The sequence below is a fragment of the Roseovarius sp. THAF9 genome (assembly GCF_009363715.1).
GTDB lineage: Bacteria > Pseudomonadota > Alphaproteobacteria > Rhodobacterales > Rhodobacteraceae > Roseovarius.
The window spans coordinates 1,568,273-1,682,769 of sequence record NZ_CP045404.1; the positions used below are offsets into that span (position 1 = coordinate 1,568,273).

Consider the following 114,497-nt stretch of genomic DNA (forward strand, 5'->3'; position numbering starts at 1 on the left):
TCGGGTTGCGGGTGCCGCAACTGGACTGGGCCCTGTCGCAGCGCGGCACCGGACGGCTGGAGGCATCGGGGCGGCTGGGGGAGCCGCCCTCGATCGACCGGCTGGAGATTTCGGCCGCGGGGCTGAACGCCCGAGGCGCTGTCACCTTGCGCGACAGCGGACAGCTTGACCGGGCCTCGTTTTCGCAGGTGCAGGTCGGCAATTGGTTGAGCGCGCCGGTGGACCTGGTAGGGCGCGGGGCGGGCGTGACCCCGGCCGTGCGCGTGCTGGGCGGATCGGTGGATTTGCGCCAGACCTCGCTGGGCGGCGATGGCGGCGGCGCGGAGCAGCGGGCGCGGCGCGGCGGGCCGGTGTCGTTGCGCCTTGACAGCCTGCAAATCTCGGACGGGATCGCGCTGACGGATTTCCGTGCTGAACTGGACATGTCGCGCGGGGCGGATGGCAGTTTCACGGGCCGGGTCAACGGCGCGACGCCGATCACCGGGCGGGTCATCCCGCAAGGAGGGCGCAGCGCCTTCCGCATCCAGTCCGAGGATGCAGCAGGGGTGCTGGTGTCGGCCGGCCTGATCAAGGGGGCGCGCAACGGCAAGCTGGACGTGACGCTGGTGCCGGGCAAGGGGCCGGGTATCTACGAAGGCAAGTTGACGGCCAAGGGCGCGATGCGCCTCAAGGACGCGCCCTCGATGGCGGCACTGCTGAACGCGCTGACGGTGGTCGGCCTGCTGGAGCAGTTGGGCGGCGAGGGCATTCATTTCGAGTCGCTGGAGGCGCGGTTCCAGCTTTCGCCCGAGCGCGTAACGCTCTATTCCAGCAGCGCGGTGGGTGCCGCAATGGGCATCACGATGGACGGGTATTATTACTTGGAAAGCGGGCAGATGGACATGCAGGGCGTGATTTCGCCGGTCTACGTGGTGAATGCCGTGGGCGGGCTCTTTACCCGGCGGGGCGAAGGGCTGTTCGGCTTCAACTATACGCTGAAAGGGCCGGCGCGCAGCCCGCGAGTCAGCGTCAACCCGCTGTCGGCCTTTACGCCGGGAATGTTCCGAGAATTGTTCCGCCGGCAAGCGCCGGAATTGCCGCAGTCGACGCGGCCTGCGCAGACTGGTCAGCAGGGAACGGACCGGCCGCAATCGCAGGCGCCGCAGAGCAATTCGCGCGTGCGCGATTTCAACAACCGTGAAGCTGGCAGATGAAGCTGTCGGATTTCGATTTCGACCTGCCCGAGGCGCTGATCGCGACCCGGCCCGCAAGGCCGAGGCCGTCGGCGCGGCTGCTGGTGGCGCAAGGGGACACGATCACCGATGCGCGGGTTTACGATCTTGGGCAGTTCCTGCGCCCCGGCGACCGGCTGATCCTGAACAACACCAAGGTGATTCCGGCCCGGCTGTCGGGGGTGCGGCGGCGCGACAGTGCCCAGGGTGAGACTGAGGCACGGATCGAGGTGACGCTGCTGGACGCCACGCCCGAGGGCGACTGGCGGGCAATGATCAAGCCGCTGAAGAAGCTGCGGACCGGCGAAGTTGTGCGGTTTGGCGCGGGGCTGGAGGCGACGCTGCTGGACAGGGAGGATGGTCAGGGCGTGCTGCGCTTCAACCTGTCCGGCGACGATTTCGATGCGGCGCTGAACGCGGCGGGTGCGATGCCGTTGCCGCCCTACATTGCCAGCAAACGCGCCGCCGATGCACGGGACCGGGACGATTATCAGACCGTTTTCGCCAAGGAGACCGGAGCGGTGGCGGCGCCCACTGCCAGCTTACATTTCGACGACGCTCTGCTAGCGGAGCTTGCGGCGCAGGGCGTGGATTTTACCGAGGTCACCTTGCATGTCGGTGCGGGCACCTTCCTTCCCGTGAAGGTCGAGGACGTGACGACCCACCGGATGCACGCCGAGTGGGGCGAGGTCAGCGAGGCCGCCGCCGCCGAGATCGCCGCGACCAAAGCGGCAGGCGGGCGGGTCATTCCCGTCGGCACCACCGCACTGCGCCTGATCGAGAGCGCCGCGCGCGATGGCACGATCACGCCGTGGCGGGGCGAGACGGATATCTTCATCTATCCCGGTTTCGAGTTTCAGGTCACCGATGCGCTGATGACGAATTTTCACCTGCCCAAAAGCACGCTCATGATGCTTGTCAGTGCCCTGATGGGGCCGGACCGGATTAAGGATATCTACACGTACGCGATCCAGAATGAGTATCGATTCTTCTCCTACGGGGATTCGTCTCTGCTGGTGCCGCAGGACGAAAGGAGAATGGAATGAAACTCAACAAGGTGCCGGGATTCGTCAGCCGCGTCATGTGGGTGGGGCTGATTACCAGCGCGGCGCTGTTGATCCTGAACTACGTGATCGCGGGGCTTGTCTGTGCATCCATCGTCTTTGCCGCCAACCTTGCCCTCAAGCGCGAGCCGGTCAAGCTGTGGGTGTTTCGCGTGCTTACAGGCATGTCGAACGAAGAGCTGGAACGCGCGACACTGGCCGACGTTCAGGCCGGAAAATCCACCTCAGACCGGGACGCGCGCGACCCCGACGACCCGCCCGCCCACTGAAAACCCGGCCGGGACGCGCCACGGCGCGGCGTTTCGCGCGGTGGCGACGTCGGCCGGCGCGGGCGCTGTTGAAACCTCCGAAAAACACTGGCAAGGCCTGCATCTGCGACGGATCGAGTCGCGATTGAGGCAGACCTGTTGTGTAACGCCCCGCTAGACGGGCACAAAGTTATTGGAGCATCCGCATGTTTTCCGTTCTTTCCAGCGCCTGGGCCCTGCTTCTGGGCATGATGCTCTTGCAGGTCGGCAACGGCATGCAAGGCACGCTTCTGGGTGTGCGCGGCCAGATGGAAGGCTTTTCCACGCTGGAAATGTCGCTGGTGATGTCGGGCTATTTCCTAGGGTTCCTGTTCGGGTCGCGCAAGGCGCCGGACATGATCCGGCGGGTGGGGCATGTGCGGGTCTTCGCGGCGCTGGCCTCGATGATTTCGGCGGTGATGATCCTTTACCCGGCCTTCGCCAACCCCTGGGCCTGGGGCGCGGGGCGAATTGTGATCGGCTTCTGCTTTTCCGGGGTGTACGTGACGGCGGAAAGCTGGCTGAACAACGCTGCCACGAACGACAATCGCGGCAAGGCGCTGTCGCTTTACATGATTGTGCAGATGGTGGGTATCGTCAGTGCGCAGGCGCTGATGCTGACGGCAGACCCGGGCGGCTTCGTGCTGTTCATCATCCCGTCGGTCCTGATTTCGCTGTCATTCGCACCCATTCTGCTGTCGATCAGCCCGACGCCGGCCTTCGACACGACCAAGCCCATGACGTTGCGCGAGATCATGCAGATCTCGCCCCTGGGCTGTGTCGGCATGTTCCTTCTGGGCGGGGTCTTTGCGGCGCAGTTCGGCATGGCGGCGGTCTACGGCGCCGAAGCCGGGCTGAGCGTGGGCCAGATCTCGACCTTCGTCGCGACGTTCTATGTGGGCGCGGTGCTGGTGCAATACCCGCTGGGCTGGTTGTCGGACCGGATGGACCGGCGGTTGCTGATCCTGATCGCGGCGGCCATTGCGGCGCTTGGGGCGGTGATCGGCATGGCGCTGGGCAGCGTGTTCTGGCTCTTGCTGGTGGCGGCCTTCCTGGTGGGCGGCATGTCGAACCCGCTCTATTCGCTGCTCATTGCCTATACCAACGACTTTCTCGGCTCCGACGACATGGCGGCTGCGGCAGGGGGCATGGTGTTCATCAACGGGCTGGGCGCCGTCTTTGGGCCGATCATCACCGGGTGGATCATGGGGGTCATCGGGCCGAGCGGGTATTTCCTGCACATCGCGACCCTGTGCACGATGATGGCGGCCTATGCCGCATACCGCATGACGCAGCGGGCGGCACCTTCGGCGGACGACACCGAAAGCTACACCGCCGTCATGCCGAGCGCATCCCCTATGGCGGTGACCTATGCGCAGGAAGTTGCCATGGAGGCGGCGGAGGAAAACGCAGAGGATGGACAGGCCGCGTGAGACTGCTCATATGCGCGGCAGAAGCAGGCGAATGTCACGAAAGATTGCCGTTGTTGCAATTCTTTACTGTCCCTGGGGCCGGGGATGTCGTTAACCTGTTACATATGCGTGCTGCCCACCACGGGAGGATAGGATGACAGCGGCCGAAGATATATTGAGTTTTTGGCTCGACGAGGTCGGGCCAAAGGGCTGGTACGAGGCATCCGACAAACTGGACAAGAGCGTGCGGGACAGGTTTCTGGATGCCTATCACCGCGCCTGCGACGGCACCAACGGGCTGTGGCTGACCTATCCCAACGGGACGCTGGCCTATATCATTCTTATGGACCAGTTTCCGCGCAACATGTTCCGCGATGACGCGCAAGCCTTTGCGACCGACAAGTTCGGTCTGGCCGCGGCCAAGGCGGCGATCAACAAGGGCTGGGACACGCGTATCGACGAACCCGCGCGGCAGTTCTTCTACCTGCCGCTTATGCATTCGGAAAACCTGTGCGATCAGGATCGCTGCGTGCGGTTGATTTGCGAGCGGATGCCCGAGGGCGGCGAAGACAACCTGTTGCACGCCCGTGCGCATCGCGAAGTGATCCGCAGCTTCGGCCGTTTCCCGCACCGCAACGAGGCACTAGGCCGCGCGAGTTCGGACGCCGAAAAGGCGTTCATGAAGAAGGGCGGTTACGGCAGCGTGGTGCGTGAGTTGCAGGACGCCGACGCCGCCGCCTGACGCATCTCGTTCAGACACCTTGGAAAACATGGACAAACCGCGCTTGCCCGTGGCATCTTGTTGCGGGCAGGCTCTGCCGCGTTGTGGTGGGCTGCAAGATAGTTTAATATCAAACTATATTTTGAAACCGACCGGAAAACGGAGCATCGCATGGCCGCGCAATCCTATGACATGATCGTAATCGGGGCAGGGCCGGGCGGCTACGTAGCCGCAATCCGCGGCGCGCAGCTGGGCCTGAAGGTGGCCGTGGTCGAACGCGAGCATCTGGGCGGGATCTGCCTGAACTGGGGCTGCATTCCGACCAAGGCGATGCTGCGCTCGTCCGAGGTGTTTCACCTGATGCACCGGGCCAAGGAATTTGGCCTGAAAGCCGAAAAGATCGATTACGACCTCGATGCGGTGGTCAAGCGGTCGCGCGACGTGGCCAAGCAGCTGACATCCGGTGTCGGCCACCTGATGAAGAAGAACAAGATCACCACGATCATGGGCGAGGCCAAGCTAACGGCCAAGGACAAGGTGTCGGTCAAGACCGAGAAAGGCAGCGAGGAGCTGACGGCCAAGACGATCGTTCTGGCCACCGGCGCGCGGGCGCGGGAGCTGCCCGGGCTGGAGGCCGATGGCGACCTAGTGTGGACCTACAAGCACGCGCTGAAGCCGCCCCGGATGCCCAAGAAACTGCTGGTCATCGGCTCGGGCGCGATCGGGATCGAGTTCGCCAGTTTCTACAATACGCTGGGCGCCGAGACGACCGTGGTCGAGGTGATGGACCGCATCCTGCCGGTCGAGGATGCCGAGATCGCGAAATTTGCGAAGAAAGCTTTCGAAAAGCAGGGCATGAAGATCGTGGAGAAATCCACGGTCAAGCAGCTGGACCGCGCCAAGGGCGAGGTGACCGCCCATGTCGAGACAGGCGGCAAGACCGAGAAGCTGGAGTTCGACACAGTGATTTCCGCCGTGGGGATCGTCGGCAACACCGAGAATCTTGGGCTTGAAGATCTGGGCATCAAGGTGGACCGGAGCCATGTGGTGGTGGACGAATACTGCCGCACCGGCGTTGAGGGGGTCTATGCCATCGGCGATCTGGCCGGCGCGCCCTGGCTGGCGCACAAGGCGAGCCACGAGGGCGTGATGGTGGCCGAGCTGGCCGCGGGCGGGCACCCGCACCCCGTGCGCCCCGACAGCATTGCCGGCTGCACCTATTGTCATCCGCAGGTGGCCAGCGTCGGCCTGACCGAGGCCAAGGCCAAGGAGGCGGGATACGACGTCAAGATCGGCAACTTCCCCTTCATCGGCAATGGCAAGGCCATCGCATTGGGCGAGGCCGAGGGTATGATCAAGACGGTGTTCGACGCCAAGACCGGCGAGCTTCTGGGCGCGCACATGGTCGGCGCGGAAGTGACCGAGCTGATCCAGGGCTATGTCGTGGGCCGGCAGTTGGAGACCACGGAAGAAGACCTGATGCACACGGTCTTCCCGCACCCGACGCTCAGCGAGATGATGCATGAAAGCGTGCTGGACGCGTACGGTCGGGCGGTGCACTACTGAAATGCTTCGCCTGTGACCCGAGGCGTCGGCCAAGGGCGACACGCGCGCAGCGAGTGAATGTTGCACGGCGTTTCACGAAAGGCTGTTGTCCAGGTTGGACGCGAAACGCTTCATGGTGCAGGTCCGCGCGGCCTCTGCGCGCGGGATTTGAGTATTTATGCCAAGAAAAAGCCGGGACTGGTCAGACCGGCAGGGGCGCGATCATGTCCGTCTGCGGGGCGACGTGACCCGCCGGGTTGGCCGGGGCATCGGGGTCGCCCGACAGCGCCGGGAAGCCGTCCTGTGACAGGACCTGACCGCCGAAGATCGCGCGGACATAGATGCTGTCCGGGTCCACCTCGGACGGGGTGACGCCGGTCAGCAGGATGTAGCGCGCGTCGGGGTCGAGGTCGTCGGAGCCAGCGAGTGTGACGTCGGACGTATCCGGCAGCGTGATGCGCAGTTCGGTCGCGGCGCCGTCTGCATCCGAGCGGTCGATCAGGTCTACATTCAGGGCAACAACATCGGCGGGCAGCGTGCCTTGGGTCACAGGTTCGACGCCCACATCGACGATCAGCCTGTCCTCGACGCTGTCGAAATCGGAAATCTCGAACCGGCTGGAGGAACTGTAACTGCCATCCTCGGAAATGGAGTTTCTGGCATCTGCAAAGATCGTATCGGCGCCTTCGCCCGGGTCGACTTCGGTTCTGGCGGCAAAGCCGCGCGCATCGATGAAATCGTCGCCATCGCCGCCGATATAGGTTTCCCGGATCGGGCCGCCGGGGTCGAATGCGGCGTCGGGGTCGCTGGCCGTGAAGACGTCATCGCCGGCACCGCCGTCATAAATCAGGACGTCGTCGCTATCGAGCGGGCTTGCGCTGGTATGTATCGTGTCGTCGCCTTCGCCGCCGTAAAAATTGCTGAAGACGCCGTTCAGCACGTCATTGCCGGCGTCGCCGTGGACATTGCTGGCATAGCCGTGCAGCGCGTCGTCGCCATCCCCGCCCGAGATCGTGAAATTGGCCGAAGTGAACGGCTCGTCGCGCGCATCCTCGACCGCATCGGCGCCATAGCCAAAGATCGTGTCGTTGCCCGCCTCGCCAAAGGCATTGCCCTGGGCCGAGGTGATGACATCGTCGCCGTCGCCGCCATATAAGTTGTTGTTCTTTGGTGCCAGCGATGGGTCGATCAGGCCGGGGCCGGGGACCGGCCGCTCTTCGACCGGGTCATAGCCGCCATCGGCGATCTCGCCCAACAGGCGCGCATCCCAGTTGGACAGACTGTCGTCGCCGTCGCCGCCATATCCGTCCCCATCGGTGACGAGGATGGTGTCATTGCCGTCCTCGCCGTAGAGGTCGCCGCCATCCTCGTAGGTGACGTTCAGCACACTGGCCCCGGCGCCGACCGTGCGTTCGGTGCCGTCTGAATTGATCGTGCCGTCGATCAGAAGGTCGTTGCCGTTGCCGCCGTAAATGACGTCGCCATCGCCGGCTCCGCCTCGCAGGGTGTCGTTGCCGTCCAGGCCCGAAATCGTGTCGTCCCCCGCCAGCCCGTTGAAATCGTCATCGCCGTCGGTGCCGGTCAGGATATCGTTCAGCAGGGTGCCATTGTTGTCCGGAGTTGGCTCTTCGTCATCGGGCGCGGTGTCGTCATCGCTGGACCCGACGGCATCGAACATGAAGGCGGCGGTGCCTGCGGCGGCGAGCAGAAGAAGAACGGAAAGCAAAACTCGTAAACCTCGTATTGAATTGTAGGGCTGCCTCACTCTACTCAAAATTGTGGCGCCGAACAGGTCGGAACTCGGGTCACTTTGTGTCGCAGTCGTAGACATTCGGTTTCTAGCTGGAAAACCAAACGCGGTCGATGTCTTTTCAATTCGCAGATGTTCTGAAACTATCGGCCTGCCGAGCAGGGAAAACGAATTCGATGGCCAGCCTCAACCGCATCGTGATGTACCGCAGTTCCCGCGCCTGGTTCGGGGAACTGGACCTTCGGTCGATGGAGGCCGCCGAGGTGTCGGGCAAGCACGGCCGGCGTTATGAGTTCAAGAGTTACGAACGCTTCCGCTTTCCGGCCCATGACATTTGCGCCGGCCCCTATACCGACGAGGTCGGGAACGTGCGGCAGTTCGATATCGTGCTGGCCAACCAGGTCTGGGAGCATCTGGACCGGCCCTATGCCGCGACGCGCAACGTGTTGGAGATGCTGCGGCCCGGCGGGTATTTCTGGGTCGCGGTGCCGTTCTTCATCCCCTATCACGGCGACCCGGTGGATTGTTCACGCTGGACAGCGCGGGGGCTGAAGAACCTGTTGATCGAGGCCGGGTTCGAGGACAACAAGATCCGGTCCGAGCAATGGGGCAACCGGCTGGCCGGACTGCGGAACCTGGGCGAGAACTGGCCGCCGGAATATGACCCGGAGCGCGACAATCTGGACAATGATCCGGCCTTTCCGATCTGTTCGTGGGCGCTGGCGCAAAAATAAACTGTGGATAAAGCAGGCGCTGCTCACAGCGGCTGACCCGTGTTCGCGCTATGTTCCGTTTTTCCCCTTGGAAGAATTGGCGGCGTAAACTATCTGTCAACGGGTGAGACACCGGGGGCAGTATGGCCGAGCTGAAGAACATCGAAGTACGGGGCGCGCGGGAGCATAACCTCAAGAACATCGACGTGGATATTCCGCGCAACGAGCTTGTGGTGATCACCGGCCTGTCGGGGTCGGGCAAGTCGAGCCTGGCGTTCGACACGATCTATGCAGAAGGGCAGCGGCGCTATGTCGAAAGCCTGTCGGCCTATGCGCGGCAGTTCCTCGACATGATGGAAAAGCCGGACGTGGACCATATCAGCGGTCTGTCCCCGGCGATTTCGATTGAACAGAAGACGACGTCCAAGAATCCGCGCTCGACCGTCGGCACTGTGACCGAGATTTACGACTACCTGCGGCTGCTCTTTGCGCGGGTCGGCACGCCCTATTCGCCGGCAACCGGCAAGCCCATCGAGGCGCAGCAGGTGCAGGACATGGTCGACCGCGTGCTGGCGATGGAGGAGGGCACGCGCGCCTTTCTGCTGGCGCCGATCGTGCGGGACCGCAAGGGCGAGTATCGCAAGGAGTTTTTGGAGCTGCGCAAGCAGGGATTTCAGCGGGTGAAGGTGGATGGTACCTTTTACGACCTCGACGAGCCGCCGACGCTGGACAAGAAGTTTCGCCATGACATCGACGTGGTGGTCGATCGGATCGTGGTAAAGGACGGCATCGGAACGCGGTTGGCGGACAGTTTCCGCACCGCTCTGGACTTGGCCGACGGGATCGCGATTTTCGAGACGGCACCCAAGGAGGGCGAGCCGGAGCGGACGACGTTCAGCGAGAATTTTGCCTGTCCGGAAAGCGGCTTCACCATCCCCGAGATCGAGCCGCGGCTGTTTTCGTTCAATGCGCCCTTCGGGGCCTGCCCGGATTGCGACGGGCTGGGCATGGAGCTGTTCTTTGACGAGCAACTGGTAGTGCCCGACGCCGCGCTGAAGCTTTATGACGGGGCGCTGGCGCCGTGGCGCAAGGGCAAGTCGCCCTATTTCCTGCAGACCATCGAGGCCATCGCGCGGCATTATGAGTTTGACGCGAACACGCCGTGGCGCGACCTGCCAGCACATGTGAAGCAGGTGTTCCTGCACGGCTCGGGCGATGAGGAAATCCAGTTCCGCTATGACGAGGGCGGGAGGGTGTACCAGGTCAGCCGTGTCTTCGAGGGTGTGATCCCCAACATGGAGCGGCGCTATCGCGAGACCGACAGTAGCTGGATTCGCGAAGAGTTCGAACGCTACCAGAACAACCGGCCCTGTGGCACCTGCGGCGGCTATCGCCTGCGCGAAGAGGCTTTGGCGGTCAAGATCGGTAAGCCCGACGACCTGCGCCATATCGGGCAGGTGGTACAGATGTCGATCCGCGAGGCGTTCGACTGGTGCGAGACGGTGCCGGAGGCGTTGACCGCGCAGAAGAACGAGATCGCGCGGGCGATCCTGAAGGAGATTCGCGAGCGGCTGGGGTTCCTGAACAATGTCGGCCTCGAATATCTGACGCTGAGCCGCAATGCCGGGACCCTCTCGGGCGGGGAAAGCCAGCGTATCAGGCTTGCGAGCCAGATTGGCAGCGGCCTGACCGGCGTGCTTTACGTGCTGGATGAGCCCTCGATTGGCCTGCACCAGCGGGACAACGGGCGGCTGTTGCAGACACTTCAGAACCTGCGCGACCAGGGCAACACCGTGATCGTCGTGGAGCATGACGAAGAGGCCATTCGCACGGCCGACTACGTCTTCGATATCGGCCCCGGCGCGGGCGTGCATGGCGGCGACGTGGTCAGCCACGGCAAGCCCGAGGCGGTTGCCGCCGACAAGAATTCCATCACCGGGCAGTATCTTTCCGGCGTGCGAGAGATCGCCGTTCCGGCCGAGCGGCGTCCGGGCAATGGCAAGCAGGTCAAGATCGTCAAGGCGACGGGCAACAACCTGAAGGGCGTGGATGCCGACTTTCCGCTGGGAAAGTTCGTTTGCGTCACTGGAGTGTCCGGTGGGGGCAAGTCCACCCTGACAATCGAGACGTTGTTCAAAACTGCCTCCATGCGTTTGAACGGGGCGCGGCAGACGCCCGCGCCGTGCGAAACGATCAAGGGGCTGGAGCATCTGGACAAGGTCATCGACATCGATCAGCGGCCCATCGGACGCACGCCGCGCTCGAACCCCGCGACCTATACCGGGGCCTTTACGCCGATCCGCGACTGGTTTGCCGGTCTGCCCGAGGCCAAGGCGCGCGGCTACAAGCCGGGGCGGTTTTCCTTCAACGTGAAGGGCGGGCGCTGCGAGGCGTGCCAGGGCGACGGGGTGATCAAGATCGAGATGCACTTCCTGCCCGACGTCTACGTGACCTGCGAAACCTGCAATGGTGCGCGCTATAACCGCGAGACGCTGGAAATTCAGTGGAAAGGCAAGAGCATAGCGGACGTTCTTGATATGACGGTCGAGGACGCGCAGGAGTTCTTCAAGGCGGTCCCGTCGATCCGCGAGAAGATGGATGCGCTGATGCGCGTGGGCCTTGGCTATATCAAGGTGGGCCAGCAGGCGACGACGCTGTCAGGCGGCGAGGCGCAGCGCGTGAAGCTGTCGAAGGAGCTGGCAAAACGGTCCACGGGCCGGACGCTTTATATCCTCGACGAGCCGACCACGGGCTTGCATTTCGAGGACGTGAAGAAACTCTTGGAAGTGCTTCATGAACTTGTGGAAAGTGGCAACACGGTCGTGGTGATCGAGCACAATCTGGACGTGGTAAAAACCGCCGACTGGATCGTGGATATCGGCCCCGAGGGCGGCGATGGCGGCGGCGAGATCGTCGCAGCAGGCACGCCCGAGGATGTGGCCGAGGTCGAGCGCAGCCATACCGGGCGTTATCTCAAGGACATGCTGGCCGCCCGCAAGGTCGCCGCAGAATGAGGCGCTTGGCCGCTGTCCTGTTGGGGCTGATCCTGCCCTGCGGGGCATGGGCGCAGGCCGGGCCGGATTGCGGGTTTGCAGAAGAACCGTGTTTCTGCGGTGGGCTTTTTGCCGTGCTGGAGGTTGGCGACGGCGATGCCGCGTTCGAGGCTGATTTGCGCCAACACGCCACACGGATGAAAGCGCAGGTGCAGGCGTTTCACGGAGAAACCGCCGGCGATGCGCTGTTTCAGGGTTGGGTGGAAGCGTGGCGCAACCTGCCGGATGGAACTGATGGGCAGGTTCTGCTGGCCGAAGGGCTGGCGCGGTGCGAAGGCCATGTCACCGGCGTGACGGGCCGACCGAGCGTGTCGGTCAGCCCATAAAACAAAGTTTTATGAGCGGCTTGAGGGGCAGTTTTAATTCAGAACGCGTGCTGCCGCGCCGATGAGATCAAGCACTTCCCGGGTATCTCTGTCCACGCGCAACACCTGGTTGCCGACGCGGTAATACGTGCCATAGGGGTCCAGCCCGTAGCGGCCCGGATCGCGGATGACGATATAGCCACCGCGGATCACGTCCCCCCGGCGATAAGCGTCATAGTCATCGCGGTCCTGATCATAACCGGAGTGCTTCTTGGCCTTGCCCGGCGGCACGCAAGGCACGGCTTTTTTCGCAAGGCCCGACGGGCAGTTGGACTTGGCTGCGACGGGACCGGCCAAAGACACGGCGACGACGGATGCGGTCAGGATGGGTTTCCACATGGGCGTACTCCTTTTGCTTTGGCCAATAACATCTGTGCAGGAGGAGCGTTCCTCACGATCAGCTGCGCCGGCGGTTTCGTGCCGGTTGGGCCGGAGCGTGCGGGCCGGGCCGGGGAAAAGGGGCGCTGCCCCCGCGCCGAAACAGGGTTTCGACGCTCCCCCGGGATATTTTAGGCCAGAGGAAGAGGTGGGTCAGCCCTCGTGTCCGCGTTTTTCGAACCGGGGCAACATCGCGCTGAAATCCCGGCCATTGCCATCTTCATCCTCGACGAAGCGGCGATAGAGGTCGCGGGCGGCCTCGCCGATAGGCGTATCCGCGTCGGCCGTTTCGGCGGCCTGCATGGCCAGCGTCAGGTCCTTGAGCATCAGTTCGGCGGCGAAGCCGGGCTTGTAGTCGTTGTCGGATGGCGATTGCGGACCGATGCCGGGGGCCGGGCAATAGGTGTTCATCGACCACGACGAGCCGGAGGAGGTCGAGACCACGTCGAACATCGCCTGCCGATCGAGGCCCAGCTTGTCGGCCAGCGCGAAGGCCTCGCAGGTGACGATCATCGTGGCGCCCAAGATCATGTTGTTGCAGATCTTGGCGGCCTGTCCGTTGCCCGAGGGGCCGCAATGCACGGCTTTCTGGCCCATGATGTCGAATAGCGGCTTGGCGGTGGCAAAGGCGCTTTCGTCGCCGCCCACCATGAAGGTCAGCGTGCCGCCCTGCGCTCCGCCAATGCCGCCCGAGACCGGCGCATCGAGCGCGCCTAGGCCCGCTGCGTTGGCCTGGTCGGCCACGGCGCGGGCGCTGTCCACGTCGACGGTGGAGCAATCGAGCAGGACAGCTCCTTTCTTCATGGCAGGAATGACCTGATCGGCGACGGCGCGCAGGATCTGGCCATTGGGCAGCATGGTGATGACCACGTCCGCGTCGGTTGCAGCGTCGGTGGCGGAGGTGGCGACAGACGCGCCTTCGGCAGTTGTGTCCGCGGTGTCAAAGCCCGCCACGTCATGCCCGGCGGCGGCGAGGTTCGCGGCCATCGGCGCGCCCATGTTGCCCAGCCCGATAAATCCGATCTTCATGTCTGTCCCCCCTGTTTCAGGCGTTGAATGTCATCTTGTGCTCGCCCAAAGGCAAGAGCATCTGCGTGGCCGCCATCGAGGGCGGTTTTTCCAGGTCATGCTGCCAGTTGGGTCTGCGGTCCTTGTCGATTACGGCGGCGCGGATGCCTTCCAGAAAGTCGCCTTGTTCCATGGCGCGGAAAGTGAAGCGGTACTCCAATTCCAGCGCGCGGCGGATATCGGCTTCGGGCCCGCGCAAGCGGTGCAGGATTTCCACGGCGCAGGCCATGGAGAGGGGCGAGTTGCGGGACATGGCCTTGAGCGCGTCGGCGGCGAACGCGCTGTCGGACGCCTTGAGCGCATTGACGATCGATTGCAGGTCTTCTCCGGCGAAATGCGCGTCGATATCCGCCTGAAGCTCGCGCATCACGCCTTGCGGGGGCGTCTCGCCTTTGATGTGGCTGTCGTCGCCGGTCTCCTCGAGCTTGGCGATGAGGGCGGGCCACGCGTCCTGTGGGATGAAGGTGTCGGCAAACCCCGCATAAATCGCGTCGGCCGGTCCCATGCGGGAGGTGGTCAGGCCAAGATATTCACCAAGCCGGCCGGGCGCGTTTGCCAGGATCAGCGAGCCGCCCACGTCTGGCACGAGGCCGATGCCGCATTCCGGCATGGCGATCTGACTGCTGTCGCAGACGATGCGGTGCGACCCGTGGCAGGAAATGCCGACGCCGCCGCCCATGGTGAAGCCCTGCATGAAGGCGATATAGGGTTTGGGGTATTCGGCAATCTTGGCGTTCAGGCGGTATTCGTCGCGCCAGAAGGTCCGGCCATAGCCGAAATCGCCCGCGCGTCCGGTGTCGTAAAGCTGCTGGATGTCGCCGCCGGCGCAGAAGGCCTTGTCGCCCTCGGCGTCGATGATGACCAGCGCGACGTCGTCATCGGTGGCCCAATCGTCCAGCGCCGCCTCGATGGCGAGGCACATGTGATAGGACATGGCATTGAGCGCCTTGGGGCGGGTGAGGGTGATGCGGCCCGCGCGGCCTGTTTTACGGATCGAGATGTCAGGCATGCGTTGCACTCCACTCCGCTAGGTCACATTCAGCTTCTTTCCGAAACGCATTCGATGGATTGGCATTGCCCAAGACATTTGCGAAGCCTGCGAGATACCCCACGCGAAGGTCGCTGATGATACGCAGCGAAATGGGGGCAGTCGCCACGAGGAAGATACCATAGGTGGCCATGAGAAACGCAAGGCTCTGACCTAAGGTAAAGACCGTGGTGAGCGCAGGCAGGCAAAGCCCCAAGATAAGAACCGGCAGACAAAACCAGACCAGGCCCAAGGTCCCAAGGGGGAAACAGAACAGCAGATGTGTCGATTGGATCGCGCTTGCGGTCCACGCCCGGTGGCGCAGGAAAACACCATAGAGACGTGAGGCCCTTAAAGAGGAGTACCAATTACCGATCATGCGTCTGCCAGCATCTGCCGCGCCACGATCAGGCGCATGATCTCGTTGGTGCCTTCAAGAATCTCGTGCACGCGCAGGTCTCGGACCAGCTTCTCGATGCCGTAGTCCGCGAGATAGCCGTAGCCACCATGCAGTTGCAGGCATTGGTTGACGATGTTCGACCCTGCCTCCGTCACGAATTTCTTGGCCATGGCGCAGTATTTGGTGGCATCTGGCGCCTTGGTGTCCAGCTTCCACGCTGCCTGGCGCAGGAAGACGCGGGCGGCCTGCAACTCGATCTCCATGTCGGCGAGGCGGAATTGCAGGGCCTGGAACTGGTCTATGCTTTGCCCGAAGGCTTTGCGCTCGCGCATGTAGGTCTTGGTCATGTCGAGCGCCTGTTGCGCAGCCCCCAGTGAGCAGGCGGAAATGTTGAGGCGCCCGCCGTCGAGGCCCGCCATGGCATAGCTGAAGCCTCTGCCTTCTTCGCCGACAAGGTTCTCGGCGGGAATGCTGCAGTCGTCGAACTGGACCTGCGCCGTGGGTTGGCTGCGCCAGCCCATCTTGTCTTCCAGCCCACCAAAAGAGAGGCCCGGCGTGCCGTTCTCGACCAGCACGGTTGAGATGCCCTTTGGGCCGTCCTCGCCGGTGCGGACCATGCAGACGTAAGCATCAGAGTAGCCGCCGCCCGAGATAAAGGCCTTGGTGCCGTTGAGCGTGTAGCCGTCGTTGGTGCGCGCGGCGCGGGTTTTCAGCGCGGCGGCATCCGAGCCGGAGCCGGGTTCGGTCAGGCAGTAGGAGAGCACCGTCTTCATCGGGATCACGTCGGGCAGGACGCGGGCCTTGAAGGCGTCGCTGGCGAAATTTTCGATCATCCGGGCGCACATGTTGTGGATCGACAGGAAGGCCGCAACGGAAGGGCAGGCCATGCTGAGCGCCTCGAAGACCAGCGTCGCGTCGAGGCGGGAAAGGCCAGCGCCGCCGGCCTCTTCGCTGACGTAGAGGCCGCCAAAGCCCAACTCGCCCACCTGGGGCCAAAGCTCTTTCGGGATGGTGCCCTGCGCTTCCCAGTCGCGGGCATGGGGTGCGATGGCGTCCTGTCCAAAGGCGTGGGCCATGTCGAAAATGGCGGTCTGTTCCTCGCTGAGCGCGAAATCCATCGCGGGGTCCTCCTCGTCTTACCCGGGTGAGTAATTGAACGTGTGTTTAATTAACCTGTTCGGGGCGGCGTCGCAAGCCGGGATGATGGCCCGCACTCAGCTTGAAGAACCAGCGCCAGCGATACAAGAGCGGAGGGCCCAAGGACGTGCCGCGCAGTCCGTACCGTGAAAAAGAAAAAGGCGCCGCACCGAGTGTGCCGCGCCTTCGTGTCATAGCAAGCGTTTTTTGCCCGATCAGAGCACCAGCACCTTCGTGCCGACCGCTGTCTTGGCGAACAGCTCGGCAATATGCTCGTTGTAAAGACCGATGCAGCCCGAGGACGACCGGCGCCCGATCTTGCGCGTATCATGCGTGCCGTGGATCAGGTAAGCGGGCCAGGCAAGGTACATTGCGTGCGTGCCCAAAGGGTTTCCAGGTCCGGCATCCATAAAATCGGGCAGGCTGGGGTCGCGTTTCTTCATGCTCTCGGTCGGCGTCCAGGTGGGCCCGACCTTCTTGCGCACGATCTCGGTATAGCCGCGGCGGGTCAGTTCGTCGGTCATCGGCACCGAGGACGGGTAGAGCGAGTAAACGCCATCCGAGCTCCAGTGGTGCACGGCGCGGCTGTTGATGTCGCAGACGATGCGGCCCGCGCCGAGGCTGTCGAAATAGTCGTTCCAGTCGCGAGTGGTAAAAGACGACGCGTTGCGCTTGACCGACGACGACAACGGAGAATTGTCCTGTGCCAGCAGCAGCGACGGGGTGGCGAGTGTGGCGGCGGCGCCCAGAAGCGTGGCGCGGCGTGTGAAGCGTGTCTTTGACATTGGATTGCTCCGTGTACGTGTATTTTCGCTCTATTTAACCGGATCGACAGAAAGTTTAAGGGAAAACCCGCGCGATTTTGCCGCCTCACGCAGGTTTGAAGGGTCGGGCCGGCGATTACGCGCCGATCCGCGCAGTCGGGTCACAGGTCGGCGTGAAATTCTTCGACAAGGTGGCTGACAACGGCGCGAAGGGCGGCATCCTGTTCGGCGCCACGGTCCTTTGCCGTGTCGAAGGCGCGGCGCTGGCGAGTCGAGGAGGTGCCGCTGCGCATCACCTCGCGCATGGTCTCGACCTCCGTGATACAGGCGAAATAGCGGGCGTCTTCCTCGATCAGTTCCAGCAGTTCCTCGGCCAGTTCCGCCACGGGCACGATCGCGCCGCGGCCGAAATCTATCAGCCCTTCGCGCGTGCCGTAGCGTTGTGCCCGCCAGCGGTTTTCATCGACAAGGAAGCGATCGTAGATGCGCCAGCGCTGGTTGCGCGTGGCTAGTCGCCACAGCATCCGCGTGATGCATTGCGTCAGCGCGGCCAGCATCAGCGTGTGTTCCAGCCGGGGTTGCACGTCGCAGATCCGCGACTCGATGGTGGGAAACTTGGAGGACGGGCGCAGGTCCCACCAGATCTTGCTGGCATCCTCGATCACCCCCAGATCGGTCAGCGACCCGACCGAGCGTTCGAATTCGGCGAAACTTTCCATGCGCGGGGGCAGGCCGGTGCGCGGCAGGTTGTCAAAAACCGTCAGGCGGTAGCTGTCCAGCCCGGTGTCATGTCCCTGCCAGAAGGGCGACGAGGTGCTGAGCGCCAGCATGTGCGGCAGGAAATAGGTCAGCTGGTTCATCAGGTCGACGCGGCGGTCTGGGTCCTCGATGCCGACATGGACGTGCATCCCGCAGATCAGCATCCGTTGCACGACGCCCGCGAGGTCGTTGCTCAGCGTGTTGTAGCGGTCCTTGTCGGTGTGCGGCTGGTTGCGCCAGTCGGAAAACGGGTGGCAGGAGGCGGCGATAGGCACCAGATTGTGCGTGGCGGCGTGTTTCGACACGGTACTGCGCAGGCGCTTGAGATCCTCGCGCGCCTCGGAGACGTCGCGGCAGACCTTGGTGCCGATCTCGATCTGGCATTTCAGGAATTCAGGCGCGACCTGATCCTGCAATTCCTCGGCGCAGGCATCCATCATCTCGGACGGCGCCTCTGCCAGGTCGAGGCTGTCACGGTCCACCAGCAGGTATTCTTCCTCGATGCCGATGGTGAAATCGGGGCCGTCTGGGGTCATGGCTGCCCTCCCTGTGGGAGAATACCAGCAGGAATCGGGCCGGTTTGGCAAGCTTTTGCTGCCCGCCGGTGCGTTGTCGCGCCCTGTCAGGCGTTCATCGCCGCCTTGGCCGCGGCAACCAATGCTCTCAGCCTGGCCCCGGCGTCGCCCGCAGGGGCCAGTGCCGCGCTTTGACCGTAGAGGGAAAACTGGTGCGCCGGGCCGTCAGACTCCAACAGCGGGCGGCTGTAATGGTACATCAGCGGGAAGGGCGCGGCGTCCACCTGCGCCATCGCGTCGATCCATTTCGTGCGGTGCGCCCGCGCCGGGCGGCCCGAGCCCGCCCGCGTGACCCGCGTGCTTTCATCGGTGCCCCTGTCCACCGCCTCTGGGTGATAGGGCTTTCTGGTGGCCTCGTCGGCGGTGATGAAGGCGGTGCCGATCTGCACGCCCGACGCGCCGAGGGCAAAGGCGGCGGCAATGCCGCGCCCGTCGGCGATGCCGCCCGCGGCGATCACGGGCAGGTCCACCGCGTCCACGACCTGTGGCAAGAGCGAGAACAGCCCCACCTGCGCGTCGTTTTCAAGTTCCAGGAACAGGCCCCGGTGGCCGCCGGATTCCCAGCCTTGCGCGATGATCGCATCCACGCCGCGGTCGGCCAGCCACTTGGCCTCGGCCACGGTGGTGGCCGAACACAGGATCTTGCAGCCCTTGTTCTTCAGCGCCGACACGGCCTCGTCCTCTGGCAGACCGAAGTGAAAGCTGACCACCGCCGGGGTCCGCGCCAGCAGGCATTCCAGTTGCGCGGCACCGAAGGGCTGGAACGATGGGGCCGGCATGCCTTCCGGCAGGGTCGCCCCGGTCGCCTCGTAATGCGGGCGCATCGCTTCGATCAGTGCAGCGTGATGTTCCTCGGTGATCTCTTCAGGTTCGTGGCAAAAGAAATTGAGGTTCACCGACCGGTTCGTGGCTCCCGCCAGCGCCTCCATATCCTCGGTCAGCTTTTCCGGTGACAGCGTCGCACAGCCGTGCGAGCCCAGACCGCCCGCGTTCGACACCGCCGCCACCATGGCCGGGGTCGTGGTACCCGCCATCGGGGCCTGGATGATGGGATGGTCGATCCCCAGAAGCTCGCAAAGCCGCGTGTCGGGCCACATCGGTATATCCTCCCAAGACGAAACCGGGCCGCAACGGTGTCCCGCGCGGCCCGGTCAGTATTCTTATGGCACGGCGCTCAGTCCATGGCCTTGAAGTTGAACTCGCCGCCTTCCTTGATGCCTGACGGCCAGCGGGCCGTCACGGTCTTGGTGCGGGTGTAGAACTTGAAGGCATCGGGGCCGTGCTGATTGAGGTCGCCGAAGGCCGATTTCTTCCAGCCGCCGAAGGTGTGATAGGCTAGCGGCACCGGGATCGGGACGTTCACGCCCACCATGCCGATGTTGATCCGGTTGGCGAAGTCGCGCGCGGCGTCACCGTCACGGGTGAAGATCGCCGTGCCGTTGCCCATCTCGTGATCCATGGCAAGGCCCAGCGCCTCGTCGTAGGAGCCGGCGCGCACGGTCGACAGGACCGGGCCGAAAATTTCCTGCCGATAGATGTCCATGTCCGGCGTCACCTTGTCGAACAGGTGCGGCCCGACAAAGAACCCGTCCTCGTAGCCTTGCAGCTTGAAGTCACGCCCGTCGACGACCAGCTCCGCGCCTTGCTCAATGCCGCTCTCTACAAGGCCGAGGATCTTTTCCTTGGCAGCGGCGGTCACGACAGGGCCGTAGTCCACGTCATCGCCCGCCGTGTAGGGGCCGACCTTCAGCTTCTCGATGCGCGGCACAAGCTTTTCGATCAGGCGGTCGGCGGTCTCATCGCCCACCGGCACGGCCACGGAAATCGCCATGCAGCGTTCACCGGCGGCGCCATAGCCCGCGCCGATAAGCGCATCGGCGGCCTGGTCCATGTCGGCGTCGGGCATGACAATCATGTGGTTCTTGGCGCCGCCGAAGCATTGCACGCGCTTGCCGTTGGAGCAGCCGCGGCCATAGATATACTCGGCGATCGGCGTCGAGCCGACGAAGCCGATGGATTGCACGGTGTCGTTGTCGATCATCGCGTCGACGGCTTCCTTGTCGCCGTTGACCACTTGCAAGAGGCCCTTGGGCAGGCCGGCCTCTTCCAGCAATTCAGCCAGCATGATTGGCACCGACGGGCCCCGCTCGGACGGCTTGAGGATGAAGGCGTTGCCGCAGGCCAACGCCGGTGCGAACATCCACATCGGGATCATGGCCGGGAAGTTGAACGGCGTGATGCCGCCCGTCACGCCCAGAGGCTGGCGCATCGAATACATGTCGATGCCGGGGCCCGCTGAATCAGTGAACTCGCCTTTCAGCAGTTGCGGCGCGCCGATGCAGTACTCCACCACTTCGAGGCCGCGCTGCACGTCGCCCTTGGCGTCGGGAAAGGTCTTGCCGTGTTCCGCGCTCAGCGCCTCGGCCAGCTTGTCCATGTCGCGGTTGAGCAGGCGGACGAATTCCATCATCACCCGCGCGCGTTTCTGTGGGTTGGTGGCGCCCCATGCGGGCTGCGCCTTGGCTGCGATCTCGACGGCCTGGTCGAACTCCTCCTTGCTGGCCAGCGGGCAGCGCGCCTGCACTTCGCCGGTGGCCGGGTTGTAGACGTCGGAAAAACGGCCCGACTGGCCGGGCACGCGCGCGCCGTCGATATAATGCGTCAGGTCTTTCATAACGGTCCTCCTCGGGTTTGGGCGCAGGTTAGCGTTGCGTTTTTGGCGGGAAAAGAGGCAATGTTTCAAAAAGGCTTTGCAGGAATGCAAAGCGGCGTGCCGGATCAGAGGGCAGGGACATGGTATCGAACTGGGACGATCTGCGGGTTTTTCTGGCTGTGGCGCGCACCGAAAGCCTGTCCGCCGCGGGGCGGGCGCTGAAACTCGACCCCGCCACTGTCGGCCGCCGCATCGCGCGGCTGGAGGCCGACACCGGCGCGCCGCTTTTCGCCAAGTCGCCCACGGGCTATGCGCTGACGGATGCGGGCCAACGCCTGATGGGGCATGTGGGGCGCGCCGAGATGGCGATGCAGGATGCCGACGAGGAAATGGCCGGGCAGGCGGGGGGGCTCTCGGGGCAGATCCGCATCGGTGCGCCGGATGGTTGCGCCAACTTCATCCTGCCGCAGGTCTGCGCCCAGATGGCCAAGGACAATCCCGATCTCGACCTTCAGATCGTGGCGTTGCCGCGGGTCTTCAACCTCAGCCGGCGCGAGGCGGATATGGTCATCGCGGTCAGTCCGCCCTCGGCGGGACGTCTGAGCGTGCAGAGGATCACCGATTACAAGCTGCACCTTGCCGCGGTGCGCTGGTACCTGCGCAAATCGCCGGACATCACGTCGATTGCCGACCTCGCGGCGCATCGCATGGTGGGCTACATCCCTGACATGATCTTTGACAAGGAACTTGATTATCTCGGCGAAACCGGGGCGGAGCGGGTTGCGCTGGCCTCGAACTCGGTCTCGGTGCAGGCCCATTGCATCCAGCAAGGCGGCGGCATCGGCATCGTGCATGACTTCGCGCTGCCGTTCTTTCGCCGCCTCGACAAGGTCCTGCCGGACGAAATCAGTCTGACCCGCAGCTTCTACCTGGTGCGGCATCAGGACGACCGGCGGCTGGACCGCATGAACCGGTTCGCGACCGCGCTTTGCGATGGCATCCGCGCCGAGGTGGCCCGGCTGGAGGCCGGCGCTTGACAGAAATACGGTTCTGGAGGACGCTGAACGTTCGATTGAATGCCAAAGAACGAGGGCCCGGATGATCGTCCAACAGATTTTGAAAGCAAAAGACAGTGACAAGTTGATCACCGTGACACCCGATACGCAGGTATCCGAAGCGGCGGCGATGCTGGCCAAGCACCGGATCGGCGGTTTGATCGTGTCGGCCGATGGCGCCTCGCCCGATGGCATCCTGTCGGAGCGGGACATCGTGCGCGGTCTCGCCACGTCGGGCTCGGGCTGCCTGAATGACAAGGTGGCCGACCTGATGACGCCGAAACCCGTCTGCTGCACCAAGCAGGACAGCGCGGACACCGTGCTGGTCCGCATGACCGACGGACGCTTCCGCCATATGCCCGTGGTCGATGAGGAACAAAAACTGGTGGGCATGGTCACCATCGGCGACGTGGTCAAAGCCCGCCTGCAGGAGTTGTCGATGGAAAAGGCGGCGCTCGAAAACATGGTGATGGGCCACTGACCCTGACCGGCATGGATTGAGTGTTTGCGAAACGCTGAAAGCACGGGCGCGCCCCTTGGGTTTCATCGTTCTAGAAGTACTCAAAATGGCGCAGTCGCTTGCATTCCTCCAACGTTTGTAGTTGCTTGCAGGACGGCACGACACGAAGGAAGCCCCCATGCGCATCGGACTTTACCCCGGCACTTTCGATCCGATCACATTGGGTCATACCGACATCATCGCGCGCGCGGCGACGCTGGTGGACCGGCTGGTCATCGGCGTGGCAATCAACCGCGACAAGGGCCCGCTTTTTACGCTCGAAGAACGCGTGGCGATGGTCGAGGCCGAATGCGTCGGCATCAGCGCGGCAACCGGCACCGAGATCGTGGCGCATCCGTTCGAGAACCTGCTGATCGACTGCGCCCGCGACGTGGGCGCCAGCGTAATCATTCGCGGTCTGCGCGCCGTGGCGGATTTCGAATACGAATTTCAGATGGTGGGCATGAACCGCGCCATGGACGACCGGATCGAGACGGTCTTTCTGATGGCCGATGCCCGTCGGCAGGCCATTGCAAGCAAGCTGGTCAAGGAAATCGCCCGGCTTGGGGGGGACGTCACCCGTTTCGTCACGCCCGCCGTCAAGGAAGCGCTGGAAGACCGGTTCAAGGGCTGACCAGCGCGGCCTAGCGCCAGAAGGCCAGCCACTCGATCAGGTCGACCGTCTTGCGCGCAAGGAAGAACGACGCGGCCATTTCGTTGTAGAGATAATCCCAGCCAAGCCCCGCGATGATTAGCAGGGCAAGGAAAACCGCGATCTTGTTTGTCATGTGATTACTATGGCCTGCCCGTTGTCGCACGTCTGCTTGCCTGCCGGGTATGCCGTAAGACACACGAAAGGCGCAAGGAAATCACGAGGCCGCGCGCGTCTCCGGCGGCACCAGTGGCATATCGATCAGGTCGCCCACCAAGAGGCCCGGCAAGGCGCTGCGCCCGGGCACATCGGCCTTGCGGTAGACAGCGTTCAGCTGGGATTTCACGGTGCCTTCGGCGGCACCGCGCAGCTTTGCTGTTTCGGTCACCGAAAAGCCCTTGATCGCGAACATTGCCACGTCCCGTTCCGCCGGGGTGAGGGCCCATTCGTCGAAATGCGCCTCGATGATTTCCGCCATGGCGCCTGCTGCGATCGAAACTTGAGATTCCAGATGTGCCTGACGGCGCAAGAGCCGCAGCAGGTAGCGCGTCTCGAACACGATGGCCGACACCAGCGCCAGCGCGGCCAGCGCCTCGATAACGATATGCAGGTTGGTCAGCGCCCGCAGGCCCCAGGGGGCAAGATCGACCACCACGTCCCACAGGAAGAACGCGGCGCAGAGGCTCTGCACCGCGATCAGCGCGATGAGCGCCCCGGGTTTGTCCTGTCTGCGCGGGCTAATCGCTCCAGTTTAACGTTATCGGGCACGGTCTTGCACCCTGTAATCATCGCGCGGGGCAGGTTGACGCCGGTGCGCAGGCTTTCCAGGACCACGGCCGCGACATGGGCCAGCACCGAAAGCTCGGCCCAGAGCACGAACGCCTCGTGCGCCTCTTCGACCCATTCGGCGCCCCAGAAGGCGTTGGTGGTCATCAGGTATCCCGTAACGCCAATGGCCAGCATCGACATCAGAAGGTTGCCGATCATTAACGCGCCGAGGGGCGAATGGCCCAGATGCGTGTGGCGGCGGCGCAGGGCCATGTCGGTGATCTGCCGTGTCACCGCGCCGGGGCCGGGAATGAAACTGGCGAACCGGGCGTGGCGCGGGCCGATGAGGCCCCACAGGATGCGCAGGCCCACCAGCGCCATGACGCCATAGCCGACCCATTCATGCAGCTTCGCGTCGTCGTCGATCAGAAAGGCGTTGGCGATGAACCCGGCGGCCAACGTCCAGTGAAAGACCCGGATCGCCGGGTCCCATACCTTGTATCGTGTCATGGTATCTCTCCCGTCTGGGGAGGGATCGGCGCGGGGACCGGCCCCTGTCATCGGTCAGTCGTCACGCTCGGACTTGACGATGTTGAGGTCGGAATCGAGGTAGATCTCGTAGCGCTCGCCGTCTTTCATCGCGTAGGCCTCGTACATGCCGTCTTCCATCTCGACCTTGCGGACCTCGTAGCCTTCCGCGGTCAGCTGCGTCTTGATCTGGTCGGCCTTTGCCATGTCCAGCTTGCCGTCGTCGTCCGAGGCAGAGGCGATGCCGCCGGCAAAGATGACGAGGGCGAGTGCTATGATACGTGTCATGTCTGTAGCTCCTTGTTCGTTGGCTCAGGGCAGGGGCGTGATGCCGCCTGCCGACCACAGATGCACATCGCGGCGAGCCGGCGCTATCAACCGAAAGGGGCATTCATCGGGGTCTATAACCAATGTTTATGGCGAAAAGCCGCCGGTAAACGCGAAAGCCCCCGCCGCGATGTGCGACGGGGGCCCTCAAAACGCTTTGGTATCGGATTAGCTCAGCCGTGCCATCGCCACGGCCACATCGGCCATGCGGCACGAAAAGCCCCACTCGTTGTCGTACCACGCCAGCACACGCACCAGCCGCCCGCCGGTCACGCGGGTCTGGTCGGGTGCGAAGATTGAGCTTTCCTCGGTGTGGTTGAAATCGACCGATACTTTGGGCTCGGGATCGTAGCCCAGCACGCCCTTCATCGGGCCTGCCGCCGCCTCGGCCATGATGGCGTTCACGTCGTCCGCGGTCACGTCCTTGTTGGCGAGGAACGTCAGGTCCACCGCCGACACGTTCGGCGTTGGGACGCGGATGGCCGAGCCGTCGAGCTTGCCCTTGAGGTCGGGCAGCACCTCGCCCAATGCCTTGGCGGCGCCGGTGGAGGTGGGGATCATCGACATGGCCGCGGCGCGGGCGCGGTAAAGGTCCTTGTGGCGGCGGTCGAGCGTCGGCTGGTCGCCGGTATAGGCATGGATCGTGGTCATGATGCCGCTCTCGATGCCGATTGCCTCGTGCAGGACCTTGGCCACCGGGGCAAGGCAGTTGGTGGTGCAGGAGCCGTTCGAGATCATGCGTTCGCCGGCCTGCAATTCGCCGTCGTTGACGCCATAGACCACCGTGCGGTCCACGTTCTTTCCGGGCGCTGACAGCAGAACTTTGCTCGCGCCGCGCTCCAGGTGTTTCTTGGCCTTCTCGCCGTCGTTGAAATTGCCCGTGCATTCCAGCACCACGTCGACACCGGACCAGTCCAACTCGTCCATCTCGTAGGTCGAGAACATTTCCATCGGCCCACGGCCCAGATCCATCGTGCCGTCGCCCAGCGTGATGTCGCCCGGGAACCGGCCATGCACGCTGTCGTATTTCATCAGGTGGGCCGCGGTTTCCAGCGGGCCGGTGGCGTTGACCTTGGCGACCTTGATGTCGTTGCGTGTGCTGGCCGCGATATGGGCCAGGGTGCAGCGGCCAATCCGGCCGAATCCGTTGATGCCGACGGTGACGGTCATTTCACTCTCCTATCCGGGTGTTGGAGGGCATATAAACCCAAGGGCCAGCCGCTGAAACCCTTAAATCGCAGGGGTTTGGCGTGTTAGCGATAACCGTTTGCGCAAACCACGCGCATCGGGGCATGATTGCGCCAACCAAAGCACACCAATGGTAACGAGGGGCAGAGGATGAGTGGATTACTGGCGTTGCTGGACGACGTGGCGAGCCTAGTCAAGGTGGCGGCAGCCTCGATCGACGACGTGGCGGGGCAGGCGGCCAAGGCGGGGGCGAAGGCGGCGGGCGCCGCGATCGACGATGCCGCGGTCACGCCGAAATACCTGACCGGGTTCGCGCCCGCCCGTGAGTTGCCGATTGTGTGGAAAATCGCGCGGGGGTCGCTGTTCAACAAGCTAGTCTTCCTGTTGCCGGCGGGGCTGGCGATGTCGAACTTTGCGCCGTGGCTGATCCCGCCCTTGCTTATGCTGGGGGGCGCGTATTTATGCTTCGAGGGGGCAGAGAAGGTGGCCCATGCGCTCGGAGTAGGCAAACATCACGGCGGGCCGGACGGCAGCCACCAGACCAAGGACCCCGCGCACCTGGAAGAACAAAGAGTTGAGGGGGCGATCAAGACGGATTTCATCCTGTCGGCCGAGATCATGACCATCGCGCTGTCGAACATCCCGGCCAGCAATTTCTGGATGGAAGCCGCGACGCTTGCCATGGTCGCGGTGGGGATCACCGTGGCGGTCTATGGCGCGGTGGCGCTGATCGTGAAGGCGGACGATGCGGGGCTGTTCATGGCGCAAAACGGCAACCTTGGCGTGACGCGCGGCCTGGGCCGGGGGATCGTCAAGGGGATGCCCCATTTTCTGAAACTTCTGATGATCGTCGGCACCGCGGCGATGCTGTGGGTGGGTGGCGCGATCATCCTGCACAGCCTGTCCGAAATGGGCTGGTCCATGCCCTATGAAACGATCCACCATTGGGCCGAGGATGCCGCTCATGCGGTCGACCGGTTCCAAGGCTTCGTCGCCTGGGCGGTGCAGGCTGCGGCGGACGGGGTTTTCGGACTGGTTTTGGGGACGCTGCTTATACCATTGGGAACCAAGGTCGTGGCGCCGGTGTGGGCGTCGGTATTCGGAAAAGGCGCGGCTCATTGAGCCGCGCCTGAAGCCTTGGGGTCGTGGCAAAGCGGAGGTCCCGGATCAAGTCCGGGACGGGTGGGATCAGCCTTAGCTGTCGTTGCCGTTTGTCGTGATCCGCACCAGGCGTCCGTCGGCATAATCGGTGATTGCCAGGATCGATCCGTCGCTATCCACGTCCACGTCACGCACGCGGCCCAGATCCATAGCCATGCGCTCTTCCGCGGCGACTTTGCCATCGCCGTCCATTTCCAGCCGGACAATGCCGCCGGGTTTCAGCGACCCGATCAGGAAATCGCCGTCCCAGTCGCTGAACATGCCACCGTCATAGGTGGTCATGTCGCCCGGCGCGATCACCGGGTCCCAGAAATAGACCGGCTGTTCCATGCCGTCGCGCTGTGCCTCGCCCGACCCGATGGGCGACCCGCCATAGGTCTCACCGTACGAAATGACCGGCCAGCCGTAGTTCTTGCCCGGTTCGGGGCGGTTCAGCTCGTCACCGCCCTTGGGGCCGTGCTCGACCTCCCAAAGCACACCGTCGCGCATGGTAGCGCCCTGGATATTGCGGTGACCGTAGGACCAGATGCTGTCGATGGCGTTGTCGTCGCCGACGAAGGGATTGTCGTCTGGCACCTCGCCATCGAGCGTCATCCGGATGATGACGCCGTAGGTGTTGGACGTATCCTGAGCATACTCGCGGTACTTCATCGACGAATGTTCGCCGGTGGTGATGAACACGTGCCCCGCGTTATCGAACACGATCCGCGAGCCGAAATGCTTTGCCACCGTCGCACCCGGCTCCTGTACGAAGATCTCCGTCAGGTCGGTGACCTCGGTCATATCCTCGCTCAGCGTGCCATAGGCGGCGGCAGTTGCCATCAGGTCGTCCCCGACCGGTTTGGCATAGCTGATATAGATGCGGCGGGTCTCGGCGAAGTCGGGGGACAGCACGACATCGAGCAAGCCGCCCTGACCGCGCGCGGCCACCTCGGGCATGCCGGCAATCGGTCCGGACAGGGTTCCATCCTCCGCCACGTGGCGCAGGCGGCCCGGGCGTTCGGTCACAAGGTAGCCGCCATCCTCGGGCAACAGAGCGACCCCCCAGGGATGTTCCAGCCCGGTCGCGATATCGGTGACTTCAAGGGCCACGTCGCTGGTTTCCAGCGGGGCGCGCAGCTGGCCCTCGAAGGCCGGCTCAAGATCGGTATTGCGCGGCGCACGCTCGAAATTCTGCCCATAAGCGGGCAGGGCGATGAGCAGGGCGGTTCCGGTCAGGATCGGGCGGAAGGTCATATGGGGTTTCTCCTTTGATGCGTCGAAGCAGAAACCCGGTATCGCGCGCGCGGTTCCCGCGCGCGCGATCACAGATGCGTCAGAGCAGCGACTTGGCTTTCGCGGCCACGGCCTCGGCGGTGATGCCGAACTGCTCGTAAAGGACCTCGGCCGGGGCCGAGGCGCCGAAGCCGTGCATCCCGACAAAGCCCGATTTCTCGCGCTTGCCGCGCTCGCCGTAAAGCCAGCGGTCCCAGCCGAAGCGGATGGCGGCCTCGACCGCCACGCGGACGGGGCCGGCAGGCAGGACCTTGCGACGGTAGGACTCGTCCTGTTCCTCGAAAAGCTCCCAGCAGGGCATCGAGACGACGCGCGTGCCGATGCCTTCGGCCTGCAACAGGTCGCGCGCGGTCATGGCAATCGCCACTTCCGAGCCGGTCGCCATCAACAGCGCCTGCCGCTTGCCCTCGGCATCGGCCAGCACGTAGGCGCCCTGGGCGGTCAGGTTCTTCTGCTTGTGCTCATTGCGCAGCGTCGGCACGCCCTGGCGGGTCAGCGACAGGACCGAAGGCGTGGATTTCGAGGTCAGCGCCAGCTCCCACGCCTCGGCCGTCTCCACCGTGTCGCAGGGGCGGAAGACGTTGGTGTTCGGCGTCGCGCGGCTGATCGCCAGGTGCTCGATCGGCTGATGGGTGGGACCGTCCTCGCCCAGGCCGATGCTGTCATGGGTCATCACGAAAACGCTGGGCACCTTCATCAGCGCGGCCAGCCGCATCGCCGGACGGGCGTAGTCGGTAAAGCACATGAAGGTGCCGCCGTAGGGCCTGATGCCGCCATGCAAGGCCATGCCGTTCATCGCGGCGGCCATGCCGTGCTCGCGAATGCCGTAATGGATGTAGCGGCCCTTGCGGTTGCCCTCGTCGAATACACTCATGTCGCCCGACTTGGTGTTGTTCGAGCCACTGAGGTCGGCCGATCCGCCGATGGTTTCCTGCATGACCGGGTTCACGACCTCCAGCACCATCTCGCTCGACTTGCGGGTGGCGACCTTGGGGCATTCCTCGGAAATCTGCTTTTTCAGCGCCCGGATGCGCGAGGCCAGAGATTTCGGCACCTCCCCGTCCATGACGCGGGTGAACTCGGCCTGGCGGCGGTCGCTCAGCTCGCCCATGCGGGTTTTCCATTCGGCATGCGCCTCGGCGCCGCGTTTGCCGATAGCTTCCCAAGCTTTCTTGATGTCGGTGGGAACCTCGAACGGGCCGGTGGTCCAGCCATAGGCCTCTTTCGCCGCTGCCATCTGGTCGGCGTCGGTCAGCGCGCCGTGACCTTTCGAGGTATCCTGCGCGGCGTGGCCCAACGCGATATGCGTCTTGCAGGCGATCATCGTGGGGCGGCGGCCGGTCTTGGCCTTGGTCAGCGCCGCGTCGATCTCTTCGGGGTCGTGGCCGTCGATCTCGATCACCTGCCAGCCTTCGGCGCGGAAGCGCTTCACCTGGTCGGTGCGGCTGGCCAGATCGACCTTGCCGTCGATGGTGATGTTGTTGTTGTCCCACAGCACGATCAGCTTGCCCAAGCCCAGCCGCCCGGCAAGGCCGATCGCCTCGTGGCTGACGCCCTCCATCAGGCAGCCGTCGCCGGCGATGACATAGGTGTGGTGATCCACGACCTTCTTGCCGAAGCGCGCACGCAGCGCCTCTTCGGCAATGGCGAAACCGACAGCGTTCGAGATGCCCTGACCCAGCGGGCCGGTGGTGGTCTCGATCCCGTCATGCAGGAAGTTTTCCGGGTGGCCCGCCGTGATCGCGCCCCACTGGCGGAAGTTCTTGATCTGGTCGAGCGTCATGCCCTCGTAGCCCGTCAGGTAGAGCAGGGAGTAAAGCAGCATCGAGCCGTGGCCGGCCGACAGGATGAACCTGTCGCGGTCGGGCCAGTTGGGGGCGCTCGCGTCGAATTTCAGGTGCTTTTCATAAAGCACCGTGGCCACGTCGGCCATGCCCATCGGCATGCCGGAATGGCCCGAATTGGCAGCATGCACCGCGTCGAGCGTCAGCGCGCGAATGGCGGCGGCCTTGTTCCAGTGATCGGGATGAGCAGAGCGCAGGGCAGCGATATCCACGGGGCAGCGTCCTTTTGGAAATGGCGTTCGGGGCCGTGCATACCAGCCCCGAAGCAAAGATCAAGCGCCCCCGCGCCGCCTAAGTTGCAGTATCACGTTAAGGGGCGCAATTTGTGCAGCCATTGAGTAGAGTTGCGGCACATGCTTCACGCAGGCGATTCGCGCCCGGCCCTCTACAGGAGTGCAGTAGGACGGATCGGATCGCACCACGACGACGACAGGCAACGCGAGACGGGGACCGAGGACATGAGCGAAATAGAGGAACTGCAGCGGCGCATCAACGCCGCGCTGGACCGCATCGGCAGCGGGCTGGAGGCGGGAACTGACGCGGTCGCGGACCCTGCCGAACTGGCCGAGGTCAGGCAGGCACTGGAAGACGAGAAACTGGCCAATGAACAGCTCGAAGAGCGGGTAAAGACCCTGCGCGACAAGCGTAACGCACTGGAAGAGGAACTGGAGGCGCTGCGCGAGCAGAACGCGCAATCCCTGTCGCGGCTGGATGGTGAGTTGCAGTCCCTGCGCCGTGCTAACCAGCAGCTGCGCGACAACAACGTCGCCCTGCGCGAGGCCAATGCCGCGGGCGTGGGCGAGGCGCACCTGATCAACAAGTCGATGATGGCCGAACTGGAAAGTCTGCGCGCCAACCATGCAGCCGACCGCGCCGAAACCAGCGCGATCCTGTCGGAGCTGACCGCCGTGCTGGAAGGCGCGGAGACACCTGATACCCCCAAATCGGAGGACGCCTGATGCCCGAAGTCGAGATCGAGATCGGCGGACGCACCTTCGAGGTGGCCTGCCAGGAAGGCGAGGAACACTACCTGCACGCCGCCGCGAAGATGCTGGATGAAGAGGCCAGCGTGCTGTCGGCCCAGATCGGCCGCATCCCCGAGTCCCGCATGTTACTCATGGCTGGGCTGATGCTGGCCGATAAGACCGCGGGCGTGCAGGACAAGCTGCGCGAGGCCGAGGACAAGATGGCCGAGAAGGAGGCCGAGCTGGGCCAGTTGCGCAATGCGCCTCAGCCCGAGCCCGAGCGCGTCGAAGTGGCGGTGATTCCGGATCAGGTCACAGAGTCGCTGGCCGAGATCGCCGCGCGCGCCGAAAGCCTTGCCGACCAGATCGAACGCTGACGCGAACGAGCTTTGCCTTGCAAGCTGTTGAAATGAATAAAGCGTTCCGCCTTTAGCCTGAGGCATCAGCTAAAGGCGGAACGCGTGCAACGATTGAGCGGAGCACTGCGTTTCGTGAAAATTTGTGTTTCAGGTTTTTCGCGAAACGCTTCAAGCCCCGGCAAATGACATGCCGGGGCTTCTCGATGGCCCAGGTTCGGCGCAACGCTTGGGAGAGTGCGCGCCGCCCTGACGTGGGTCAGGCCACCATTTTTTCGACCACCTCCCCAAAGGACGAGGGCGTGGGCACGATGGTCACGCCCGCCTGCTTGAGGATGTCGACCTTTTCCTGCGCCGACTCGCCGAAGGCCGATACGATTGCGCCCGCATGCCCCATGCGCCGGCCCTTGGGCGCCGACAAGCCCGCAATATAGGCCGCCACGGGTTTGCTCATGTGATCGCGGATATATTCCGCCGCCTCGGCTTCCTGCGGGCCGCCGATCTCGCCCACCAGCACCACGGCATCGGTGTCGGGGTCGGCCTCGAACAGCTCGAGGATGTCCTTGAAGCTGGACCCGTTGATCGGGTCGCCGCCGATCCCGATGGAGGAGCTGACGCCGATGCCATGCGCGCTCATCTGGCTGGCGGCCTCATAGCCCAGCGTGCCCGAGCGCCCGACGATGCCAACGCGCCCCGGCTTGTAGATCGACGGCGGCATCAGCCCGGCAAAGGCCTGCCCCGGCGTGATGATCCCCGCACAGTTCGGGCCGATCAGGCGCATGCGTTTGTCGGCTTTGTACCGGCGCATGTAGCGTTTGACGTCGATCATGTCCTGCGCGGGCACGCCGTCGGCTATGCAGACGCAGGTCTTGATGCCCGCATCCGCCGCTTCCATGATCGAATCGGCGGCGAATGGCGGGGGGACGAAGCTGACGACCAGCTCTGCATCGGTTTCCGCGACCGCGCCCTTTACGGTGTTGAACACCGGCAGGCCAAGATGCTTGGTGCCGCCTTTCCCGGGGGTGACGCCGCCCACCACGTTGGTACCGTGGCTGATCATGTCTTGGGCGTGAAAACTGCCGATCCGGCCGGTGATTCCGGTCACCAGAACGCGGGTATCCTTGTCGATGATGATCGCCATCAGCTTGCCTCCGCATATGCGCTGTCGGTGGAGCGCCACGCGGCCACCACCTTCTCCGCCGCTTCCGCCAGGGAAGAGGCCGTTTCGATTTCCAGTCCGCTTTCGGCCAGAATTTTCATGCCTTCGTCCACATTCGTGCCCGACAGGCGCACCACCAGCGGGATCTTCAGGTCCAGTTCCTTGACCGCAAGGATCACGCCCTCGGCGATCCAGTCGCAGCGGTTGATGCCGGCGAAGATGTTGACGAGGATCGCCTCGACATTGGGGTCGTTCAGCACTGACTTGAAGGATTGCAGAACCCGTTCCGGGCTGGCACCGCCGCCCACGTCGAGAAAGTTGGCAGGCTCGCCGCCCGCCATCTTGATCATGTCCAGCGTCGCCATCGCCAGGCCCGCGCCGTTGACGATGCAGCCGATCCGGCCATCCAGCCCGATATAGCTGAGGCCGCGGTCGCCCGCATAGGTCTCGCGGGGGTCCTCCTGGCTCTTGTCGCGCAGTTCCGAGATGTGGGGGTGCCGAAACAGAGCGTTCTCGTCAAAGCTGACCTTGGCATCGAGCGCCACAATCTCGTTCGAGGCGGTCACCACGAGCGGGTTGATCTCGACCATGTTGGCGTCGGTCTCCCACATCATGCGGTAGCAGCCCATGATCGTCTTGGCCGCCTGGTTGATCAGCGCGGGATCAAGGCCCAGAGAGAACGCGATCTCGCGCGCCTGGAAGTTCTGCATGCCCACGGCGGGGTCCACCACCGAGCGGATGATCGAGTCCGGCTCGCTTTCCGAGATCTCCTCGATCTCCATTCCGCCCTGTGCCGAGGCCACGACCACGACGCGCTCCAGCTTGCGGTCCATCACGAAGCCCAGGTAGATCTCCTGCGCGATCTCGGTGGCTTCCTCGACATATAGCCGGCCCACGAGCTTGCCCTGCGGGCCGGTCTGATGGGTCACCAGCTTGCGCCCGAGCATCCACGAGGCCGCGTCCCAAACCTCTTCCTCGGAATTGCAGACGCGCACGCCGCCGGCCTTGCCGCGGGCGCCGGAATGGATCTGCGCCTTCACGACCCAGCTTTTGCCCGACAGCTCGGAACAGCGGTAGACCGCCTGCTCGGGACTGTAGGCGATGCCGCCGCGCGGTATGTTGACGCCGAAGCCGCTCAGCAACTCCTTGGCCTGGAATTCATGGATGTCCATGCACATGCCCTCCTCGCATAGTGTTGCCTCATCCTGTCCTGAATGCGGTCTGCGCGATACTTTCGCCCGGGTAGCAATGCACGCCCCGGGTTGGGTGGCGGGCCGGAACGGGTAGGGCGGGCTACCCGCGTACGGCTGTACGGGATACATTGGGATGCGCTCGCCTCGGTGTGGAAAAGCTGATGCGAAACAGTTATTTAAGAATGGAAGGGGATGCGGGCTGGGTAGATAGAATTTGCGCAAATTCTATCTCGGAAATTACGTAATTTCCGGACCAATTTCTGCGCAGAAATTGGCTCACAGTATCTGTCGGATGGGCTCCTGATTGCAGAAGATCACGATCTGACCTGCATTTTCCACCGCGTGATAGCCGCGTCGCGACAACTCGTGGGCAAGCCGGTCGCGACCGACGTAACGATCTACGTCGCTCATTTGCCGTCGCACGATCCGGCCATCGCGCGCCGCTTTAGATGAAAACAGGCTGTCGAACCATTGTTCAACGGAAACCGGGCCATGATGTCTCATGGCCCGATATTCGCTCGGTTCTGGTTAAAGCTTGGAATACGTCACTTCGGCGTCACGAGGTCGCCGGGGGTGTCACCCTTGAGGAACGCCTCCAGATTGTCGATCGCTCGAAAGCCCATGGCTTCGCGGGTGCCGTCCGTGGCGCTGCCCAGATGCGGCGCCAGAACGATGTTCTCGTATTTCAGAAACCGCGGGTCGAGCGCCGGTTCGTTGTGATACACATCCAGGCCCGCCGCGGCGAGTTTGCCGGAATCGAGCGCCTCAAAGAGCGCATCTTCGTCGACCACGTCACCGCGGGCCGAGTTTACCAGGATTGCGCCGGGTTTCATGGCGCCGAAGATAATGGCGTTGATCATCTTGAAGGTGTCCGCGCCTCCGGGGCAATGCAGCGACAGGAAATCGGCCTCTGCCGCGACGTCGACCATGCTGGGCAATTGTTCGGCGTTGCCGTTTGCGGCCTTGATGTCTTCGGGCACTTCCCAGGCGTCCTGGAACACCACGCGCATGCCGAACCCGTTATGGGCCCGGCGTGCCATCGCCTGGCCGATGCGGCCAAAGCCGATGATGCCCAGCGTCGCGCCCGAGACTTTCTTGCCGATCATGTGGGTGGGCCGCCAGCCTTCCCAGCCGCCCGCGCGTGTTTCGCGCTCGCCTTCGCCGATGCGGCGCGCCGCGGCCAAGAGCAGGCCCATCGCCAGGTCGGCGGTACAATCGGTCAGCACGTCCGGCGTGTTGGTCACGGTGATGTCGTTCGCCGCCGCCGCGTCGATGTCGATATGGTTGAAGCCGACGCCATAGTTGGCAAAGATCTTCACCTTGCCCTTGGCCGCCGGATAGAACTCCGCCGGGATCTTGTCCGACACGGTGGGCATGATGACGTCATAGGTCTTGGCCGCGTCCATCCACTCGTCATGGCTCATCGGTGTGTCGGGGTGGCGCAGCGTCACGTCGCCTAGCCCGGCATTGGTCAAACGGTCCTCGGTCGCCTTCGGCCAGGCGCGCGTTACCAGAATTTTCATGGTGTCTCTTCCCTTGTCGTGATCCGCCCTCGGCGCACAATGCGTCAAGGGCAGGGCACTTGCAATCAACCCTTTGGGATCAGGCCGCCTTGGCGGTGCTGCCCTTGGCGTTGTCGGGTGTCGTGTCGCGGTAATGCGCCTGCGCGGCCGCCACGCCCGAGCCGGGCTCGATCTTGGCGCCGGCATCGACCAGCGCCATTTCCGCCGCCGAGATCGCACCGCACAACATCACCGGGTTCAGCGAGCCAAGGTGCCCGATGCGGAAAGCCTTGCCTGCCAGCTTGTTGAGGCCGGTGCCGAGCGAGGTCTGGTACTTGTTGTAGGCCGTCGAGATCACGTCGCGGGCGTCAACGCCCTCGGGCGCATAGATGGCCGAGACCGTGTCGGATTCCCATTCGGGCCCGCGCGCCACCAACTCGCAGCCATCCCACGCCTCGACCGCGGCGCGCACGCCTTGCGCCAGCCGCTTGTGGCGCGCCCAGATACTTTCCATCCCGGTGTCCAGGATCATGTCCAGCGAACAGCGCAGCCCGCGCAGAAGCTGCGTGGCAGGCGTGTAGGGGAAATAGCCGGTGTCGTTCAGCTTGATCATGTCCTCGAAGCTGAAATAGCAGCGCGACATACCGGAATTGGCCAGCCGCTGGTTGGCCTCCAGCGCCTTGTCGCTGACGCCGAGAAAGCCAAGACCAGCAGGCAGCATGAAGCCCTTTTGCGAGCCGGACACGGCAAGATCGACGCCCCATTTTTCCATCTCGAACTCGATCGACGCGATGGAACTGACGCCGTCGACGAAGAGCATCGCGGGATGGCCCGCATCGTCCATAACCTTGCGCACGCCCTCGATATCCGAGGTCACGCCGGTCGCGGTTTCGTTCTGCGTGGCGAAAACCGCCTTGATCTCGTGGTTGGTGTCCGCCTTCAGGTGCTTGGCGTATTCCTCCAGCGGCACGCCCTTGCCCCATTCGACCTCGCACAGAACCACGTCGAGGCCAAGACGCTCGGCCATGTCCACCCAAAGCAGCGAAAACTGCCCGAAACGCGACATCAGAACCTTGTCACCGGGTTGCAGCGTGTTCTGGATGGCGCTTTCCCACGCGCCCGTGCCCGAAGACGGGAAAATAAAGACCCGGCCATTCTCCAGCCGGTAGGCTTTTTTCATGTCGGTCAGCAAGCCGGTCACCAGGTCGGGAAAGTCCGGGGCGCGCATGTCCTCCATGGGGACGTTCATGGCCTGACGCACGGGTTCCGGCACATTGGTGGGGCCGGGGATGTAAAGATGCTGGTAACCGTTCATGATGTTCTCGCTCCCTGTCACATGACTTGACGTAGGGTCGTATCATGCAAATCGGGTCTGTGAAGCCTCGTTCGCGGCAAAACCGGGAAGAAACCGCCCAACGGGTGGGTAATTCCTACCCGCCCGGGTGACATATCGGGCGGCATACCGCTTCGGCATACACAGGCATACAGAAATTTCCTTTGATTTCAGGTATTTCTGCTGGTGTTATGTCTGAACGAGATCCGTCTGTTGGGGAGCTGACGGTGAGGAGGAACAAGGAGCCGGCGCATGAAAGCTGCCCCCGGAACGATCATGACATCAGCTGAAAAAACGAGTGGTAGCACGGGCTTGCCGCAGGTCATCGTGGCCGACCGGCAGCTGATTGTCTGCCAGGGAATCGGCTCGCTCGTGACGCAGATTCCCGAGGTCGAGCTTGGCCATTACGCCACCGACAAGGCGAGCCTGCGCAAGCATCTGGCCCATGCGAGGGGCAAAACCATCCTGATCCTTGGGGTGCGCCTGGCCGATGGCGATTTGACGCAGGTCCTGTCGATCGTGCGCAAGGATTACCCCGATGTGATGGTCGTCGTCGTGGCCGAGGAAACCGAGTTCGCCTTCATCCGCACGGCGATCAAGGCCGGGGCCAACTCGGTTTGCATGATGGGTCAGATCCTGACCAGCCTGCCGCGCATTCTGGGCAAGCTGATCGAGGGGCATTCCATTGTCCCGACCGAGATCCTGCGGCGCCTGACCTCCGAGAATACCGACGCGCTTTCGCGGCGCGAACACGAGATCCTCGCGCTTCTGGGCGATGGGCTGACCAATTTCCAGATCTCCGCCCGGCTGGGACTGAGCGAGAACACGGTCAAATATTACCTGAAAGCCATCTATCAGAAGCTTTCCGTAAACTCCCGTGGTGCGGCCATCGCCAAGTACGTGGCCGGCAATTACTGACACCGACCACAATGCAATCTTGGGAACCTTTGCGCGCCGTATGACCAGGTAGTGCCGCTTATGACCCGCGAGCAACGACACTGGGTCGCATCGCCCGGGATAAGTCGCGGCGATCAAGGCGGCCTGTTGCTCGGGCAGGCGCAGGCGTGGTCGCCAACTGCTCAAAAACCGGGCTAACGGGGCTTCCTGCTTGAACAAACTGCGTTGTCCGGCTTTCATCGTACCGGCTGATATGGTCAATACGGGGCGGATCGGGTCCGATACTGCCGGGCCCGCGGGACAAGGTCAGGAGAACATCCGCTCGTGCACCAGGAACACAAATTGCTGAACGCGCGCCTGCGCGAGCTGCTGTCCCGGATCTATCCCGACGAATCCGCGCCGGATCTCGCCCGTGCGATCATCGCGGCGTTCTGGCCCGAGGGCACCGTCCCGCGCAAACGCGCCCGCACGCCCAGCAACAGGCTCTGGTCGGAGAAGGATGCCTTTCTGATCACCTATGGCGACACCATACTCGACGGGGTGCACAAGCCGCTCGACCTGCTGGAGGATTTCCTGTCGCGCTACATGGGCGGCGTGGTCGATGGTGTGCATGTCCTGCCGTTCTTTCCGTTCAGCTCGGATGATGGGTTTGCGGTGACGGATTACTGCGCCGTCAATCCCCGACTGGGCGAATGGAGCGACATCACCCGCATCGCCTCGAACTTTCACCTCGTGTCGGACCTCGTGCTGAACCACGTGTCCAGCCAGGGCAACTGGTTCAACCAGTACCGGCAGGGCAAGGCGCCCTATGACAAGTTCTTCTACGAGGCCGACCCCGACCAGGACCTCAGCGCAGTCGTGCGCCCGCGCACCACGCCGCTGTTGCAAAAGATCGAGACGCGGAACGGCGACAAACATGTCTGGTGCACCTTCAGCCACGACCAGATCGATCTGAATTTTTCCAATCCCGAGGTGCTGTTGGAGATGCTGCGCATCATCCGGATGCATATCGACAAGGGGGTGCGTACCCTGCGGCTGGATGCCGTGGCCTTCATCTGGAAGGAACCGGGCACGTCGTGCATCCACCTGCCGCAGACCCACGCCATCGTACAGCTGATCCGCCTGCTGGTGGACTACACGTTCGAGACTGTTGTGCTGCTGACCGAAACCAATGTGCCGCGCAGCGAGAACCTCAGCTATTTCGGCAACCGCAACGAGGCGCACGCGGTCTACAACTTTCCGCTGCCGCCCCTGATCCTGCACGCGATGCAATCGGGCTCGGCCGAGTATCTCAACCGCTGGCAGGCGACCATGCCGCCCGCGCAGCTGGGCTGCGCCTACCTCAACTTTACCGCCAGCCATGACGGGATCGGGATGCGCCCCGCCGAGGGCGTACTGCCCCTAGACGAGAAAAACCGCATGATCGATACGGCGCAAGCGGCCGGCGCACTGGTGTCGATGCGCACCATGCCCGACGGCACCGAACAGGCCTACGAGCTGAACTGCTCGCTTTTCGATGTGATGCGCACGACCTTCAAGGGTGAGGACGACCACCATTTCGAGCGGTTCATCTGTTCCCAGACCATCCCGATGTCGCTCGAAGGCATTCCGGCCTTCTACATCCATTCCTTCCTCGCCACGCCCAGCGATCACGAGGCGGTGGAACGCCGCGGGATGAACCGGGCGATCAACCGTCACCGCTGGCACTACCCGGACCTGTTGGAGCGGATGGAGGACGAACGCTCGGACCAGGCGCGGGTGATGAAAGCCCTGTCGGAGCGCCTGCGCATCCGCGCTCGCCAGCCGGGTTTCCACCCCAATGCCACGCAATTCACCCTGCGCCTCGATCCGCGCCTGTTCGGTGTCTGGCGCCAGAGCCTCGACCGCTACCAGTCGATCTTTGCCATCCATAATGTCAGCGACGAGACGGTCACCGTGTCGCCCGATCAACTGAACATGATCGAGGACGACAACTGGCGCGACTTGCTGTCGGGGGAAGAGATCGACGCGGCGGCGGACGTGATCACGTTGGCCCCATATCAGAGCCGCTGGATCGCCAATCGCGAAGGCGCGGCACCCGGCGACCGGCCTTGAGCGTTTTGCCGTTAACCTGAGCCAACAGCTAAAGACGAAACGCTTTAGCTGAACTCCTCGGCGTCTTTCAGAGCCGCCGTTTTCAGATCCGACAGGAATTCCGGATCGGCGGCATGTACGCGGCTCCACGTGGGGATGAAGGGCGTCGCCTGCGGGTTTTCCAGGAAAACCGTGCCCGCACGAATGATGTTCTCGGCAAAGAGCTCGACCGACTTTTCTTCCTTGTGGCGGTCCACGGTCAGCCCGTTCATCTTGGCATCGGCGTAGTAGCTTTCCAGCAGGTCCAGCGCGATCCGGTAATAGGTGGCCTTCAGCGAGCGGAACAGGTTGGGCGTGAACACCGTGCCGTCCGACGCGAGCTTGCGGAAGATTGCCTTGCAGATATCCGTCGACATCCGGCTCAGGCCTTGGCTCGCATCCTCGGGCGACAGGTCCTGGTGCTTGTGATCGTAGGCATCGGAAATCTCGACCTGGCAGACCGATTGCGGCGCCAGGTTGCGCCACGCCTCGGACAGCACCCCGATCTCCAGCCCCCAGTCAGAGGGCACGCGCAGATCGGGCAGCATCGCCGTGCGCATGGCAAACTCCCCCGACAACGGATAGCGAAAGCTGCGCAGGTAATCGAGGTAATCGCGATCCCCGATCACCCGTTTCAGCGCGATCAGCAGCGGGCTGACCAGAAGGCGCGTGACCCGGCCGTTCAGCTTGGTGCCGTCGACGCGCGGGTAATACCCCTTGACCATCTGGTAACGGAAACCCGGGTGTGCTGCCGGATAGACCAGCCGCGCCAGCAATTCGCGGTCATAGGTCAGGATATCGCAATCATGCAGCGCCATGACGGACGTGTCGGCACAGGCGATGAGATACCCCATGCAGGTCCAGACGTTCTTGCCCTTGCCCGGCTCCTCCGGGGCGATGCCTTTTTCCTCCAGCCGGGCGCCAAGGGCCTTCATCCGGGGGCTGTCGTTCCACAGCACCATGTGCTGCTGCGGCAGGCGGCTGAAGAACTCGATGGCGTGCCGGTATTGCGCCTCGTCGGCCTGGTCCAGCCCGATGATGATCCGGTGCAGGTAGGGCACCTGGGTCAACTCGTCGACGATATGCTCCAGCGCGGGGCCTTCCAGTTCGGAATAGAGGCTCGGCAGGATCAGCGAAATCTTCCGCGTCTCGGCAAAGGCCGTCAGCTCGTAGGTCAGGTCGTCCAGGCTGCGGGTCCGCAGGTTGTGCAGGGTCGTGATATTTCCGTTCTGGTGAAAATCGGCCATGTGGTCAGGGGTCTTTCGTCGTTGCTAAATCGTCCAGGATCGCGTTCACCGCCTCGGCCCATCCGACGGGGCCTTCCCCATGTGTCCGAATGATGCGTCCGCGCGTCTTGCCAGAGCTGTCCTCGCCCGCAAGCGGCGGGATGCCGGGGGAGGCGGGATTGGCCACCACCACGCCGATCTCGGCGCGTTCCAGCATGGCCACGTCGTTCGGCGCATCGCCCAACGCCAGCGTATGCTCGGGGCGGTAGCGCTCGATCATCTGGTCCATGCGGTCCGCCTTGGTGCCGCCAAAGGACAGGGTCAGAAACCGCCCGCCCTGTTGAACCGTCAGCCCGGCGTCTTGAGCGGTGGCGAGAAACGCATCGCGTTCCGCATCCGGTCCGGTCCAGAGACCGGGTTCGCTGAATTGCCGTGCCTGCGCGCGTATCGCGTCATCAGGCGTCAGGCCGGTATGCGCCGCGATATCCTGATGTGTCATGTCGCCAAACCCGGTGAAACCTTTCGGCAAACGTGCGATTGCAGCGCGAAGTTCCCGGTAGGTCTGCGCGCCTTCGGTGCCGTCGGCGCCCGGCTCCAGCAGGCCGCTGCCGTTTTCGGTGATGGCAGGCCAGTCAGCCAGCCCCATCGCGTCGCGCAGGGGCGCGATCTCGGCGGCGGTCTTGCTGCTGGCCAGGATCACACCGCAGCCCGCCAGCCTCAGCCGTTCCAACGCCGGCGCGGCCGCCTGCCACGCATATGTGCGGTGGTCCAGCAACGTGCCGTCAAGATCGGAAAACACAAGGAGGCGCGGGCCAAGGGTCATGCTTTGACATTAGACCACAAGTTTCGGCAAGGCGACCGCGGAACGCACCTTGCGGCCCGTAAAATCCCGCCGCGCCCCATTTCCGGGCGCCGCGGCACAGCCCTTCTGTTGAAGCGGCGAAGATTGCGCTACAACATGCGGGAAAGACGGAAAAAACGAAGGCTGACCATGGCGGGCGAAAACACTGTGAAAATCGCCGTTGTCGGCTTTGGCCCGCGCGGCCTTGGCGCAGTCGAGGCGCTGGCCGAGCAGGCAGGCGCCGCCGCAAGCGCGCTGCATGTCGATCTTTTCGAGCCCTCCAGCATCCCCGGCGCCGGCCCCAATTTCGCGCCCGACGAAAGCCCGGTCTGTCAGTTGAACATCCCGATGCGCGATATCGACATTCGTCCTCCGCACGGTTCGCGCTGCGGCGCCTTCGCGGATTGGCTGGATGCCGGGGTGGCGCCCGATGCGTTTTCCCGCCGCTGTGACCTTGGTCGCTATCTCGAGGCGCGCTATGACGATCTGCGCCGCCAGGGTGGACTGTCCCTGCGCCATGACGCCGCCGTGATCGACAGGCTGGAACGTGGTGACGGCGGCTGGATGCTGCGCGCCGGTCCGGGCACCTGGCACGGCCCCTATGCAGAGGTCCTGATGACCCTTGGCCAGCCCGAAGTCAGCCCCGACAAGCAGCTTGACCACTGGCAGACCCACGCCGCCAGCACCGGCGCGGTGCTGCACCAGGCCTATCCCGCGTGGAAGCTGCAACGCGACGCCACCTGCTGGACCGGGCAGACCGTTGCGATCCGGGGTCTCGCGCTGTCGGCCTTCGACGTGATCCGGGTGCTGACACTGGGACAGGGCGGGCGGTTCGAGAGCGGGCGTTACATCGCTTCCGGCCGAGAGCCGGGTCTTCTTGTGCCGTTTTCTCTGGACGGTCTGCCGCCTTACCCCAAGCCAGAGACGGCGGCGCTCGACGCGCGGTTCGATCCGACCAAGGCGGAAACGCAGCGCTTCGCTGCTGCCATATCCTCCGCGGCCGAGGCGCCGCCAGATGTGGCGCGCAGGCAAGTGTCTGACGCTCTGTTGCCCGCCGTCTGCCGCGTGCTGGATCATCTTGGCGAAGCGTCCGGGGATGCCGCCGATTGGCTGTCCAAGGAATGGCAGAACCCCGGATCGCAGGAAACCGGCCCCGCCATCTCTGCTCTCCAGGCCGGGATTTCCATGGCCGAAGGCAGCCTTGCGCCCTCGACGGGGTTCGTCTTTGGGCAGGTCTGGCGCAAATGGCAGAATACGTTGCGGCGTGGCTACAATCCGGCGACCACACCGCCCGACACCGCCAGCCTGCTGGTGGGATTTGACGAGGGGCTGAAGCGGTATTCTTACGGCCCACCGATCTCGGCCTGCCGAGAACTCATGGCTTTGGTCGAGGCCGGCGTGGTGACGCTCGACTTCACCGCGGATCCCGAGATCTCGCTCAGCCCCACGGGTTGGACACTCGCCGCCAATGGGCACCGGGCCGAGACCTCGGTGATGATCGACGGGGTTCTGCCATCGCCCGACCTGTCGCGGATATCTACGCCGCTGGTCACCGGGCTGATCGGAAAGGGGTGGCTTTGCGCCATGGTCGACGGGTTGGGCGCCCAGTTGGCCGCCGACGGTCAATTGCTGGACAGGGACGGCGCGCGCATCCCCGGGCTTGGGTTTCTGGGTCGGCTGGCCTTGGGCAGCGTGATCGCGGCGGATTCGCTGCATGATTGTTTCGGACAAGCCTCGGTGCGCTGGGCCAGGGGCGTGGTCGCCCGAAACGCGCTGCGCCCGGAATAAAGGCAGCAACAGAAGGTTTTCTGGCGGATCGGCGCCCATCTCCGGAAAACGGGTTGATCACGGCGTCAACCGGTCTACTCTGCTGGCGTAGCCGTGCGTGAGCACTGCGCGAGCGCATTGAAACTTAACAGTAACGAGGCGAATAAAATGAAGAAATTCCTAGCAACGACCTGCGCTGTCGCCTTCGGTGCGTTAGTGCCGATTCAGGCAACGGCCCAAGTCGCTCCGGTTGAAAATGGTCCGCCTCTTGCCGCGGGCGAGAGCGCCACGGAATACGCCGTACGCGTCAACGCGTGTGGTGGTGCAGAGCTCTTGAGTGCGACCTTTGCACAAGGTGGCAGCCTTGTGCAGGCACGCTGCGCCAGTGCCGGTATGGGTATCGGCGCAAGCCCGGCCGCCGCGGCGGCTGCCGCTGCCGGTGCAGGGGCACTGCTGATTATCGCCATTGACGGGTCCAGCAGCACGACAACCTCGCAGTAACGCGACCTTCATCGACGACAAAGGCCGGCACCTCTATGTTAGGCGCCGGCCTTTTTGTTTTGCGACTTCTAATATCATTGTCGCATGACGCTGCACGACACTTATCGCGGCGCGCATTTCGCCTAAACCTCATGCCCAAGATCAACGGCAGGTCGCCTTAGACAGCGCGCGCGACCTTGGGTGACAGACGCGTCTCCGGCCTGCCACCCCACGATCCCGCTATTCGGCTGCTTCCACCGGGGTGTCGTCCGTCACTGGCAGTGACGGCTCGCCATGGTTGCCGCTCTCCAGAGCCTTGCGCACCCCCGCCTCATAGTCGGGATGTACCTTCTTCAGGACCGCAAGCCAGCGTTCCTTCACATCCTCCGACACGGGTGCCATGCCCCCCGCCATGTTCTTGTGCAGGCGGTCGCGCTCGGCATCGCTCAGCACCTCGGCATAGAGCTTTCGGGGCTGCACGTAGTCGACGTCGCTTTCCGCCTGCTTGAACCGGCCCACGACGGCCTCGGGGTCGATCCGCAAGGGCGGCTCTTCGGCGCTTTCGTCGGCAACCGGGCCGTCATACTGGTTCGGCTCGTAATAGGCATTCGGATTGCCGAAATCGTTGGTGAAGAACCGCATCGCGCCGTCCTTGTGATAGTGCCGCACATCCGCGTTTTTCGGGGCGTTGGCGGGCAGCGCCTCGTAATGCGTGCCAAGGCGATAGCGGTGCGCGTCAGCGTAGGCAAAGAGCCGCGCCTGCAGCATCTTGTCCGGCGAAAAGCCGATTCCGGGCACCACGTTGTTCGGGCTGTAGGCGGCATTCTCGACCAGCTGGAAATAGTTCTCGGGGAAGGTGTGCATTTCCAGCTCTCCCACTTCAATCAGCGGAAAGTCGTCATGCGGCCAGACCTTGGTCAGGTCGAACGGGTTGAACTCGGTCTCCAGCGCCTGTTCTTCGGTCATGACCTGGATGAACAGCGTCCACTTGGGATGGTTGCCGTCCTCGATCATGTGCCAAAGCTCTTCCTGATAGCTTTCGCGCGTGTGCCCGATGATCTCGGCCGCCTTGGCGTCGGACAGCGTCTCGTGACCCTGATGCGTGCGGAAATGGAACTTCACCCAATGCCGCTCGCCCTTGTCAGTCCACATCGAGAACGTGTGGCTGCCATAGCCATTCATATGCGCCGGGCTGCGCGGGATACCACGGTCCGACATCAGGATCGTCACCTGATGCACGCTTTCGGGCTGCGCCGACCAGAAGTCGAACATCGCCTCGGGCGAACGCAGGTTGGTCTTGGGGTGGCGCTTTTGCGTGCGGATGAAGTCGGGAAACTTGTACCCGTCGCGGATAAAGAAAATGGGGGTGTTGTTGCCCACCATGTCCCAGTTCCCATCCTCGGTGTAAAACTTCAGCGAGAAGCCCCGCACGTCACGCTCGGCATCCGCGGCACCACTTTCGCCGGCCACGGTGGACCAGCGCGACAGCACCTCGGTCTGCTTGCCGACCTCGGAAAAGAGCTTGGCACAGCTATACTTGGTGATGTCCTTGGTCACGGTGAACGTGCCTTGCAGACCCCAGCCCTTGGCGTGCACGACCCGCTCGGGGATGCGTTCACGGTTCTGGTGGGCCAGCTTTTCGATAAGCTGATGATCTTCCAGCATCACCGGACCCCGCGCACCGGCCGTGCGCGAGGTCTCGTTGGTGGTGTAGGGGCTGCCTGACGTGGTGGTCAGTGTCTTGCGTTTGGTCATCGTTACTCTCTTTCTTTCATTCCGGCAGAGGCGAGGGAGGCTGGATCAATCCAGCCAGATTCCCTTGATGTTGACGAACTCACGCACGCCAAAGCCGCCATGCTCGCGGCCATAGCCCGAGTCCTTGACGCCGCCGAACGGCATGTTGGGGTGTGCCGCGCCAAAGCTGTTGATCCGCACCATGCCGGTGTCGAAATGCTTCTTCGCCATCTCGGTCGCGCGCTCGGTGTCTTTCGAAAAGATGCCGCCGCCAAGGCCATACCGGCTGTCATTGGCGATGCGCATCGCGTCCTCGTCGTCCTTGGCGCGGATGACCGAGGCCACGGGGCCGAAGATCTCGTCGTCATAGGCCGGCATTCCGGGGGTGACATCCCCCAGCACGGTCGCGGGATAATAGGCGCCGTCCCGATCCAGCTTCTTGCCACCGGCGAGGATCTTCGCGCCTTTCTTCACGCTCTCTTCGACCTGCTCCATGACGGTCTCAAGCTGTTCCTGGCTGCTCAGCGGACCAAGTTCGGTGTCGTCGTCGTCGGGGGCGCCAACGTTGATCTTGGACATCGCATCGACATAGGCATCGACGAACTGATCATAGACCTTGTCGGCCACGATGAACCGCTTGGCGTTCACGCAGGTCTGACCGTTGTTGTAAAGCCGACCCTGAACCGACAATTTCACGGCCAATTCCACGTCCGCATCTTCCAGCACCAGGAACGCGTCATTCGACCCAAGCTCCAGCACGGTCTTCTTCAGCGCCTTGCTGGCGACAGAGCCGATATGGCTGCCTGCGCCATCCGAGCCGGTCATGGTCACGCCGCGCACCTTGTCATGCTCGATGACCTTGTCCGATGTGTCGTGATCGATCAGAAGCACGCGGAAGATATCCTTGGGCAAGCCTGCCTTGATGCAGATTTCCCGCAGGCGCAGGGCGCTGCCGGTGCAGATCTCGGCATGTTTCAGGACACAGCCATTGCCCGCCATCAATGCAGCGGCCAGCACGCGAACCGGCTGGTACATCGGAAAGTTCCACGGCTGGATCGAGTAGACCACGCCGATCGGCTGATACGTGACCAGCCCCTTGTTGCCGTCGCCCAAGTCGCGGGTTTCGTCCTTCAGCTGGCCCGGCCCGTGTTCGGCGGTGTATTCGAAAATCTGCGCACACAGCTCGATCTCGTCCTTGCCGTCTTTCAGCAACTTGCCCATCTCGCGGGTCATCAAATGCGACAGCTCGTCGGAGTTGTCGCGCAGTTCCTCGGCAATCGCTTTCAGCACAGCGCCGCGCTCGTCATGGCTTTTTTCACGCCACTCGATGAAGGCAGCATGACACGCCTCGACCGCCTCGATGGCCTCGGCTTCGCTCATGGTCTCGTAGTCGGCAATTTTCTCCGCGGTTGCGGGATTGATGGTCTCGATCTTGGACATGATGGCCTCTCTATCATTGGATGATGAACTTGGTGGACCAACACCGGCGGATCGCCAGATGTTCCGCGCCCTGTGCGCGGATGCCGCGCCGTAGGCCGGCCTGCGCTCAAATGTCCAAAGACGCTTCATTAACCATTCTTGCAATCCGCTCAGAATGTTCTACTTTCGTTCACATGCGCAAATCACTTTCCGACAAGCTCGCCATCCTTGCCGACGCCGCGAAATACGACGCCTCCTGCGCGTCGTCCGGCACCACCCGCCGCGACAGCCGCAATGGCGGCATCGGCAGCGCGGGCGGCAGCGGCATCTGTCACGCCTACACCCCCGACGGGCGCTGCATCAGCCTGCTCAAGATCCTGATGACGAATTTCTGCATCTATGACTGCGCCTATTGCATCAACCGCGTCAGCAGCGGGGTAGAGCGGGCACGTTTCACCCCCGAAGAGGTCGTGACCCTGACGCTGGAATTCTACCGCCGCAATTACATCGAGGGTCTGTTCCTCAGCTCCGGCATCATCAAGAGCCCCGACGACACCATGGCCGACATCACCCGCATCGCCCGGATGCTGCGCCAGGATCATGGCTTCAAGGGGTACATCCACCTCAAGACCATCCCCGAGGCCAGCCAGGAGCTGATCGACGAGGCCGGGCGTTATGCCGACCGCCTGTCGGTCAATATCGAACTGCCCAAGGATGACAGCACCCGCACCCTTGCACCGCAGAAACGCCCCGAAACGATCCGCGCCGCCATGGCCTCTGTCCGGCTGAAACAGCAGGCCAGCAAGGAACGGTCGCACACCGGAAAACGCGCGCCGAAATTCGCCCCTGCCGGGCAGTCCACGCAGATGATCGTCGGCGCGGATGGCTCGAACGACAAGGCGATCCTGACGACCTCATCGCGCCTCTACACAGGCTACAAGCTGCGCCGTGTCTATTACTCGGCCTTCTCGCCCATCCCCGACAGCTCCGCCATGCTGCCGCTGATCAAGCCGCCCCTGGTGCGCGAACACCGGCTCTACCAGGCCGACTGGCTTTTGCGCTTCTACGGCTTCGACGTGGACGAGATCACCGATGTGGCGCCCTCGGGCAATCTCGACCTCGACATTGACCCGAAATTGGCTTGGGCGCTGGCGCATCGCGGGCAGTTCCCAGTCGACGTGAACCGCGCCGGGCGCGACGTGCTGCTGCGCGTTCCCGGTTTTGGCAGCAAGACTGTCAATCGCATTCTGGCCGCCCGCCGTTCGGGCGTCCTGCGTTATGCCGACCTTCTGCGCATCGGTGCGCGGATGGGCATGGCGAAATCCTTTATTACCACGCCGGACTGGTCCCCAGCCGGACTGACCGACAGCGTTGACCTGCGCGCCCGCTTCGCGCCCGCGCCGGAACAGCTGAGCCTCTTCTGATGTACCGCGCCTCGCTGCCGGAGCTTGGGTTCTTCGAGGCGTGGCGCGACGCCGCCCGTCGCCTTCTGAGCCATGCCGTGCCCCCGTACCAGATAGAATGGGGCAGGGGAGAGGACGCCAGCCTGTTCCCCGCCGACCCGCTGCCCGAGGCGGATGGCCCCCACGCGGTGACCTCGACCAAGGAGTTCCTGTCGCTGGCCAGGACCGCGCTGTGCCATTCCGGCACCGAGGCGCCGACGCTGCTCTACCAGGCGCTTCACCGGCACCAGACCAACCGCCGCGCGCTCGCCAATCCCGCCGATCCCGTCGCGCGCAAGCTCTCGGTGCTGCAAAAGGCCGTGCGCCGCGACATTCATAAGATGCATGCCTTCGTTCGTTTCCGCGAGTTGCCCACGAAGGGCAATCGCCGCAGCTTCGGCGCATGGTTCGAGCCCGATCACCACATCCTGGAAACCGGCACGCCTTTCTTCGCCAAGCGTTTTGCCGACATGGACTGGATGATCGCCACGCCGCAGGGTGTCGCCCGATTTGAGGATGGCACCCAAACCTTCCATCCCCCGGCAGACCGCCCCGATCTGCCCGAAGACGCCTCCGAGGCGCTTTGGGGGACCTATTTCGCCAATATCTTCAACCCCGCACGCCTGCATCTTCAGGCCATGCGCTCGGAGATGCCGCTGAAATACTGGAAGAACCTGCCCGAGACCGACCTTATCCCCGGGATGCTCGCCGACGCCGAGGCGCGGGTGGAAAAGATGCGCGCCGCCATGCCGACAGAAGCGCCCGCTCATGCCGAACGCATTCTCAGCCGCCTGCCGCAACCCAAAGTGCCCGACATGCCCGACAGCATGGACGAGGCCCGCGCCGCCGCCATGCAGTGCCAGCGCTGCGGCTTGTGCGAGGCCGCCACGCAGACCGTTTGGGGCAGGGGGGACGCCAAGGCCGACCTGATGATCGTCGGCGAACAGCCCGGCGATGCCGAGGATCTGGCCGGCAAACCCTTCGTGGGTCCCGCGGGTCAGTTGCTGACCACACTCATGGACGAGGCCGACGTCGGCGACAGCTGGATGACCAACGCGGTCAAGCATTTCAAATTCCGCCCCACCGGCAAGCGCCGGATGCACCAGAACCCCGACCCGCACGAGATCGACCATTGCCGCTGGTGGCTCGACCTCGAACGTCGCTTCGTGCAGCCGACACTGACGGTCGCGCTTGGGGGCTCTGCGGCCTATGCCCTGACCGGCAACGATGCGCCAATGAAAGCGCGCCGTGGCCAGGTTGAGACCGCCCATGACGGCGGTGCGGTGCTGGTGACATGGCACCCCAGCTATATCCTGCGCCTCGACGGCTCTGCGTCGACGGCGGCGCGCAGCGAACTGCGCGACGACCTGGCCGCCGCGGCAGAGGTCATCCGTTCCAATCCGGTTCATGCGAATCCGGCCGCCGCAACTTCCGGCACTTGAGCCCGAAGAGCGCCTTCAAAAGCTATTTCCTGAATATCCGCGTCGAGCGGAACATGCCCTCGAGTTCCTCGATCCGGTCGCGCGCCTTTTCAAGGCGTTGTGTCTGGATGGCGGCGATCAACGCCTCGACGATCAGGTTGATCCCAAGCGTCGAGTCCCAGCTTGAAGGCACCTCGACCAGCGCGTTGATGACGTGATCGGCCGTTTGCGAGATCGGCGAGCCCCATTGGTCAGTGAAAAGCACGATGACCACGCCGCGTTCCTTGGCAAGGCTTGCGAGCCGAGCCAGGTCCGCCTCGTAGCGGCGAATGTCGAAAATCACGAGGACGGAGCGCGGACCCATGTCGATCAGGTATTGCGGCCAGACGTTGGGCGATTGCGACAACAGCGTCACGCCGGGGCGGACGATCTGAAGGTGGTTGAAGAAGTAATCCGCGTTCGAGCGCGTGATGCGCCCGCCGAGCAGAAAGATGCTGCGCCGCGTATCGGCCAGCACCTTGGTCAGCGCGTCGAACGTGGCAGGGTCGAGCCGCTCGATCGTCTGGTTGAGATTGTCGAACACGGCTTCGGCGAAATTGCGGAAGGCGGGGGAATCCTTGCGACCCTGCGGCCAGCCTTCGCGCTTGAGGATCGGCTTCTTGATCTGGGCCGAGGCTTCTTCGCGCAGGGCGGCCTGCATTTCCGGGAAGCCGTCAAAACCCAGCTTTCGCGCCAGCCGGATCACCGTCGGTGTCGACACGCCCGCGGCCTCGGCCAGCTTGGTGATCGATTGCAATCCGGACATGGGATAATCCCGCAAAAGGACGTCCGACAACAGACGCTCGGCCGGTGTCAGCGCGCCGGCCTTGTCCTTCAGCTTGTCCTTTACGATGCCCGTCCGTGTCACCTGCGATGCCTTTTGAAGCAATTGCTACAAGATAATCGATGGCCGTAGTTTCGTCTACGAAAAATTCTTGACAGGTTTCGGGTCCCGCCCACTAATGTGCCGTGTGAGTGGATCGAACGCATACCGGATTCTTTCGCCCCAAGAAGGGCACCCGTCGCAGGTTATCAACCGCGGCGGGCAGGCGCCTGTCTGCCTTGTCTGTGAACATGCCAGCGCCGTGATACCGGCCACGCTCGGCACGCTTGGTCTGGCCGAGGAGGACCGGTTTTCCCATGCGGTGTGGGATATCGGTGCCGAGGCGCTGGCCCGCGAGGTGTCGGCACGGCTCGATGCGCCGCTGGTTCTCGCCCGGGTGTCGCGGCTGGTTTATGATCTGAACCGTCCGCCACAAGCGCCCGACGCGATGCCCGGCCAGAGCGGTGACATCCCGGTGCCGGGAAACCGCGACCTGACCCGGGATGAAAAGGACGCACGCACGGCGGAGGTCTATGACCCGTTCCACGCAACATTGTCCGAGGTGCTCGATGGCTTTGACGCGCCGCCCGCCCTGGTCACGATCCACAGTTTCGCGCCCATCTGGGACGGCAAGCCACGCGCGACGCAGCTGGGCTTTTTGCACGACGCGGATGCGGGGCTTGCGACGACAATGCTTAAGGTCGCGGACACCGCGCTGGTGACCCGTCTTAACGAGCCCTATTCGGCGCGGGACGGGGTGACCCATACGCTTGAACGTCATGCAATCGCACGCGGGCTGCAGAACGTGATGATTGAAGTGCGCAACGACTTGCTGACCGCCGAGGCGGACGTGGCCCGGATCGCAACGGAACTGGCGGGTATGCTGACCGCCGCGCTGGATCTGGAGGGCGCGCCGGCATGACCGCGGCAATGCTGAAATACGTGGCTGTGGTCGACCGCATGAACCGCTGGATCGGGCGGATCGTCATGTACGGGATCTTCGTGATGATGGCGATCCTGCTGTGGTCGTCGTTTACAAAGCTGGGCAGCGATATCGGGCTCGATATCAACCCCTCGCTCTGGACGCTGGAAATGGCGCAGTTCGCGATGGTCGCCTATTATATTCTCGGCGGTCCGTACTCGATCCAGATGGGCTCGAACGTGCGCATGGACCTGCTTTATGGCGAATGGAGCGATCGGCGCAAGGCGCAGGTCGATGCCTTTACCGTGCTCTTCCTGATCGTCTACCTGATCTTCCTGCTCTGGGGCGGCTGGGACAGCCTGATGTATTCCTTCCAGTACGGCGGCGAGCGCAGCAACAGCGTCTGGCGGCCTTATCTCTGGCCGATCAAGCTGATCATGGTCGTGGGCATCTTCCTGATGCTGCTTCAGGCCATCAGCGAGCTCTTCAAGGATATCCTGCGGCTGAAGGGGCATGACATGGGCCCCAAGGATAAAGACACCTCTGACGCCCGGCCCGAGGGGACCCGCACCTGATGCCTTACGAAGCCATCGCCGCGCTGATGTTCGCCTCCATGATGCTGATGCTGCTGACCGGGCAGCGGGTCTTTGGCGCCATCGGGTTCGTCGCCGTCGTCGCGGCCTTCTTCCTGTGGGGCGACCGGGGCGGCTATGATCTTGGCTTTGCCGCCGCGATCAAGTTGATGAAATGGTATCCGCTGCTGACGCTGCCGATGTTCATCTTCATGGGCTACGTCCTGTCCGAAAGCCGCATCGCGGATGACCTCTACCGCATGTTCCACGTCTGGATGGGCGGGCTGTCGGGCGGGCTTGCCGTGGGGACGATCGGGCTGATGGTGCTGATCTCGGCCATGAATGGGCTTTCGGTCGCGGGCATGGCCATCGGCGCCACCATCGCTTTGCCGGAACTCTTGAAGCGGGGGTATGACAAGCGGATGGTCACCGGGGTGATACAGGCGGGCTCATCGCTGGGTATCCTCGTGCCACCCTCCGTCGTGCTGGTGCTTTACGCCATGATCGCCCGCCAGCCTGTGGGGCAATTGTGGCTGGCAGGCGTGCTGCCGGGGCTGATGATGGCGGGGATGTTCGTGCTTTACATCGTGATCCGCTGCCGCCTGAACCCGACGCTTGGTCCGATCCTGCCGAAAGAAGAGCGCAACATCCCGATGGGCAAAAAGATCCGCCTGCTGGGCGCGGGCCTTTTGCCGCTTTTCATCTTCTTCACCATGATGGTGCCCTTCGTGAACGGCTGGACATCACTCGTGGAGTCCTCGGCCATCGGCGCCATCGCCGCCTTTCTGGCCGCCGTGGTCAAGGGCCGGATGACGCGGCAGGTGTTCGAGACCTCGGTGCGCAAGACGCTTGGCATCTCCTGCATGTTCATGTGGATCATCCTGGCCGCGCTGGCCTTCGGCTCGGTCTTCGACGGGCTGGGCGCGGTCAAGGCGATCGAGAGCCTCTTCACCGAACAGCTGGGCCTCAGCCCATGGATGATCCTGATCCTGATGCAGCTGTCGTTCATCCTGATGGGCACGTTTCTCGACGACACCGCGATGCTCGTGATCGTGGCACCGCTCTACGTGCCGCTGGTGGGCGCGCTTGGTTTCGACCTGATCTGGTACGGCGTGCTGTACACGATAACCACGCAAATCGCCTACATGACGCCGCCCTTCGGCTACAACCTGTTCCTGATGCGCGCGATGGCGCCGCCCGAGATCACGCTGAAGGACATCTATACCTCGATCCTGCCCTTCGTGCTGGTGATGGTGGTGGCGCTGTCGACGATCATGATCTTCCCTGAAATCGCGCTTTGGCTGCCGGGGTATGTCTATGGAAATTAAACAAAAGACCTTGGTCACAAGGCGTTCGAGCAACTGAACCTAACAGAGAGGGTATAACAATGACGACAAGACGTAATTTCCTGAGAGCGGCCGGTGCGGCCGTACCGGCGACGCTTGCAACCCCTGCGATCGTCAAGGCGCAGAGCGCGATCAAGTGGCGCTTCCAGACCTATGCCGGCAGCGCGCTTGGCGAACAGGTGACCAAACCGGCCATCGACTACATCAACGCCAATGCCAACGGCGAGCTGGAAATCGAGCTGTTCTATGCAGACCAGATCGTCCCCACCGGTGAGCTGTTCCAGGCACTTCAGCGCGGCACGATCGACGGCGTCCATTCGGACGACGACTCGATGGCCTCGCCCACGCCGCTGCGCATGTTCGGCGGGTATTTCCCGTTCGCCACCAAGCACATCCTCGACGTGCCGGTGCTCTTCAACCAGTACGGCCTCGCCGATATCTGGCGCGAGGAATACGGCAAGGTTGGCGTGCAATGGCTGTCGGCGGCAGGGCAGGACCCGTGCAACTTCAACACCAAGAAGGAAATCACCTCGGTCGACGACCTTGACGGGCTGAAGCTCTACACCTTCCCCACGGCGGGCCGGTTCCTGGCCAAGTTCGGCGTCGTGCCGGTGAACATCCCCTACGAGGACGCCGAGGTCGCCGTTCAGACCGGCGAGCTTGACGGCATGGCCTGGTCGGGCATCACCGAGGATTACACGGTTGGTTGGGCCGACGTGACCGACTACTTCCTGACCAACAACATCTCGGGCGCGTGGATCGGCTCTTGGTTCGCCAACCAGGAACGCTGGGCCGAACTGCCCGATCACCTGAAATCGGTCGTCATGGCCGGGGTCGAGGCCGGCCACACCTATCGCAACCAGTGGTACTGGGGCGGCGAGGCCGCGCTGCGCGCCAATGGCGACAAGCTGGAACTGCGCTCGGTGCCCGCGTCCGAATGGGCCGAGGTCGAGAACGCCGCCAAGGAATTCTGGGACGAAGTCGCCCAGGAAGGCGAGGTTCACGAAAAGATCGTCGGCATCTTCCGCGAATACAACTCGGTCATCAACCAGGCCGGCGTGCCCTACAACTTCGAGTAAGCCAGCCCAAAGACCTGGAGCGCCTTTTCCCAAGGCGCTCCGTTCATTTCAAGGAGAACACACATGACCGCCAATCTCAGCTTCGACGCTCTCAAGAAGCTTGCCTCGAAAGGCGAGATCGACACGGTCCTCGTCTGCCTCGTGGACATGCAGGGGCGGCTCATGGGCAAGCGGTTCCATGTCTCGAACTTCCTCGAGTCTGCGCATGAGGAAACCCATTGCTGCAATTACCTGCTGGCCACGGACCTCGAGATGGCCACGCCCGACGGCTACGCTGCGACCTCGTGGGAAAAGGGCTATGGCGACTACGTCATGAAGCCGGACCTCGCGACGCTGCGCCGCCTGCCGTGGCTCGACGGCACCGCGCTGGTGCTGTGCGACATCATCGACCATCACACGCACGAGCCCGTGCCGCACAGCCCGCGCCAGATCCTCAAGGCACAGATCGCGCGGGCCGAGGCGATGGGCTTCACCCCGATGATGGCAACCGAATTGGAATTCTTCCTTTTCGAGAAGTCCTTCGACGAGATCAGCCGCGACGGCTATCGCAGCCTGACGCCGATCAGTGGCTACAACGAGGACTACAATATCTTCCAGACCACGAAGGAAGAGCATGTCATGCGTCCGATCCGAAACCTGCTGTTTGAGGCGGGCGTGCCGGTCGAGAACAGCAAGGGTGAGGCCGAGACCGGGCAGGAAGAGCTGAACATTCGCTATGCCGAGGCGATGCTGTGTGCCGACCACCACACGATCGCGAAGCAAGCCGTGAAGGAAATCGCGAACCAGCATGGGCACGCTGCAAGCTTTCTGCCCAAGTGGCACGTTGACAAGGTTGGCTCCGCCGCGCATATCCACCAGTCGCTTTTCAAGGGCGACACACCCGCGTTCTATGATGCGGACGCCGATCTGACCATGTCCGACACGCTGAAAAGCTATGTCGCGGGCCTGTTGAAATACTCCACCGACATCACCTATTTCCTCGCGCCCTACATCAACAGCTACAAGCGCCTGATGCCCGGCACCTTCGCCCCCACGAAGATCGCGTGGAGCATCGACAATCGCACCGCCTGTTACCGGCTGGTGGGGGATGGCACCAAGGGCGTGCGCATCGAATGCCGGACGCCCGGTTCGGACATCAACCCGTACCTCGCCTGCGCCGCGCAACTGGCCGCCGGGCTGTGCGGTATCGAAGAGGGGCTGAAGCTGTCGCCACCTGTCACCGGCGACGTCTACAAGATGGACGATGTGCCCATGCTGCCCCACACCCTGCGGGCCGCAACGCAAACGCTGCGCAGCTCCGACATGCTGCGCCGGGTGATGGGTGACGATGTGGTCGATCACTACACCCGTGCCGCCGAGGTCGAGCAGGAGACGTTCGACGCGGTCGTGACCGACTGGGAAATCGCGCGCGGATTTGAAAGGGCATGAGCATGAGCAAGACGGTTGACCTGATCTCGCCGATCGACGGATCGGTTTATATCACGCGCGATGTGCTGTCGCGCGACGCGGCGGCGGCGGCCACCGACAAGGCCCTGGCGGCGCAGGCGGACTGGGCCGCAAGGCCCTTGGCCGAGCGTGTGGCCGCCCTGCGCAAGGCCGATGAGATCATCGGGGCCGACACAGACCGCATGGCACAGGAGCTGGCGCATCAGATGGGCCGCCCGGTGCGCTATGGCGGAGAATATGGCGGCTTTAGCGAACGCCTGAGTTACATGGCCGACGTGGCCGCCGAAGGTCTGGCCGAGGACGTGATCGAGGACAGCGACACAGCCCGCCGCGTTATCAAGCGTGTGCCTTGGGGTGTCGTCCTTGTCGTGGCGCCGTGGAACTATCCCTACATGACGGCGATCAACACGGTCGCGCCGGCGCTGATCGCGGGCAACTCTGTCATCCTCAAACATGCCAGCCAAACCTTGCAGGTGGGCGAGCATCTGGCCGAGGCGCTGCACGCGGCGGGCGTGCCGAAGGACGTGTTCCAGAACGTGGTCATCGATCACGACACGACCGACGCGCTGATCGCGGGTCGCCACATTGATTTCGTGAATTTCACCGGCTCGGTTGGGGGCGGGCAGGCGATGGAACGCGCCGCCGCCGGCACCTTTACGCCGGTCTCGACCGAACTGGGCGGCAAGGATCCCGGCTATGTGCGCGCCGATGCGGACGTCGAGGCCGCCGTCGACGGGCTGATGGACGGCGCGATGTTCAACGCGGGCCAGTGCTGCTGCGGGATCGAACGCATCTACGTGGCTGAACCCCTGTTCGACGGCTTCGTCGAAAAGGCCGTCGCCTGGGCCAAGGCGCAGAAACTCGGCAATCCTATGGAGGCCGAGACGACACTTGGCCCGATGGCCAATATCCGCTTCGCGCGCGAGGTCCGCGCACAGATTGCCGAGGCGCTGGACGACGGGGCTACGGCGCATATCGACCGGATGCAGGCCGATGACGGCGCCAACACCTATGTCACGCCGCAGGTGCTGACGAATGTCACCCACGACATGCGGGTGATGCGCGACGAGTCCTTCGGCCCCGTTGTCGGCATCATGTCCGTGCCCGATGACGACACCGCGATCCGCCTGATGAATGACAGTCGCTTTGGCCTGACCGCCTCGGTCTGGACACGCGACAGCGCGGCGGCGGAACGCATCGGCGACCGGATCGAGACCGGCACCGTCTTCATGAACCGCTGCGACTACCTCGACCCCGCCTTGTGCTGGACCGGCTGCAAGGATACCGGCAAGGGGGCGGGGCTGTCGAAACTCGCCTACCAGGCCCTGACGCGGCCCAAATCCTACCACTTGAGAAAGATCTGACATGGCTCTTACCGGAAACTGGTCCTATCCCACCACCATGCGCTTCGGCGCCGGGCGCATTGCCGAGATCGGCGAGGCCTGCCGCGCCGCGGGCATGAATAAACCGCTTCTGGTCACCGACCGGGGGCTGAAATCCATGGACATCACCACCAAGACGCTCGACCTGATGGAGGCCGCCGGGCTGGGCCGCGCGATCTTTGCAGAGGTCGATCCCAACCCCTCGGACGCGAATGTCGAGGAGGGGCTGAAATTCTACCGCGATGGCGGCTTCGACGGCGTCATCGCCTTTGGCGGAGGTTCGGGGCTGGACCTGGCCAAGACGCTGGCCTTCATGGCCGGACAGACGCGCCCGATCTGGGATTTCGAGGATATCGGCGACTGGTGGACCCGCGCTGACCCCGATGGCATTCACCCCATCGTGGCCGTGCCCACCACCGCCGGGACCGGCTCGGAAACGGGGCGCGCCTCGGTCATCACCAATTCGGCCACGCATGAGAAAAAGATCATCTTCCACCCCAATATGTTGCCGGCAATCGTCATCTGCGACCCCGAGCTGACGGTGGGCATGCCAAAGCAGATCACGGCGGGCACCGGCCTTGATGCCTTTGCACATTGCGTCGAAGCCTATTCCAGCCCGCACTACCACCCGATGAGCCAGGGCATCGCGCTGGAAGGGATGCGGCTGGTCAAGGACTACCTGCCGCGGGCCTATGCCGACGGCACCGATATCGAAGCGCGGGCGAACATGATGAGCGCGGCAGCCATGGGCGCCACGGCCTTTCAAAAGGGCCTGGGGGCGATCCATGCACTCAGCCACCCCATCGGGGCGCATCACCATACCCACCACGGCACGACCAACGCCGTCTGCATGCCCGCCGTTCTGCAATTCAACGAACCCGCGATCCGCGAACGTTTCGGCCCGGCGGCGGCCTATCTGGGCATCGAGGGCGGCTTCGATGGGTTCTGCGCCTTCGTGGACCAGCTGAACGACAGCCTTGGCATCCCCAAGACGCTGACCGAACTGGGCGTGACCGACCCCGACCTCGACACGCTGGTCGACGCGGCACTGCGGGATCCGTCGACAGGCGGCAACCCGATCGAGATGACGGCCGAGAACACGCGCAAGCTTTTCGAGGCTTGTCTTTGACGCAAAAGGAAAAAACGAGCGGGCAGGGGGCCTGACAAGAAACTGTCAAGAAACTCAGGGATAAGGCACGCACTCGTCAAAGAGTTTGACCAAATGGTCAATGCTGATCATCCTGCATGACAACAATCATCCATCAGAGGGGGACACCCATGAAAAAGACACTGCTCACGACAACCTGCCTGGCCGTCTTCGGCCTGTCGCAGGCCGCCACCGCAGACACGCTGCGCCTGCTGACCTGGGGCGGCTACGCGCCCGACGAGGTCGTCGAGATGTTCGAGGAACAGACCGGCCACACTGTCGAGGTCACCAAGTCCAACAACGAGGAAATGATCGCCAAGCTGCGCGCGACGGGCGGCGGCGGATTCGACCTCGCCCAGCCCTCGCAGGACCGCATCATGGGCCCGCAGATGGAGTTCGGCATCTACAAACCCATGGACTTGTCGAAAATCGACGAGTCGCTCTTCATCCCCTCAATGCTGGAAGCCACCAAGGGCAACACCACGGTCAACGGCGAAGTCTACGGCGTGCCGCATGTCTGGGGCACCTCCGGCCTCGTGATGAACACCGCCGAGGCGGGCGACGTGGTCAAGGACTACACCGACCTCTGCGACCCGGCGCTGGAAGGCAAGGTGTCTTACCGCCTGAAGCGTCCCACCCTGATCGGCTTTGCCTTCGCCATGGGCGAGGACCCGTTCGCCGCCTATGGCGACGAGGCCAAGTACAAAGAGATCATGGAAAAGGTCGAAGCCAAGCTGACCGAGTGCAAATCCAACGTCAAAGCCTATTGGAGCGGCGGCGACGAGTTGATGAACCTCGTGCGCTCGGGCGAGGTCACGGCGTCCATGGCATGGGACACCGGCGGCTGGAAGCTGAACGAGGACAATGCCGACATAACCTTCGTCGCGCCGGAGTCGGGCGCGCTTGGCTGGATCGACACGTTCGTTCTGCCCGCCAAGGGCCAGGCCGACGACGTGGCCTACGAGTGGATCAACTTCGTGATGCAGCCCGAGGTGTCGGCAAAGATCACGGCTGCGGCGGGCAACTTCACCGCCTCTGCCGGTGCGGATGAGTATGCCGAGGACGCGCTGAAAGCCAAGTATCAGGACAGCTTCCCGCCTGAGGCCGTCGACAACATCAAGTGGTACCCGCCGGTTCCCGCCGGTCTGGAGGCCATCGAAGGCGAGGTGCTGGACCGCGTTCAGGCCGCCAACTGATCGCCCATCAAAATGCGGCACCCTGTTGCGGGGTGCCGCCCAACAAACGGCCCCCTGCATGACCCCTGATCTTGAATGCGTCGACCTGGTAAAGCGTTTCGGCGACACGACCGCCGTCGACGACGTGTCGTTTTCCGTGCCGCCGGGCAGTTTCTTTTCGATCCTCGGCCCGTCGGGCTGTGGCAAGACCACGATCATGCGAATGATCGCCGGATTTCTGGAACCGACCTCGGGCGACATTCGCATCAAGGGTAGCACGGTTCTGGACACGCCCCCCAACAAGCGCCCGGTGAACATGGTGTTCCAGCACCTCGCGCTCTTTCCGATGATGACCATCGCCGACAATATCGGCTACGGTCTGCGGCGTCAGGGCATGGCCAAGGCCCAGATCGCCCGCAAGGTGGACGAGGCGCTCGACCGGATCGGCTTGCCGGGAATTGGTTCGCGCAAGGTCGATGAACTGTCGGGCGGGCAAAAGCAACGCGTGGCCATCGCCCGCTGCATGGTGCTGGAACCCGATGTGCTGCTGCTGGATGAACCTCTGGGGGCCCTCGACCTCAAGCTGCGCGAGCATATGAAGATCGAGCTGAAAGCGCTTCAGGCCGCGTTCGACACCACATTCGTCTACATCACCCACGACCAGTCCGAGGCGCTGGTCATGTCCGACCAGATCGCCGTCATGAATGCTGGCCGGTTCGAGCAGGTCGGCACGGGGCAGGACCTTTATTACCGGCCCGACACGCCTTTCGTCGCCGGCTTCATCGGCGAGGCGAACCGCTGGACGGGGCGCATCGACCGCGTCGAAGGGGCGGTGCTGGAGATGCGCACCGATACAGGCCTTGCCATGCGCGCGACGGCGGCCGAGGCGCTGGCCAAGGGCGACGCCGCCGAAATTTTCGTGCGGCCCGAATCCGTTCACCTCGCCGCCAGTGCCGAGGCGTTGTCGCAATTCGACAACCGCTTGCAGGGCAGGGTGACAAGTATCCTTTTCAACGGCGCCGCCTCGCGCGTGCTGGTACAGGACGACGCCGGCGAAACGCTCGAAGTCACGCTGCCCCAGACCGGCGAATTCGCGAGCCTGAAGCGCGGTGACATGGTGCATATCGGCTGGGGCGCGGCACAGGCGACCTGCTTTGCCGGGGCCGCCTGATGCGCGCCGAGACCCGGATCGGGTTCATCCTGCTGCTGACGCCGCTGTTGCTTTGGCTGGGGCTGCTGATCGTCATCCCGCATATTGACATGTTGATGATCTCGCTGCGCGAACGCATCAGTTTCGGCGTCTACGAGCCCAGCCTGATGCAATACGACAAGGCCCTGACCGAGCCGCTTTACCTGCGCACCTTCTGGCGCACGGCGGTGATGTCGGTGCTGGCCACGGGCATCACCCTGCTGATCGCCTTCCCGGTGGCCTATTACATCGCCAAGATGGCAAGGGGGCGGTTGCAACAGGTGCTGTTCATGCTCTGCCTGATCCCGTTCTACGTCTCGGAACTGGTGCGCACCTTCGGCTGGATGATCCTGCTGCGCGAGACCGGCCTCATCTCCAACCTGCTGCAATGGGCGGGGCTGGCCGATCAGCCGGTCGAGATGCTTTATAACGATGCGGCCATGATGGTGGGGCTGGTCTATACTTCGATGCTCTTCATGGTGGTCCCGCTGGTCACGACGCTGGAAAGCCTCGACAACAGCGTGGTGGAGGCAGGCTATGACCTCGGAGGCAATGGCCTGTCCGTCCTGCGCGAGATCATCATCCCCCACGCCATGCCGGGCATCGTGTCGGGCTGCATCGTGGTCTTCATGCTCAGCTTGGGCAATTATCTCACCCCAACCATGCTGGGCGGCAAGGACAGCCTGTGGTTCACCGAGATGATCTACAACCAGTTCATCGTCCGCTCCAACTGGGAGCTGGGCGCGGCCTTCGGCTTCATGCTCTTGGTGCTGTCCTCGGTGATCGTCTGGGGGATGCTGCGCCTGACGGGCCGCACCCTGCAGGAAACGATGGGGTAGGCCATGATCCCGACCATTCCCCGATCCCGCAGCTTTCGCGTCCTCTACGGCGGCTATGTCCTGCTGTTCTTCCTATACCTCGCGCTGCCCCTGACCGTCGTCGCGGTCTTCGCCTTCAACGACAGCCAGTTTCCGTCTCTGCCCTGGGAAGGCTTCACCTGGAACTGGTTCTTTGGCGAGGATCGCCCCCAGATCGGCGTTTTCCACGAACGCGGCATCCTGCGTTCCGTTGGCACCTCAGCCTTCGTCGCGACCTGCGTCGCGGTTCTGTCGGTGAGCGTCGGCACCACGAACGCCTTCCTGTTCAACCGCTACGATTTCCGCGGCAAGGGCGCGCTTTATGTCCTGATGCTGCTGCCACTGGTCATTCCCGGGATCGTGCTGGGCATCTCGATCCTCGTCTTCTCCTCGACGCTGGCCAACGGAATCTGGAACGCGGCGCAGGTCGACATTCAGGCGCTACGCCCGGGATTGCTACTGGTGATCCTCGGGCAATTCTCCTTTATCACCACCATCGCCACGCTGGTCATCACGGCCCGGCTGCAAAAATTCGACCGCACGCTGGAAGAGGCCGCGCTGAACCTAGGGGCAACGCGCTTGACGGCGGTGCGCACGATCACCATCCCGTTCCTAATGCCCGCCATGGTCGGCGCGGTGGTGGTGGCCTTCCTGATGAGCTTCGAGAATTTCAACACCACGCTCATGCTGGTCGGCTCCGACGCGCCCCTGACCATCGCCATGTTCGACCGCCTGAAAGAAGGCTCGACGCCGCTCCTCAATGCGGTTTCCCTGCTGTTGATGCTGGGCTCATCGCTGCTGGCGCTTGTCGTGATCCTGTTCCAACGCAGATAGGGGGCTTGTCCGCCATCTCATTGCGCATCGGGCGATACCCGGCGGTTGAGGGCCGTACCTCTCAAGCCACTCAGTGCTCGGCGAAACGCTTTAGGCCAGGTGGACCACTGGGATCTTACGGTCAGCGCCTCGACCAGAAATGTCACGACCTCTGGCGCCAGGGCGAACAGGATAAGCACCGCAACCTGGATCAGAAAGAACGGCACCCAGCTGCGATAGTCCTGTCCGATGCCCTTGGGAAGTACGCCCTTGAGATAGAACAGCGTATAGGCGGAATGTTGGTGGGAATAGAGCTCGCTAACCCATTATTTTTGAGAAATTTCGCGAGACTTCAAAATCCCCCGGTCATGATACCGTGCCGGTGCGAGTCCGGCATTGGGTACCAGCGACGTCCGCAGAATACGCGCTTTTGGGGCGCGGTCCGGACCCAACCGACGCGCCTCGCTCGGCTTTGGGCGCGGTGGCTGTGGTCAGAGGAGCGTCCGTATGGCGAATTCTCCAGTCATTCTTGTGAACGGGGCAATAAGCGTCTTCGAGCGCCGCGCAGACCTCCGGTGGGATGTTTGTCAGGGAAATTTTGCAGTAACTCACTGCGACGTGCGGGAAAGCGATTCGGAATGACAGGTCTCTCATGAGATATTTCCTACTTGGCCTTGAACTTCCTGTGCTGTTTCGCGTACGTTGCCCGCAGCGAAAAATTTGCAAAACGGGAAATTTTGCAGTCTATGGGAGATGCGTTTGCCCTCGCTTTCGATCTCGTCCTGTCGGGCGATGCCGACCTGATCGAGATCGTGCTGCTGTCGCTGCGCGTCAGCCTGACCGCGACGGCGCTGGCCTGCCTGATCGGACTGCCGATCGGAGCGCTGGTGGCCACCGGGCGGTTTCCCGGGCGCAATGCCGTGCTGATCGTGATGAATGCGCTGATGGGGTTGCCGCCTGTGGTGGTGGGGCTGCTGGTCTATCTTCACCTGTCGCGCTCCGGCCCCTTGGGGTTCCTCGGGCTGCTCTATACGCCCACCGCCATGATCATCGCGCAGACTATCCTGATCGCGCCTATCGTGGCGGCCCTGTCGCGGCAGGTATTGGAAGACCTGCACGCCGAATATGCCGAGCAGTTCCGCTCGCTCTGCCTGACGAAACTGCAGACCGTGCAGGCACTTCTCTGGGACGCGCGCTATTCGCTGCTGACGGTGGGGCTCGCGGGCTTTGGCCGAGCGGTGGCGGAAGTGGGCGCTGTCATCATCGTCGGCGGCAATATCGACCACCTGACGCGGGTGATGACCACGGCAATCGCGCTTGAAACCTCCAAGGGCGATCTGGCGCTTGCACTCGCACTCGGCATCATCCTTCTGGTCATCGCGCTTGGCGTCAACGCCGCCGTGCAATCGGTGCGCATGACGGCCGCACGGCAAGCCTATGTCTGATGCTGCGATCCCTCTCAGCCGGGACATCGCCCCGCCCGCGCGCCCTGCGGCGATCCTGCCGCTGGCGGTGCGCGACCTTGGCCTGCGCTTCGGGGCGTCGAGTGTGCTCGACGGGGTCAGCTTCGATCTCGGCCCCTCTGGCTGCACGATGGTCGTGGGCCCGAACGGATCGGGCAAGAGCCTGCTGTTGAAGCTGTTGCACGGGCTGATCCCCCCGACGACGGGCAGCATCGACTGGCGCGGGCAGGGGCCGCGCGACGTCACCGCCAGACAGGCGTTGGTCTTTCAAAAGCCGGTGCTGCTCCGGCGCTCGGTCTCCGCCAACGTCGACTTCGTTTTGAAAGTACGCGGCAAGGACCGTGCGCGCACCGCGGCCCTTCTCGATCACGTCGGCCTGGCCCACAAGGCAAATCAGCCCGCCCGCCTGCTTTCGGGCGGCGAGGCGCAGCGTCTGGCGCTGGCCCGTGCATTGGCCGCCGACCCCGAGGTGCTTTTTCTCGACGAACCCACCGCCAGCCTCGACCCGGCGTCGGTTCTGGCCATCGAGCAGATCGTCAGGGAGGCCAGCGCGCGCGGTGTGCGCATCGTTTTCGTAACCCATGACATGGGGCAGGCGCGGCGCATGGCCGACGACATCCTGTTCCTCAGCCAGGGCCGGATTGCCGAACACAACCGGGCCCACGACTTTTTCCGCCAGCCGCAGAGTCAGGCCGCGCGGGATTACCTGAACGGCAAGATTGTCGTTTGAACGACCAACCAAGGAACGGACCATCATGCATATGAAAATATTCGGAGCGGCCGCGATCACGCTTGCCGTCACGGGCGGCGCTTCCGCGCAGGATCAGTCGATCATCGTGCAATCCACGACCTCGACGGCGAACTCGGGGCTCTATGACCACCTGCTGCCGATCTTCCAGGACAAGACGGGCATACAGGTCAACGTCGTGGCCGTCGGTACAGGTCAAGCGATCAAGAACGCCGAGAATTGCGATGGCGACGTGCTGCTGGTGCATGCCAAACCGTCCGAGGAGAAATTCGTTGAGGCGGGCTTCGGCACCGCGCGAACGGACCTGATGTATAACGACTTCGTCATCGTCGGCCCGGGCGAGGACCCGGCGGGCGTGGGCGGCATGCACGATGTGCAGGGCGCAATGTCCAAGATCTCCGAGGCGGGCGCACTCTTCGCCTCGCGCGGGGACGACAGCGGCACCCACAAGAAGGAAATGGCGCTCTGGTCCGACAGCGGCGTCGATCCGACCGCGGCCAGTGGCGACTGGTACCGCGAGACGGGCTCGGGCATGGGGGCCACGCTCAATGCCGGCATCGGCATGGGCGCCTATGTCATGACCGACCGCGCCACCTGGATCAGCTTCGACAACAAGCAGGATTACGCGATTCAGGTCGAGGGCGACGAGGATATGTTCAACCAGTACGGCGTGATCCCGGTCAATCCCGAGAAATGCCCCAGCGTGAACGTGGACGCCGCACAGACCTTTGCCGACTGGCTGGTCTCGGACCAGGGGCAGGAGGCGATCGCGGCCTACAAGGTGGCCGATCAGCAACTGTTCTTCCCCAACGCGCCGGAAAACTGATAGACGTGTCGGGGCGGTGGTGCACCCGCCGCCTCGATATCCAGATCCAGGCGCCATGTCCGAACTTGATTTTCCAGACCACGAATACCTGACCGTCAAGGAACTGGCCGAGCTGTTGCGCCTGAAAGAACGCAAGGTCTATGACCTCGCCGCGTCGGGGGCCGTGCCGTGTTCGCGCGCCACGGGCAAGCTGCTATTCCCCGCAAACGAGATCCGCGACTGGATAGAACAGGCGCAGTCTGGCGGCGGGTCCGCGCGCCCGGCCGAGCCGCGCCCGCCAATCATGCTGGGCAGTCACGATCCCTTGCTGGATTGGGCCATCCGCCAATCGCGCTGCGGACTCGCCACGTTCCATGACGGCTCGCTTGACGGATTGCAGCGCTTCGTTGCGGGCGAAGGCGTGGCGGCGGGGCTTCACCTGCACGACCCGATGCGTGATACCTGGAACGTGAGCGCCGTGTCGAAATCCGCCGCACTGCAGGACGCGGTGCTTGTGCTCTTCGCCAAGCGGCGGCGCGGATTGGTCATCCGGCCTGACGGGCGCGCGCCCGCGGGCCTGAGCGATATTGCCTGCCTTCGGCTGGTGCCGCGGCAGGCGGGGTCGGGGACCGACAGGCTATTCCGGAACTTGGCCACGCGGGACGGGCTGGACCTGGGCGCGCTAGATCTGGCCGATGTCGCCCGCACTGAAGACGAGGCGGTCGAGGCGGTGCGACGTGGCGCCGCCGATGTCACCTTCGGGCTGGAGGGCGTGGCGCACAGTTACGGGCTGGAGTTCGTGCCGGTGATCGAAGAAGAATTTGCGCTGCTGGTCGACCGCAAGGCCTGGTTCGAGACGCCGATGCAATCACTTCTTGCGTTCTGCCAAACAGACGCCTTTCACGAGCGCGCCCGCACTCAAGACGGCTACGACACGCAGGGTCTGGGTACCGTTCTGTGGAACGCGTAGCGCGCCACACATAAAAAACTGGCGACCGCAGTGATGCAGGCCGCCAGCTTTGTTCACACCTGTCGCGTGTTACTTGGATTCGTCTTCGTCCCGGAACAGCGATGCCATGTCCATGTCGGGGTTGCTCTCGCACTCTTCCTTCAGCACGACTATCAACTCTTCGTCCGAGCCGGTGGCTGCGGCGCGGGCTGCCGCGCGTCCGCCAATGTCGTCGTCGGGGTCGCCCAGCTCGTTGGTCGCGCTCGCTGCGTCGGTATCTGCAGACTCGTCGGCGCCGACGGCTTCATCGCGCAGCATCTCGCGACCGCCCATGCCATCAAAGGCATCCATTTGGCCGGCGCTGTCCATCTCATTGAATTCGGCGCAGGTCATTGCATAGGCCGGTGTCGACAGAGCGACGACAAGGCCCAGAACGGATGTGGATTTAAGAAAGGTTTTGCTAAAGGTCATTACTCACTCCCAATCGGTCAGTACATTCTAGGTTTAACCGTCCCATGCAGCACGCACTCGAACGTAAACCCTTACACGCCGAACGCGCCGCAACTTGGACAAGTTCCTTCACCGCGGCAAAAAAAGAACGCCGAAGCTTCCACGCCGGTCAAGCCGCGTCTCGACGCAGTCTTGGCCGGCACCTGGACGCGGCAGGGCGCGCGGGGTGTGGCAGAGCGGTAAGCTTGTTTGTCTTCTTTTCGGCAAAGTCGGGCCATCTTTCGCCGCCGAGGTCCGTTCAGAGCACAGGGCGCAGCCTTGCGTGCGGGACGCCACTGTGACTCGACCTCTGATTTTGAGTCAAATCTGCGTCGATTCGCTTGAAATGTGGCGACACAGTTTCCGTTTGCGAAATAATACCCCGGAAACGGCCGGGATTGACGCATGGTAAAGAAATAACTTTTGGCAGGGGTCGTCCAAATCTCGCCACAATTCAAACGGGTGCCGTTCCCTCCACTTTTGGAAACAGAGCTCTACTATAAATTGCAATTCTGATCGGCAAAAAACCGCGCACCCCTTTTGTTCAAGGGTTTGCGCGAATACCCGCCGATCGGAGCGCGGAAACAATCTCGTAAAACGTGTGTGTCGGCCTGCCTTAATTCGCTGTTTCAACGGGCTTTTCTCTAAATTGCACTGACAGTTTTTCGACAAATTTCGCTTTCTGTCGCACGCCGCGTCTCTTAGAACGAACTCAGCCCAACTGGGGGGCGATGTCTGTAGGTCACGGGGGCGACCGCACGAAACGCATCATTAAGGTGCGGAGAGGTGCGATCGTCGGGCTGCTTCGGTAGCTGACTGATAGCAATAGGATGCGGAGCGTGAACTCCGCGACGTTCCCGCGTGGTAAGCGGGCCTTTCCCTCCTGATATTTGAGGTTCGTGCAGGTTGCCCCTGGCCGTCACGTCGCCGGCTTTGGGAATGGTTTTGGTAAGGCGTCGCCGCATGTGCGGTGATGTTGAATGGAGAAGACGATGTCGAATTTTGATCCGAGTTCGGTAACTGGCCTGATTGGTCTTTGGGATTTCAAAAGCGGTGCCGAAAAGAAAGACACCGGGCTGGATGACGGTGTCGCCCAGGACGCCACCCACGGCGATGGCAACGCCATCAATGTCAGCTTTTCCGACGACAAGCTGATCGTCGGAGGGGGGACCAACTCGCACCCCACCGTGCTCGATGTCAAAGCCGACCCGAACTCGTCTGCCGATGACGACCAATTCAACCTGGACCGGGGCACCATCGAGACGCAGTTCACGCAGGATGCGCACTCGGGCACATCCGAGGACGTGATCCTGTCGCGCGGCGAAAAGCACATCGACGCCCATGACGAAGGCTTCTTCGAGATCCGCGTCACCCAGGACGGCAAGGTTCAGACCTACCACAACACGGACAACGGTGACGCGGTTGCCACGCTCTCGACCTCCACGGGGTTTTTCGAACCCGGTGACCACGTCAACGTTAAGTATTCCTTCGATGTCGATACCGGCGCCACCCTGACGGTCGAGAACCTGACCACCGGCAACACCGAGACGATCGAGAGCGACGAGACCGGCCTTACCTTTGACCTGACCGACAATGACGACGAGGAATTCAGCTTCGGCGCGCGCGAAAGCGACGACTCGGTCTATGACAAGGAATTCCAGGGCTCCATCGACTATGTCGCCCTTTACGAGTCCTCCAATGCTGCGCCCGATGGCGCGGTCGACGGCGAGGATTTCGGCGAGGATATGGACCTCGGCTATGACGACTCCAACGCGCCCACCGACCAGGGCGGCGACATCATCACCAACGACGCCGACCTGATCTTCGGCAACGGCGGCGACGACACGATCAACGGTGAAGGCGGCAACGACACCATCTATGGTGACGACGGCGCTGGCGGCAGCTTCACCGGCGCGCGCGAGAGCTTCAACTGGGATCACGTGACCGGCCGGCAGGCCGACAGCACCGTGACCCAGAACACCGGCAGCGTGAACGTGACCTACACCCGCACCGAGGACACGGGTAACCATGCAAGCGACATCGACAACAGCACGCCGCTGAACACGTCTGGCATCGACACCGGCGGCGAGTCGATAGACACCAACAGCTCCCTCTTTTCCGAGACCGGTGGCCAGGGCAACACCGGTGAATTCCAGTGGGCGTTTTCCGAAGCCGTCGGGAACCTTGATTTCAATATCAATGACCTTGACGGTGACGGCTTCGTGACCGTGACCGCCTTCGACGCCGACAACAACCCGATCGATGTTGTCCTGCAAGGCGGCAGCGACATCACCATCGACGGCAACACCGCCGATGCGGGCCCCTACCAGAACGTCAACGATCCCGACGCGACCGTTCAGGTCTCGATCGCGGGCCCGGTGTCGCGCGTGGTGGTCGAGCACACGCAGGACGGCTCGGGCAATTCGGGCATCCACATCACCGACATGTATTTCGACACCGGCTTCGACCCCGATCAGGACGGTGAAGGCGGTGACGATGTCATCACCGGCGCCGAAGGCGCGGATGAGATCTATGGTGAAGGCGGCGACGACACCTTCATCGTCTCCAGCACTTCCGATGCCGATGGCGACACCATCACCGGCGGCAACGGCCCGGACGACACGCTGGACAACGATACGCTGGATCTGCGCGGCACCGGCCAGCTGACCATCACCGACGCGGCAGACGGCTCGGACGACGGCGCGCGCGCCGGCACCGTGACCTTCGCCGACGGCTCGGTCCTGGAATTCAGCCAGATCGAGACGATCCTGACCGATCCCCAGAACGAGGCGCCGACCGCGGTCGATGACACCGTTCCGGTGGACGAGGACGACACCGTCACTTTCAATCCCACCGCCAACGACACCGACCCGGATAGCGACCCGCTGACCGTCGACAGCATCGGCACGCCGGCCAATGGCACGCTGACCGACAATGGCGACGGCACCTACACCTACACGCCGGACGAGAATTTCAACGGCACCGACAGCGTCAGCTACACGGTCAGCGATCCTTCGGGCGAAACCTCGACCGCGACGATCACGTTCGACGTCGCTCCGGTGAATGACGCACCGGACGCGGTCAACGACGTGGCGACCACGGACGAGGAAGCCACCGTCACGATCACGCCGCTGGACAACGACACGGATGTCGATGGCGACACGCTGCGCATCACCGCGGCCTCGGTCCCGTCCGATCAGGGCACGCTGACCTTCACCGACACCGAGATCGAGTTCACCCCGGCCGAGGACTTCTTTGGCGAGGCGACGATCAGCTACTCGATCACCGACGACAATGGCGGCACCGACACCGCCGAGATCGCCGTCACGGTGAACAACATCAACGACGCGCCCGAAGCGGTGGACGACACCGTTTCGACGCTGGAAGACCAATCCGTCACCTTCAACCCGGCGGACAATGACAACGATCCGGATGGCGACCCGCTGACCGTGACCTCGGTCACTGTCACCGATCCCACGCAGGGCAGCGCGGTCCTGAACGGCGACGGTACCGTCACCTTCACCCCGGCCGAGAACTATAACGGCCCGGTCGAGCTGACCTACACGGTCGAGGACCCCGACGGCGCGTCGGACACCGGCTCGGTTCTGGTTAATGTGGGCGAGGTGCAGGACGCGCCCGACGCAGTCGACGACGTCGCCACCACGCCCGAGGACACGGCGATCACCCTGACGCCGCTGGACAACGACACCGACCCCGATGGCGACACGCTTACCATCACCGGCGCCAATGTTCCTTCCGACCAGGGCTCGGTCACCTTCAACGACACCGAGATCGTCTTTACCCCCGCCGATAACTTCAACGGCGATGCGACGATCAGCTACACGATCACCGACGGCAATGGCGGCACCGACAGCGCCGAGATCGACGTGACCGTGACGCCGGTCAACGATGACCCGGTCGCGGTGGACGATATCGAGAACACCGACGAGGACACGCCGATCACCTTCAATCCGGCCGCCAACGACACCGATGTCGACGGCGATTCGCTGGTCGTGTCCGCGGTCGACCCGATCGACCCGGCGCTTGGCGAGGTGGTCCTGAACGGCGACGGTACCGTGACCCTCACCCCGGCCGAGAACTATAACGGCCCGGTCGAGTTCACCTATACCGTCAGCGACGGGCAGGGCGGCACCGACACCGGCACCGCGCTGGTCAACGTGGGCCCGGTCAACGACGCGCCTGTCGCCGAGAACGACGATGGCGGCTCCACGCCGCAGGGGACGGCCGTCACGGTCATGCCGCTGGTCAATGACAGCGACCCCGATGGCGACCCGATCCGCATCATCAACGCCAGCGTTCCGGCCAGCCAGGGCACCGTCAGCTACACCGATGACGAAGTGACCTTCACCCCGGCACCGGCCTTCGTGGGCGAGGCGACGATCACCTACACGATTTCCGACGGAAACGGCCTGACCGACACTGGACAGATCTCGGTCGAGGTGACGGACGTGATCGGCCCGGTCGACGGCGCCGACACCGGCGAGGTCATGACCCCCGGCTACACGGACGTTGAGGGTGACCAGATCGACGGCGCCGACGGTGACGACGACACCATCTTCGGCAATGGCGGCGACGATATCATCGACGCCGGCGAAGGCGACGACACGGTCGATGGAGGCACCGGCGACGATGAAATCACCGGCGCCAATGGCGACGACAGCGTCGATGGCGGTGACGGCTCCGACACCCTTGCGGGCGGCGACGGCACCGATACGCTCAACGGCGGTCAGGGCGATGACGACATCGCCGTGGGCGGCGAGGACGAAGCCTCGGGCGGCACCGGCGACGACGAGTTCACCGTCGACGGCACCGACCCGGCAGCGGATATCGACGCCACCATTGACGGCGGCTCGGACGGCACCGACGGCAACCCCGACGGCCCGGAAAACGGCGACGAGGGCGACATCCTGAACCTCGGAAACCAGACCGACGATCTGACCGTCATCCTGGAAGACGCCGATCCCGAGGACGGCACCGCCAACGGCCTCGATGCCGACGATACGCCCGACATCACCTTCGAGGAGATCGAGCGCATCATCACCGGCAGCGGCGATGACATCATCGACGCCGAGGAAGCCGACGGCCCGATCGACGTGGAAACCGGCGCAGGCGACGACAGCGTTGACGGCGGCGACGGCGACGACATGATCGACACCGGCCCGGGCAACGACACGGTTGATGCCGGTGACGGATCTGACACTGTCGATGGCGGCAACGGCGACAACCTGATCGACACGTCTTCAGACAATGTTCTGTCTCTGCCTGACGAAGGTTTCCCCGGATACGGGCCGGTTCCGCCGGTTCCCGCGGATGCTGATCCCGACGACGACCGCGATCTGGTCACAACGGGATCTGGCAATGACACGATTACCACAGGCGACGACAACGACACAATCAACGCGGGCGCCGGTGACAACCTCATCGACGCCGGGATCGACGACGACGAGATCACGACGCTCTTCGGTGACGACACGATCGTCGGCGGCGAAGGCAACGACACGATCTCGTCAGGGGCAGGGGACGACCTTATCTACGGTGGTCTCGACCCGGCTGTCGTGCCCTTCGACGGAACCGATATTCCCGATGCACCGGATGGCGGCAGCTTTGGCCCCGACCCGGACGAGAATAACGGCCGTGATCTTATCGAAGCAGGGGCCGGCAACGACACGGTCTATGGCCAGGACGACGACGACACCATCTTCGGTGGCGGCGGCAGTGACTTCCTGGACGGCGGTGTCGATGACGACAGCATCGTGGGCGGCAACGGACGTGACACCATCCTTGGTGGTCAAGGCGCCGACACGTTGGAAGGCGATGCAGGTTCGGACGAGTTCCGCTTTGACGAACGCGAGGAAGCCTTCGGCGACGAAATCGACGGTGGCACCGAGGATGGCGACAACGATCCGACGACAGACAACGAGAACGACCAGCTTTACCTGCAAGGGATGGGCCGGTTCGAGATCGTCGAAAGCGACGGCGTCACCCCGCTGGACCTCACCACGCCGAACGACCCGGACGGCAACAGCTTTACCGGCCAGGTCAACTTCCTGGATGCCAGCGGCAATGTCGAAGGCACGCTGACCTTCACCGAGATCGAGGACATCATCCCCTGCTTCACGCCGGGGACGGTCATCGCCACGCCGCAAGGCGAGCGCCTGGTCGAAGAACTTCGGGAAGGGGACCGGATCATCACCCGCGACAACGGTCTGCAAGAGATCCGTTGGGTGGGCCGCCGCGATCTGTCGGGGCAGGAGCTGGTCAGCGCGCCGCATCTGCAGCCGGTCCTGATCCGTGCGGGTTCGCTGGGCCACGGCCTGCCGGAACGTGACATGATGGTCTCGCCGCAGCACCGCCTGCTGATCAACAACGAGAAGTCGGCGCTCTACTTCGAGGACCGCGAGGTTCTGGCAGCCGCCAAGCACCTCACCGGCATGGAAGGTGTGACCTCGGTCGAGGCCAGCTCGGTCAGCTACATCCACTTCATGTTCGACCAACACGAGGTGGTGTTGTCCAACGGCGCCTGGACCGAAAGCTTCCAGCCCGGCGATACGGTGCTTGACGCGATGGGCGATGCGCAGCGCAGCGAGATCTTCGAGCTCTTCCCCGAGTTGTCGCAGGCAGAGGGCCTCAAGGCTTACACCGCCGCACGCCGGTCCCTGAAGAAGCACGAAGCCCGGCTTCTGGTCAAGTAACAGCTTTGCAGCCGACCGGCCCTTTTCCGGGGCCGGTCACATGATGGAATCGGTTGCGGGGGCTGACCCGAGTTCCAGGTAACAATCCCGGCCTTTGGCCGGGATTGTTTCGTTTTGGTGAACAACAATCCTGCAAAATCGCGAATTGACGCCGCGTTATCCTAGATACGAAGAATTTTTCTAGGGTTTCCCCTGAAGGTTGGCTAAAGAGTGGCATAATCAAGTTTAAAATTAGACAGTAATGTGGTGCATCTCGGGGGAGGTTCGCCAGCGCTTTCAGGAGGCCACTGCCATGGCTACCATTCCCGGCACGTCCGGCAATGACACGTTGCAAGGCACCAACGATCCCGACACCATCACTGGCGCGGGCGGCAACGACCGTATCTCGGGCGAGGGCGCCAACGATTCCATCGACGGCGGCTCCGGCAACGACGTGCTTTTCGGCGACGCGGGCGAGGGTACCGCGCTGGGGCTCGATGCTTCGCCGATCACGCTGGACATCAACAACCTGGTGTCCGACAGTGCCTCTGGCAACAACAATGCCAATGTGGGCGACGTTGCGGTCTACAGCAACGTCGCCACGCTCGAGGACGGCACGCCGATATCCGGGCGTCTCGTGCTGGTCGAAACCTCTGACCGGCGCATGGACATCGACCTCTCGGGCGGGGACGGCTTCGAAATCCTGCTGAACGCCAGCGGTCGCAACAGCGACACCGGAGAAACCGCGACCTTCCGCCTTGAATTCTTCAATCCGGCAACCGGCGAGAACGTGGCGCTGAATTCCACTGCAACGTGGAATGACCTCGATCGCAACAGTCCCGGTGACCAAGAATCGGTAGAAATCGACGCCGGCAGCTTTACCGATTTCTCGACCTCGGGCGACACGTCGCTGAATGTCACCACCTCGGGTGGCGTGGTCAACGCGGCGGGCACAGAAACGAACGACCCATCGGACCAGGACGCGTGGTTCTCGGCCTCGTTCGAGAACCGCGAATTCATCGAATTCACGCTGGAAACCCGGTCCTCGGCGTCCGGTTTCTCGCTCTCGGGCGACCTGATAGACGACCCGGTGGTCACACCTTTCGAGGAAGGTGATGACACTATTCTCGGCGGCACAGGCAATGACGAGATCTTCGGGCAGGGCGGCGATGACGAGATCGACGCCGGCGCCGGCAGCGACACCGTGGAGGGCGGCGCGGGCAATGACACGATCTTTGGCGGCGGCGACAATGACATTCTGAATGGCGGCGCAGACCGCGACACCTTCATCATCAATCAGCTGGGCACCTCGGGCGTCAACAACACCACGGTGAACGGGGACTCGACCGGCGACGATTTCGACACGCTCGACATCACGCCGCTGCGCGACGCGGGCTGGCAGGTCACGAATTTCACCCGCAACCCGGAAACCAACGGCAACCCCGGCTTCAACGGCCAGATCCAGCTTCAGCGCGGCAGTGAGACGGCCAATATCAACTACACAGACATCGAGGATCTGATCGTCTGCTTCATGCCCGGCGCGCAGATCGCCACGCCGCACGGCACCCGCGCGGTCGAAACGCTGCGACCCGGCGACCGCGTCTTCACCCGCGACAACGGCATCCGCGAGATCCGCTGGATCGGCCGGCGCGACCTTGACGCGGCCGATCTGGCGGGCATGCCCAAGTTCCAGCCTATCCTGATCCGTAAGGGCGCGCTCGGGGCCGAGATGCCCGATCGCGACATGCTGGTCAGCCCGAACCACCGGATGCTTCTGGCCAACGAACTGGCCGAGGTCATGTTCGGCGAGCGCGAGGTGCTGGTCGCGGCCAAGCACCTGACCGGGCTAGATGGCGTGGATCACGCGGTCACAGACACCATCAGCTACATTCACCTGATGTTCAACCATCACGAGGTCATTCTGGCCGACGCGGCATGGTCCGAAAGCTTCCAGCCCGGCGACTACTCGATGCGCGGCGTGGGGCAGGACAGCCGGGACGAGATCCTGACGCTCTTCCCCGAACTCGCCACGCAAGCGGGACTTGAAAGCTACCAGGCGGCCCGCCTGTCGCTCAAGGCGCACGAGGCGAAGCTGCTGGTCGAACAGTCCTTGCGCTAAAGCGTTTCGCGATAAACCTGATGTTCAGCTAATCGCGAAACGCAGCACAACAGCCATTCGTTGTACGCGTTTCGGCTTTCGCCGATGGCTCAGGTTAAAGGCGAAACGCTTCAGCCTTTCGCGGCCCGCCATTTCGCCCAGGCTTCGGGCGTATCCAGATCCAACGTGGCCCTGTCTCCACCAAGGGGGCAGGGCCGTGTCTTTTCCGGCGCGATCACCTCCCGCGCGCCGGCATCGCCGCTCAATGTGACCAGCGCCGGCAACAGCCGGGCGGGCAGGAGAGTCGGATGCCCAAAGCGCCCGTCAGCATCCGTGGCACGGATCACGTCGCGCGGGTGGTCCGCGTGCAGCGCAGCCACCGCGTGCATGTCATCCGCATCCAGGTCGGGCATGTCAGGCAGTATGATCATCAGCCCGCTCATATCCCGTTCCATGGCCCAGCTCGCTGCCACGCGCAGCGACGCACTGAAACCGCTGGCCGCATCGTGGACTGGCCGCCGCTCCAGACCCGTGTTTGCCGCGACTTCAAGGCTGCTTGCGCGCGCTCCGGAGTCTAAGGGCAGGGTAACAAGAACAGGTAAACCGAGGCTTAACGCCCGCCGAGTTTGCCGCAGCAAAAGCGGTACACCGTCCACGTCTTCCAACAGCTTGTCGCGCCCCCGCATCCGCGAGGACGCGCCCGCCGCGGGCAGAACGATCCCGAGTGTCACCGCTGCCAAGCCTCTTGTGGTTGATCCCGGCTTACCCTCGCATCCGCGTCATGTCGGGGTCAAACAGATGCTCGGTCAACAGCCTTGCCGCGCACATCTCGCCGAGGATCTCGATCTCGGCCTCCAGCCCCGGCTTGGCATGGTCCGCCGGGATCAGCGCCAGCGCGATGGATTTTCCGGCATGGTGAGAATAGCCGCCCGAGGTGCAGAACCCCTGCACGGTCCCGTCGATCCAGACCGGCTCATACCCGTTCACATCCGCATCCGTTGCGTCCACCTCGAACGCCACCAGCGCCCGCTTGGCGCCCTCAGCATGTTCTTTCTCGGCCGCCGCGCGCCCGATGAAATCCGCGTTTTTCCTGAAGCTGATGAAGCGGTCCATCCCGGTCTCGCCCGGCGTGTAATCCGGCGAAAACTCTGACAGCCACGAGCCAAAGAAGCGGTCCAGCCGAAGAGACATCATCGCCCGCATCCCGAACGGCTTCAGGCCAAAGTCTTGACCCTTGCTCCACAATTCATCCCAGAGCGCCCGCTGCGCCATCGGATCGCAATAGATCTCGAAACCAAGATCCCCGGTATAGCTGACCCGCTGCACGAGGCAGTCGACCATGCCCACGGACATATGCCGCAGATCCATGAACGCCATGTCGGAAATGTTGGCCCGCGTGCAGGCCGCCAGCAGGTCGCGCGATTTCGGCCCCGCGATCTGAAATCCGTTCAGCCGGTCCGAGATATTCTCGACCGTCACGCCGTCTGCCGCGTTCTGCTCGAACCAGCGCATGTGATAGGCCTGCGCCCCATAAGAGGCGGTCAGCTGGAACGCCTCGTCCGACAGGCAGGACACCGTGAAATCGCCAATGAGCCGCCCCGCATGCGACAGCATCGGCGTCAGGCTGATCCGCCCCGGTTTCGGGATGCGGCCGGCCATGATCCGGTCCAGCCAGTCGCGCGCGCCGGGGCCGGTCACCAGGTACTTGCCAAAGTTGTGAACCTCATTGATTCCAACGCCTTGCCGGACGGTCTTCACCTCGCGCGCCGTGGCCTCCCACGCGTTCGAGCGCCGGAAACTCGGAGTCTCGAACCGCGGCTCGTCACTTTCCGCGAAATAGTTCACGACCTCCAGCCCGAACTGATGCCCCCAGACCGCGCCCATGCCGTCGAAGATGTCGTACATCGGCGTCGTGCGGAAGGGGCGCGCGGCGGGCAGTTCCTCGTTCGGATAGCTGACGGAAAACCGCTTCTGGTAATTCTCGATCACCTTGGGCAGGGTGTAACCGGGCGTGATCCAGTCGCCGTATCGCGCCACGTCCATCGCGCTCACGTCCCGCTCGCACTCCCCTGTCGTCATCCACTGCGCCAGCATCAGGCCCACGCCTCCGCCCTGGCTGAATCCGGCCATTACGCCACAGGCCGACCAATAGTTGCGCAACCCCGGCACCGGACCCACCAGCGGGTTGCCGTCCGGCGCAAAAGTGAACGGCCCGTGAATGACTGACTTCACCCCGGCGCGTTCCAGTGCGGGGAAACGTTTATACGCGAAATCAATGGATTGCTCGATCTTGTCAAAGTCATCCGGCAGCAGTTCATGGCCGAACTCCCAAGGCGTTCCATCCACCGCCCAGGCGCGGCAGGGCTGTTCGTAGAACCCGATGCACAGGCCACGCCCCTCCTGCCGCAGGTAGCTTTCGCCGGCGGGGTCCATCACATGCGGGTGCTCAGCACCACTGTCAATGATGGCTGCAATCTCCGGCACTTCCTCGGTCACCAGGTACTGATGCTCCATCGGGTAGATCGGCACGTAAACGCCCGCCATCGCGCCCACCTCGCGCGCCCAGAGGCCCGCGGCGTTGACAATGTGCTCGGCAAGGATCGTGCCCTTGTCGGTTACCACCTCCCACGACCCGTCCGGTTTCGGATTTGTTTCCAGTATTTTGCAATGCGTCTCTATCGTGGCGCCGCCCATCCGCGCCGCCTTGGCATAGGCATGCGTGGTGCCCGACGGGTCCAGATGCCCATCCAGCGGATCGTAAAGCGCGCCGATGATACCATCGGTATTGGTCACGGGCGCGATCTTGCGCACTTCCTCGGGGCCGACGATCTCGGTCTCCAGCCCCATGTAGCGGTGCTTGGCCCGCTCAGCGAGCAGCATGTCGAAGCGATCCTTGTTGTCCGCCAGCGTCACGCCACCCACGTGATGCAACCCGCAGGACATGCCGGTGATCTCTTCCAACTCCTTGTAAAGCTTGATCGTATAGCCCTGAAGCGCGGCCATGTTGGTGTCGCCGTTCAACGTGTGAAAGCCCCCGGCGGCATGCCAGGTCGACCCCGAGGTCAGGTCCGAGCGTTCGATCAGCATCACGTCCGACCAGCCCAGTTTCGTCAGGTGGTACAGCACGCTGCATCCGACAACGCCGCCGCCAATCACGGCCACTCGGGTGGTGGTTTTCATGGGATATTCCTTGCGCTTGGTGTTGCCCCCAGACTGTCGGGTTACGGGCGTGCTTCATGTCCGTTTGCGACAGGATGTGTCGGAAAGGGGTGCCAAACAAGTGCCGGACTGCGGCGCGGCGATTCCGCGGCGGCGCCGCAAGCTGCGTCATTGTTCGGCGTGCGATGTGCACCATTGCTGGACCCTGCCGCAAACCGTAACCCCCTGTCGGAAACGACATGACAAATCGCCCTCGCACGACCGATGATGTCGGGAACCGACAAACGCGCGCTGTCCCGCTGGGGCAGTGTGCTGCCAAACAGCGAGATGGGAAGCAACATGAAGACTCATGCACAGGCCGTTGTCATCGGAGGGGGCGTCATCGGATGCTCGGTGCTCTACCACCTGACCAAACTAGGATGGACCGACGTCGTGCTGCTGGAGCGCGACGAGCTGACCTCCGGCTCGACCTGGCATGCGGCGGCCAACATCCATGGTCTGCACGACAGCGCCAATATCAGCCGCCTGCAGCACTACACGATGAACCTCTATAACAGCCTGGAAGAGGAAACCGGCCAAAGCTGCGGCGTCTTCCAGCCCGGCTCGCTCTACCTCGCGCAGACCGAAAACCGCGAGCATCAACTCAAGCTGCAAGCCGCCAAGGCCGAACTCTACGGCATGAACTTCTACGAGATCACCCGCGAAGAGGCCGAGGAAAAGCACCCGCTGGTCAATTTCGACGGCATCCGCTGCATCATGTGGGAACCCGACGGCGGCAACGTGGACCCCTCTGGCGTCACCAACGCCTATGCCGTGGGCGCCCGCCAGCGCGGCGCGGAAATTCACCGCTTCACGCCGGTCACGGCCACCACGCAGAAACCCGACGGCACCTGGATCGTCGAGACGCCCAAGGGCAATATCGAAACCGAATGGGTCATCAACTGCGCCGGTCTCTGGGGCCGCGAAGTGGCGAAAATGGCGGGCATCGAGGTGCCGCTGCAACCCACCGAGCACCAGTATTTCGTGACCGAGACAATCGCCGATATCGAGGGCATGGACCGCCGCCTGCCGTCGGTCGCCGACCGCGACGGCGAATACTACCTGCGGCAAGAGGGCAAGGGTCTGCTCATCGGCGCCTACGAGCGTGACATGCGCTTCTGGGCCGAGGATGGCACGCCGCTCGACTTTGCCCATGACCTTTTCCCCGACGACCTCGAACGCATCATGGAAAACGTGATGCGCGCGATGGACCGCGTGCCGGTCGCCGCCGAGGCCGGGATCAAGCGGGTCATCAACGGCCCGATGATCTGGTCGCCCGACAGCAACGTGATCCTTGGCCCCGTGCCGGAGCTGAAAAACTACTTCATGGTCGGTGGCATCATCCCCGGCTTCAGCCAATCGGCGGGCATGGGCCTGATGGTCAGCCAGTGGATCGTCGAAGGCGAGATGAAATACGACATGTTCGCTTGGGACATCGCGCGCTTTGGCCTCTGGGCCAACGATCAGGACTTCGTCAAGGCGAAGGTCGAGGACGTCTATGCCCACCGCTTCGCCATCCATTACCCCAACGAGGAACGCGCCGCGGGCCGCCCCCTGCGCACGCGCCCCGTCTACGAGATGCAAAAAGAGATGGGCGCGGTCTTTGGCCTGAACTATGGCTGGGAACACCCGCAATGGTTCGCCAATGAGCCCGGCACGAAAGACACCAACGGGTTCATCCGCCAGAACTGGTGGGCACCCGTGGGCGAGGAATGCAAAATGCTGCGCGACCGGGCGGGCATCATCGATATCTCGAACTTCGCCAAGTATCACGTGAAGGGGCCGGGGGCCGAGGACTGGCTGAATGCCGTCTTCGCCAACCGCATGCCCAAATCCGTGGGCCGCTCCTGCCTGACGCCGCTCATCGGCGTGCGCGGCGGCATCGCGGGCGACGCCACGGTGACGCGCGTGGCCGAGGATGAATTCTGGGTCGTCTCCTCGGGCATGGCCGAACGCTATCACAAACGGTTCTTCGACATGGTCCCACTTCCCGAGGGCACCACCTTTGAGACCAAGACCGAGGACATGTGCGGCTTCAACGTCGCCGGGCCGAAATCGCGCGAGATGCTGCAGCGCCTGACCAACGAAAGCCTCGCCACCGAGGATTTCCCCTTCATGCGCTCCAAGACGATCGACATCGCGGGCGTTGAATGCCTTGCCCTGCGGGTCAGCTTCACCGGCGATCTGGGGTGGGAACTGCACTGCAAGACCGAGGATCAGGAGAAGCTTTACAAAGCCCTTCTGGAAGCAGGCAAGGACTTCAACGCCGGTCCCGTTGGCGCCCGTGCGCTCATGTCCATGCGCGTCGAAAAGGGCTACGGCTCGTGGAGTCGCGAATACAGCCCCGAATATTTCCCGCACGAAGTCGGTTTCAAGCCGCTCTGCAAGATGGACAAGGACTTCCTGAACAAGGCCGCGGCGGAAAAGGCCATGGCCGAACCCACGCGCGAAGAACTGGTGCTGATCCATATCGACGAGGAGGACGTCACGGCCTCCAATGCCGACGCCACCGGGGGCGAGCCAATCCGCGATGCGCAGGGCACGCCAGTGGGCCGCGTCACCTCCGGAACTTACGGATACACCGTCGGAATGAGCCTTGCCCTGGGCTACGTCAAATCCGGCACGGTCAAACCCGGCGACGATGTGCAGGTCATGGTGCTGGGCCGCCCGCACAAGGCCCGCATCCTGCACGAGCCGCCCTTCGATCCCAAGGGCGAAAAACTGCGCGCCTGAGTCAAGCCCTGTCTGCGCCGGTCAGGGGTATTGAATCCCTGACTGTGCGCAGCCGGCTCGCGCCGATATCGGAATGGCGAAGGGATTGGGGCGGACGCCATGCGTAACGGTTTGACGGTTTTTCTGGACGCGCTCCGCTCGGTTCTTTCCGCACCGGGGCCGGCGTTGCGCATCGTCGCGGTGCCGAGCCTGGTGCGACTTGCTCTGGACCTGTTTATCGAGCTTGGCGGCGACCCCGAAGCACCGCTTGCAACGGTCCTTGTGACACTCGCCGATGTGATCTTCGTGGCCATGGTCGCCGTTGGCTGGCACCGCTTTCGCCTGCTGAACGAGATGCCTGGACTTTTCGGGCCACGCCCCGCACCCGGACGCATGGCGAAATACGGCGTCGAATGGGTCGTCCTGGGCATCTTCGTGGCGATCCTGCTGGTCCTGATCTTCGTGCCCTTGATCGTCCTCGAATATTGCTGCCTGCCCGCGGGAACACTGACGCGGTGGCTTGTCGGCAGCGAATTCGTTTTCGACCAGTTCAGCGTGAACGGCCTGCTGGTGAGCACGCTTTGCATTTGGCTTTTCACTTGGATGTTCTTCCGCTTGGCGCTTGGCCTGCCGCACCTCGCCGTGCGCGCGGCTGATGAAGCGCGACTTGCGTCATGGGCACTGACCGCGCGGCTGGAACCGGCGGCCCTGGTCTGCGCGGCGCTGGCCATGATCGGCACACTGCTGCTATGGGGGCCGTCGTTCTGGGCCTATGACCTGCTGCCCGAAACATGGGTGTTCGGATACATCCCGCCCGAGGGCTCTTATGAGCCGTACCGTTTCAGCATCGGTTATCTGGCCCTCATTCAGGTCTGCTTCACATTGCAGGTGATCTTGGGCGCCGCCATCCTGACCGAGCTCTACCGCGATGCGCGGACGGCGGCCGAGACCCCGACAGGATAGGGGCGAGGATTTTCATCCACCCTACGCCTCGAACCGCTCCTGCGCCCGGCCTATCACGGTCAAGGTGAACGCCTGGTCCCGGCTTGTCCGGCAGTCCGCCGGCTGGCCTACGCCGCGCCTCAGACCGGCGCACCATTTCCGAGCTTGGGATGCGCGATCAGGTCGCTTGGCTCAACCGCGCCGCCGGCGGTTGCGCCGCGTTGGCTGGGGCGTGTCGCCGCTGTCGTCTTCGGTGCCGTCGACGGCCGAGGAAAACGCGCCCAGGGCTTCGGTGATCTGCTCCAGCGTCGGGCGGTCGCCGCGCGGCCGCGTCTCAAGCGCCTCGCGCATTTTCGACAGGTGTTCCGGCATGGTGCCGCAGCAGCCGCCGATGATCGTCGCACCTGCATCACGCGCCAGCACGGCGTAGTCGGCCATCAGGTCGGGCGTGCCATTGTAATGAATATGCCCATCCACGTATTTCGGTATGCCCGCGTTGCCCTTGGCCACGATCGGCCGCTCGGTACCCTGCGCCACGAATCCCAGCACCGTGCGCATCAGGTCCGACGCGCCCACACCGCAATTTGCGCCAAAGGCCAGCGGCTTGTGATCCAGCTTTTCGACCATCACCGCCATGTCGGCCGAGGTCAGGCCCATCATCGTACGCCCTGCGGTGTCGAAACTCATCGTGCCGCACCACGGCATGTCGGCCAGCTTGAACGCCTCTGCGGCGGCCTCGTATTCCTCGGGGGCGCTGATCGTCTCCAGCCACAGCACATCCGCGCCGCCTTCCTTCAGCCCCTCGGCCTGTTCGTGAAAGATTTCCACCGCCAAATCGTGGGTCAGGCTGCCCATCGGTGCCATGATCTCGCCGGTGGGGCCGACGGACCCGGCCACCACCACCGCGCGGTCGCGGCGGTCGGCCACCTCGCGCCCGATCTCGGCCGAGACACGGCTCAGTTCACGCGCCCGCTTCTGCGCGCCGTGCAGCTTCAGCCGCGCCGCGTTGCCGCCGAACGAGTTGGTCAGGAACAGGTCGCTGCCCGCATCCACGGCCATGGCGTAAAGCTTTTCGATCCGGTCGGGATGCTCGACATTCCACATCTCGGGCGCGTCGCCCGAACTCAGCCCCATATTGAAGAGGTTGGTGCCCGTGGCACCGTCCGCGAGGATCCAGTCCCGCCCGGCCATCATTTTGCTCAATGCGTTGGTCATGCGCAGCCCTTTGCGATGTTGGGCAGGAAATCTCATACATTCCGCGCGCGCGCAAACCCATAATCGTCATCATCTTCTTGAACCGGCGTATCATCCGCCACCGTGGCACCGCGCTCACCCGCGGCACCGCGCTCACCGGCGCGTGCGTTGGGGCGGCGGATCGCCAGCCACAGGTCCAGCAGGCCCAGCCAAAGCCCGATCCGGCTGCGGCCCAATGCGTAGCGTGGCACCCGCCGGGCGGCAAAGCTGAGCTTGAACTGCGCCAGGCCCGACGCGGGCGCGAAACGCTCCGCCAGCCGTGCCAGCGGGCCGTGCGCCGGGGGCAGGGCGGCCAGCGACAGCTGAGCGACCCCCGCCTGCCGGGCCTCGGCCACGACTGTCGCGATCAGGGCATGCATCGTGCCCTCCGGCGCGTCATCGCCCGCCCGCATCAGATCGAGGCACCAGTCGCGCCGCCCCATGTGAAAACTGGCGAACCCGACGACTTGTTCGTCGCGCCGGGCCAGAAACACCGCCTGATGGCTCAGGTAACCGGGGCAGAACCGGCCCATGGTCATGCCCCGCGCCGTGCCTTGCCGGGCTTGCCAGGCGGCGTCGATTTCGCGCATCGCCGCCCAGGGCGGGGTCGTGTCCCGCGCCACCGTCACCCCGGATTGCGCAGCTCGGCGCAGCTTGCGCCTGAGCTGGCGAAAGGCGCTGCCCTCGGTGCTGAAATCGGCCGGGCGCAGAACCATGTCGTCGGCCACGTGCAGCGCCTGCCATCCGCGGGCCCTGGCGGTCGCGGCGAGCCGCGCATCAGCTTTGTAAATCAGCGGTATCAACGACTCGCGCGTGGCATGGGCCCGCATCAGCGCCAGCGCGTGGCGCGGGCCCGCCGCGCCGGGCGCGGACAGGGGGCCGAACAACATGCACAGCGTCTGCCCGGGCCGGATCACCGGCAGGCGTAGCGTGCCCAGCGCCAGCACTTCCGCGCCGCTCTGGCGGCACAAACCCGCCTCGGCCTGCGCCGGCCCGGCAAGATCGGATTCGTGTAATGCACGCTTGATGGTGCCGGGGCGCAGGCCCTCGGGCAGGGGCCGGATCAGCACAATCCCGGCCAGAATCGCGGGCAGGGCGTAATAGACCAGCCGGAAGGCGACAATGGCGCACAGAAGCTCGGTATCGGGCACCTGCGGCAGCAAGGCCACCAGCACCAGCTCGAACGGCCCCAGCCCGCCCGGCGTCCCGCTCAGAAGCGCCGCGCCAAGCGCGATCATGTAAACAGGCACGAGCGCGCCAGGGGACATCGCGACCGTCTCGGGCATCAGGCACCACAGCGCGATCCCGGCAAAAACCGTGTCTATCAGCGTCAATCCCGCGATGGCTCCCAGCGCACAAAGGCTCGGCATTCGCAAGGTCAGGGCCCGCAGGTGGATGCGGGGGTGAAGAAAGACGAGTATCGTGCTGACACCAAACAACAAAAGCAGGAACAGGGGAAGGGCGGCCGGCAACAGGTCCGACGGCGACAGCAGCGCGGCCAGGCCCAGCGCGAAACTCAGCCCGATCAGAAAGGTTACCGCCACGCCGGTCGCAAGTTTCGTGGCCTGCACGAGGCTCAGTCCCGGCAGCAAGCGCCAGCGCACCAGCGCGCCCGAGATCACGCCCATCCCCACGGTCTGCCCGATCGCGATGGCCGCCGCTCCGCTCAGCCGCGCCTGTCGCGCCGGGATATCGGTGCGCAGGTGCTTGTGCAGGATCACGTCATACTGGCCCAGCGCGGCAAAGCTGACGGCGGTCGCCAGCACCGCGCCCGCCCATTGCCAGGCCGACAACTGCGCCATGACCTCGCCCAGCCCTGCAAAAGCACCCTCGTCGACCTGCCGCATCAGGACCCAGATGCAGGCCACGCCAAGAAATAACGGCAGGGAAAGACGCACCCAGCCCGTCGCGCCCGGCCACGCGACGCGCAACACCCGTGATGACATGCAGCACCGTCCTTCCCTAGACCATATTGGTCCAAGGCTAGTGGCGCGGCATTACCAGCGGCTTAACAGATCAAATTGTCGAAAGATTGCCGGGGCCCAATCGCCCCCGCGCGCCTGTAGGGTGGGTGAAAACCCACGCGCCCTCAGGTTTCCTTCATGATCTGTTCCTGCGCCACGCGCAAGAGCTCGTCCATCTTCGAGCGGATCGTGTCGGCATCGGCCATGTCGCCCAGATCGCCCGCGACCTTGCGCACCACGTCCTCGTGCCCGGCTTCCTCGAAATCCGACAGCACGACCTCCTTGGCATAGGCGTCCGCATCGTCGCCGGTCTTGCCCAGGATCTCCGCCGCCCACAGGCCCAGCAGCTTGTTGCGCCGCGCCTCGGCCTTGAATTTCATTTCCTCGTCGTGGGCATACTTGTTCTCAAATGCGTTTTCACGATCGTCGAAGGTGCTCATCAGGCTCTCCCCGGGCAGGTATTTCAGTCCTCCAAGATATGGCCGCAAGCCCGCTTGGACGCAAGTCCATAAGGCCGCCTTGCCCCATTTCGCCGCATAGACTATGAGAACGCCACACGCCGCGAGTCCCTTACCGCGGCCCCAGATGAAAGAGAGCCCATGGCGCGGCGCAAGAAAATCTACGAAGGCAAGGCGAAAACCCTGTTCGAGGGCCCCGAACCGGGCACCATCGTGCAGTATTTCAAGGACGACGCCACCGCTTTCAACGCGGAAAAGAAGGACGTCATCGAAGGCAAGGGCGTGCTGAACAACATGCTCTCGGAATACTTCATGATGGGTCTGACGAATGTCGGCATCCCGAACCACTTCCTCAAACGCATCAACATGCGCGAACAACTGGTTCGCTCCTGCGAGATCATCCCGCTGGAAGTGATCGTGCGCAACTATGCCGCCGGGTCGATGGCCAAGCGGCTTGGCATGGACGAGGGCACACAGCTGCCGCGCCCGATCGTGGAATACTGCCTGAAGGACGATGCTCTGGGCGATCCGCTGGTCACCGAAGAGCATATCGCCGCCTTCGGCTGGGCCACCCAGCAGGATATGGACGATATCCTTTCGCTCGCCCTGCGTGTCAACGACTTCCTTTCCGGGGTCATGTACGGCGTCGGCATCAAGCTGGTGGATTTCAAGATCGAGATCGGCCGCGTCTATGACGGCGATTTCATGCGCCTGATCGTGGCCGACGAGATTTCGCCCGACAGCTGCCGGCTGTGGGACATCGAGACCGGGCAGAAGCTCGACAAGGACGTGTTCCGCCGCGACCTGGGCTCGCTGACCGACGCCTATACCGAGGTGGCCAAGCGCCTGGGCGTCATGCCCAAGACGAACACGCCCGTGACCAAACCGACGCTGATCAACTAAAAGGATCCCGCCCCCATGAAAGCCCGCGTACACGTCATGCTGAAAAACGGGGTCCTCGACCCGCAAGGCGAGGCCGTGCGCCACGCGCTCGGCTCGCTGGGCTTCGACGGAGTCGAAGGCGTGCGCCAGGGCAAGATCATCGAACTGGACCTGACCGAGACCGATCCGGGCAAGGCGAAAGAGACCGTCACGGCCATGTGCGAAAAACTGCTGGCGAATACGGTCATCGAGTCCTATTCGGTGGAGATCGCCTGATGCACGCCGCCGTCATCGTCTTTCCCGGCTCCAACTGCGACCGTGACATGAAGGTCGCGTTCGAGAACGCGGGCGCAAAGGTCTCGATGGTCTGGCACAAGGACACCGAGATGCCCGCCGGGGTCGACGTGATCGGCGTGCCCGGCGGTTTTTCCTTCGGCGATTACCTGCGCTGCGGCGCGATTGCGGCGAACTCGCCCATCTGCCAATCCGTGAAGTCCCACGCCGACAAGGGCGGCTACGTGCTGGGCATCTGCAACGGCTTCCAGGTGCTGACGGAAACCGGCCTTCTGCCGGGCGTACTGCTGCGCAATTCCGGGTTGAAGTATGTCTGCAAAGCCCTTGATCTGAAAGTGGAAACTTCGAATTCCGCCTACACGTCGGGCTATAACGCGGGCACCACGATCACTATCCCCATCGCGCATCACGACGGCAATTACTACGCCGACGACGACACGCTTGCGCGGCTCAATGACGACGACCGCGTCGCCTTCCGCTACGTGGAAAACCCCAACGGCTCGCAGCAGGACATCGCAGGCATCCTGTCGGAAAACCGCCGCGTGCTGGGCATGATGCCCCATCCCGAGCGGATGGCCGAGGAAACCCACGGCAACACCGAGGGCGCGACTCTCTTCACCAGCCTTGTCGGCAGCCTGGAAACCGCCTGATCCGCGCTCCGGCGGCAAACCGCCGGGGGCCGCTTTGGACGGCTCTTGTTCCACCCCCGGCGACGGCGTAATCTGAAGCATGGCCAGGGGGTTTTTCTCAAGCGAGGACAGGAACGGGCGCACGCTGGGCTGGCGGGCGCGGCTGGCGCTTTTGACGCTGGTGGCGCTGGCGATCGGGGTCGTCGCCGTCACCAACAGCCTGCTGACCGACCGCTTTACCGAAAACACCCGCAACCGGGCCGAATTGCGCCTTGCGCTTTACTCCGGCAATCTGCTGTCCGAGCTGCGCCAGAACGCCATCGTGCCGCAGCTTCTGGCCCGCGACCCCGCGCTCATCAGCGCGCTTGACGCGGGCAACTTTACCCAGTCATCCCAGCGCCTTATCACCTTCAACGAAGAGATCGAGGCCGCCTCGCTGACGCTTCTGGATGCCGACGGACGGGTCGTGGCCGCCACCGACCGCGCCCGCATTGGCCAGTCCGCCCGCGACGCGCCCTATTTCGTCGACACCCTGCGCAGCCGCGACAACATCTTCACCATTGTGCAGGACGAAACCGGCGCCTTCCGCTTCTTCTATTCGCGCCGCGTGGACAGCAACCAGACGCTGGCCGGCATGATCGTGGTAGAGATCAACCTGCAAAAGTTCGAACGCGCTTGGGCCGGCATTTCCGACGCCGTGCTGGTCACCGACTCGCAAGGCCGCATCATTCTTGCGACCGAGCCGCGCTGGCGCGGGCTGACCGAAGAGGCCGCGCTCACCCGCGAGCCGCCCAGCTCCGCCATCTTCCGCGCCATCCAGGCCACCACCGACTGGTCCAGCCTGCCGCCCGACGCCTATGTCGAGGGCGAGGCGGTGATGCGGGTCGAGGGCAGGGTGGCCTTCCGCGGCTGGCGCATCGCGTCCTTCACCACCTACGCCTCGGTGCGCGACAAGGTGAACGGCGTGCTGGCGCTGGAAATCATGATCTTCGCCATCCTCTTGGCGCTGGCCTTCTATTTCCTCAACCGCAAGACGGCGGCGCGCGCCTCGCTCTTTCAGCGCGAGTCGGCGGAGCTTCGCGCATTGAACGCGCGCCTGCAGCGGGAAATCGCCGAACGCCAAAGGGTGCAGGAGAACCTCGCGGTGGCCGAACAGACCCTCCAGCAAAGCTCCAAGCTGGCCGTCCTGGGCGAGATGTCGGCGGCGGTCAGCCACGAGCTGAACCAGCCCCTCGCGGCGATGAAAACCTACCTTGCCGGCGCCCGTCTTCTGCTGTCGCGGAACCGCCCCGACGAGGCCGTCAGCTCGTTCCAGCGCATCGACGACCTGATCGAGCGGATGGGCGCGATAACCAAGCAGCTGAAATCCTACGCCCGGCAGGACGGCAACCGCTTTCAGCCTGTAAACATGGGCGATGCGATCTATTCGGCGCTCGCGTTGATGGAGCCGCAGCTGCGTGAACGCAAGGTCGATATCACCCGGACCATGCCCGAGGACGCGGTCTGGGTCATGGGCGACCGGGTGCGCATCGAACAGGTCATCATCAACCTTCTGCGCAACGCCATGGATGCCACGCAAAACGAAGCCGAGGCGCGCATCGACATCCTTCTGGCCGCGGGCGAAACGGCCGTCCTCACCGTGCGCGACAACGGATCGGGCATCGCCGATATCGACAACCTGTTCGAGCCTTTCTACACCACCAAGCAGCCCGGCGACGGTGTCGGCTTGGGACTTGCCATTTCCTCGGGTATCGTAAACGACCTCGGCGGCCGTCTGACGGCGCGCAACGCCGCCAACGGGGGGGCTGTATTCGAAATGCAGCTGCCCATATTGACCGAAGACGCCCAACCGGACGCGACAAGAGCAGCGGAGTAAAAGGACATGCCGACCGCCATGAAAATCGCCATCATCGACGACGAAAAGGATATGCGCCAGTCGATCAGCCAGTGGCTGGCCCTGTCGGGCTACGACACCGAGGCGTTCCCCTCCGCCGAAGAAGCGCTCAAGGTGCTGGGGCCGGATTACCCCGGCATCGTCGTGACGGACATCAAGATGCCCGGCATGGACGGGATGCAGTTCCTAAAGAAACTGATGGGCAGCGACAGCTCTCTGCCCGTGATCATGATCACCGGCCACGGCGATGTGCCCATGGCGGTCGAGGCGATGCGCGTGGGCGCTTACGATTTCCTCGAAAAGCCGTTCAATCCCGACCGGATGAACGAATTGGCCAAGCGCGCCACCAACGCGCGCCGCATGGTGCTGGACAGCCGCGCGCTGCGGCGCGAGCTTTCCGATGGCGGCCAGCTGATGAAGAAACTCATCGGCGCCTCGCCCGTGATGGAGCGTCTCAAGGAAGACATCCTCGACTTGGGCCAGGCCGACGGCCATGTCCTGATCGAGGGCGAGACCGGCACCGGCAAGACCCTCGTGGCCCACGCCCTGCACGCCGTCGGCGCCCGCGCGGGCAAGAAATTCGTACTGATCTCCTGCTCGGGGATGGAAGAAGACGCCCTGATGAAGCGCCTTTTCGGCCCGATGCAGCCCGACGATACCCGCCTGCCTGCGGTGGAAGAGGCCCGCGGCGGCACGCTGGTGCTGGAGGATATCGAGAAACTCAGCGATGCCTCGCAGGCCAAGCTGCTGAGTTTTGTCAACGACGAAGGCACCCCGCCCGAAACCCGGGTCGTGGCCATTTCCAACATGCAGGAGCAGGACCGCACCTGCGAGGATGCACTGCGTTCGGATCTATTCTACCGCCTCGGCGCGCTGCGTATCACCGTGCCGCCCCTGCGCCAGCGGGGCGAGGATATCCTGACGCTCTTCACCCGCTTTTCCGACGCCTTTGCCGACGATTATGGTTGCGAGGCGCCGCAGGTCTCCGCGCAAGAGGCCGCGCAACTGCTGCAGGCACCGTGGCCCGGCAATGTGCGGCAACTCATCAACATCGCCGAACGCGCCGTGCTGCAATCGCGCCGCGGCTCGGGCACCATCGCCTCGCTGCTGATGTCCGACCACCAGGACATGCAGCCGGTGATGACCACCGAGGGCAAGCCGCTCAAGGAATATGTCGAGGCGTTCGAGCGCATGCTGATCGACAACACCATGCGCCGCCACAAGGGCTCGATCGCCTCGGTCATGGATGAACTATGCCTGCCGCGCCGCACCCTGAACGAGAAGATGGCGAAATACGGCCTGCAACGCTCGGACTACCTCTGACCGGGCCGGAACCGGGTCACTTTCCGCGCGTTTCTCCTGCGACACGTAAAGGAGAGCAGCATGACCCGTACAGCAATCATCACCGGCGCCGGCTCGGGCATCGGCGCCGCCACTGCCAAACGCTTTGCCGAGGACGGCTGGAACGTCGTCCTGAACGGCCGCACCCGTGACAAGCTTGACGCCGTCGCGGGCGAGCTGCCGGAAATGGGCGTCCGGGTCGTCGATGGCGACGTGTCCAAACCCGACGATGCCGAGCGGCTGGTCACCGAAGCCGTCGAGAGCTTCGGCGGCCTTACCTGTCTGGTAAACAACGCCGGCATCGCACGCGGCGGTGCGCCCGGCGACCTCAGCCTTGAGGATTTCAACGCCCAGATGAACATCAATGCCGGCGGCGTCTTCAACTGCGTGACCGCGGCCCTGCCGGAACTGAAAAAGGCCGATGGCGCGTGCATCGTCAACACGTCCTCGGTCTCCGGCCTTGGCGGCGACTGGACGATGTTCGGCTACAATGCCTCCAAGGGCGCGGTCAGCAACATGACCCGTGCCATGGCGCTGGACCTCGCGCCGGACATCCGCGTCAACGCCGTGGCACCGTCGCTGACCGACACCGAGATGACCGCGGGCATGCAGGACGACACCGACCTTATGACCCGCTTTGCCGAGCGCATCCCGATGGGCCGCGGGGCGCAACCCGCCGAAGTGGCCAGCGTTATCGCCTTTCTGGCCTCGCATGATGCTCGGTTCGTGAACGGCGTGGTCCTGCCCGTGGATGGCGGGCTTTCGGCCTCGAACGGTCAGCCGAACTTCGCGGCCTGACCGGCTGCCTCCCACGCGTCTTTTGCGCCGCGTGGGAGGCTTTTTCCTGTGGATGCTTTCCTTTCGTGCGCCGTCGCGCCGGCGCGAATTGCAACGCAGGCACGATTACCCATTGTGTTTTACCGCCTTCCGCCCTTATTTAGGAGATATGCTCCACCAATTGTGGACCATTTCAGAGTTTCGCTGCTTCGGGCCCAGGGACGGGTGGTGAGGCAACCGATTGGGTCCCCCGAGGGACCAGGAGACGCCGGCACATCCCAAGGGATGATGCGGCACATGAACGGGGGCAGGGGACCGAGGTCCCGCAGCCCTGGAGAAGAACCGCGATGACGCGCGCGAGAACATCGACGTTCCAAAGCATGACCCGATCCGGTCGGGCCTTCCGCGCGTTGCATATCGCTCGAAAAAGACACGACCAACGCACGCTCGCTCCCCCCGGGGGCCGGCGGCCTTCGTCGTGCAACGGACATACATGGCCAAGAAAATGCTTATCGATGCCACCCACGCGGAGGAAACCCGCGTCGTGGTGGTGGACGGAAACAAGGTCGAGGAATTCGACTTTGAATCGGAAAACAAGCGCCAGCTAGCTGGCAACATCTATCTCGCAAAGGTTACACGGGTCGAACCGTCGCTTCAGGCGGCCTTCGTCGATTACGGCGGCAACCGCCACGGCTTCCTCGCCTTTTCCGAGATTCACCCCGATTACTACCAGATCCCCGTGGCCGACCGCGAGGCGCTGCTGGAAGAGGAACGCGCCTATGCCGAGGCGATGAAGGCGCGCGACGAGGAAGACGAAAAACCCAAGCCCAAGCGCAGCCGCCGGCGGCGCTCGTCCAAGGCAGCCGAGGCCGACAATGGCGATTCCGTCGCCAAGTCGGATATCGACGGCATGGAGACCATCGACCTCGACGACGAGGCGGCGAATGACGACGAAGGTCTGTCGCCGATGGAAACCGTGGCCGAAACCCCGGTGGAGGAACCCCAGGACGACGACACCGCCGAGACCGGTACACCGGAGGCAAAAGACGCCGAAACCGGTGCCGATGCCAATGATGCGGCTCAAGACGAGTCCGAAGATGACGAAGACGAGCCCAAGTCGAAGCGCTCCGATGCGTCCTCCAAGGACGAGTCCATCGAATCCGTCGCCGATGACGACGACCAAGAGGATATCCGCCCGCCGCGCAAACCGCGCCCGCGTCGCTACAAGATCCAGGAAGTCATCAAGGTCCGCCAGATCCTGCTGGTGCAGGTCGTCAAGGAAGAGCGCGGCAACAAGGGCGCAGCCCTCACCACGTATCTCAGCCTCGCCGGTCGTTACTGCGTCCTGATGCCCAACACCGCACGCGGCGGCGGCATCTCCCGCAAGATCACCAATGCGACCGACCGCAAGAAGCTGAAAGAGATCGCCAACGAGATCGACGTGCCCCAGGGCGCGGGCCTGATCGTGCGCACGGCGGGCGCCAAGCGCACCAAGTCCGAGATCAAGCGCGACTACGAATACCTGCAACGCCTGTGGGAGCAAATCCGCGAGCTGACGCTGAAATCCATCGCGCCCGCCAAGATCTACGAAGAGGGCGACCTGATCAAACGCTCGATCCGCGACCTTTACAACCGCGAGATCGACGAGGTCCATGTCGAGGGCGAGCGCGGCTACCGCATCGCCAAGGACTTCATGAAGATGATCATGCCGTCCCACGCCAAGAACGTGAAGCAATACACCGATACCTTGCCGCTCTTCGCGCGCTACCAGGTGGAATCGTACCTCGCGGGCATGTTCAACCCCACTGTGCAGCTGAAATCCGGCGGCTATATCGTCATCGGCGTGACCGAGGCGCTGGTGGCCATCGACGTCAACTCCGGCCGCGCCACCAAGGAAGGCTCGATCGAGGACACCGCGCTCAAGACCAACCTGGAGGCCGCCGACGAAGTCGCCCGCCAACTGCGCCTGCGCGACCTTGCCGGCCTGATCGTGATCGACTTCATCGACATGGACGAGCGCAAGAACAACGCCGCCGTCGAAAAGCGCATGAAGGACCGGCTCAAGACCGACCGCGCCCGCATCCAGGTGGGCCGCATCTCGGGCTTCGGCCTGATGGAGATGTCGCGTCAGCGTCTGCGCCCCGGCATGCTCGAGGCCACGACCCAGCCGTGCCCCTCCTGCCACGGCACCGGCCTCATCCGCTCGGACGACAGCATGGCCCTCTCCATCCTGCGCCAGATCGAGGAGGAGGGCACCCGCGGTCGTTCCCGCGAAGTGCTGGTGAAATGCCCCGTGGCCATCGCCAACTTCCTGATCAACCAGAAACGCGAGCACGTCGCGCAGATCGAGGGCCGCTACGGCCTGTCGGTGCGGATCGAGGGCGACCCGACGCTGGTCAGCCCCGACTTCACGCTCGAAAAGTTCAAGACCGCGTCCCGCGTGGTGAAACAGACCTCTGCCGCCGTGGTGTCGGTCGACAGCTCGCTGATGGACGATATCGACGACGCTGCCGACGCCGAGACGCCCGATCCCGCCGAGGCCCCGCCCGCGCCCGAGAACGAGGGCAATGAGGGCGGCAACAACAACGGCGGCAATGACGGGGGCGACGGCCAACCCAAGAAGAAGCGCCGCCGCCGGCGTCGGCGCTCGCGCTCGAAATCGGGCAATGGCGAAAACGGGCAGAACCAGAACGGCGATCAGCAGGAGAATGGTCAGCCCTCTGGCGACGGTACGTCCGACCAAAAGGACGAGACGCCGAAGGACGACGCACCGGCCCAGCCCGTCGCAGCCGAGTCCGAAAACGCCTCCGAAGAGGCCCCGAAAGAGGACAAGCCCAAGCGCGTGAGCCGCTCTCGCAAGAAAAAGACCGACGACGCGCCTAAGGAAGAGGCCGCCGCCGAGACCCCGTCCGAGACGGCCGAGATCGCGCCCGAGGACAAACCTGCGGAGAAGCCGAAGCCCAAGCCGCGCTCGCGCAAGAAAAAGGAAGAGCCTGCGCCCGAAGAGGCGACCGCAGAGGCAACGCCCGAGCCGGCGGCAGAGCCGGCACCCGAGGCCGCCGAAGCCTCATCCGAGCCCGAGGCGAAGCCGGCCCGCAAACGCGCTCCGCGCAAGAAGCCCGAGCCGGTCGCCGCCGAGGCCGCCGACAGGGCCGAGACCGCTACGCCCGAGCCGGCCGAGGACAAGCCCAAGCGCAAGGGCTGGTGGTCCTTCGGCAGCTAAGTTGCTCTGACTGAAACATGAAACGCCGGGGCAGGACCCCGGCGTTTTTTTGTGCTGCGCGGCGGTCCAAGACCCGCCCGTCCCGGGCCTGACCCGGGACCCCCGACCGTAGAGATTCCGGATCAGGTCCGGGATGAGCGCCGGGTCCACCCGGCGCTCACTCCTTCGTCTCGTCCACCGGCACGTACAAATCCCCGCCTTCGCGGAACTTGGAGGCCATCTTCTCCATTCCTTCCTTCTGCGCCTCGGCCCGGATGTCGTGGCTGATCCGCATCGAGCAGAATTTCGGCCCGCACATCGAACAGAAATGCGCCACCTTGTGCGCTTCCTTTGGCAGGGTCTGGTCATGGAACTCCCGCGCCGTTTCCGGGTCCAGCGACAGGTTGAACTGATCCTCCCAGCGGAACTCGAACCGGGCGCGGCTCAGCGCATCGTCGCGCCGTTGCGCCCCGGGCAGACCCTTGGCCAGATCGGCGGCGTGGGCCGCGATCTTGTAGGTGATCACGCCGGTCTTCACATCGTCCCGGTCGGGCAGGCCCAGATGCTCCTTCGGCGTCACGTAGCACAGCATCGCGCAGCCGAACCAGCCGATCATCGCCGCGCCGATCCCGCTGGTGATATGGTCATACCCCGGCGCGATATCCGTGGTGAGCGGTCCAAGCGTATAGAACGGCGCCTCGTGGCAGCACTCCAATTGCTTGTCCATGTTCTCCTTGATCTTGTGCATGGCCACATGGCCCGGCCCCTCGATCATCACCTGGCAATCCTTGGCCCAGGCGATCTTGGTCAATTCGCCCAGCGTCTCCAATTCGGCGAACTGCGCTTCGTCATTGGCATCCGCGATGGACCCGGGCCGCAGCCCGTCGCCAAGGCTGAACGACACGTCATAGGCCCGGCAAATGTCGCAGATCTCCTCGAAATGCTCATAGAGAAAGCTTTCGCGGTGATGGTGCAGGCACCACTTGGCCATGATCGACCCGCCACGCGACACGATGCCCGTCACCCGGTCCACCGTCATCGGCACCATGTGCAACCGCACGCCGGCATGGATGGTGAAATAATCCACGCCCTGTTCCGCCTGTTCGATCAGCGTGTCACGGAACACCTCCCAGGTCAGGTCCTCGGCGATCCCGTTCACCTTCTCCAGCGCCTGGTAGATCGGCACGGTCCCGATCGGCACAGGGCTGTTGCGAATGATCCATTCCCGCGTGTTGTGAATGTTGCGCCCGGTGGAAAGGTCCATCACCGTGTCCGCGCCCCAGCGGATTGCCCACACCAGCTTGTCCACTTCCTCCTCCATCGAGGATGTGACGGCGGAGGTGCCCATGTTGGCGTTGATCTTCACCAGGAAATTGCGCCCGATGATCATCGGCTCGCTTTCGGGGTGGTTGATGTTGGCCGGGATGATCGCCCGGCCCGCGGCCACCTCGTTACGCACGAATTCGGGCGTCACGTAATCGGGTATATTGGCGCCCCAGTCATTGCCGTCGCGGGCTTCGGACACGGCCTCGCGCATCTGGTTCTCGCGGATCGCGATGAACTCCATCTCCGGCGTCACGATGCCAGCACGGGCATAGGCCAGCTGGGTGACAGGTTTGCCGTCCCTGGCCCGCATCGGTGCGGCAATATTGGGAAATTCCGGCGTCAGTCGGTCGCCTTCGACGAAACCGTTATCCTCGGGCTTCACATGACGGCCCTCGTATTCCTCGACATCGCCGCGCGCCTCGATCCAGTCGCGGCGCAGGCGGGGCAGCCCTTCGCGGATATCGGTCAGAACATTCGGGTCGGTATAGGGCCCGGAACTGTCATAGACGGGCAGGGGTTCCTCGCCGGACGTGGGATGCACGGAAATCTCGCGCATCGGCACGCGGATCTCGGGGTGTTGCGTGCCTTTCACGTAGATCTTGCGCGACGCGGGCAGCTCGCCCGTGGTGATCTTGGGATTGGGTACGTTCATTTTGGCGCTCCTCAAGCGATTACTCGAAAAGACACCAGATGAGTCGTGGCTTGAGGGAAACGCGGGGGCGATGCGCCCCGTCTTCGGAAAACAGTGCCCGGATGTCCGGGGATGCGATCCTAGCTTCCTACGCCAGTGTCAACTGGGTCAGGTTCAAAGGGTCGCGTCACCGGGCACATGCCCTGTCAGCCTCTCAGTCCCCTGGGCGGGACCCCCCTGCGTAAGCGAGAGGCTAGCGAAGCGCCGCCGTCATTTCAACGGACAATCGGGAAAAGTCTTGGGCGGTGCGGATCAGACCGGCACATCGTCGTAATTGCGCCGGGTCGTCGGGGCGGTGTCCTTGATATCCACCTTCATCGCCACGCCCATCATCTCCATCATCCGCCGCGTTTCTTCGGTATAGTCCGTGAACGCCTTCTTCATGAAATCGCTTTGCACCTGCATCAGCTCCTGCGGCGTTTTGCAGGCCAGCATCGCGCGCTGCGCCTCCAGGTCCTTCTCCAGCCGTTCGGACATGAAGCGCATGCTTTCCTGCACCATGTCGAACCATGCGGTCGTCGCCACCGGGCTGAACGCGGCCATCGCGGCCGCCATGCCAGCATGGGCCGGGTCGGTCGCGTCCGGGGTTTCGGTGGGTTTCTTCGTCGATTTTGCCATCTGCGCCACTCCTTCCGAGCTTCGGCAAAGGCCGCGGTGGCGCGGTCTTTGCGGGAACGTCTTCCGATCTGGCACAACACACCGAAACACGCGCCTCGCGCCATTCGGGAACGTAACAATTATATGACGTGGCTCCCCTGAGGTACAGCGCAACCGGCCTGCCGCCCCCTGCGCCGTTGTCGCACCCCGCGCGTTTCAGCCCTTGCGCACCCGGTAAAGCGTAACAGCCCCGTCCTCGACCGTCTCGATCAGCTCATGCCCCGCCTCGGCGCAGAAATGCGGCACGTCGATCACCGCCGCCGGGTCATCCGCCCGCAGCACCACCACCTCGCCCGCACCAAGCGGCTTCATCCGCTTGCGCAGCTTCAGCACGGGCAGGGGGCACAAGAGCCCCACGGCGTCGATGGTCTCAGGTTCGCTCATGCGCGTGGAGGTAATCCAACCGTTACAGCCTGTCCACCGAGATGTGACCCGCCCGTGACCCCACGCCGCGTGACGCCCCCCGAATTTTGCACTAGACGAAAGGCATGTTCGGAATCGATCTCATAGACGCCACCCTGATCCCCGCCATGGCCATCGCGCTCGTGGCCGGCGTCTTCTCGTTTCTCAGCCCCTGCGTACTGCCCATCGTGCCGCCCTACCTCGCCTACATGAGCGGCGTCACCGTGACCGACCTGCAGTCCGAGCGCACCACGCGCAACAAGGCGATTCTGCCCGCGCTTTTCTTCGTGCTGGGCCTGTCGACCGTGTTCCTGTTCCTCGGCTTCGCCGCCTCGACCTTTGGCCGCGCGTTCCTGCAATACCAGGACTACTTCAACACCGCCGCGGGCCTCATCGTGATGATCTTCGGCCTGCATTTCCTTGGCATCTTCCGCATCGGCATCATGGACCGCGAGGCGCGCCTCGACGTGGGCGACAAGGGCGGCACCACGTTCGGCGCCTATATTCTCGGTCTCGCCTTCGCCTTCGGCTGGACGCCCTGCATCGGCCCGCAGCTGGGCGCGATCCTGTCTCTGGCGGCGTCCGAAGCCTCGGTCACCCGCGGCACGCTGCTGCTCGCGGTCTATGCCGCGGGGCTTGGCATTCCCTTCCTGCTGGTCGCCGCGTTCCTGCCGCGCCTGACCGGCCTGATGGCCTGGATGAAACGCCACATGGATCAGATCGAGCGCATCATGGGCCTGCTCCTCTGGACCATCGGCCTCTTGATGCTGACGGGTGGGTTCGCCGCCTTCTCCTACTGGCTGCTCGAGATGTTCCCGGCGCTGGCACTGGTGGGCTAAAGCCTTACTCTCGCCCCAATAATGGGCTAATGTGGCAGCAAGAAGAGGCCAAGACAGGTCTGGCATGAGCAGCCCCACCCAAGCCCCCGTCACCCGCCGCCGGGTGTTCTACCTACCGGGATACGATCCCATCCATCCCCGCCGCTACCGCGAGCTCTACCGCAAGGAGGGCGCGGAACAGGCGGGCCTCTCGGGCTATGACCTCGCCCTGTCGGCCCGGACCTCCGAAGGCCGCTATGGCTGGCAAGTGGATGCGTATATCGACGGGCACGACATCCATACCGAGTTCGACGTGCTGGTCTGGTCCGACATTGTCCGCGACAGCATGGAACGCGGCATCGCCGGCACCTACCTGCAACTCATCCGCACCGCCTGGACCTATATCGCCTCCGGCGCGCTCTTTCGTCTGATGCGCCTGCGCAAGGGGCCGGTCATCGCGGCCCTCTACCCAGTCGGGTTCCTGCTGGTGCAACTGGCGCTGGCGCTGCTGCTTGCTTTCGGCGTCTGGTACGGATTTGTCGCAGGGTGGGAAGCCCTGTTTCGCAAGCCCGATCAGTGGTTTTCCGACGGTTTCACCTTTGCAATCTATGCTGGAATTCCCATAAGCCTTGTCGCAGCCTACCTGCTTCTGCGCTGGTTCAAGGCCCGCGACAACAAGCTCTTCGCCTATTACCTCATGCACGACTACGCCTATTCGGCCCAGTCCAAGGGCGCCAACCCGCCCGAGCTCGAGGCCCGCATGGCCGAATTCACCACCGAGATCGCCGCCGCACTCACCACGGACGTGGACGAGGTTCTGGTGGTCGGCCATTCCTCCGGCGCGCATCTGGGCGTCTCCATCCTCGCGGACCTCATCCGGGCAGGCCGCATGCCGGAAAACGGCCCGACACTCTCGTTCCTCACGCTGGGGCAGGTCGTTCCTATGGTGTCCTTCCTGAAAGACGCCCACCGCCTCCGCGCAGACCTGCACTACCTCTCGACCCGCGAGGAACTCGCCTGGGTCGACGTCACCGCCCCCGGCGACGGCTGCGCCTTCGCGCTCTGCGATCCCGTCGCCGTCTCCGGCGTTGCGCCGGAAAATCAACGCTGGCCCCTGATCCTCTCGGCGGCCTTCACCCAGACCCTCAGCCCGGAACGTTGGAAGGCCCTGCGCTGGCGCTTCTTCCGCCTGCATTTCCAGTATCTCTGCGCCTTCGACCGCCCCGGCGATTACGACTATTTCCAGATCACCGCCGGGCCGCAAACTCTCGGCGAACGCTACGCCGACCGCGCCCCGTCCCCCAGCCGCATCACCCGCGCCACCTCCCGCTTCACGAGCATGGCCGCATGAGCCAGCCGCCCAAGCCGCCCGCCCGGACGGGCCGCGTTTCGCTCTGGCGCTACATGCGCCTCTTCCGGGCCGACATCCTCTCCGCCCAGCCCGCAAGGCTCTACCGCGCCTGGATGGCCGAATTCCGCACGCCGTTCTTCCGCTCCTACCTCTGCAACCAGCCCGAACTGGTCGACCTTGTGCTGAAAGACCGCCCCGACGATTTCCCGAAATCCGACCGCGTCCGCGAAGGGCTCACGCCGCTTCTGGGCAATTCTGTCTTCGTCACCAATGGCGAGACATGGAAACGCCAGCGCCGCATCATAGACCCCGCCTTCGAGGGGGGACGTCTGCGCGATACCTTCCCCGCCATGCTGGCCGCGGGGCAGGGGGCCGTGGCGCGCCTCGCCGATCACGCCACCGGCCAGCCCGTCGAGATCGAGGCCGAGACCAGCCACGTCGCCGCCGACGTGATTTTCCGCACGCTCTTCTCGATCCCGATCGAGGATGAGATTGCCACCCGAGTCTTCAACGAGTTCCGCGAGCATCAGCGCACCCAGCCGATGCTGAACCTCGCCGCCTTCCTGCCTTTGCCGCGCTGGTTCCCGCGCTTTCACAGGGGCAAGACCAAGGCGACGGCCCGTACCATCCGCGACCTCATCACCCGCCTGACAACCCGTCGAATGGACGAGATTGCGGTGGGCACCGCGCCGGACGATCTTGCCACCAAGATCATGACCACCACCGACCCCGAAACCGGTGACCGCTTCGACACCGCAGAGATGGTTGACCAGGTGGCGATCTTCTTTCTCGCCGGGCACGAGACGTCGGCCTCGGCGCTTGCCTGGGCGCTCTACTTGCTGGCGATGCACCCCGATTGGCAGGAGCGTCTGGCGTCGGAGGCGCAAGAGGTTCTGACCGATGGCAGCATGGCCTTCTCGGACATGGGCAAACTGCGCCTTTCCCGCGACGTCTTTCGCGAAACCCTGCGCCTGTATCCGCCCGTGCCGATGATGGTGCGCGAGGCCGCCTGTCCTGAGCGGTTCCGCGACCGGCAGGTCCCGAAAGGCAGCCAGATCGTCCTCAGCCCCTGGCACCAGCACCGCCACGAACGGCTCTGGGACCGCCCGGACGACTTCGACCCCGCGCGCTTTGGCACCGAGAACGGACGGGCCTGTCTGCGCAACGCCTACATGCCGTTCTCTGCCGGACAGCGCGTCTGCACCGGGGCCGGGTTCGCCATGATCGAAGGGCCATTGCTTTTGTCCATGCTCGTGGCCGCCTATCGCTTCGAACTGGTCGCGGACCGTCCCGCCATGCCGGTCGCGTACCTTACCGTGCGCGGCAAGGACGGTATCTGGCTCAAGGTCACACCGCGCTAGGGGCCGGGGCAAATCTTTTCAAAAAAGATTTGCCAAAAGCTTTGAGAAAGCTTTTGGCCTCAACACCAGACCGACACGCGGTCATTGTTGCAGAAGATGACAACCTGTCCCGCGTTCTCAACCGCATGATACCCCCGCCGCGCGATCTCGCGCCGAAACCGGTCGCGCCCGACGATCCTCTCTATGTCCCGAACGCTGCGGCGGACGACACCGCCCTCCCGAGCGGCTTTCGCGTCGAAGATCTTGCGCATCCAAATGTCGGCGGGCAGGCAAAGGCGAAGCTCTGACATGGGTTCATGCTGGCCCAAACATGGTTAATACCAAGTAAAAAGCGCGCGGTCACTTAATCCCGTCTCTTGCAAGAAATGGCACCGACGCGTTGCTACCCGAATACCGACGCAATACCGACGTGCAATTTCGGGCGCCGCGTCCGGGTTAACTCTTGTCCCTGTAATGCCGCAGCACGTATAGCCGGATCGCGGAGGCCAGCCCCATTTCCACGCCCCGCGCCTCGTCGATCCGCGCGGCCAACACGTTGACGGGCACATCTTCTTTCGCCGCTATCTCTCGGAAACACTTCCAGAATTCGTCTTCCAGAGAAACGCTGGTCCGATGCCCGCGCAGGGTGAGCGACCGTTTGACCGGCCGGCTCACTCTTCGTCCAGGCGATGCTGCCGCAGCGCGTCCCGCGCCTTTTTCGCCCGCGCTTCATCCATCTGTCGCTCGACCTTGGTGCGCCCGAATTTCACAGCGTTTTCATCCGCTTGCGCTCTCTTCTTCGCGTTATTCTTCGCCTTCCGAAAGCAGTTCAGATTGACGATCTCGCTCATGCGTCTTTCGGGCCGATCATGTCCTCGGGCCGCACCACCTCGTCAAAGGTCTTCTCATCCACGAACCCAAGTGAAATTGCCTCTTCTTTCAAGGTGGTACCGTTTTTGTGCGCGGTCTTGGCCACCTTGGTCGCGTTGTCATACCCAATGGTCGGCGCCAGCGCGGTCACGAGCATCAGGCTTTCCTTCATCAGCTTGTCGATCCGGGGCTCGTTGGCCTCGATCCCCAGCAGCATACGTTCCGTGAAACTGTCCGCTGCGTCACCCAAAAGCTGTATGGATTGCAACAGGTTATACGACATCATCGGGTTGTAGACATTGAGCTCGAAATGCCCCTGCGACCCGGCGAACTTGATCGCGGCGTCGTTGCCCATCACGTGGGCCGCCACCTGCGTCAACGCCTCGGCCTGTGTCGGGTTCACCTTGCCCGGCATGATCGACGAGCCAGGCTCATTCTCCGGCAGGATCAACTCGCCGAGGCCTGACCGCGGCCCCGAGCCCAGGAATCTGATATCATTGGCAATTTTATAGCAGCTTCCCGCAACGGTCGCGATTGCTCCGGACAGGAAGACCATCGCGTCATGCGCGGCCAGCGCCTCGAACTTGTTGGGCGCGGTGACAAAGGGCAGACCTGTGATCTCGGCCATATTCGCGGCCACGGCCTCACCCCAGCCCTTGCGGGTGTTGAGGCCGGTTCCCACGGCGGTTCCACCCTGCGCAAGTTCGTAAATGCCCGGCAGCCCGGCTTCAACCCGAGCGATGCCCTGGCGAACCTGGTGCGCGTAGCCCGAGAATTCCTGCCCCAGTGTTAGCGGCGTCGCATCCTGCGTATGGGTACGACCGATCTTGATTATATCTTTGAATTCATTGGATTTAGTTCCCAGAGCTTCGGCAAGCTTTACAAGCCCCGGAAGCAGAACGTCACGCACCGACATGGCCGTTGCGATATGCATCGCGGTCGGGAAGGTGTCGTTTGAGGATTGCCCCATGTTGCAATGATCGTTGGGGTGCACCGGGTCCTTGCTGCCTATCTCTCCGCCCAGGATTTCAATGGCGCGATTGGCGATCACCTCGTTGGAATTCATGTTCGACTGTGTGCCGGACCCCGTTTGCCATACTGCCAGCGGGAAATGGTCGTCCAGCTTGCCCCCGACCACTTCGCCTGCCGCCTCGATGATTGCGTCGGCCAGCTTGGCGTCCAGCGCGCCCGATTCCTTGTTGGCCATAGCGCAGGCCTTCTTGATCACTCCCAGCGCACGGACGATTGCCACCGGCTGTTTTTCCCAGCCAATGGGGAAGTTCATCAACGAGCGCTGCGTTTGCGCGCCCCAATATTTCTCCGCCGGAACCTCCAGCGGGCCGAAACTGTCGGATTCTGTGCGAGTGGCGGTCATTGGGGAGTCTCCTGGAACTTCGTTTGGCGCTTCATATCCGACCGGGTGAAAATATCAACGCTGCATACGGCAGAATACCGTATGCACGTATCAGCCGACGTTACTTGCGGAAACTATCGAGGCTGACCACCTCGGCATCGCGCGGCTTGGTCGCGTCTTCCGCCTCGATGTCTTGCTCATCCAGTGCCGCCTCGTCGCCATCCTCTTCCTCGTCATCCTCCTCGGACTCGTCCTGCGATTCGAAGCGCAGGCCGAACTCCACCGAAGGATCGACAAAGGTCTGTATCGCATCATAGGGGATGTAGAGCGTCTCGGGGCTGTCGCCGAAGTTGAGCGTCACGGTGAACCCCTCGTCGGTGACGTCGAGGTTGTCGAACCAGTGTTGCATCACGACGGTCATCTCGTTCGGGTAGCGTTCGCGTAGCCAATCGGCCAGCTCAGCATCGGGGTGGGTCGTTTCGAAAGTGATGAAGAAATGATGTGCGCCCGGCAACCCGTTGTCGCGCACATCGCACAATACTTCCTGGATCAGGCCGCGCATGGCCCGGTGCATCAGTTTTCCGTAATCGATTGAATGCGGCATCTTCATCCCCGAACCTTTCGGTCTTCACAATAAGGGATTCGAAGCAAAACAAAAGAGGCCGCGCAGCTTAGGTCAGCAAATCAATGCCCCAAGCCAGCAGCGCCATGACGACAAGCCCGGAGACCATGGGCACGCGCAGCCCCAGGTAGATAAAGCCGGCAAGCAGGACGAGCGCGGCGTTCTGCACAGAGAAACTGTCGAGGCGCAGGGTCGGGACTATGGCACCTTTACCGACATCGGTGAACAGCACGTGCAGGGTAAACCAGACGGCAAGATTGAGAATCACGCCCGCCACGCTGGCCGATATGGCGTCAAAAGCTCCTTTAAGCCGGGGACGCGCCAGCAGCGCCTCGACATAGGGCGCGGCGGCAAAGATCCACAGAAAGCACGGGACGAAAGTGACCCAAAGCGTGACCGACGCCGCAACCATTGCAAGGCCCGGTCCACCTTGCAAGAAACCCGCCATGAAACCCGCGAACTGGGTCACAAGGATCAACGGTCCCGGCGTCGTTTCCGCAAGCCCGAGCGCGTCGATCATCTGGTCTGTGCTGAGCCAGCCGTAAGACTGAACAATTTCCTGCGTCATGTAGGCCAGAACGGCATAAGCGCCGCCGAAGGTGACCACCGCGAGCTTGGAAAAGAACAGGCCGAGTTGCAATAGCAGGGTCGCGTCGAGCGCCCAGAGGGTCAGCAAGGGGGCGGCCCAGATCGCGCCCCATGTCGCCACGGTGCGCATCGTGCCAGCCCGCGTTACAACCGGCACGGGCGGATCATCCGTGGCGCCGGGCCGCACCGAGACCAGCCCTATAACGGCGGCCACCGCGATGATGGCAGGGAAGGGCACCGAGAAGAGAAAGATCGCAATGAAAGAGCCCAGCGCGAGCGTCAGGGCCGGTCCGCCCCGAAGCGCGCGGCGCGCCAGCTTGTAGAGCGCCTGGAACACGATCACCACCACCGCCGCCTTGATGCCCGCGAACACGGTCTGAACGACCGGCATCTGGCCGAAATAGGCGTATCCGAACGCCAGCGCAAAGATCACCGCTGCACCGGGCAGCACGAAGAGCAGTCCGGCCAAAAGACCGCCCCTGACGCCGCGCAGCTTCCATCCGGCATAGGTGGCCAGCTGCATCGCCTCGGGACCGGGCAGAAGCATGCAGAACGACAGCGCCTGAAGGAATTGATTTTCGGTCAGCCATTTATGGCGGTCCACCAACTCAGTCTGCATCAGGGAAATCTGCGCAGCCGGACCACCGAAAGACAGTATCCCGATTCGCCCGAACACGCGGAACATCTTGTTAAGCGATACCGTCATCGCGCATTCCGCGTCACTGGCCAGTCATGGCCTTCGTCATACCCGTCCCGGGCCCATCGGTACAGCGCATCGTAGATCGCTAAACCGGCCTGCAACTGTTCATGATCATTGCGAAACTGCCGTGACAGGCCGGCCGAAACCGCCAGCAGGCCCGCGGCCGCCGGGTGCAGGTCGTGCCGGTTGATATCCGCACCACGAACGACCAGTGCAAGTCGAGCCAAGGCGTCAGAGGTCAGATGAAACTCGGCACACATCGTATCGAAGGTGCAGGTGTCGCCGCGATGGGTCCAGAAGACGCCCTCGACGTCAAAGGCTGTCGCCCCGAAGCGATCCGCGACATCGGAGACTTCTGACGGAGAGACGAACAGAAACCTTGCCTTCGGGTCGACAAAGCGCCGGATCAGCCAGGGGCAAGCAATGCGGTCGATTTTGGGTCGGTGGCGCGTCACCCAAATGGTATGCCCGTCGTTGGCCGGAGGCAGTGCGCTTGCCGGGACACGCATCGCGTCCTTCGTGTCGCGCCAAGCCTGCACGCCTCCTTCCAAGTATTCGGCATGGATGCCGTCACCGGCCAGCCAAGCCGCAACGCCCTGGCTGAGTTTTCGGCCTTTCTGACAAATGATGACGGCCCGGCGCCCCGGCGTCAGCCGCGCCCGGATCCCGGCTATGTCGGTATACGGATGCCGACGCGCACCGGGGATAAGAAAAGGATCGGCCCCGAAATCGTCTTCCAGGCAGATATCGAACAGGTCCGGACAGTCCGGCGTTCCGATCAGGCGGTCGAGTTGGGGTACGGTTATTCCATTGTGCGGGGCCATGGCACATCCTCTGCTGACAGCGTTGCCGCGATTGCGCAACGTCCAGTGGATGCGACTTTGGGCCAAAGCCTCACGGGGCAGTCGCAAATACGCCCCATACCTAAGCGTGGCCAGCTTTGTAACGTCTGTCAATGCGCATTGGAACAGCACGTGCCGTTCGCGCGTTCAGAGGTATTGAAGGAGTTTTTTTCATGACGCTCACCACGTCTGCCGAATACCGCGACGCACTTGCCAAACTTCAGGTTCGGATCAAGGACACGCTGGCAGGATATGATGAGATACTGGAGCGGGCCGAGCCTGATGTTCGTCCACTCATGGAAAAGTTTAGTGCCGCGCACACGGCGCACGAGTCAGATCTAGCAGCACGCCTGCGGAAACACGGTTGCGTACCGGATGAGGATGGCAGCTTCTTTTCCACAATTCAGCGCTTGGTCTTTAAGACCCGAGCGGTCTTTGATGACTTGGACGAAGACGTGCTCAATTCGGTGATCAAGGGCGAGGAACGGGTCCTGTCTCTGTATGACGCGGCCATCGCGGCGGCGCGAGACGAGGACGAGATTGCGCTTCTGAGCAGGCAGCGCGGGGAACTACATGAACTCGTTCAGACGGCGCATCGAGAGTTCAACTGAACGGCACACTTCGCACGTTTCGTTCGCGCCGACGACGCGTTCTCTATCTGTCCTGTAAAGTATCTGCGCTGTAAAATGAAAGTGCAGGCTTCTGTTGCCAGGTGCCTGCGAACCCCGCCTGACCTTGCTAGAGGCCAGGGCTTAAGAGTCGGCTACTCCGACCGCTTACGCGGCCATTGCTGCCGGAGCATTATTGTCGTTGGCAATTATGCTTAGTGAACCGATAACGGTGGTATCTCACCGGGACAAAGCTAACCCCTTTAGACGTTCGTCGATCCTGTTTCGGCCCCATATCCCTCCAACGACGGGTGATTGGTGGAGCCGCCGGGTACCGCCCCCGGGTCCGATCCGCTTATTACGAGCGCGTTTATGTCCATAGTCCCAAAGGACAACTGAAATATAAGCCTGTAGTTCGGATTTGCAACGGGTCGCGGACGGCAAAGTGCCTTATTAACAATCGAATCCCAGCGTTTTATGCTTTGTGAACCAGCAGACTGGGCTCATGCCGACGCATGTTATCAGCGATATTTGCACCGAAATACACGAAAGGGATGTCGTTTGCAGTTGGATTTCAGCCGCAATTCGTTGCAGTTCCGCCGACAAACGCGTTAGGCTTGCGTCGGCAGGGTAGTCCGTGGGTGAGCCATGGGACCCTGAAGGAAAAATGTGCGCCCAGCCGATAAAGAGCATCAATGAACGGCGCGCAACAGGAGGGATAAACATGTTCAAAAAGATCATGGCTCCGGTTGATTTGGCACATAAGGATCGCCTCGAAAAGGCGCTTAAATGTACCGGCGACCTGGCCAAGCACTATGGTGCCGAGGTGATTTTTGTCGGCGTCACCACCTCGACGCCCAGTTCGACCGCGCATACGCCAGAAGAATATGGCAAAAAGCTCGATGCTTTCGCTAAGGAGCAGGGCGATGCTTACGGAATCACCGCTTCGGGCGATTCTCTGGTCAGCCATGACCCGAGCTCCGATATCGACGACATTCTGCTCAAGGCCGTAAGCGACACCGGAGCCGACCTTGTCGTCATGGCCAGCCACGTACCCAATATCATGGATTACGTGTGGCCCTCGAATGGTGGCAAGATTGCCGAACACGCAAAGTGCTCCGTGATGGTGGTCCGGACCTGAGCCGACTGCTCGGTCTCGATCGACAATGACAGAAATAAGCTAGGGAGGCCGTGCATGGCCGATGAAACAACAAACCAGGGTATCCCGGAGCCGGAAGGCACCTCGGATATCATCCAGACCGATTATCAGATCGGTCAGGACAACATCGAAACGAAAATCGGGCCTTTTGGCCTCGATATTCATAACCCCGTCTTCCTGATCTCAGGCCTGTCCATTATGGCCTTCACGTTCTATTCGCTTGCCCTACCAGAGCAGGCTGCGGGCGTGTTTGACTGGCTTTTCGCCGCGGTGACCAAAGGATTCGACTGGTTCTTCCTGGGCGCGGCCAACATTTTCGTCCTTTTCTGCCTGCTTCTGATCGTGACGCCCTATGGGTCCGTCAGGTTGGGCGGGACGGATGCAACGCCGGACTACTCCTACCTCGGCTGGTTCGCGATGCTGTTCGCCGCCGGCATGGGCATCGGGCTGCTGTTCTTCGGCGTTTCCGAACCCATGAGCCACTTCTCAAGCTCGCTGGGCGGAACCTCGATGGAAGAAGGCGCTCGGACGGACTGGGCACCACTTGGGGCCGCAGGCGGCGATGAAGCGGCGGCACAGCGTCTGGGCATGGCAGCGACGATTTTCCACTGGGGCCTGCACCCTTGGGCGATCTACGCGGTTGTGGCGCTGGCACTGGCGCTTTTCTCCTACAACAAGGGCCTGCCGCTGACACTGCGCTCGGCCTTTTACCCGATCTTCGGTGACCGGGTTTGGGGTTGGACTGGCCACATCATCGACACGCTGGCCGTGTTTGCAACGCTCTTCGGCCTTGCCACATCGCTTGGCTTCGGCGCAGAGCAGACGGCATCGGGTCTGACCTACCTCTTCGGCAGCGGTGACGCGGCAGAGGGCACGCGGTCGTTCTTGGGCATTGCCTATGGCAACAGCGAGGAGAGCGGCGTCGAGAACAATCCGCTTCTGCTGGTGCTTCTGATTTCGGCCATTACCGCGGTCGCTCTGGTCTCGGTGGTCAGGGGGCTCGATGGCGGCGTAAAGGTCCTGTCCGAGATCAACATGGGTCTTGCGGCCCTGTTGCTGCTGTTCGTGTTCTTCGTGGGCGGTCCGATCTTCCTGATCACGCTGTTCTTCGACAGCATCTGGGCTTACCTGACGAACATCTTCGCCCTGTCCAACCCAGTTGGGCGCGAGGACGTAAACTTCAGCCAGGGCTGGACGTCGTTCTACTGGGCTTGGTGGATCAGCTGGTCACCCTTCGTCGGCATGTTTATCGCGCGCGTCAGCCGCGGCCGCACCGTGCGTGAATTCGTGACCTGCGTGCTGATCATTCCGACGATCGTCTGCGTCCTGTGGATGACCGTGTTCGGTGGCACGGCGCTGAACCAGGTGGTCAGCGATGGCTATACCGGTGCGAAGGATGCGGCCCTGGAACTGAAGCTGTTCTATATGCTGGATCAACTGCCGCTGGCGACGATCACCTCGGTGATCGGCATCATACTGGTGATCGTGTTCTTCGTCACCTCGTCGGACTCGGGCTCGCTGGTGATCGACACGATCACCGCAGGCGGGAAGGTCGACGCGCCGGTCGCTCAGCGCGTGTTCTGGTGCATCTTCGAAGGCGCCGTGGCGATCGTGTTGCTGATTGGCGGGGGCTTGGCTTCGCTACAATCGGCGGTGATCTCCACAGGCCTGCCGTTCACGATGGTGTTGCTGGTCATGTGCTACGCGATCTGGCGTGGACTGGCGTCGGAAAAACGCGCCTGACGGCAACGACAAACCTGACAAAACGAAGCCCCCCGGGTTCTTGCACCCCGGGGGGCTTTGCTGTTTTGTGACGGCCAACGGAAGGGAGAGCCGGAATGAGCGGGGCATTGGACATCGATTTCGTACGGGCGCAGTTTCCCGCCTTCGCGGAACCAAGCCTGAAGGGACAGGCGTTCTTCGAGAACGCGGGCGGGTCCTACACATGCGCCCCGGTGATCGACCGGCTGACGCGTTTCTACCGCCAGCGAAAGGTTCAGCCCTACGGCCCGTATGAAGCCAGTCGCCTTGGCGGCGAGGAAATGGACGAGGCCCGCACCCGACTGGCCGCGATGCTGGGTGTCGAGACCGACGAGCTGAGCTTCGGGCCCTCCACGACGCAGAACACCTATGTCCTGGCGCAGGCATTCCGCCAATGGATGAAACCGGGCGACGCGATCATCGTCACCGACCAGGATCACGAAGCCAATTCCGGCCCCTGGCGGCGGCTGGGCGACGCAGGGATCGATGTGCGTGAGTGGCGGATTGACCCCGAGACGGGCCTTCTGCGCCTCGATGACCTGGAAGACCTTCTGGACGAGAGCGTGCGACTGGTCTGCTTTCCGCATTGTTCCAACATCGTGGGGGCGGTTAATCCGGTGGTCGAGATCACCGCCGCCGCCCATGCCGCCGGAGCGTTCGTCTGTGTCGATGGGGTGTCGTATGCGCCGCACGGCTTCGTCAACGTGGGCGATCTTGGTGCCGATATCTACCTTTTCTCGGCCTACAAGACCTATGGTCCGCACCAGGGTGTGATGGTCATCCGCCGCGAACTTGGACAGATGTTGCCGAACCAGGCGCATTGGTTCAACGCCGACAACCTTTACAAGCGGTTCACACCCGCCGGTCCGGATCACGCGCAAGTGGCCGCCTGCGCGGGGATGGCGGACTATTACGATGCCCTTGCCGAGCATCACGGCATCACCGGCGATGCGGCCGGACGGACAAGCGGTGTGCATGACCTGATGCGCGGCCACGAGACCGAACTCCTGCAACCTTTGCTCGACTACCTGGCCGAAAAGAACACCTTACGCCTGATCGGGCCCCGCGATGCCTCCCTCAAGGCGCCCACAGTGGCCGTGGAACTGCCCGGAGCGGGGGCCGAAATGGCGGCGCGGTTGGCCGAACACGGTCTCATGGCCGGCGGGGGCGATTTCTACGGTGCACGCCCGTTACAGGCGATGGGGATTGATCTGGACAAGGGCGTGTTACGGCTTAGCTTCGTTCACTACACGAACAAGACCGAAGTCGACAGTCTTCTGGAGGCTTTGGAAACTTGTCTTTGATCCGCGGGGACTTGCAGGCCGTATAGCCCCTTACTGACGGGGGGCGCCGAGCACATGAGCGACACGACACCGACCATCCTTTGGCTGCGCCGCGACCTGCGGCTTTCGGACCATCCGGCCCTGACCGCCGCGATCGAACGGGGTGGGCCGGTGATCCCGGTGTTCATTCGTGACAAACTGGTGGACGATCTTGGCGCCGCGCCAAAGTGGCGGTTGGGTCTGTCGCTGGCCGACCTTGATAAAAGGCTGCGCGACAAAGGCAGCCAGATCGTGTTCCGTTCGGGCAATCCTGCCGATATCCTGCTCGACCTTGCGCGTAAGAGCGGGGCAGGGGCGGTATTCTGGTCCCGCGCCTATGACCCGGACTCGATCGAGCGCGACAAGACGGTTAAAGCGGCGCTGAAGGACGCGGATATTGAGGCTGAAAGCAATACCGGCCATCTGCTGTTTGAGCCGTGGACGGTCGAAACCAAGGCCGGCGGGTTCTACAAAGTTTATACTCCGATGTGGCGCGCCGTGCGGGACCGCGAGGTAGACGCGCCCTTGTCGGCCCCCTCCAAAATTCCGGCGCCGGAGAGTTGGCCCGAAAGTGACGCGCTGGACGACTGGAAGATGGGCGCGGCGATGGACCGTGGTGCAGAGGTCTGCCTGGCGCACCAGCGCGTGGGCGAGGAGGCGGCACATGGCCGTCTGGGTTGGTTCACTGGTCACGCAATCGGCGACTACAAGAAGAACCGTGATTTTCCGGCTGAGGACGGCACATCGGGCCTGTCCGAGAACCTGACCTATGGCGAGATTTCCCCGGCGCAATGCTGGCACGCCGGGCAACGCGCGCTTCACGAAGGCGGCGGCAAGAGTGCCGAGACCTGGCTTCAGGAACTGGTCTGGCGCGAGTTCGCCTACCACCTGATTTATCACACCCCACGCATCAAGGACGACAACTGGCGCGAGGAGTGGGATGCTTTCCCCTGGAACGAGGACGAGCGCCGCGCCGAGGTCAAGGCTTGGAAACAGGGCCGCACCGGCGAGCCCTTCGTCGATGCCGCCATGCGCGAAATGTACGTGACCGGCAAGATGCACAACCGGGCCCGGATGATCGTGGCCAGCTACCTGACGAAGCATCTGATGACCCACTGGAAAGTGGGACAGGCCTGGTTCGACGACTGCCTGACGGACTGGGATGTGGCATCGAACGCCATGGGCTGGCAATGGGCGGCGGGCAGCGGCCCGGACGCCACCCCCTATTTCCGTGTCTTCAACCCCGAGACGCAACTGGACAAGTTCGACCCCGACGGCGCCTATCGGCGCCGCTGGATCGCCGAGGGGTACAGTCAGCCCACCAAAACCGCGCTAAGCTATTTCGAGGCCATGCCTCGCAGTTGGACCATTCAACCCGATAACGAGTATCCTGAGCGTGTGATCGGCCTCTCCGAAGGTCGGCAACGCGCATTGGAAGCGTATGAAGCGAGACCGTTTTGAAAGCACTGAGAACACCTTTGGGCACCGCCCGCGTACCTACTCCGGATGGCGGCACAGTGATGTCTTCTGCCACCGAGAGCGTATTGACTGACACTGACGGCCAGACCGGGCTTCCACGTTATTTCGCGCGGATGTTTGCAGTGGCCCGGACGCTTCAGCATGGCCGATTGGACATCGGATTGGACGATGGCCGGGTGTTTCGCGCCGAGGGGGCGGGGCCGGGGCCGGTGGCGCGCATCGACATTCACAATGACGAGCTGTTCTCGCGGATGCTGCGCGAGGGGTACCTTGGCTTTTGCGACGCCTACCTCGATGAATGGTGGACCACGCCGGACCTTCAGGCCTTCATGGACCTCGTCAACAGCGACAATGACGACATGTACAACGGCTATCCGGGGCAGAAGTTGGTTGAGCTTTACGAAAAGCTGCGCTTCTGGTTCCAGCGCAATACCCGAAAGCAGGCGCGGCGCAACATCAGCTATCACTACGATTTGGGCAATGATTTTTACCGGCTTTGGCTGGACGACACCATGACCTATTCCAGCGCCATCTTCGAGAGAGGGCAGGAGAGCCTAGAGGCGGCGCAGACGGCGAAATACGCCTCAATGGTCGATCAGATGGGTGCTGCTGCGGGCGACCACGTGCTGGAGATCGGCTGTGGATGGGGTGGGTTCGCAGAATATGCGGCGGGCCAGCGAGGGCTGCGCGTCACATGCCTGACCATAAGTGAAGAACAGTTCAAGTATGCCCAAGAGCGGATTGAAAAGGCGGGGCTTTCCGAGCTCGTGACGTTCAAGCTTCAGGATTATCGTGACGAGAACGGGCTGTATGACGGCATCGCCAGTATCGAGATGTTCGAGGCTGTGGGCGAGCGGTATTGGCCGGTCTACTTTGACACGGTACATGACCGCCTCAAGCCCGGCGCGCAGGCGACGCTTCAGATCATCACCGTGGGTGATGAGCGTTTCGAGACGTATCGCAGGGATGTCGACTTTATCCAGAAGTACATTTTCCCGGGAGGCATGCTGCCCAGCCCCGC

General features: G+C 63.3%; 99 protein-coding genes, 1 other RNA gene and 1 riboswitch (2 of these 101 running past the window's edge). Of the genes, 56 read left to right on the forward strand and 44 right to left on the reverse strand.

The annotated features are described in order from the left end of the window. The 6 genes from FIU86_RS07785 to lpdA all read left to right on the forward strand — a co-directional run. Positions 1-1,193: the final stretch of an AsmA-like C-terminal region-containing protein gene (locus FIU86_RS07785; RefSeq protein WP_152474557.1), read on the forward strand. The gene continues 2,200 nt to the left of window position 1, outside the view; the window shows 1,193 of its 3,393 coding nt (coding positions 2,201-3,393); its start codon lies off the left edge, out of view; the stop codon is at positions 1,191-1,193. After that, complete coding sequence (gene queA / locus FIU86_RS07790; RefSeq protein WP_152474558.1) at positions 1,190-2,257, forward strand: tRNA preQ1(34) S-adenosylmethionine ribosyltransferase-isomerase QueA; 1,068 nt, start codon at positions 1,190-1,192, stop codon at positions 2,255-2,257. The genes FIU86_RS07785 and queA overlap by 4 nt, the downstream gene beginning before the upstream one ends. After that, positions 2,254-2,544, forward strand: a complete 291-nt coding sequence (locus FIU86_RS07795; RefSeq protein ID WP_152474559.1) for a hypothetical protein — start codon at positions 2,254-2,256, stop codon at positions 2,542-2,544. The genes queA and FIU86_RS07795 overlap by 4 nt, the downstream gene beginning before the upstream one ends. 185 nt (positions 2,545-2,729) lie before the next feature. Further along, a complete protein-coding gene (locus FIU86_RS07800; protein ID WP_152474560.1) occupies positions 2,730-3,995 on the forward strand; it encodes an MFS transporter in 1,266 nt (421 codons plus the stop codon). Positions 3,996-4,128: 133 nt separating this feature from the next. Further along, entirely contained in the window at positions 4,129-4,716 is a 588-nt protein-coding gene (locus FIU86_RS07805) for a DUF924 family protein (protein WP_152474561.1), read from the forward strand. A 150-nt stretch (positions 4,717-4,866) separates the two neighbouring features. Further along, complete coding sequence (gene lpdA, locus FIU86_RS07810; RefSeq protein ID WP_152474562.1) at positions 4,867-6,261, forward strand: dihydrolipoyl dehydrogenase; 1,395 nt, start codon at positions 4,867-4,869, stop codon at positions 6,259-6,261. Positions 6,262-6,442: 181 nt separating this feature from the next. Here lpdA and FIU86_RS07815 read toward each other — a convergent pair whose 3' ends face one another. After that, a complete protein-coding gene (locus FIU86_RS07815; protein WP_172977464.1) occupies positions 6,443-7,966 on the reverse strand; it encodes a calcium-binding protein in 1,524 nt (507 codons plus the stop codon). A gap of 200 nt (positions 7,967-8,166) precedes the next feature. Between FIU86_RS07815 and FIU86_RS07820 the strand changes: the two genes are divergently transcribed. The 3 genes from FIU86_RS07820 (at position 8,167) to FIU86_RS07830 (ending at position 12,082) form a co-directional block, all read left to right on the forward strand. Beyond that, positions 8,167-8,724 (forward strand): bifunctional 2-polyprenyl-6-hydroxyphenol methylase/3-demethylubiquinol 3-O-methyltransferase UbiG, encoded by a 558-nt coding sequence (locus FIU86_RS07820; protein WP_152474564.1) that lies wholly within the window; start codon positions 8,167-8,169, stop codon positions 8,722-8,724. 122 nt (positions 8,725-8,846) lie between these two features. Further along, positions 8,847-11,717, forward strand: a complete 2,871-nt coding sequence (gene uvrA / locus FIU86_RS07825; RefSeq protein ID WP_152474565.1) for an excinuclease ABC subunit UvrA — start codon at positions 8,847-8,849, stop codon at positions 11,715-11,717. Beyond that, positions 11,714-12,082 (forward strand): hypothetical protein, encoded by a 369-nt coding sequence (locus FIU86_RS07830; RefSeq protein WP_152474566.1) that lies wholly within the window; start codon positions 11,714-11,716, stop codon positions 12,080-12,082. The genes uvrA and FIU86_RS07830 overlap by 4 nt, the downstream gene beginning before the upstream one ends. Positions 12,083-12,115: 33 nt before the next feature. Here the strand turns inward: FIU86_RS07830 and FIU86_RS07835 are convergent, their stop codons facing one another. The 9 genes from FIU86_RS07835 to FIU86_RS07875 all read right to left on the reverse strand — a co-directional run bounded on the left by FIU86_RS07835 (position 12,116) and on the right by FIU86_RS07875 (position 20,903). Continuing rightward, positions 12,116-12,460, reverse strand: a complete 345-nt coding sequence (locus FIU86_RS07835) for an excinuclease ABC subunit A (protein ID WP_172977465.1) — start codon at positions 12,458-12,460, stop codon at positions 12,116-12,118. Between the two features lie 192 nt (positions 12,461-12,652). Then, positions 12,653-13,528 (reverse strand): 3-hydroxyisobutyrate dehydrogenase, encoded by an 876-nt coding sequence (mmsB, locus tag FIU86_RS07840; RefSeq protein ID WP_152474567.1) that lies wholly within the window; start codon positions 13,526-13,528, stop codon positions 12,653-12,655. A 16-nt stretch (positions 13,529-13,544) separates the two neighbouring features. Beyond that, complete coding sequence (locus FIU86_RS07845) at positions 13,545-14,576, reverse strand: enoyl-CoA hydratase/isomerase family protein (RefSeq protein WP_152474568.1); 1,032 nt, start codon at positions 14,574-14,576, stop codon at positions 13,545-13,547. After that, positions 14,569-14,973, reverse strand: coding sequence for a hypothetical protein (locus FIU86_RS07850; RefSeq protein WP_152474569.1), 405 nt, complete (start codon positions 14,971-14,973; stop codon positions 14,569-14,571). Before FIU86_RS07850 ends, FIU86_RS07845 begins: the two co-directional genes overlap by 8 nt. Beyond that, positions 14,970-16,112, reverse strand: coding sequence for an acyl-CoA dehydrogenase family protein (locus tag FIU86_RS07855; RefSeq protein ID WP_152474570.1), 1,143 nt, complete (start codon positions 16,110-16,112; stop codon positions 14,970-14,972). Before FIU86_RS07855 ends, FIU86_RS07850 begins: the two co-directional genes overlap by 4 nt. A gap of 234 nt (positions 16,113-16,346) precedes the next feature. Further along, positions 16,347-16,916 (reverse strand): L,D-transpeptidase, encoded by a 570-nt coding sequence (locus FIU86_RS07860; protein ID WP_152474571.1) that lies wholly within the window; start codon positions 16,914-16,916, stop codon positions 16,347-16,349. Positions 16,917-17,056: 140 nt separating this feature from the next. Next, a complete protein-coding gene (locus tag FIU86_RS07865) occupies positions 17,057-18,190 on the reverse strand; it encodes a carboxylate-amine ligase (protein ID WP_152474572.1) in 1,134 nt (377 codons plus the stop codon). A gap of 86 nt (positions 18,191-18,276) precedes the next feature. Beyond that, positions 18,277-19,326, reverse strand: a complete 1,050-nt coding sequence (locus tag FIU86_RS07870) for a nitronate monooxygenase family protein (protein WP_152474573.1) — start codon at positions 19,324-19,326, stop codon at positions 18,277-18,279. A gap of 77 nt (positions 19,327-19,403) precedes the next feature. Beyond that, positions 19,404-20,903 (reverse strand): CoA-acylating methylmalonate-semialdehyde dehydrogenase, encoded by a 1,500-nt coding sequence (locus FIU86_RS07875; RefSeq protein ID WP_152474574.1) that lies wholly within the window; start codon positions 20,901-20,903, stop codon positions 19,404-19,406. Positions 20,904-21,022: 119 nt separating this feature from the next. On the opposite strand from FIU86_RS07875, the gene FIU86_RS07880 reads away from it, so the two are divergent. From FIU86_RS07880 to coaD, 3 genes are all read left to right on the forward strand, one after another. Continuing rightward, a complete protein-coding gene (locus tag FIU86_RS07880) occupies positions 21,023-21,919 on the forward strand; it encodes a LysR family transcriptional regulator (protein WP_152474575.1) in 897 nt (298 codons plus the stop codon). Positions 21,920-21,980: 61 nt separating this feature from the next. Next, a complete protein-coding gene (locus tag FIU86_RS07885; RefSeq protein ID WP_152474576.1) occupies positions 21,981-22,418 on the forward strand; it encodes a CBS domain-containing protein in 438 nt (145 codons plus the stop codon). A 157-nt stretch (positions 22,419-22,575) separates the two neighbouring features. Further along, positions 22,576-23,070, forward strand: coding sequence for a pantetheine-phosphate adenylyltransferase (gene coaD, locus FIU86_RS07890; RefSeq protein ID WP_152474577.1), 495 nt, complete (start codon positions 22,576-22,578; stop codon positions 23,068-23,070). Between the two features lie 10 nt (positions 23,071-23,080). Here the strand turns inward: coaD and FIU86_RS07895 are convergent, their stop codons facing one another. The 5 genes from FIU86_RS07895 to gap all read right to left on the reverse strand — a co-directional run bounded on the left by FIU86_RS07895 (position 23,081) and on the right by gap (position 25,881). Next, positions 23,081-23,224 (reverse strand): glyceraldehyde-3-phosphate dehydrogenase, encoded by a 144-nt coding sequence (locus FIU86_RS07895; protein WP_152474578.1) that lies wholly within the window; start codon positions 23,222-23,224, stop codon positions 23,081-23,083. An 81-nt stretch (positions 23,225-23,305) separates the two neighbouring features. Next, positions 23,306-23,779 (reverse strand): helix-turn-helix transcriptional regulator, encoded by a 474-nt coding sequence (locus tag FIU86_RS07900; protein ID WP_254703972.1) that lies wholly within the window; start codon positions 23,777-23,779, stop codon positions 23,306-23,308. A 5-nt stretch (positions 23,780-23,784) separates the two neighbouring features. Continuing rightward, positions 23,785-24,366 (reverse strand): cytochrome b/b6 domain-containing protein, encoded by a 582-nt coding sequence (locus FIU86_RS07905; RefSeq protein ID WP_152474580.1) that lies wholly within the window; start codon positions 24,364-24,366, stop codon positions 23,785-23,787. Between the two features lie 54 nt (positions 24,367-24,420). Then, positions 24,421-24,672, reverse strand: a complete 252-nt coding sequence (locus tag FIU86_RS07910; RefSeq protein ID WP_152474581.1) for a PepSY domain-containing protein — start codon at positions 24,670-24,672, stop codon at positions 24,421-24,423. 207 nt (positions 24,673-24,879) lie between these two features. Further along, the gene (gene gap, locus FIU86_RS07915; protein WP_152474582.1) at positions 24,880-25,881 is read right to left on the reverse strand and encodes a type I glyceraldehyde-3-phosphate dehydrogenase; all 1,002 of its coding nucleotides are present in this window, start codon (positions 25,879-25,881) and stop codon (positions 24,880-24,882) included. Between the two features lie 168 nt (positions 25,882-26,049). On the opposite strand from gap, the gene FIU86_RS07920 reads away from it, so the two are divergent. After that, the gene (locus FIU86_RS07920; protein ID WP_152474583.1) at positions 26,050-27,021 is read left to right on the forward strand and encodes a DUF808 domain-containing protein; all 972 of its coding nucleotides are present in this window, start codon (positions 26,050-26,052) and stop codon (positions 27,019-27,021) included. A gap of 72 nt (positions 27,022-27,093) precedes the next feature. Here FIU86_RS07920 and FIU86_RS07925 read toward each other — a convergent pair whose 3' ends face one another. Both FIU86_RS07925 and tkt read right to left on the reverse strand, forming a co-directional pair. After that, positions 27,094-28,296 carry a PQQ-dependent sugar dehydrogenase gene (locus FIU86_RS07925; protein ID WP_152474584.1) on the reverse strand — a complete coding sequence of 401 codons (1,203 nt, stop codon included), beginning with the start codon at positions 28,294-28,296 and terminating at the stop codon, positions 27,094-27,096. 79 nt (positions 28,297-28,375) lie between these two features. Next, on the reverse strand, positions 28,376-30,391 hold the full coding sequence (gene tkt, locus FIU86_RS07930) for a transketolase (protein ID WP_152474585.1): 2,016 nt from the start codon (positions 30,389-30,391) through the stop codon (positions 28,376-28,378). 246 nt (positions 30,392-30,637) lie between these two features. Here tkt and FIU86_RS07935 point away from each other — a divergent pair, with 246 nt between their 5' ends. Both FIU86_RS07935 and FIU86_RS07940 read left to right on the forward strand, forming a co-directional pair. Further along, on the forward strand, positions 30,638-31,138 hold the full coding sequence (locus tag FIU86_RS07935) for a hypothetical protein (RefSeq protein WP_152474586.1): 501 nt from the start codon (positions 30,638-30,640) through the stop codon (positions 31,136-31,138). Next, positions 31,138-31,521: a cell division protein ZapA gene (locus tag FIU86_RS07940; protein ID WP_152474587.1), complete on the forward strand. Its 384-nt coding sequence runs from the start codon at positions 31,138-31,140 to the stop codon at positions 31,519-31,521. Before FIU86_RS07935 ends, FIU86_RS07940 begins: the two co-directional genes overlap by 1 nt. 238 nt (positions 31,522-31,759) lie before the next feature. Here the strand turns inward: FIU86_RS07940 and sucD are convergent, their stop codons facing one another. From sucD to FIU86_RS07965, 5 genes are all read right to left on the reverse strand, one after another. Further along, positions 31,760-32,641, reverse strand: a complete 882-nt coding sequence (sucD, locus tag FIU86_RS07945) for a succinate--CoA ligase subunit alpha (RefSeq protein WP_152474588.1) — start codon at positions 32,639-32,641, stop codon at positions 31,760-31,762. Then, the gene (locus FIU86_RS07950) at positions 32,641-33,831 is read right to left on the reverse strand and encodes a malate--CoA ligase subunit beta (RefSeq protein WP_152474589.1); all 1,191 of its coding nucleotides are present in this window, start codon (positions 33,829-33,831) and stop codon (positions 32,641-32,643) included. Before FIU86_RS07950 ends, sucD begins: the two co-directional genes overlap by 1 nt. Positions 33,832-34,128: 297 nt before the next feature. Further along, positions 34,129-34,263 (reverse strand): hypothetical protein, encoded by a 135-nt coding sequence (locus FIU86_RS23100; RefSeq protein WP_368373156.1) that lies wholly within the window; start codon positions 34,261-34,263, stop codon positions 34,129-34,131. Positions 34,264-34,397: 134 nt separating this feature from the next. Next, positions 34,398-35,375, reverse strand: coding sequence for a D-glycerate dehydrogenase (locus tag FIU86_RS07960; RefSeq protein ID WP_152474591.1), 978 nt, complete (start codon positions 35,373-35,375; stop codon positions 34,398-34,400). Between the two features lie 79 nt (positions 35,376-35,454). Then, a complete protein-coding gene (locus tag FIU86_RS07965) occupies positions 35,455-36,669 on the reverse strand; it encodes an alanine--glyoxylate aminotransferase family protein (RefSeq protein ID WP_152474592.1) in 1,215 nt (404 codons plus the stop codon). A gap of 270 nt (positions 36,670-36,939) precedes the next feature. On the opposite strand from FIU86_RS07965, the gene FIU86_RS07970 reads away from it, so the two are divergent. Together FIU86_RS07970 and FIU86_RS07975 are read left to right on the forward strand one after the other, a co-directional pair. Then, positions 36,940-37,605: a response regulator transcription factor gene (locus FIU86_RS07970; RefSeq protein WP_245890369.1), complete on the forward strand. Its 666-nt coding sequence runs from the start codon at positions 36,940-36,942 to the stop codon at positions 37,603-37,605. A 321-nt stretch (positions 37,606-37,926) separates the two neighbouring features. Next, entirely contained in the window at positions 37,927-39,678 is a 1,752-nt protein-coding gene (locus FIU86_RS07975) for an alpha-amylase family glycosyl hydrolase (protein WP_254703973.1), read from the forward strand. A gap of 44 nt (positions 39,679-39,722) precedes the next feature. Here FIU86_RS07975 and FIU86_RS07980 read toward each other — a convergent pair whose 3' ends face one another. Together FIU86_RS07980 and FIU86_RS07985 are read right to left on the reverse strand one after the other, a co-directional pair. Beyond that, positions 39,723-40,943 (reverse strand): glycosyl transferase, encoded by a 1,221-nt coding sequence (locus tag FIU86_RS07980; protein WP_152474594.1) that lies wholly within the window; start codon positions 40,941-40,943, stop codon positions 39,723-39,725. A 4-nt stretch (positions 40,944-40,947) separates the two neighbouring features. Continuing rightward, on the reverse strand, positions 40,948-41,745 hold the full coding sequence (locus FIU86_RS07985; RefSeq protein WP_152474595.1) for a mannosyl-3-phosphoglycerate phosphatase: 798 nt from the start codon (positions 41,743-41,745) through the stop codon (positions 40,948-40,950). 168 nt (positions 41,746-41,913) lie between these two features. Between FIU86_RS07985 and FIU86_RS07990 the strand changes: the two genes are divergently transcribed. After that, positions 41,914-43,551, forward strand: coding sequence for an FAD/NAD(P)-binding protein (locus FIU86_RS07990; protein WP_172977466.1), 1,638 nt, complete (start codon positions 41,914-41,916; stop codon positions 43,549-43,551). 147 nt (positions 43,552-43,698) lie between these two features. Beyond that, complete coding sequence (locus FIU86_RS07995; protein WP_152474597.1) at positions 43,699-44,031, forward strand: hypothetical protein; 333 nt, start codon at positions 43,699-43,701, stop codon at positions 44,029-44,031. Positions 44,032-44,250: 219 nt separating this feature from the next. On the opposite strand, the gene FIU86_RS08000 is transcribed toward FIU86_RS07995, so the two are convergent. Beyond that, entirely contained in the window at positions 44,251-45,765 is a 1,515-nt protein-coding gene (locus FIU86_RS08000; protein ID WP_152474598.1) for a catalase, read from the reverse strand. 45 nt (positions 45,766-45,810) lie between these two features. After that, positions 45,811-47,184, reverse strand: a complete 1,374-nt coding sequence (locus tag FIU86_RS08005) for an NAD-dependent succinate-semialdehyde dehydrogenase (protein WP_152474599.1) — start codon at positions 47,182-47,184, stop codon at positions 45,811-45,813. 173 nt (positions 47,185-47,357) lie between these two features. Here FIU86_RS08005 and FIU86_RS08010 point away from each other — a divergent pair, with 173 nt between their 5' ends. After that, a complete protein-coding gene (locus FIU86_RS08010; protein WP_152474600.1) occupies positions 47,358-48,587 on the forward strand; it encodes a putative DNA modification/repair radical SAM protein in 1,230 nt (409 codons plus the stop codon). After that, complete coding sequence (locus FIU86_RS08015) at positions 48,587-50,047, forward strand: UdgX family uracil-DNA binding protein (RefSeq protein WP_216647208.1); 1,461 nt, start codon at positions 48,587-48,589, stop codon at positions 50,045-50,047. The genes FIU86_RS08010 and FIU86_RS08015 overlap by 1 nt, the downstream gene beginning before the upstream one ends. Before the next feature lie 22 nt (positions 50,048-50,069). Here FIU86_RS08015 and FIU86_RS08020 read toward each other — a convergent pair whose 3' ends face one another. After that, positions 50,070-50,933 (reverse strand): MurR/RpiR family transcriptional regulator, encoded by an 864-nt coding sequence (locus FIU86_RS08020; RefSeq protein ID WP_152474602.1) that lies wholly within the window; start codon positions 50,931-50,933, stop codon positions 50,070-50,072. Between the two features lie 103 nt (positions 50,934-51,036). On the opposite strand from FIU86_RS08020, the gene FIU86_RS08025 reads away from it, so the two are divergent. The 15 genes from FIU86_RS08025 to FIU86_RS08100 all read left to right on the forward strand — a co-directional run bounded on the left by FIU86_RS08025 (position 51,037) and on the right by FIU86_RS08100 (position 66,802). Continuing rightward, positions 51,037-51,810, forward strand: coding sequence for an N-formylglutamate amidohydrolase (locus tag FIU86_RS08025; RefSeq protein ID WP_254703974.1), 774 nt, complete (start codon positions 51,037-51,039; stop codon positions 51,808-51,810). Further along, a complete protein-coding gene (locus tag FIU86_RS08030; protein ID WP_152474604.1) occupies positions 51,807-52,385 on the forward strand; it encodes a TRAP transporter small permease subunit in 579 nt (192 codons plus the stop codon). The genes FIU86_RS08025 and FIU86_RS08030 overlap by 4 nt, the downstream gene beginning before the upstream one ends. After that, the gene (locus tag FIU86_RS08035) at positions 52,385-53,710 is read left to right on the forward strand and encodes a TRAP transporter large permease subunit (protein ID WP_152474605.1); all 1,326 of its coding nucleotides are present in this window, start codon (positions 52,385-52,387) and stop codon (positions 53,708-53,710) included. Before FIU86_RS08030 ends, FIU86_RS08035 begins: the two co-directional genes overlap by 1 nt. Before the next feature lie 59 nt (positions 53,711-53,769). Continuing rightward, positions 53,770-54,807, forward strand: a complete 1,038-nt coding sequence (locus tag FIU86_RS08040) for a TRAP transporter substrate-binding protein (RefSeq protein WP_152474606.1) — start codon at positions 53,770-53,772, stop codon at positions 54,805-54,807. A gap of 63 nt (positions 54,808-54,870) precedes the next feature. Then, the gene (locus FIU86_RS08045) at positions 54,871-56,235 is read left to right on the forward strand and encodes a glutamine synthetase family protein (protein ID WP_152474607.1); all 1,365 of its coding nucleotides are present in this window, start codon (positions 54,871-54,873) and stop codon (positions 56,233-56,235) included. A 2-nt stretch (positions 56,236-56,237) separates the two neighbouring features. Then, positions 56,238-57,617, forward strand: coding sequence for an aldehyde dehydrogenase family protein (locus FIU86_RS08050; RefSeq protein ID WP_152474608.1), 1,380 nt, complete (start codon positions 56,238-56,240; stop codon positions 57,615-57,617). Between the two features lies 1 nt (position 57,618). Continuing rightward, entirely contained in the window at positions 57,619-58,764 is a 1,146-nt protein-coding gene (locus FIU86_RS08055; protein WP_152474609.1) for an iron-containing alcohol dehydrogenase, read from the forward strand. Positions 58,765-58,913: 149 nt separating this feature from the next. Then, positions 58,914-59,978: an extracellular solute-binding protein gene (locus tag FIU86_RS08060; RefSeq protein WP_152474610.1), complete on the forward strand. Its 1,065-nt coding sequence runs from the start codon at positions 58,914-58,916 to the stop codon at positions 59,976-59,978. A gap of 58 nt (positions 59,979-60,036) precedes the next feature. Next, positions 60,037-61,128, forward strand: coding sequence for an ABC transporter ATP-binding protein (locus FIU86_RS08065; RefSeq protein ID WP_152474611.1), 1,092 nt, complete (start codon positions 60,037-60,039; stop codon positions 61,126-61,128). Further along, the gene (locus tag FIU86_RS08070; protein ID WP_152474612.1) at positions 61,128-61,985 is read left to right on the forward strand and encodes an ABC transporter permease; all 858 of its coding nucleotides are present in this window, start codon (positions 61,128-61,130) and stop codon (positions 61,983-61,985) included. The genes FIU86_RS08065 and FIU86_RS08070 overlap by 1 nt, the downstream gene beginning before the upstream one ends. Before the next feature lie 3 nt (positions 61,986-61,988). Then, positions 61,989-62,837: an ABC transporter permease gene (locus tag FIU86_RS08075; protein WP_152474613.1), complete on the forward strand. Its 849-nt coding sequence runs from the start codon at positions 61,989-61,991 to the stop codon at positions 62,835-62,837. Positions 62,838-63,553: 716 nt separating this feature from the next. Continuing rightward, positions 63,554-64,261 carry an ABC transporter permease gene (locus FIU86_RS08085; RefSeq protein WP_368373157.1) on the forward strand — a complete coding sequence of 236 codons (708 nt, stop codon included), beginning with the start codon at positions 63,554-63,556 and terminating at the stop codon, positions 64,259-64,261. Next, entirely contained in the window at positions 64,254-65,009 is a 756-nt protein-coding gene (locus tag FIU86_RS08090; protein ID WP_152474615.1) for an ATP-binding cassette domain-containing protein, read from the forward strand. The genes FIU86_RS08085 and FIU86_RS08090 overlap by 8 nt, the downstream gene beginning before the upstream one ends. Before the next feature lie 31 nt (positions 65,010-65,040). After that, positions 65,041-65,853, forward strand: coding sequence for a substrate-binding domain-containing protein (locus tag FIU86_RS08095; protein ID WP_254704005.1), 813 nt, complete (start codon positions 65,041-65,043; stop codon positions 65,851-65,853). A gap of 55 nt (positions 65,854-65,908) precedes the next feature. Further along, entirely contained in the window at positions 65,909-66,802 is an 894-nt protein-coding gene (locus FIU86_RS08100; RefSeq protein WP_152474617.1) for a helix-turn-helix transcriptional regulator, read from the forward strand. A 69-nt stretch (positions 66,803-66,871) separates the two neighbouring features. Here the strand turns inward: FIU86_RS08100 and FIU86_RS08105 are convergent, their stop codons facing one another. Next, entirely contained in the window at positions 66,872-67,252 is a 381-nt protein-coding gene (locus FIU86_RS08105) for a hypothetical protein (RefSeq protein WP_152474618.1), read from the reverse strand. Between the two features lie 1,010 nt (positions 67,253-68,262). Here FIU86_RS08105 and FIU86_RS08110 point away from each other — a divergent pair. Together FIU86_RS08110 and FIU86_RS08115 are read left to right on the forward strand one after the other, a co-directional pair. Beyond that, on the forward strand, positions 68,263-73,983 hold the full coding sequence (locus FIU86_RS08110) for a tandem-95 repeat protein (protein WP_172977467.1): 5,721 nt from the start codon (positions 68,263-68,265) through the stop codon (positions 73,981-73,983). 292 nt (positions 73,984-74,275) lie between these two features. Beyond that, positions 74,276-76,081 carry a Hint domain-containing protein gene (locus FIU86_RS08115; protein WP_152474620.1) on the forward strand — a complete coding sequence of 602 codons (1,806 nt, stop codon included), beginning with the start codon at positions 74,276-74,278 and terminating at the stop codon, positions 76,079-76,081. Positions 76,082-76,191: 110 nt separating this feature from the next. On the opposite strand, the gene FIU86_RS08120 is transcribed toward FIU86_RS08115, so the two are convergent. Together FIU86_RS08120 and FIU86_RS08125 are read right to left on the reverse strand one after the other, a co-directional pair. Then, the gene (locus tag FIU86_RS08120; protein ID WP_152474621.1) at positions 76,192-76,791 is read right to left on the reverse strand and encodes an NTP transferase domain-containing protein; all 600 of its coding nucleotides are present in this window, start codon (positions 76,789-76,791) and stop codon (positions 76,192-76,194) included. A 31-nt stretch (positions 76,792-76,822) separates the two neighbouring features. Further along, positions 76,823-79,240: an FAD-dependent oxidoreductase gene (locus FIU86_RS08125; RefSeq protein WP_152474622.1), complete on the reverse strand. Its 2,418-nt coding sequence runs from the start codon at positions 79,238-79,240 to the stop codon at positions 76,823-76,825. A 318-nt stretch (positions 79,241-79,558) separates the two neighbouring features. Here FIU86_RS08125 and FIU86_RS08130 point away from each other — a divergent pair, with 318 nt between their 5' ends. After that, positions 79,559-81,991 (forward strand): FAD-dependent oxidoreductase, encoded by a 2,433-nt coding sequence (locus FIU86_RS08130; protein WP_152474623.1) that lies wholly within the window; start codon positions 79,559-79,561, stop codon positions 81,989-81,991. Between the two features lie 99 nt (positions 81,992-82,090). Continuing rightward, on the forward strand, positions 82,091-82,933 hold the full coding sequence (locus FIU86_RS08135) for a hypothetical protein (RefSeq protein ID WP_152474624.1): 843 nt from the start codon (positions 82,091-82,093) through the stop codon (positions 82,931-82,933). 171 nt (positions 82,934-83,104) lie between these two features. On the opposite strand, the gene bmt is transcribed toward FIU86_RS08135, so the two are convergent. The 3 genes from bmt to FIU86_RS08150 all read right to left on the reverse strand — a co-directional run bounded on the left by bmt (position 83,105) and on the right by FIU86_RS08150 (position 86,549). After that, a complete protein-coding gene (gene bmt, locus FIU86_RS08140; RefSeq protein WP_152474625.1) occupies positions 83,105-84,127 on the reverse strand; it encodes a betaine--homocysteine S-methyltransferase in 1,023 nt (340 codons plus the stop codon). A 32-nt stretch (positions 84,128-84,159) separates the two neighbouring features. After that, on the reverse strand, positions 84,160-86,091 hold the full coding sequence (locus FIU86_RS08145) for a phosphatidylglycerol lysyltransferase domain-containing protein (protein WP_152474626.1): 1,932 nt from the start codon (positions 86,089-86,091) through the stop codon (positions 84,160-84,162). A 143-nt stretch (positions 86,092-86,234) separates the two neighbouring features. Then, a complete protein-coding gene (locus FIU86_RS08150) occupies positions 86,235-86,549 on the reverse strand; it encodes a DUF1476 domain-containing protein (RefSeq protein WP_152474627.1) in 315 nt (104 codons plus the stop codon). 159 nt (positions 86,550-86,708) lie between these two features. On the opposite strand from FIU86_RS08150, the gene purC reads away from it, so the two are divergent. The 7 genes from purC to FIU86_RS08185 all read left to right on the forward strand — a co-directional run bounded on the left by purC (position 86,709) and on the right by FIU86_RS08185 (position 95,607). After that, positions 86,709-87,470 carry a phosphoribosylaminoimidazolesuccinocarboxamide synthase gene (purC, locus tag FIU86_RS08155; RefSeq protein WP_152474628.1) on the forward strand — a complete coding sequence of 254 codons (762 nt, stop codon included), beginning with the start codon at positions 86,709-86,711 and terminating at the stop codon, positions 87,468-87,470. A gap of 15 nt (positions 87,471-87,485) precedes the next feature. Beyond that, entirely contained in the window at positions 87,486-87,725 is a 240-nt protein-coding gene (gene purS / locus FIU86_RS08160) for a phosphoribosylformylglycinamidine synthase subunit PurS (protein ID WP_103761394.1), read from the forward strand. After that, positions 87,725-88,393 (forward strand): phosphoribosylformylglycinamidine synthase subunit PurQ, encoded by a 669-nt coding sequence (gene purQ / locus FIU86_RS08165; protein ID WP_152474629.1) that lies wholly within the window; start codon positions 87,725-87,727, stop codon positions 88,391-88,393. The genes purS and purQ overlap by 1 nt, the downstream gene beginning before the upstream one ends. A 79-nt stretch (positions 88,394-88,472) precedes the next feature. Next, positions 88,473-90,248 (forward strand): ATP-binding protein, encoded by a 1,776-nt coding sequence (locus FIU86_RS08170; RefSeq protein WP_152474630.1) that lies wholly within the window; start codon positions 88,473-88,475, stop codon positions 90,246-90,248. A 6-nt stretch (positions 90,249-90,254) separates the two neighbouring features. Beyond that, positions 90,255-91,589: a sigma-54 dependent transcriptional regulator gene (locus FIU86_RS08175; protein ID WP_152474631.1), complete on the forward strand. Its 1,335-nt coding sequence runs from the start codon at positions 90,255-90,257 to the stop codon at positions 91,587-91,589. Between the two features lie 60 nt (positions 91,590-91,649). Then, positions 91,650-92,405, forward strand: a complete 756-nt coding sequence (locus FIU86_RS08180) for an SDR family NAD(P)-dependent oxidoreductase (protein WP_152474632.1) — start codon at positions 91,650-91,652, stop codon at positions 92,403-92,405. A 472-nt stretch (positions 92,406-92,877) separates the two neighbouring features. Continuing rightward, positions 92,878-95,607 carry a ribonuclease E/G gene (locus FIU86_RS08185; protein ID WP_152474633.1) on the forward strand — a complete coding sequence of 910 codons (2,730 nt, stop codon included), beginning with the start codon at positions 92,878-92,880 and terminating at the stop codon, positions 95,605-95,607. A 157-nt stretch (positions 95,608-95,764) separates the two neighbouring features. Here FIU86_RS08185 and thiC read toward each other — a convergent pair whose 3' ends face one another. From thiC to FIU86_RS08200, 3 genes are all read right to left on the reverse strand, one after another. Continuing rightward, complete coding sequence (gene thiC / locus FIU86_RS08190) at positions 95,765-97,564, reverse strand: phosphomethylpyrimidine synthase ThiC (protein WP_152474634.1); 1,800 nt, start codon at positions 97,562-97,564, stop codon at positions 95,765-95,767. Positions 97,565-97,671: 107 nt separating this feature from the next. Continuing rightward, positions 97,672-97,792, reverse strand: a riboswitch (TPP riboswitch). A gap of 63 nt (positions 97,793-97,855) precedes the next feature. Next, positions 97,856-98,221, reverse strand: a complete 366-nt coding sequence (locus tag FIU86_RS08195; RefSeq protein ID WP_152474635.1) for a phasin family protein — start codon at positions 98,219-98,221, stop codon at positions 97,856-97,858. A 195-nt stretch (positions 98,222-98,416) separates the two neighbouring features. Further along, the gene (locus FIU86_RS08200) at positions 98,417-98,644 is read right to left on the reverse strand and encodes a sulfurtransferase TusA family protein (protein WP_152474636.1); all 228 of its coding nucleotides are present in this window, start codon (positions 98,642-98,644) and stop codon (positions 98,417-98,419) included. Positions 98,645-98,748: 104 nt separating this feature from the next. Here FIU86_RS08200 and FIU86_RS08205 point away from each other — a divergent pair, with 104 nt between their 5' ends. From FIU86_RS08205 to FIU86_RS08215, 3 genes are all read left to right on the forward strand, one after another. Next, the gene (locus FIU86_RS08205; RefSeq protein ID WP_152474637.1) at positions 98,749-99,501 is read left to right on the forward strand and encodes a cytochrome c biogenesis CcdA family protein; all 753 of its coding nucleotides are present in this window, start codon (positions 98,749-98,751) and stop codon (positions 99,499-99,501) included. Between the two features lie 64 nt (positions 99,502-99,565). Beyond that, positions 99,566-100,831 (forward strand): hypothetical protein, encoded by a 1,266-nt coding sequence (locus FIU86_RS08210; protein ID WP_152474638.1) that lies wholly within the window; start codon positions 99,566-99,568, stop codon positions 100,829-100,831. Then, positions 100,828-102,192 carry a cytochrome P450 gene (locus tag FIU86_RS08215; RefSeq protein ID WP_152474639.1) on the forward strand — a complete coding sequence of 455 codons (1,365 nt, stop codon included), beginning with the start codon at positions 100,828-100,830 and terminating at the stop codon, positions 102,190-102,192. Before FIU86_RS08210 ends, FIU86_RS08215 begins: the two co-directional genes overlap by 4 nt. 59 nt (positions 102,193-102,251) lie before the next feature. Here FIU86_RS08215 and FIU86_RS08220 read toward each other — a convergent pair whose 3' ends face one another. The 7 genes from FIU86_RS08220 to FIU86_RS08250 form a co-directional block, all read right to left on the reverse strand. After that, on the reverse strand, positions 102,252-102,482 hold the full coding sequence (locus FIU86_RS08220; RefSeq protein ID WP_152474640.1) for an N-(5'-phosphoribosyl)anthranilate isomerase: 231 nt from the start codon (positions 102,480-102,482) through the stop codon (positions 102,252-102,254). Positions 102,483-102,627: 145 nt separating this feature from the next. Continuing rightward, complete coding sequence (locus FIU86_RS08225; protein ID WP_152474641.1) at positions 102,628-102,846, reverse strand: ribbon-helix-helix domain-containing protein; 219 nt, start codon at positions 102,844-102,846, stop codon at positions 102,628-102,630. Beyond that, positions 102,843-103,022: a DUF4169 family protein gene (locus FIU86_RS08230; protein ID WP_152474642.1), complete on the reverse strand. Its 180-nt coding sequence runs from the start codon at positions 103,020-103,022 to the stop codon at positions 102,843-102,845. The genes FIU86_RS08225 and FIU86_RS08230 overlap by 4 nt, the downstream gene beginning before the upstream one ends. Next, on the reverse strand, positions 103,019-104,416 hold the full coding sequence (gene fumC, locus FIU86_RS08235; RefSeq protein ID WP_152474643.1) for a class II fumarate hydratase: 1,398 nt from the start codon (positions 104,414-104,416) through the stop codon (positions 103,019-103,021). Before fumC ends, FIU86_RS08230 begins: the two co-directional genes overlap by 4 nt. Positions 104,417-104,516: 100 nt before the next feature. Next, complete coding sequence (locus FIU86_RS08240; protein ID WP_152474644.1) at positions 104,517-104,999, reverse strand: SspB family protein; 483 nt, start codon at positions 104,997-104,999, stop codon at positions 104,517-104,519. A 67-nt stretch (positions 105,000-105,066) separates the two neighbouring features. Next, on the reverse strand, positions 105,067-106,311 hold the full coding sequence (chrA, locus tag FIU86_RS08245; protein ID WP_152474645.1) for a chromate efflux transporter: 1,245 nt from the start codon (positions 106,309-106,311) through the stop codon (positions 105,067-105,069). Further along, on the reverse strand, positions 106,308-107,129 hold the full coding sequence (locus FIU86_RS08250) for a sulfurtransferase/chromate resistance protein (RefSeq protein ID WP_152474646.1): 822 nt from the start codon (positions 107,127-107,129) through the stop codon (positions 106,308-106,310). Before FIU86_RS08250 ends, chrA begins: the two co-directional genes overlap by 4 nt. Positions 107,130-107,320: 191 nt before the next feature. On the opposite strand from FIU86_RS08250, the gene FIU86_RS08255 reads away from it, so the two are divergent. Beyond that, complete coding sequence (locus tag FIU86_RS08255; protein ID WP_172977468.1) at positions 107,321-107,758, forward strand: DUF2383 domain-containing protein; 438 nt, start codon at positions 107,321-107,323, stop codon at positions 107,756-107,758. Positions 107,759-107,838: 80 nt separating this feature from the next. Here the strand turns inward: FIU86_RS08255 and ssrA are convergent. Continuing rightward, positions 107,839-108,187: a transfer-messenger RNA gene (gene ssrA / locus FIU86_RS08260) on the reverse strand. A gap of 292 nt (positions 108,188-108,479) precedes the next feature. On the opposite strand from ssrA, the gene FIU86_RS08265 reads away from it, so the two are divergent. From FIU86_RS08265 to FIU86_RS08285, 5 genes are all read left to right on the forward strand, one after another. Continuing rightward, a complete protein-coding gene (locus tag FIU86_RS08265) occupies positions 108,480-108,896 on the forward strand; it encodes a universal stress protein (protein WP_152474648.1) in 417 nt (138 codons plus the stop codon). A gap of 54 nt (positions 108,897-108,950) precedes the next feature. Then, entirely contained in the window at positions 108,951-110,657 is a 1,707-nt protein-coding gene (locus tag FIU86_RS08270) for a BCCT family transporter (protein WP_152474649.1), read from the forward strand. A 95-nt stretch (positions 110,658-110,752) separates the two neighbouring features. Then, positions 110,753-111,979 carry an aminotransferase class V-fold PLP-dependent enzyme gene (locus tag FIU86_RS08275; protein WP_152474650.1) on the forward strand — a complete coding sequence of 409 codons (1,227 nt, stop codon included), beginning with the start codon at positions 110,753-110,755 and terminating at the stop codon, positions 111,977-111,979. 54 nt (positions 111,980-112,033) lie between these two features. Next, complete coding sequence (locus tag FIU86_RS08280; protein WP_152474651.1) at positions 112,034-113,458, forward strand: deoxyribodipyrimidine photo-lyase; 1,425 nt, start codon at positions 112,034-112,036, stop codon at positions 113,456-113,458. 59 nt (positions 113,459-113,517) lie between these two features. Next, a protein-coding gene (locus tag FIU86_RS08285) for a cyclopropane-fatty-acyl-phospholipid synthase family protein (RefSeq protein WP_152474652.1) crosses the window boundary here: on the forward strand, positions 113,518-114,497 show its 5' portion. 259 nt of this gene lie beyond the right edge of the window; the window shows 980 of its 1,239 coding nt (coding positions 1-980); it begins with the start codon at positions 113,518-113,520; its stop codon lies off the right edge, out of view.

What these genes read in the sequence shown, in the direction of transcription:
- queA (WP_152474558.1), top strand. Translation starts at nt 1,190, where the DNA reads ATGAAGCTGTCGGATTTCGATTTCGACCTGCCCGAGGCGCTGATCGCG.
- FIU86_RS07795 (WP_152474559.1), top strand. Translation starts at nt 2,254, where the DNA reads ATGAAACTCAACAAGGTGCCGGGATTCGTCAGCCGCGTCATGTGGGTG.
- FIU86_RS07800 (WP_152474560.1), top strand. Translation starts at nt 2,730, where the DNA reads ATGTTTTCCGTTCTTTCCAGCGCCTGGGCCCTGCTTCTGGGCATGATG.
- FIU86_RS07805 (WP_152474561.1), top strand. Translation starts at nt 4,129, where the DNA reads ATGACAGCGGCCGAAGATATATTGAGTTTTTGGCTCGACGAGGTCGGG.
- lpdA (WP_152474562.1), top strand. Translation starts at nt 4,867, where the DNA reads ATGGCCGCGCAATCCTATGACATGATCGTAATCGGGGCAGGGCCGGGC.
- FIU86_RS07820 (WP_152474564.1), top strand. Translation starts at nt 8,167, where the DNA reads ATGGCCAGCCTCAACCGCATCGTGATGTACCGCAGTTCCCGCGCCTGG.
- uvrA (WP_152474565.1), top strand. Translation starts at nt 8,847, where the DNA reads ATGGCCGAGCTGAAGAACATCGAAGTACGGGGCGCGCGGGAGCATAAC.
- FIU86_RS07830 (WP_152474566.1), top strand. Translation starts at nt 11,714, where the DNA reads ATGAGGCGCTTGGCCGCTGTCCTGTTGGGGCTGATCCTGCCCTGCGGG.
- FIU86_RS07835 (WP_172977465.1), bottom strand. Translation starts at nt 12,460, where the DNA reads ATGTGGAAACCCATCCTGACCGCATCCGTCGTCGCCGTGTCTTTGGCC.
- mmsB (WP_152474567.1), bottom strand. Translation starts at nt 13,528, where the DNA reads ATGAAGATCGGATTTATCGGGCTGGGCAACATGGGCGCGCCGATGGCC.
- FIU86_RS07845 (WP_152474568.1), bottom strand. Translation starts at nt 14,576, where the DNA reads ATGCCTGACATCTCGATCCGTAAAACAGGCCGCGCGGGCCGCATCACC.
- FIU86_RS07850 (WP_152474569.1), bottom strand. Translation starts at nt 14,973, where the DNA reads ATGATCGGTAATTGGTACTCCTCTTTAAGGGCCTCACGTCTCTATGGT.
- FIU86_RS07855 (WP_152474570.1), bottom strand. Translation starts at nt 16,112, where the DNA reads ATGGATTTCGCGCTCAGCGAGGAACAGACCGCCATTTTCGACATGGCC.
- FIU86_RS07860 (WP_152474571.1), bottom strand. Translation starts at nt 16,916, where the DNA reads ATGTCAAAGACACGCTTCACACGCCGCGCCACGCTTCTGGGCGCCGCC.
- FIU86_RS07865 (WP_152474572.1), bottom strand. Translation starts at nt 18,190, where the DNA reads ATGACCCCAGACGGCCCCGATTTCACCATCGGCATCGAGGAAGAATAC.
- FIU86_RS07870 (WP_152474573.1), bottom strand. Translation starts at nt 19,326, where the DNA reads ATGTGGCCCGACACGCGGCTTTGCGAGCTTCTGGGGATCGACCATCCC.
- FIU86_RS07875 (WP_152474574.1), bottom strand. Translation starts at nt 20,903, where the DNA reads ATGAAAGACCTGACGCATTATATCGACGGCGCGCGCGTGCCCGGCCAG.
- FIU86_RS07880 (WP_152474575.1), top strand. Translation starts at nt 21,023, where the DNA reads ATGGTATCGAACTGGGACGATCTGCGGGTTTTTCTGGCTGTGGCGCGC.
- FIU86_RS07885 (WP_152474576.1), top strand. Translation starts at nt 21,981, where the DNA reads ATGATCGTCCAACAGATTTTGAAAGCAAAAGACAGTGACAAGTTGATC.
- coaD (WP_152474577.1), top strand. Translation starts at nt 22,576, where the DNA reads ATGCGCATCGGACTTTACCCCGGCACTTTCGATCCGATCACATTGGGT.
- FIU86_RS07895 (WP_152474578.1), bottom strand. Translation starts at nt 23,224, where the DNA reads ATGACAAACAAGATCGCGGTTTTCCTTGCCCTGCTAATCATCGCGGGG.
- FIU86_RS07905 (WP_152474580.1), bottom strand. Translation starts at nt 24,366, where the DNA reads ATGACACGATACAAGGTATGGGACCCGGCGATCCGGGTCTTTCACTGG.
- FIU86_RS07910 (WP_152474581.1), bottom strand. Translation starts at nt 24,672, where the DNA reads ATGACACGTATCATAGCACTCGCCCTCGTCATCTTTGCCGGCGGCATC.
- gap (WP_152474582.1), bottom strand. Translation starts at nt 25,881, where the DNA reads ATGACCGTCACCGTCGGCATCAACGGATTCGGCCGGATTGGCCGCTGC.
- FIU86_RS07920 (WP_152474583.1), top strand. Translation starts at nt 26,050, where the DNA reads ATGAGTGGATTACTGGCGTTGCTGGACGACGTGGCGAGCCTAGTCAAG.
- FIU86_RS07925 (WP_152474584.1), bottom strand. Translation starts at nt 28,296, where the DNA reads ATGACCTTCCGCCCGATCCTGACCGGAACCGCCCTGCTCATCGCCCTG.
- FIU86_RS07935 (WP_152474586.1), top strand. Translation starts at nt 30,638, where the DNA reads ATGAGCGAAATAGAGGAACTGCAGCGGCGCATCAACGCCGCGCTGGAC.
- FIU86_RS07940 (WP_152474587.1), top strand. Translation starts at nt 31,138, where the DNA reads ATGCCCGAAGTCGAGATCGAGATCGGCGGACGCACCTTCGAGGTGGCC.
- sucD (WP_152474588.1), bottom strand. Translation starts at nt 32,641, where the DNA reads ATGGCGATCATCATCGACAAGGATACCCGCGTTCTGGTGACCGGAATC.
- FIU86_RS07950 (WP_152474589.1), bottom strand. Translation starts at nt 33,831, where the DNA reads ATGGACATCCATGAATTCCAGGCCAAGGAGTTGCTGAGCGGCTTCGGC.
- FIU86_RS23100 (WP_368373156.1), bottom strand. Translation starts at nt 34,263, where the DNA reads ATGAGCGACGTAGATCGTTACGTCGGTCGCGACCGGCTTGCCCACGAG.
- FIU86_RS07960 (WP_152474591.1), bottom strand. Translation starts at nt 35,375, where the DNA reads ATGAAAATTCTGGTAACGCGCGCCTGGCCGAAGGCGACCGAGGACCGT.
- FIU86_RS07965 (WP_152474592.1), bottom strand. Translation starts at nt 36,669, where the DNA reads ATGAACGGTTACCAGCATCTTTACATCCCCGGCCCCACCAATGTGCCG.
- FIU86_RS07970 (WP_245890369.1), top strand. Translation starts at nt 36,940, where the DNA reads ATGAAAGCTGCCCCCGGAACGATCATGACATCAGCTGAAAAAACGAGT.
- FIU86_RS07980 (WP_152474594.1), bottom strand. Translation starts at nt 40,943, where the DNA reads ATGGCCGATTTTCACCAGAACGGAAATATCACGACCCTGCACAACCTG.
- FIU86_RS07985 (WP_152474595.1), bottom strand. Translation starts at nt 41,745, where the DNA reads ATGACCCTTGGCCCGCGCCTCCTTGTGTTTTCCGATCTTGACGGCACG.
- FIU86_RS07990 (WP_172977466.1), top strand. Translation starts at nt 41,914, where the DNA reads ATGGCGGGCGAAAACACTGTGAAAATCGCCGTTGTCGGCTTTGGCCCG.
- FIU86_RS07995 (WP_152474597.1), top strand. Translation starts at nt 43,699, where the DNA reads ATGAAGAAATTCCTAGCAACGACCTGCGCTGTCGCCTTCGGTGCGTTA.
- FIU86_RS08000 (WP_152474598.1), bottom strand. Translation starts at nt 45,765, where the DNA reads ATGACCAAACGCAAGACACTGACCACCACGTCAGGCAGCCCCTACACC.
- FIU86_RS08005 (WP_152474599.1), bottom strand. Translation starts at nt 47,184, where the DNA reads ATGTCCAAGATCGAGACCATCAATCCCGCAACCGCGGAGAAAATTGCC.
- FIU86_RS08010 (WP_152474600.1), top strand. Translation starts at nt 47,358, where the DNA reads ATGCGCAAATCACTTTCCGACAAGCTCGCCATCCTTGCCGACGCCGCG.
- FIU86_RS08015 (WP_216647208.1), top strand. Translation starts at nt 48,587, where the DNA reads ATGTACCGCGCCTCGCTGCCGGAGCTTGGGTTCTTCGAGGCGTGGCGC.
- FIU86_RS08030 (WP_152474604.1), top strand. Translation starts at nt 51,807, where the DNA reads ATGACCGCGGCAATGCTGAAATACGTGGCTGTGGTCGACCGCATGAAC.
- FIU86_RS08035 (WP_152474605.1), top strand. Translation starts at nt 52,385, where the DNA reads ATGCCTTACGAAGCCATCGCCGCGCTGATGTTCGCCTCCATGATGCTG.
- FIU86_RS08040 (WP_152474606.1), top strand. Translation starts at nt 53,770, where the DNA reads ATGACGACAAGACGTAATTTCCTGAGAGCGGCCGGTGCGGCCGTACCG.
- FIU86_RS08045 (WP_152474607.1), top strand. Translation starts at nt 54,871, where the DNA reads ATGACCGCCAATCTCAGCTTCGACGCTCTCAAGAAGCTTGCCTCGAAA.
- FIU86_RS08050 (WP_152474608.1), top strand. Translation starts at nt 56,238, where the DNA reads ATGAGCAAGACGGTTGACCTGATCTCGCCGATCGACGGATCGGTTTAT.
- FIU86_RS08055 (WP_152474609.1), top strand. Translation starts at nt 57,619, where the DNA reads ATGGCTCTTACCGGAAACTGGTCCTATCCCACCACCATGCGCTTCGGC.
- FIU86_RS08060 (WP_152474610.1), top strand. Translation starts at nt 58,914, where the DNA reads ATGAAAAAGACACTGCTCACGACAACCTGCCTGGCCGTCTTCGGCCTG.
- FIU86_RS08065 (WP_152474611.1), top strand. Translation starts at nt 60,037, where the DNA reads ATGACCCCTGATCTTGAATGCGTCGACCTGGTAAAGCGTTTCGGCGAC.
- FIU86_RS08070 (WP_152474612.1), top strand. Translation starts at nt 61,128, where the DNA reads ATGCGCGCCGAGACCCGGATCGGGTTCATCCTGCTGCTGACGCCGCTG.
- FIU86_RS08075 (WP_152474613.1), top strand. Translation starts at nt 61,989, where the DNA reads ATGATCCCGACCATTCCCCGATCCCGCAGCTTTCGCGTCCTCTACGGC.
- FIU86_RS08090 (WP_152474615.1), top strand. Translation starts at nt 64,254, where the DNA reads ATGTCTGATGCTGCGATCCCTCTCAGCCGGGACATCGCCCCGCCCGCG.
- FIU86_RS08095 (WP_254704005.1), top strand. Translation starts at nt 65,041, where the DNA reads ATGAAAATATTCGGAGCGGCCGCGATCACGCTTGCCGTCACGGGCGGC.
- FIU86_RS08100 (WP_152474617.1), top strand. Translation starts at nt 65,909, where the DNA reads ATGTCCGAACTTGATTTTCCAGACCACGAATACCTGACCGTCAAGGAA.
- FIU86_RS08105 (WP_152474618.1), bottom strand. Translation starts at nt 67,252, where the DNA reads ATGACCTTTAGCAAAACCTTTCTTAAATCCACATCCGTTCTGGGCCTT.
- FIU86_RS08110 (WP_172977467.1), top strand. Translation starts at nt 68,263, where the DNA reads ATGTCGAATTTTGATCCGAGTTCGGTAACTGGCCTGATTGGTCTTTGG.
- FIU86_RS08115 (WP_152474620.1), top strand. Translation starts at nt 74,276, where the DNA reads ATGGCTACCATTCCCGGCACGTCCGGCAATGACACGTTGCAAGGCACC.
- FIU86_RS08125 (WP_152474622.1), bottom strand. Translation starts at nt 79,240, where the DNA reads ATGAAAACCACCACCCGAGTGGCCGTGATTGGCGGCGGCGTTGTCGGA.
- FIU86_RS08130 (WP_152474623.1), top strand. Translation starts at nt 79,559, where the DNA reads ATGAAGACTCATGCACAGGCCGTTGTCATCGGAGGGGGCGTCATCGGA.
- FIU86_RS08135 (WP_152474624.1), top strand. Translation starts at nt 82,091, where the DNA reads ATGCGTAACGGTTTGACGGTTTTTCTGGACGCGCTCCGCTCGGTTCTT.
- bmt (WP_152474625.1), bottom strand. Translation starts at nt 84,127, where the DNA reads ATGACCAACGCATTGAGCAAAATGATGGCCGGGCGGGACTGGATCCTC.
- FIU86_RS08145 (WP_152474626.1), bottom strand. Translation starts at nt 86,091, where the DNA reads ATGTCATCACGGGTGTTGCGCGTCGCGTGGCCGGGCGCGACGGGCTGG.
- FIU86_RS08150 (WP_152474627.1), bottom strand. Translation starts at nt 86,549, where the DNA reads ATGAGCACCTTCGACGATCGTGAAAACGCATTTGAGAACAAGTATGCC.
- purC (WP_152474628.1), top strand. Translation starts at nt 86,709, where the DNA reads ATGGCGCGGCGCAAGAAAATCTACGAAGGCAAGGCGAAAACCCTGTTC.
- purS (WP_103761394.1), top strand. Translation starts at nt 87,486, where the DNA reads ATGAAAGCCCGCGTACACGTCATGCTGAAAAACGGGGTCCTCGACCCG.
- purQ (WP_152474629.1), top strand. Translation starts at nt 87,725, where the DNA reads ATGCACGCCGCCGTCATCGTCTTTCCCGGCTCCAACTGCGACCGTGAC.
- FIU86_RS08170 (WP_152474630.1), top strand. Translation starts at nt 88,473, where the DNA reads ATGGCCAGGGGGTTTTTCTCAAGCGAGGACAGGAACGGGCGCACGCTG.
- FIU86_RS08175 (WP_152474631.1), top strand. Translation starts at nt 90,255, where the DNA reads ATGCCGACCGCCATGAAAATCGCCATCATCGACGACGAAAAGGATATG.
- FIU86_RS08180 (WP_152474632.1), top strand. Translation starts at nt 91,650, where the DNA reads ATGACCCGTACAGCAATCATCACCGGCGCCGGCTCGGGCATCGGCGCC.
- FIU86_RS08185 (WP_152474633.1), top strand. Translation starts at nt 92,878, where the DNA reads ATGGCCAAGAAAATGCTTATCGATGCCACCCACGCGGAGGAAACCCGC.
- thiC (WP_152474634.1), bottom strand. Translation starts at nt 97,564, where the DNA reads ATGAACGTACCCAATCCCAAGATCACCACGGGCGAGCTGCCCGCGTCG.
- FIU86_RS08195 (WP_152474635.1), bottom strand. Translation starts at nt 98,221, where the DNA reads ATGGCAAAATCGACGAAGAAACCCACCGAAACCCCGGACGCGACCGAC.
- FIU86_RS08200 (WP_152474636.1), bottom strand. Translation starts at nt 98,644, where the DNA reads ATGAGCGAACCTGAGACCATCGACGCCGTGGGGCTCTTGTGCCCCCTG.
- FIU86_RS08205 (WP_152474637.1), top strand. Translation starts at nt 98,749, where the DNA reads ATGTTCGGAATCGATCTCATAGACGCCACCCTGATCCCCGCCATGGCC.
- FIU86_RS08210 (WP_152474638.1), top strand. Translation starts at nt 99,566, where the DNA reads ATGAGCAGCCCCACCCAAGCCCCCGTCACCCGCCGCCGGGTGTTCTAC.
- FIU86_RS08215 (WP_152474639.1), top strand. Translation starts at nt 100,828, where the DNA reads ATGAGCCAGCCGCCCAAGCCGCCCGCCCGGACGGGCCGCGTTTCGCTC.
- FIU86_RS08220 (WP_152474640.1), bottom strand. Translation starts at nt 102,482, where the DNA reads ATGTCAGAGCTTCGCCTTTGCCTGCCCGCCGACATTTGGATGCGCAAG.
- FIU86_RS08230 (WP_152474642.1), bottom strand. Translation starts at nt 103,022, where the DNA reads ATGAGCGAGATCGTCAATCTGAACTGCTTTCGGAAGGCGAAGAATAAC.
- fumC (WP_152474643.1), bottom strand. Translation starts at nt 104,416, where the DNA reads ATGACCGCCACTCGCACAGAATCCGACAGTTTCGGCCCGCTGGAGGTT.
- FIU86_RS08240 (WP_152474644.1), bottom strand. Translation starts at nt 104,999, where the DNA reads ATGCCGCATTCAATCGATTACGGAAAACTGATGCACCGGGCCATGCGC.
- chrA (WP_152474645.1), bottom strand. Translation starts at nt 106,311, where the DNA reads ATGACGGTATCGCTTAACAAGATGTTCCGCGTGTTCGGGCGAATCGGG.
- FIU86_RS08250 (WP_152474646.1), bottom strand. Translation starts at nt 107,129, where the DNA reads ATGGCCCCGCACAATGGAATAACCGTACCCCAACTCGACCGCCTGATC.
- FIU86_RS08255 (WP_172977468.1), top strand. Translation starts at nt 107,321, where the DNA reads ATGACGCTCACCACGTCTGCCGAATACCGCGACGCACTTGCCAAACTT.
- FIU86_RS08265 (WP_152474648.1), top strand. Translation starts at nt 108,480, where the DNA reads ATGTTCAAAAAGATCATGGCTCCGGTTGATTTGGCACATAAGGATCGC.
- FIU86_RS08270 (WP_152474649.1), top strand. Translation starts at nt 108,951, where the DNA reads ATGGCCGATGAAACAACAAACCAGGGTATCCCGGAGCCGGAAGGCACC.
- FIU86_RS08275 (WP_152474650.1), top strand. Translation starts at nt 110,753, where the DNA reads ATGAGCGGGGCATTGGACATCGATTTCGTACGGGCGCAGTTTCCCGCC.
- FIU86_RS08280 (WP_152474651.1), top strand. Translation starts at nt 112,034, where the DNA reads ATGAGCGACACGACACCGACCATCCTTTGGCTGCGCCGCGACCTGCGG.